This window comes from Mesorhizobium sp. M0051 (genome assembly GCF_040323235.1).
Taxonomy (GTDB): domain Bacteria; phylum Pseudomonadota; class Alphaproteobacteria; order Rhizobiales; family Rhizobiaceae; genus Mesorhizobium.
Genome location: NZ_JAMYUT010000001.1, coordinates 1 through 113355, shown reverse-complemented (window position 1 = coordinate 113355; position 113355 = coordinate 1). Strand labels below are relative to the sequence as shown.

Below are 113355 nucleotides of genomic sequence, written 5' to 3'. Positions count from 1 at the left end.
GGGAATGGTCGTGCATGTGGTCATGATCGTGATGCACCTGCAGCGCATGCGAATGGGCATGCGCCGAATGGCTGTGACCGGCATGACCGGCATGCGAATGCCCACCATGAGAATGGCCGGCGTGCGCCGCCGACAGGCTGTAGGCGGGGCCTTTGCCAAACATGCGCAGGACGGCAGGGCCGAGTTTGCGCCACAGCAGCCAGGCGCCAAACAGGGTGACGAAGACAAAGCTCATGATCTCCATGAACCAGGCGGCGTCCGTCATCGTCACGGAGGTGCCGCGCAGGACGAAATAGGCTACCCCCATCACCGCGACCGCCGTCAGGCCCTGCAGCAGCGCCGAGACGAAGGACAACAGGATGCCGCGCCGTAGCGCCACTTCGTTGGCGACCATGTAGGACGAGATCACCGCCTTGCCGTGGCCCGGGCCGGCGGCGTGGAAGATGCCGTAGGCGAAGGACAGGCCGACGAGTATCCAAATCTTGCTGCCGTCCTGGCGCATCGCCTTCATTGCAGTTGCCAGCGCGCGATAGAATTCCTGCTGCCGCAGATTGATCCACATCAGTATGTGGGCGAAGGGGCCGGTGCTGGGCGCGATGCCGTCATTGACGCCGATGCCGAGCGAACTCTGGGCATGGGCGGAGTTGGCGAGATGCATCATGACGACAGTGGCGGCCAACAGGCCGAATGCCAAACGCAGGGACGGTTTCGTCACCGGCTTCATCCTTCTGGCTGACAGGTCAGTTCGAGCTTTGTGGCGAAGATCTTGCTCATGTCGGTGCCTGTCGGATCGTTGAAGAAGGCATCGGTGAGGGTCTTCTGGTTTTCTTTGATGGCCTCGTCCGGGTCCGGACGGATCACCTTGCTGGTGCAGTTCGACGGCAGGCCTTCAACCGTGATGTTGGAATCGTCGGTGAAGTCGATCGCGGTGTAGAATGTCGGATCGTAGACGCCGATATCTATCTTGCCGTTGAGCTTGATCGGCACTTTCGGCTCGGACTCGAACAGGATGATCAACTGGTCGTTGTCGAAATTGGCCATCAGATGCGGCGGTGGCGTCATCGCCACGTCCTTGCCATCGACGGTGACGAGCTGGAAGTAATTGAACTCGGCCAGCGAGGCATGGACGGTGTCGGCGACCTCCTTGAGCTCGTTGTCGTCGAGCTTCAGGTCGGAGTTCTTGTCGAACTCCATCATCACCGTGCTGGAGAAGAGATCGTCGAAGCGCCAGAGATGACGCAGCGCTTTCACACTTTGGTGATCCGGGGAGAGGATCACGTCCAGGCGGGCCTCGGCGAAGACGTGCGGGTGCACCTCAGCCGGTCCGGTGGCGGCAAAGGTCGCCGCCAGGGCCGAAGCCAGCATGATTGCGTGCCGTTTCAGGTGCATTCTCAGTCGCGATTCCATGTGCCTCGGAGTGATGTCGAGAGTTATCAGAAAGGGGGCGAAATTGGGACCGGGACTCGACTGAATGGGTCAGGCAGCTTCACGCGTCCTGAACCACTGCACCAGGAAATCGACGAAAACGCGAACCTTGGCGGGTAGGTAACGGCGGTGCGGGTAGACGGCGAATATTCCGCCGCCCGGCAGGATACGGTCATCCATCACCGACACCAGCCGGCCGCTCTCGAGGTCGGGCGCGGCGATAAAATCCGGCAGGACGGAAAACCCCAACCCGGCCACGGTCGCCGCACGCGCCGTCATCGGGCTGTTGACCTCGATGGGACCCGACACCGAAACGCTCATCGGATCGCCATTGTCGCCCTTGAACGGCCAGTTGCTCAATCCGCGACCATTGGTGTCGACGATACAGGGCATGCGGCTAAGATCCTGCGGCCGCGTCGGCATGCCATGCTTGGCGATCAGTTCGGGAGAGGCACAGAGCTTTATAGAAAATGGCGCCAGCCGCCTGGCGATCAGAGACGAGTTCTCGAGCCGCGAGATGCGCACCGCGAGGTCGAAGCCTTCCTCGACCAAATCGACGAAGCGGTCGTCGAGCTGGACGTCGAGCACGATGTCGGGATGCTGCTTGGCGAAATCGATCAGCGACTGGCCGACCGGCGCGTCGGCGAAGGTGCGCGGCGCCGACAGCTTGATCCGGCCACGCACGTCGCCGGAAGATTCGCGCACGGCGTCGGCCAGGCTGTCGACCTCGCGCACGATCTCCGAGGCGCGCCGGTAATAGGTGTGGCCGGCCTCGGTCATGGAGAACTGGCGCGTGGTGCGGTTGAGCAGCAGCGCGCCGAGTTCGTCCTCCAGTTCGCGCACATATTTCGACAAAAGGGCCTTGGAACGGCCGATCTTGCGTGCCGCCGCCGAAAAGCCCTCGGCCTCGACCACGTCGATGAAGGCACGCATGCGGGTCAGTGTGTCCATGGTCAGGCCTTTCGTGCGGCGTCGAGAAGTTTCCGGCCGAGCCGTATCAGGGCAATGTCGCTGCCGGAAGGGCCAAGCAGCGACAGGCCGAACGGGGCGCCGGCGACCGAGCCGATGGGCAGGGTGATCTGTGGAAAACCGGACAGGCCGGCCAGGCACAGAAGTTGAAGCGCCCGTTCGCGATAGGCCTGGAACTGCTCCGGCGTGCTGTCCACGTAGGGAGCTGGGCCCGGCACCGTCGGCAGGATGAGGAAGCCATCCTTGCCCAGTAGGGCGCTCAATTCGCCGCGAAAGGTCAGTCGGCGCACCTTCTCGGCCTGGGCTGTTTTGTCATCGACGGCACGGCCGAAGCCGAAGCGCTCTTCGACGCCCGGACCGAGGTCGCGCTCGCCGCTGGTGATCCATTCGCCATGCACCGCCCAAGCCTCCTTGGCCTGCAGCCGGCGAAAGCACCAGTAGAGTTCATCGGGAGATGAGGTGAAGCGCGTCGTTGCCGGCGCCGGCGCGCCGAACACCGTACTCGCCAGTGCCTTCATTCGGGCATATTCGGCAAGCGCCGGGTGGTGGACCATCCCATCCAGCCAGTCCAGCGCCAGCGGCCGATTGAGCGTGTTCTGGTGCGGGTCGCGGCCGAGCAGCAGCCTGCCAACGGTCTCGTAGGTCTCGATGTCGTCGGCGAACCAGCCGAACGTGTCGAAGCTCGGGGCCAGCTTCATCGTGCCATCGAGCGAAATGCGGCCATGCGTGGTGCGCAGCCCGATCAGTCCGCAAAAACTCGCCGGCGCGCGGATCGAGCCGCCGGTGTCGGAGCCGGTGGCGATATCGGCAAGCCTGCCCGCCACCGCCGCCGCCGATCCCGATGACGAGCCGCCGGTGACACGGTCGGGCGCGGCCGGGTTCACCGGAAACGAAAAATGCGCATTCTGGCCGAACAGCGCGAACGCAAGCTCGTCGGTCTGGGTCTTGCCGACGAAGCGCGCCCCGGCATCGAGAATCACTTGCACGGCCGGCGCCGTGCGCGAGGCGGCGGGGCTGTCTGCGAATTTCTGCAAGTTGCCGCAGCCAGTGCGGTAGCCGGCGACGTCGTAGATGTCCTTGACGGCCAGCCGCAGGCCGGCCAGAGGGCCAGTTTCGGCATGCGCCACCGGCATCTGGCAAAGGTCGAGAAAGGCGTTTAGAGGGCCGTGCGTGCCTGTCATCGTTCGCTATCCGGATACGGTTGGCGCAGCATTGTTCGATGCCAGGAATTTTACAACCTGGAATACGATTTTTATTGATTGTGAAATCGTTCAATCTTATATCGCGCTTGCCCAAAGTCGCACGTGCCTGTGGGTGTCCGCCGATCCTCGAATGGTGAGGGAAATCGGTAAGGTAACTGGAGCTAACCCCTCCAGTCGGTCTAGCGGCCAACCGCAAGCCCGAGGACACCTTGAAGCAACGACGGTGCGGGCCTTTCTGGTGTTCTGCCGGTTGTCCAAAGACCGGGGTTACTGAAGAGGCACACCTTCATTGCCGGCAGTGCGGACGGGTTTCCCATCCAAGCCAAGGCAGACAAAGCGAACCGAGGCCGGGCAAGGCCAAGGTTCACCGCCGCGAGACGGCGTTTCATGGTTCCGGGGTCTCCACCGGCTGGTTCCATGGATTTCCGTCCCGCCTTTGTCCACCGCGTGTTCGCGAGGCCAACAGCCCGCTTCCCGCAGCCTTATTGCGCGCCGAAAGGCGCTGATGGAGAGACCCCGATGGCCACCCAGCGCATCCTTGACTTCCTCGCCACCCGACGTCCGACCGGCCCTTGCCTCGTCGTCGACCTCGATGTCGTGCGCGACAATTTCCGAGCCTTCGAGAAGGCGCTGCCCGATTCGAAAATCTACTATGCGGTGAAAGCAAACCCGGCGCCGGAGATCCTGCGCCTGCTTACTGCGATGGGCTCGTCTTTCGACACCGCTTCCGTTGCCGAAGTCGAGATGGCGATGGACGCCGGTGCGCCGGCGGACCGCATCTCCTTCGGCAACACCATCAAGAAAGAACGTGACATCGCACGCGCCTACCAGCTCGGCATCCGCCTGTTCGCGGTCGACTGCGTCGAAGAGGTCGAGAAGATCGCCCGTGTCGCTCCAGGTTCCCGCGTGTTCTGCCGCGTGCTGACCGATGGCGAGGGCGCCGAGTGGCCGCTGTCGCGCAAATTCGGCTGCGTGCCTGCGATGGCCGTCGACGTGCTGCGCCATGCCAAGGGGCTCGGCCTCGATGCCTACGGCGTGTCGTTCCATGTCGGCTCGCAGCAGACCGACCTGACCGCCTGGGACCGCGCGCTGGCCGATGCCAAGGCGGTGTTCGCGACGCTCGCCGAGGAAGGCATCGTCTTGAAGATGGTCAACATGGGCGGTGGTTTCCCGACGCGTTATCTGCGTGACGTGCCGGCAGCGCAGGCCTATGGCCAGGCGATATTCTCGGCGCTGCGCAAGCATTTCGGCAATGCCATCCCGGAAACCATCATCGAGCCGGGCCGCGGCATGGTCGGCAACGCCGGCGTCATCAAGTCGGAAGTCGTCCTGATCTCGAAGAAGGCCGCCAACGACAATGTGCGCTGGGTATTCCTCGACATCGGCAAGTTCGGCGGCCTTGCCGAGACGATGGATGAGGCTATCCGCTATCCCCTCGTCACCCGCCATGACGGCACGGAGACCGCACCTTGCGTGCTCGCCGGCCCGACCTGCGATTCGGCCGACGTGATGTACGAGAAGACGCCGTACCCGTTGCCGCTGTCGCTGACGATCGGCGACGAGGTGCTGATCGAAGGCACCGGTGCCTACACGACCACCTACTCGGCGGTCGCCTTCAACGGCTTCGAGCCTCTCCGATCCTACGTGATCTGACGGTTCGAAAGACCGATCAGATCATCCCAGGTGGCGTCTGTCGTCCACCCGGGCTCGCCTGTGGAACAATCTCCGCTCGCCAGGGATGACGGAAATGGAAATGTCAGTTGAAATCGTGGGCCACGCACCGGCCTTTGTGATGGTCGCCGAAACCGCTGCCGATGTCGCGGCGCGCGAGGCGTTGCTCGATCGGGCCATGGGGCCGAAGCGGCGGAAGAAATCGTCGGAGAAGCTGCGGCGTGGCCGGCGGCCTTCGGAAGGCCTGGCCTTCGTTGCCCGGGATGCGGCGGGCGGCGTCGCCGGCACCGTGCGGCTGTGGGATGTGCGGTTGGGCGAGGGCGGCCCGGCAGCGCTGCTGCTTGGCCCGCTCGCCGTCGATCCGTCGCTCAAGAGTGCCGGCATCGGCTCGGCGCTGATGCGCCACGCCATCGCCGAGGCGGCGCGTCTTGGCCATGCCGCGATCCTGCTGGTCGGCGATGCGCCCTATTACGCACGCTTCGGATTCTCGGCCGCCAGGACCGGTTCGCTTGCCATGCCGGGCCCCTATGAGCGGCACCGCCTGCTGGCCCTGGAATTGGTGGAAGGCACGCTGGACGGCGTCGAAGGCACGCTGCGGGCGGCAGGGCGCAAGCTATCGGTTCCAGCCGAAGCGCGACGCGCTGGCTGAAACCAGTTCGGCATACTCGGTCGCGACGGCATCCAGGCCGGTCACGGTCGGTGAGCCGGCGCCTCCCAGGCGGGCTGCGTAATCCTCACCCTTGGGAGCCTTGTCCCAGTCGTTGCCGATGAAGCGGGCCGCTGCCGTGCCGGAGTCCGAGACTTCGGGCGTCGGCGATCCAAACGAGGCTGCCGTGCGCTTGAGACCATCCAGAAACGCAGCATTGTCCAGGCCGCTGTAGGGCTTGCCGCTGCCGTCCACCACATTGAGAAATATCTGCTCGTCACCAAAGGCGGTGTAACCGCCGCCCAGACCTTTTTCCACAGCATCGGCCTTTTCGAAGAAACGCTGTGCCACGCCGGCGTCGAGCGTATCCTTCGGGAAGCGAACGGTAACGAAACCCGTGCTCCCGCCGTTGTCGTCCAGCCTCGATACAAGCACGCTATGCTGGTGGAAAATGTAGCCGAAGGCAGCCGCAAGGCGATCGGCGGTTGCGTCGTCAAGCGCCGCCTCGGTTTGCAGCGAGGCGTTGGTCTTGAGGAGGTAGCCACCCGGAGTCACTTCCGTCTCAAGCACCGCAGGATCGACGCCTATGCCGGCGGCGACCTTGGGCACGATCTTCTCAAGCACCTCCGCTGAAAAGGCAGCCCGATCGGCATAGCCGGCCGTCTTCAGATTTGGCAGGTCGAAGCCCACGGAAGGTGTGGCCTCGTAGGAAATCAGGACAAGCTCGTCAGCCGCCGCTGCCGCTGTCACCGAAACCAGGGCAGCGACAAGCAGCGCACGCCCCATTGCTCGAACGATGTGGATATTCATTACCGGACCTCGCTGCTTTGCTCCTTTCTGGAGCCGAGGCCAGACTAAATGGATGATTTCACAATCAAAGGTATGAGCGGCTTGCCGTTCCCGGCCGCGTGAAGGTTTCGTGCCAAGATTGCCGAACCCTGTGGAACGAATATGCCGTCTCGAGGATGGTGACCCGGAGCGCTTCATCGTTCATGGAAAACGCTGAGCCGCCCTGTCTTCCTTTCATGACGCAATTGCGGACGGAAGTGGCGCGGATCGGCTTCGTCTTATGCATATCTGTCGCAAGCCGCGGCGCGGCTTGCGACAGATATACCTTCAGCCGATCAACTGGCTGAGGGCCATGGCGACGGTCATGTCGCCTTCGACCTTTATCTTGCCGGTCATGAAGGCCATGGTCGGGTTCAGGTCGCCAGCGATCAGCGAATCCAGGTCGTCGATCGAAAGCTTGATGGTGCAATCGGCGGGCGCGTCGGTGGTTGAAATTGTCGCGCCGTCGATGACGATGACGCCGTCGCTGCCGGTGTCGAATTTCACGGAACGATCGAACCCGCTGCTTGCCACGCGCGACTTGATCTTCTCGGCAATCTCCTGAACGCTCACGCTGTTCTCCTTGTCTGGTTGCATCTGTCTCGCAACGGCGCTTCGATCCGGCCGAAGCCCATGCCGCGGTTTCGCGATCACGGTCGCTGGCGCATATAGCTTTGGGTTGACGTTTACGTCAACGCGGATTCCGGTGGCTGGTTCCTGCGCTGGCGGCAGGTGGGGCCCGATGTGATCGGAACCCGTGGGCAGGGCAACTCAGTGTTCCTTGAAAGCCTTGGTCATTTCCGCGGCCGTCTCGCTTTTCTTGCGACGCAGCCAGTTGTCACGGATTTCGTCCTTCGACAGGAAATTGACCTGATCGATCAGAACCTCATGCACCAAAGTGGCGCCCACACGCGTGTTGACGGTATCGCGGATCGCGGCGCGGAAGGCATCGAGATCGATCGTCGCCTTGTTGGTGAAGTCGATCTGAGGATTGGAATAGAGGTAGGAATAGACCTGGTCGGTGATCAGCGCTTCCGCCGGAATGGACAGCTTCTTTATCTGCTCGGGTTCGACCGTATAGACGAGCTTTGTCAGGAAATAGCCGCCGATCTGCGAATCGCGGATCAATGGCACCGAAATGATATCCGTCTTGACGTAGTCGAGACCGCCCAGCATCGGCTTCGGCGTTTCGCCGACGCCCTTTTCGCCCGCAGCCTGGAACGAATAGAACACCGCGCCGAGCGTCGCGGCGCAGATCCAGACCGCGATCGCGATGACCTTGATCATCGGGCCCCGTCATTGACTTGCGATGGCAACGCGGCGCTGCCCTCCTGCATGAGCAGGGTCGCCGATGCGTTCCTTGTGTCCCGCATCATGCCTTTGCCCAGCCGAATTCGCCGGCCGAATAAGTGCCGTCGGTTTCCGCGCGCTGGATGGCGTGCCGCAGCAGGTTGGCAACCTCGTTGACCGCGCTGAGGTGCGCCAGGATCGCCGCCTCGTTCTTCGCCAGCTTATGGCGCAGCCGGGTCAGGCCCTCGCGGTGCTGTTCGAGAAATTCGGCTTCGCTGCCGCCCTTCATGGCGCGGGTCAGTTCATAGAGGTAGCGGCTCTTGCGGGCGTTCGATGCCTTGAGATCATAATCGGTGGCGTTGCGAATGCCGGCCGTCTCTTCCTCAACCACGTCCTCGATGCGGCCGATGATGGCAGCGAGGTTGCCAGGCCGCGCGAACGGGATCGGCGCTTCCGACACGGTCGTGCGTGCTGGCAGGTTGGCGGTGAATTCCGAAAAGTCGGCCATGAGAAATCCCGGTCTGGTTAGATTGAACTCGGATACGCACTATCTGCTTGGTTCAGCGTGACTTTCCAAAACTGGTTCCGCTTCCGGGCATGCCTTAAATCTTGATGTCTGTCCTGATGGTGGTCTCGCCACCGGTGATTGACCGCGCCGCCTTGCGCTGCAATTCGTGGACCAGCGAGGTCGACAGGCTGCTCTGTTGATCGATCTCGGTTTTTTCCGGCCCGCCCGAAACCGGGCCGACCGGCACGATGCGCTTGCCTTCGACATAGTGGTCGGCCAGCATCGACTTGGCGATGCCGATGCCGCCGCGGTCGGCCATGACGTCGGCCACCCGCTCGGCAAGCTGCGATTTCCACATGTCGCCGGCCAGGCCCTTGCCGTAGACGCCTTCGGTGTCTTTGGGCAGCATGTTCTGGATGAAGGTCTGCAGCACCATGGCCTCGAACTTCTTGAACTTCTTGGCGGGGTCGGTTGAAGCGGCGGCCTTGTCGGCGGTGGCGCGCGACAGGATCGAGCCGGCATTCACCGAAGCGGCGTCACCGACCGAAAATGCGCCAGCAGCACCACCGGCTCGCTTTGTAAGCGCGGCGCGGGCGGCTTCAATATCCGTCGGGTCGACGGCTCGGGCCACATCCATAACGATGTCGCTGGGTGGAGAAATCGCCAAGAAAGTCCGCCTTTTGTCGGTTTTCCTTAGCCAGACCATGCCTCAACAAGCTTGTGGCAGGCTTGCGCGGCGTAAGGGAGGAAAGCGAGATGAAGGCGTGTGGGCGTCAACCGGCGGTAACCGGCATTGTCGTACTTGTGCCCTTTGGCTGCTCGCCGAGCGCAAAGACGGAACTGGCCTTGCTGACGATGGAAACGTGATCCTTGGCGGAGTTTCCCGCAGTAACTCCGTCACCGCGCATGATCGCGGTGACGATGGCATCGTGCTCCTGCCAGGATTTGGCGAGCCGGCCTGGCAGCATGAACTGGGCTCGGCGGAACGGCGCCAGCCGACTGCGCGTCATCACGGTCATTTCGTAGATATGTGCGTTGTGGGCGCCGCGATAAAGCCTGCTGTGGAACTCCGTGTTGAAGTACTCGTAGTCCTCCTCGGCGCCCAGACGCACCATCCGCGCCGAGGCCTGGTGCTCGACCTCGAGTGCGCGGCGCTCGCTGCTGGTCATGCGCTCGGCCGAGAAGCGCGCGCAGATCGCTTCCAGTTCGGCCATGCTCTCGAACATCGAGGCGAGATGCTCCTGCGTCACCACGGCGACGATGGCGCCGCGGTTGGGCCGCCTTTCGACCAGGCCCATGGCGCTCAGCTGGCCGAGCGCCTCTCGCACCGGGGTGCGTGATACGTCGAAGCGCGCGGCGAGAGAGGTCTCGTCCAGCTTTTCGCCGGGGCGCAAGAAGCCGGTGACGATCCGGTCGCCGATCGCCCTCACCATCTGATCCACGGTCGTACCGGACCTGATCAAGCTGCGCTTCCCCGACAAGTTTCCTCCGTTTGGTCTTCTCGTTGGGCGGCTCAGCGGCCCGTCGAATCGATATTCCCTGCTTATGCCTCTATTTTAATCTGCCTGTCAAACTGGCTATTTTCAAGGCAAAAAGTGCATGCAATTGCCTTTGATCTGAGCAGGTGTGTTTCATGTAGATGCTGATTTTATAAGATAAATTTCGTCGTCGGAACTGGCACGGCGATTGCATGCAATTTCTCGAAGGCATGTTAACCGACCCGGAAAAGGGTCTTACAGGGGAGCATTCACTATGACCGCGAAATTCACGCTTAACCGCCGCGAGTTGCTCAAGACCTCCGCTGCCGGAGCCGCACTTGGGCTCGCGTCGGCATCTTTTCCCATCGGCCGCGCCTTCGCCGCTTCGGCCACTGTCGGCTTCATCTATGTCGGCCCGAAGGACGACTATGGCTATAACCAGGCGCATGCCGAGGGGGCCGCGTCGCTGAAGGGTATCGAAGGCCTCTCCATTGTCGAGGAGGAGAACGTGCCCGAGACCGTCGATGTCCAGAAGACGATGGAATCGATGATCAACCTCGACGGCGCCTCGCTGATCTTCCCGACCTCCTTCGGCTACTTCGACCCGCATATGCTGGCCATGTGCACGAAATTCCCCGACGTGCAGTTCCGCCACTGCGGCGGCATGTGGAACAAGGACAAGCATCCGAAGAATGCCGGATCCTATTTCGGCTATATCGGCGTGGGCCAGTACCTGAACGGTGTCGTCGCCGGCCACACCACGAAGACCAAGAAGCTCGGCTTTGTCGCCGCCAAGCCGATCCCGCAGGTGCTGCTCAACATCAACTCCTTCCTGCTCGGTGCGCGCTCCGTCGACCCGACCATCACCTGCCAGGTGATCTTCACCGGCGAATGGTCCCTGGCGGTCAAGGAGGCGGAGGCCACCAACGCACTGGTCGACCAGGGCGTCGATGTCATCACCTGTCATGTCGACAGCCCCAAGGTCGTGGTCGAGACGGCCGCCGGCCGCGGCGCCTTCGTCTGCGGCTACCACGCCAACCAGAGCCCACTGGCGCCCGAGAAATACCTGACTGGTGCCGAATGGAATTGGGCAAAGGTCTACAAGATGTTCGTCGACGACCTCGTCGCCGGCAACCCGCTGCCCAATTTCACCCGCGGCGGACTGGCCGATGGCTTCGTCAAGATGAGCCCGCTTGGCCCGGCCGTCGGCGAGCCGGCGCGCAAGCAGTTCGACGCCACGCTGGCCGAAATGATGAAGGGCGGCTTCGCCGTCATCAAGGGTCCACTGAACAGCAACAAGGGTGCTGTTGTAGCCACTGCGGGCCAGGCCTTCCTCGAGAACGCGATCGAACTCGAAAGCATGGACTATCTGGTCGACGGGGTCGTCGGCTCGACCGCCTGATCGAAGGGGAGCGGGGCGATGGCCGAGATAGTGACAGAAGTCGGCATGCCGGTGACGTTCGGCGCCAGGAGTCATCCGGCAGCGCTGGAATGGATGGCCCGGCGGGCCGAGGCCTTCGTCATTCCGCTGGCCGCGCTGGTCGTCGGCATGGCCCTGTTCAGCCTGTTCATCCTGGCTGTCGGCAAGTCGCCGGTCCAGCTCTATGAAACGATGTGGCGTGGCGGCTTCGGCTCGTGGTTCTCGATGCAGAACTCGTTGTCACGCGCCGCACCCCTGTTGCTGGCGGCGCTCTGCGTGGCGCTACCGGCGCGGCTCGGCCTCGTCGTTATCGGCGGCGAGGGCGCCATCGTGCTGGGCGGCGTCGCCGCCGCGGCTGCAGGCACGGCGCTCGACGGCGTCCCCTCCTTCATCGTCATTCTCGTCATGGGCGTGGCGGGCATGGCCGCCGGCGGCATCTGGATAGGTGCCGTCGGCGCGCTCCGCCATTACCGCGCCGTCAACGAGACCATTTCGAGCCTGCTGATGGCCTATATCGCCATCGCCCTGATGAACCAGCTGGTCGAAGGGCCGCTGCGCGACCCAGCGTCGCTCAACAAGCCCTCGACCCAGCCGTTGGCCGATATCTACCGCATCGGCGACATGCCGGGCATGGAGGTGCATTGGGGCCTTGCCGTTGGCGTCGTCGCCTGCGTCGTGTCCTGGGTGCTGATCGAAAAGACCCGCTGGGGCTTCGCCGCCCGCATCGCCGGCGGCAATGTCAGGGCCGCCCAGGTGCAGGGGCTTGCCGTCGGCTCGCTGATCGTCGGTTTCACCGGGTTGGCCGGCGGCTTCGCCGGTCTTGCCGGCATGCTGGAGGTCGCGGCGGTGCAGGGCAGCGCCAACGCCTCGCTTGCTGCCGGCTACGGCTATACCGGCATCCTCGTCGCCTTCCTCGCCCGCCACAATCCGCTGGCCATCATCCCGGTCGCCTTCCTGCTCGGCGGGATCGACGCCTCCGGCGGGCTGATCCAGCGCCGCATGGACCTGCCTGATGCCACCGTGCTGGTGCTGCAGGGCATGCTGTTCATCGTCATCCTGTTCAGCGAGACCTTCTACGGCCGCTTCAAGGCCTTCAACCCCGATCTGTGGCAGAGGAGCAACTGATGGACGCCAGCGGGATCGGCCTCTGGGGCGTGCCGCTCGCCATCCTCGGCGGCGCCATCCGCGTCTCCACGCCCTTCATCTTCGTCTCGCTCGGCGAAGCCATCACCGAGCGATCGGGCCGCATCAACCTCGGGTTGGAAGGCACGCTGGTGTTCGGCGCCATGGCCGCCTATGCGGTGGCCGTTATAACCGGCTCGCCCTGGCTCGGCCTCGTCGCCGCGGCCTTCGCCGGCCTGTGCTTCGGCCTCTTCCACGGCTGGATCTGCAAATTCGCTCGGGTTAACGATATCGCCATCGGCATCGCCTTGATGCAGTTCGGCTCGGGCCTCGCCTTCTTCTTCGGCAAGCCGTTTATCCAGCCCTCGGCGCCCGACCTGCCGGCCATCCCCTTGGGCGCATGGTCCGACATTCCGCAGGTGCAGGCAGCCCTCGACGTCAACGTGCTGTTCCTGATCGGCGCCGCTCTTGCGGTGTTCCTGTGGTGGGCCTTCCGCAACACCCGCGCCGGCCTCATCGTGCGCGTCGTTGGCGACAGTTCCGATGCCGCGCGCGCCATGGGCCTCAACCCCAACACCGTGCGCCTGATCGCCACCGGCGTCGGCGGCGCGCTCGCCGGCATCGGCGGCGCCTATCTGTCCCTCTATTATCCCGGCAGCTGGACTGAGCGCATCTCGTCTGGACAAGGGCTGATGGCGGTGGCGCTGGTCATCTTCGCGCGCTGGAACCCGCTCGGCTGCTTTGCCGCCGCACTTCTGTTCGGCGGTGCCGGGGCGCTCGGGCCGGCGCTGCAGTCGGTCGGCGTCACGCAAGGCTATTACCTCTTCTACGCCGCACCTTACATCCTCACCCTGGTCATCATGATCGCCACCTCGTCGCCGAGCCGCTCGCTCGCCGGCGCTCCGGGCGAACTGTCGATCACCAAATGAGACCGGAGTTTTTGCCATGAACGCCAGAGCCGGTATCACCCAGCGCTATATCGACGCCGATCCTTATCCATGGCCCTATAATGGCGAGCTTCGTCCAGACAACACGGCGCTGATGATCATCGACATGCAGACCGATTTCTGCGGGCCGGGCGGCTATGTCGATCATATGGGCTACGATCTGTCGCTAGTGCGTGCGCCGATCGAGCCGATCAAGTCGGTGCTGTCGGCGATGCGGTCCAAGGGCTACACGGTCATCCACACCCGTGAAGGCCATCGGCCCGATCTCGCCGACCTGCCGGCCAACAAGCGCTGGCGCTCGCGTCGCATCAATGCCGGCATCGGCGATCCCGGCCCCTGCGGGCGCATCCTGGTGCGCGGCGAGCCGGGCTGGGACATCATCCCGGACCTCTATCCGGCCGAGGGCGAGCCGATCATTGACAAGCCGGGCAAAGGCTCCTTCTGCGCCACCGACCTGGAGCTGATCCTCAACCAGCGCGGCATCGACAACATCGTGCTTACCGGCATCACGACCGATGTCTGCGTCCATACCACCATGCGCGAGGCCAACGACCGCGGCTTCGAATGCGTGATGCTGGAGGATTGCTGCGGCGCCACCGACTACGGCAACCATCTGGCCGCCATCAAGATGATCAAGATGCAGGGCGGCGTCTTCGGCGCGGTGTCGAGCTCGGCCTCATTCGTCGCCCAACTGCCGTGAGGAACCCGGGATGAGCAAGATCACCGGCCACAAGGCCGTCGGTGTCGAGACCATCGGCATGACCATGCGCTTCGGCGCCTTCACGGCGCTGGGCGATGTTTCGATCAAGGTGCCGGCGGGATCATTCCATGCGCTGCTCGGGGAAAACGGCGCCGGCAAGTCGACGCTGGTCAAATGCATGATGGGTTTCTACCATCCGACCTCCGGCGAGATGCTGGTCGACGGCCGCGAGGTGGCAATCGCCAGCCCCCAGGACGCCTCGGCGCTCGGCCTTGGCATGGTCTACCAGCATTTCACCCTCGTGCCGTCGCTGAGCGGCGCGGAAAACCTGGTCATCTCGCGCGAAAAGGTGCCTGCCATCATCGACTGGCGCAAGGAGCGCGACGAACTTGCCGTGTTCATGGACCGGATGCCTTTCAAGCTTCCCCTCGATGTCAAGGTGGCCGAGCTTGCCGCTGGCGAGAAGCAGAAGCTGGAGATCGTCAAGCAGCTCTATCTCGGCCGCTCCTTCATGGTGTTGGACGAGCCGACTTCGGTGCTCACCCCCGCCGAGGCGCAGGAGGTGCTCGGCCTCGTGCGCGCCATGACCAGGGCCGGCGACCTCACCGTGCTGATGATCTCGCACAAGTTCCACGAAGTGACGGCGTTCGCCGACGACGTCAGCGTGCTGCGCAAGGGCAGGCTCACCGGGACCGGCCGCGTCGTCGACCTCGACCACAGGCAGATGGCGGCGATGATGATCGGCGACCAGCCGATCGCGGCGCTCGACAGCCGCGCCGAGCCGAAGCCGGACGCCGAGATCGTACTCAAGGTCAAGGCGCTGAAGGCGCCTGATCGCACCGGGCTGAAGTCGATCCGGATCGAGGACCTCGGCGTGCGCTCCGGCGAGATCGTCGGCATCGCCGGTATTTCCGGCAACGGCCAGAAGGAATTCCTCGAAGTACTGGCCGGGCAGCGCCCGCGCGACGCCGGCGAAGTGATGGTGCGCGGCACTGCCTATGCGGCGACGCGCGCCGAGGCGCGTGCGCTCAACGTCCGCCTCATTCCGGAGGAGCCGCTGAAGAACGCCTGCGCGCCTAAGATGACCGTGGCCGAAAACATCTCCTTCCGCACCTTCGATATTGACGGCAATGGCAAGCCGGTGAGTTGGATCAGTGCCGGTGCCATCAAGGCCTTCAGTGCCCACCTGGTCGAGCAGTTCAAGGTCAAGACCGCCTCGCTATCCTCGCCGATCGCCTCGCTGTCGGGCGGCAATGTGCAGCGCGCCGTGCTCGCCCGCGAACTCACCGGCGAAGTCGACCTTCTGATCGTCTCCAATCCGTGCTTCGGCCTCGACTTCTCGGCAGTGGCCGAAATCCGCGCCCGCATCATGAAGGCGCGCAATGCGGGTGCGGCCGTGCTTTTGATGTCGGAAGACCTCGACGAGCTGCTCGAACTCTCCGACCGTATCCTGGTCATGTCGGACGGCGCACTGGTCTACGAGACGCCGATCGCGCAGGCGAGCGTGCAGACGATCGGCGCGCATATGGCTGGACATCATTGATGGCTGAAATCGCAGCGCAGCCGTTTCCGTTCGCCTTCAAGCGTGAGAGCATGGTGCTGGTCGTCATCGACATGCAGCGCGATTTCGCCGAGCCCGGCGGCTTCGGCGCCAGCCTCGGCAACGATGTCAGCCGGGTCGTGGCGATCGTGCCGACGGTGAAGCGGCTGATCGAGGGATTTCGCGCCGCCGGCCTGCCGGTGATCCACACGATGGAGTGCCATCGTCCGGACCTTTCGGATCTGCCGCCAGCCAAGCGCAATCGCGGCAATCCCACAATCCGCATCGGCGATGTAGGGCCGATGGGCCGCGTGCTGATCGTCGGCGAGCCGGGCACGGCGATCCTCGACGAGCTTGCGCCGCTGCCTGGCGAGATCGTCATCAAGAAGCCCGGCAAGGGCGCATTCTACGCCACTTCCTTTAACGAAGATCTTAAGAGGCTTGGCGCAGGGCAGCTGGTCTTTGCCGGCGTCACCACCGAGGTTTGCGTGCAGACGACGATGCGCGAGGCCAACGACCGTGGCTATGAGTGCCTGCTCGCCGAGGACGCGACGGAAAGCTATTTCCCCGAGTTCAAGGCCGCGGCGATCGCCATGATCAGGGCGCAGGGCGCCATCGTCGGCTGGACAGCGACCACCGATCAGGTACTCAAGGGAATTGCCAATGCCTAATCTTGCCTTTGCCGGCCTGCTCGACGGCGGCTGGCGCGATCTGGCGTTCGAGCCTTTCCGAGATGGAATCAGTGTGCACTGGCTGCTGAAGGGCGGGCCGGTGGAGCCGTCGGTCGCCGTCCTCAGCTACCGGCCCGGCGCCGGCGTGCCGCGTCATCGCCATGTCGGGCTGGAAACCATCGTCGTGCTGGAGGGAACGCAGAGTGACGAGAATGGCGACTATGCCACCGGCAGCGTGGTGCTCAATCCGGTCGGCACAGAGCATTCGGTGTGGACGAAAGACGGCTGCGTCGTGCTGATCCAGTGGGACCTGCCGGTGATCATTCTGGGGGAGGCCAAATGAGCGACCTGCGCTTCGACATAAGCAGCCTGCACGCCGCCTATCGGGCAGGCATTGGCATAGACGAAGTCATCGAGACGGTGTACGCCCGCCTGAGGGCCGCCGACGATCCCGGCATCTTCATCCATCTGGCCGACAAGGCCGCGCTGCTGGCGGCCGCCGCCGCCCTCTGCTCGTTCGACCCGGTGGCCCAGCCACTCTGGGGCGTCCCCTTCGCCGTCAAGGACAATATCGACGTCGCCGGCATGCCGACGACGGCGGCCTGCGCCGAATACACCTACTGGCCCGACAGGGACGCCACCGTGGTGGCGCGGCTGAGGGCGGCCGGCGCGCTGGTCGTCGGCAAAACCAATCTCGACCAGTTCGCCACCGGCCTTGTCGGCGTGCGCACGCCATGGCCGATCCCGCGCAACGCCATCGACGCCGAGCTGGTGCCGGGCGGCTCCTCGTCCGGGTCGGCGGTGGCGACGGCGCGCGGCATCGTCTCGTTTGCGCTCGGCACCGACACCGCCGGCTCCGGCCGCATCCCCGCCGGCCTCAACAATATAGTCGGGCTGAAGCCGACGGTCGGCGCGCTGTCGGCCGCCGGCGTCGTGCCGGCCTGCCGCACGCTCGACTGCGTGTCGGTGTTCGCATTGACCGTCGACGACGCCTATCGGGTGTTCTCGGTGGCGGCGGCGCGCGACGCCGCAGATCCATATTCGCGCGACATCGCTGTCCAGCCGCTCGCCGTACGCCCGCCCGTGCTGAGCGTCGGCATCCCGGCAAAGGCCGACCTGAAATTCTTCGGCGATGCGGCAATGCAAGCCGGCTTCGAGGCCTCGCTTGCCACGCTGTCGCGGCTCGGCTGCCGGCTGGTGGAAATCCCCTTCGGCGATTTTTACGCCACCGCCAACCTTCTCTACGAGGGCGCTTGGGTGGCCGAGCGCTATGCAGCGATCCGCGATTTCATGGAGGCCAACGAAGCGGCCCTGCATCCGGTGACGCGCAAGATCATCGGCGGCGCGCGCAAGCTTACGGCGGCGGACGCTTTCCGCGGTCTCTATGCCTTGCAGGCCCACAGGGCAAAGCTCGCTCCCGTCATCGCCTCTGTCGACTTGTTCTGTGTGCCGACCGCGCCGACGCATTACACAACCGCCGCTGTGCTCGCCGATCCGATCGAGACCAACACCCGCCTCGGCACCTACACCAATTTCGTCAACTTGCTCGACATGTGCGGCATCGCCGTACCGACAGGCACGCGCGACGACGGGCTGCCGATGAGCGTGACCTTGCTGGCGCCGGCAGGCCGCGATGCGCTGACAGCGGCGCTCGCCCGCGACCTGCATGCGGCGAGCGGCGCTTCGCTCGGCGCAACGGGCTGGCCCCAGCCCGGCCCGCAGCCGGCCGCCGTGCCGCCCTGCGACGGCATGATCGATCTGGTGGTGGTCGGCGCGCATCTGTCGGGCATGCCACTCAACGGCCAGCTCAATCAGCTCTGCGCGCAATTCCTGCGCGCCACCAGAACCGCCGCCGCCTACAAGCTCTATGCGCTGGCCGGGCAGTCGGTGCCGAAACCCGGCCTGATCCGCGTTGCAGATGGCGGCACGCCGATCGATGTCGAGGTCTGGCGGCTTGGACCGGAGGCCTTCGGCCGTTTCGTCGCCGCCATTCCGGCACCGCTCGGTGTAGGAACGATCGAACTCGAGGATGGCAGCGCGGCCAAGGGGTTTCTCGTAGAAACCGCCGGCCTAGCGGACGCGTCCGATATCTCCGCCTATGGTGGTTGGCGCAATTTTACCAACCGCGACCAAAAATATGGCTGATCAAACTGACCTCTGGTCCAAAAGGCCCGTCACTTCGAATGAACCCTAAATTCGGGCTCGGCTTCGTTGGTTTGCGCAAGCGGGTAGCGGATGCCAACTACTTCTCATGTCCCCGCTTCTGCGCAATCAGGTCCAGCCGCTCGCGGTCGGAGCGTTCACGCTCGTCGCGGTTGCGCACCTCCTTGTAGGCGCGTTCGACCATGTTGGTGCGCGCGGTTGCGGCGGCGATGAGGCTGGCTTCTTGCTTGGCGCTTGTCAGGTTCGCCTCCTGGCGGACGACGGCTTGGGCGATGCGACGGTGATAGAGATCGGGAAACAGGCCGGAGAGGGAATCGGCCTGGTCGAAATGCCCGACCAGATCGCGGGCTTCGGTCTCGGCATTACTGGCCGCGGCGATGAAGGTGGCGTGACGGGTTTCGTGCAGCGCCTTCAACTGCTCCTGCACCTTGACCAGTTTCCTGAGACGGTCCTTGCGCGTGGTCATGGTCATCTCGCCAGCGTCAGGTCGACAAAACCATCGACGAACAGCGACAGCATTGTGCCGATGGCGAAGTAGAAGATGATCATGCCGCCGGCGATGATGAACGGCTGGGAGATGAAATAGATCGGGATCTGCGGGGTCAGCTTGTTGACGAAGCCGATCGTCAGATTGACGAGAATGGCATAGGCGACGAACGGGCTGCCGAGGCGGATGACCAGGAAGAAGGTGTCCGAGACCGTGTCGGTGACATCGACCAGTGCGGCCTGCGGGTTGAAGAAGATGTTGACCGGCGCGACCGTGTAGGAGGATACCAGCGCGCGCACGATCTCGTGGTCGAAATCGAAGACGAACAGCATCAGCAGCGCCGAAAAAGAGATGATGGCGGCAAGCGCCGCCTGGGGTTCGGGCTCCTCGATCGCCGGTCCGCCGGTGCCGCCATAACCGATCAGCATGGCGATGGCCGAGCCCATGAAGCGCAGGGCTTCCATGTAAAGCCTGGTCATCGCGCCGATCAGGCCGCCGACCAGCAGTTCCGAGATGATCATCGGCACCAGGATTTGCGGGCGCGGGTCGACGAAGGGAAAGATCTTGTCCCAGAGGAAAGCGAGCAGGCCGCCGGTGGCGGCGACCGCCACGAACAGCCTGACCTGGACCGGAATGCGGGCACTGGACAGGCCCGGCATCAGCATGAAGCAGGCGCCGATACGGCAGAAGGCGAGGAACGCCGCGATGACGACGCCTTGCGAGAGCACGCTCACGATATGGTTCCGAGCACCCTGATTTCGACGCCCTTGGCGATTTCGACATGGCTGAGCACCGGCAGCGTGGTGAACAGCCGCTCGATGATCATGCGCACATAGGGACGGGCATCGGGCGCGGTGACCAGCACGAAACGTTCGCCGGCTTCCAGATATTTCTTGATCGCCTTGGTCGCGTCCTGGCCGAACTCTTCCAACTGGCGCGGGTCGATGTCGAACTCACGCACCTCGCCCTTGGCGTCGCGCTTGAGGCTCTGGTGGAAGGCGAGGTCCCAGCGGTTGCCGAGGCGCAGCACCTTCAAAACGCCGCCCTCGGAGAGGTCGCCACAGATCTGCTGGGCCATGCGGATGCGGACATGTTCGACGATCTGCTCGGTGCGTCGCACATGCGGTGCGATCTCGGCGATCGCCTCGATGATCAGATGCAGGTTGCGGATCGAGACCCGCTCGGCGAGCAGCAGCTTCAGCACCGCCTGCAGGCCTGGATAGGAGATGTGCGTGGTGCAGATCTCGTCGGCGAGCTTGCGGTATTCCTGGTCCTGCCGTTCGAGCAGCGCCTTCATGTCCTTGTAGGACAGTAGCTGCGGCAGGTTGTTGCGGATGACCTCCGAGAGATGGGTGAGCAGCACCGACATGTTGTCGGCGAAGGTGTAGTTCTCGCGCTTAAGGTCTTCAGAGAAGGTTTCGAGCACGGAGTAGGCCCGCATGCCGAAGGCCGGCTCGCGAATTTCCTCGCCGGGTATTTCGGGCATGTCGCGGTTGCCGAGCAGCACCATGATCTCGCCGACACGCATCTGGTATTCGGCCACCACGGTGCCATGCACCTTGATCTGGTAGCTCTTCGGCGGGATGGCGAAATCGTCGGCGACGCGCACCTCCGGCACGACAAAGCCGTATTGAGTGGCGAATTTCTTGCGCATCTTGGCCATGCGGAAAACCAGTTCCTGATGCGACGTCAGCAGCCTCGTCGACAGCTGCTTGCCGATCAGCAGCTCGATCTCGGCGGTGGCGAGCGAGGCCTTGACCGAGTTCTTCTCCTCCTCGACCTTGGTCGCCTTCTCCTGGTCCTTGATCGCTTCAGCTTCGGCGAGGGCGCGGTTGTGGCGCATCGGGATGACGTAGCCGAGGCCGGCCATGCCGGCGGCGAGCGCAAAGAACGGGAACACCGGCAGGCCAGGCATCAGACCGAGCAGCACCAGCAGCGATGCGGCGACGTAGAGGGCGCGCGGATGGGCGCCGAGCTGGCCGAACACCGCCTGGTTGGTCGAGCCGCGGGTGCCGCCCTTGGAGACGAGCAGGCCGGCGGCGAGCGAGACGATGAGCGCCGGGATCTGGGTTACGAGGCCGTCGCCGACAGACAGCTTGATGAACACGTCGGCGGCTTCGCCCATGCCCATGCCGTGCCTGATGTAGCCAATGGCAATGCCGCCGACGATATTGATGGCAGTGATGATCAGGCCGGCGATGGCATCGCCGCGGACGAATTTCGAGGCGCCGTCCATCGAGCCGAAGAAGGAGGATTCCTCTTCCAGCTCGCGGCGGCGTAGCTGCGCCGTCTTGTCGTCGATCATGCCGGCGGAGAGATCGGCATCGATCGACATCTGCTTGCCGGGAATGGCATCGAGGGTGAAGCGGGCGCCGACTTCGGCGATACGGGTGGCACCCTTGGTGATGACGATGAAGTTCACCACGATCAGGATCATGAAGACGATGAGGCCGATGACGAAGTCGCTGGCCATCACCAGCTTGGAGAAACCGGCGATGACATAGCCGGCCGCGTGCGTGCCCTCATTGCCGTGCGACAGGATCATGCGCGTGGTGGCGATGTTGAGCGATAGCCTGAGCATGGTGGCGATGAGCAGCACGGTCGGGAATGACGAGAAATCGAGCGGCCGCTGGATCCACAGCGCCACCATCAGGATCAGTACCGAAAGCGCGATCGAGAAAGCGAGGCCGATGTCGATGAGAAAGGCCGGGATCGGCAGGAACAGCACGGCCAGGATGATGACGATGCCGATGGCGAAGAAGACGTCGCGGCCGTTCTTGGCTACCGCGCCGGGCTGGATGCTTTCGCTGATCGCCATGTCGTCCCCAAAACCATAGACTGCCGAGCGCGCGACAGCCTGGTGAAGGTAGCCCGCCAAGCTTGCGCGAGGGCGGGAGACTGGCTAGTTCGAACGAGCATGCGCGGGTGGCGTGCGGGCCGGCTTGGCAAAGAAGGGAAAACCCATGCTTCTGATCATCGGCACCATCCGCTTGCCGCCAAACAAATTGGAGGAAGCCAAACCCGCCATGGAGCGCATGGTTTTGGCCAGCCGTGCCGAGGCCGGCTGTGTCCAATATTCCTACGCGCGGGATGTGCTCGATGCCGGGCTCATCCGGGTCGCGGAAGCCTGGAGCGACCGGGCGGCGCTGGACGCGCATTTCGCCTCGCCGCACCTTGCGGACTGGCGTGCCAGCTGGCCGGCACTTGGCATCGGCGAGCGCAACCTCGTGCTCTATGAAGCCGGCGAGCCCACGCCGACCTGATCGGTTTGCCACAATGGCGCCTCGTCTGTCGCCATTGTGGTTGCCATGCCTTGTCGCCGGGCGTATCAGGCGGCCTTTCCACTGCCTTTTGTGATGTCGGCGAGCCGCCCCGGTGCTTTCCAGAAACCACAGCGAAGTCTACGCCCGCCGGCTGCGCGCGGTGCTGATCCGATCGGTGCCGCTGCTCGAGGCGCGCGGCATAGCGGTGGTCATCCTGGCCGGCGCCGTCGGCGTGATGGCGGGCCTACTGGTCACGGCGATGAGCCAGATCGTGCAGGACCTGCACGGGCTGTTGTTCGGCGTCCAGCCCGGTGGTCGGCTTTCAGGCATGTTCTCGCTCACCAATCCGGCGCAGGCGCTGGTACCGGCGATCGGCGGCATCCTGCTCGGCCTAACGGTGATCTGGCTCAGAATCCGGAAATTCCGCGCCCCGATCGACCCGATCGAAGCCAACGCGCTCTATGGCGGACGCATGTCGCTGACCGACACCTTCATCATCGCCGGCCAGACGATGATCTCCAGCGGTTTTGGCGCCTCGGTCGGGCTGGAAGCCGGCTACACGCAGGTCGGGTCCGGCCTGGCGTCACGGCTGGCGCACTTCTTCAGGCTGCGCCGCAACGATGTCCGCATCCTGGTTGGCTGTGGTGCGGCCGGTGCCATAGCGGCCGCCTTCGATGCGCCGCTGACCGGCGCCTTTTATGGCTTCGAACTGATTATCGGCATCTATTCGGTCGCCAATGTCGCGCCTGTCATGACAGCGGCGATCTCAGCCTCGCTGACCGCCGAAATGTTCGGCGGAGCGCCGTTTCCGCTTGAGCTTTCGGGCCTGCCGTCGCTCACCGCCAGCCAGTACCTGCCGTTCCTGCTGCTTGGTCTGCTGGGCGGGGCCGTGGCGATCGCCATCATGCATCTGGTGACGCTGATCGAGCGCGGTTTTGCCAATTTGTCGATCGATGCGTCGCTGCGCCCCGTCATCGGCGGCGTCGTCGTCGGCTTGTTGGGGTTGATCACGCCGCAGGTCCTGTCCAGCGGCCATGGCGCGCTGCATCGCGAATTCTCGATGAATTACGGACTGGCCGTGGTGGCCAGCGTCTTCGTGCTCAAGCTGGCGGCATCGGCGATCTCGCTGGGATCGGGCTTTCGCGGCGGATTGTTCTTTGCCTCGTTGTTCCTCGGCGCGCTGCTCGGCAAGGCGTTTGCGGATGTGATGGTCGTCGTCTCCCCGGCAACCGGCATCGACCCTGCCGTCGCCGCCGTCGTCGGCATGACGTCGCTCGCCGTCGGCGTCGTCGGCGGACCGCTGACGATGACCTTCCTGGCGCTGGAATCGACCCGCGACCTGACGCTGACCGGCGTCGTGCTGGCGGCCTCGCTCATGTCGGCGATCCTGGTTCGGGAAACCTTCGGCTACTCGTTCTCGACTTGGCGCTTCCACCTGCGCGGCGAGACCATCCGCAGCGCCCACGACGTTGGCTGGATGCGCAGCCTCACCGTCGGCTCGATGATGCGCAAGGATATCAAGACCATCTCTGCCTCGACCACGCTGGCAGCCTTCCGCAGGCAAGTGCCGCTCGGCTCGGCCCAGCGCGTCATCGCCGTCGATGCGGGCGACCACTATGTCGGCATGCTGATCGTGGCCGAACTGCACAGCGATCTATCCGACGGCGAGGTCGCGGTGCGCGATCTTGCCAAGTACAAGGACGCGGTTCTGGTGCCCAGCATGAACGTGCAGGCCGCTGCCGAAACCTTCCAGCGCGCTGGCGCCGAAGAACTCGCCGTGGTCAAGGATTTCACCGACCACATCGTGCTGGGGCTGCTGACCGAAGGCCATTTGATGCGGCGCTACGCCGAGGAACTCGACAAGGCGCGCAGGGACCTGTCGGGCGAGGGGTAGCGTAACCCAGGGAATCCAGGAGGCCAAGCGCGGTTGCTAAGCCTAATGCTCGATCGGTCCCTTGGCCATCACGAGAGCCGTGCCGGCGGTCGTCGGGCGCTCGATCATGCGCCGCACGCGCGGCGGCTCGTCGCCGCTGTGCAGCGCCCGCACGCGCTCGCCGATGACGGCGTCGGCATGGGTGATGCGTCCATTGTGGCGCACATATTCGATCCAGGTCGGCGTATGGTAGTGCTCGATCCAGATCGACGGATTTTCGAGGTCGCGCGCCAGTGTCCAGTTGCGGGCGCCGTCACGGCGGCGGATACGGCGACGTTCGGCCATGGTGGCGAGGAACTCGGGTACGTCCTGTTCGCGGATGACGTATTCGATCATGATGGCGATCGGCCCGCTGCGCGGCTTGAGGTCAAGCGCCAGGTGCGGTTCCCTGAAGCGGTTGAGTGGATCGAGGTTAAGCACCTGCTGTTGTGGCAGCGGCAAGAGCAGACCGATGGCGCCGCCGGCCAGCATGGCCATGCTGGCCGCGATAAGCGCGGTTTCGGCGCCATGGGCATCGGCGACGACGCCCCAGATCCAGCTGCCGAGCGCGATGCCGCCGAAGGTCGCGGTCTGATAGACCGACAGCACCCGGCCGACCACCCAGCGCGGGGTGGCCATCTGTACCGTGACATTGAAATGCGACAGCGCGATCACCCAGCAAGCACCACCGACGAGCAGGCCGAGTGAGGTCTGCCAGGCATGGTGGCTGAAGGCGGCGTTGAAGGCGCAGACGGCGAAGCCGGCGAAAGCACAGCGCACCATCGTCTCGCTGGACAGCAATTGCCGCAGCCTGACGCTGATCAAGGCGCCGCCGACGGCGCCGATGCCGAAAGCGCCAAGCATGATGCCGTAGGTCAGGGCGTCGCCGTTGACGACATCGCGCGCCACCAGCGGCAGCAGTGCCAGCACGGCGCCGGCGCTGAAGCCGAAAGCAGCTCCCCTGACCAGCACCTTGCCAATGTTGGGCGACATGGCGACATAGCGCAGGCCGGCGCCCATGGCGGCACCCAGTGACTCGCGCGGCAAGGTCGATACCGGCACGTCCGGCTTCCAGCGCGCCAGGACGACGATCAGGCCGATATAGCTCACCGCGTTTGCCGCAAACGCGGCCGCCGCGCCGGCAGCGGCGACGATGATGCCGCCGATCGCCGGGCCGACGCTGCGGGTAAGATTGAAGCCCATCGAATTGAGCGCGACGGCGGCCGGCACCTTGTTACGGGGCACGATGTCGCCGACGGAGGCCTGCCATGACGGGCTGTTGAGCGCGGTGCCGCTGTCGATCAGGAAAGTAAAGGCAAGCAGCGTCCACGGCGTGATCAGGCCGGAATAGGTGAACAGGGTCAGGAACACCGAGACCACCAGCATGAAGGTCTGGGCGATCAGCATCACTTTGCGCCGGTCGAAACTGTCGGCAATGGCGCCGGCGACGAGCGCAAACAGCATGATCGGCAAGGTGGTCGAAGCCTGGACCAGGGCCACCTGATAGGGGGAGGTGGCAATCGTGGTCATCATCCAGGCGGCGCCGACGCCCTGGATCAGGCCGCCGAAATTGGAGACGAGACTTGCACCCCAGACGGCGCGGAAAATGCCGTGCCGGAAGGGCGCCAGTGCCGAGACGCTCTCGTTGTCCGGCTTTTCGTCAATCATCGGTGGTTCCTGCCATGTCGTGCCGATTCGTCAGACGATCCGTTTGCTCAGGCCGTTTGCCGAAAGTAGGGCATGGCGCCGCAAAGGGCGAATGTCTTTCGAAAAAGCCCATGGTCCAACAATGGGATAGAGGAGGTCCACGCCCTATCTGCCGCCAGACCTGAGGAGATGCATCGGGTCTGCAAGCGACCTGCCCGAATGCAAAGGACAATCTAGCCGCAGCCGTCTGCAAGCCTTGGCACTCGTTCCAACACAGTCGGATAGCTGCCGCTCAGAAGCCGTTCTGGATTCGCTCGAAGATGACGTTGGTGAAGGCTGATATCTGGCTGCCGATGAAAGGGCCGGTCAGCGCCACCACCAGCATGATGGCGACGATCTTCGGCACGAAGGTCAAGGTGATTTCCTGGACCTGCGTCAGCGCCTGGATGAGGGCGATGCCGATGCCGACCACCATGGCGACAAGCACCACCGGGGCGGACGCGGTGAGCACCGTCCACACCGCGTACTGGACGATATCGAGAGCGTCGGCCTCGTTCATGGGACTTGCTCTCTGTCGAAAGCGTCAGCTCGCTGCCTTGACCGAGACTCCCGGCCCGACCGCGACTTCGGTGCCGTTCTGCAGCACTGCGATGAGGCCGCTGGTGGCGAGGCGCACCGACGCCACCGTGCCTGTCGTGTTGCCATCGGCGGAGGTTATCGATCGCCCGATCAGCGCGTCGGCCTGCGACAGCGCCGAGGACTGCATGATCTGGTCGAGCTTGGTGTTGCTTTGCACCGATTGCTCGACCTGCGAGAACGTGGCGAGCTGGGCGACGTACTGCGTCGAGTCCATCGGCTTGGTCGGATCCTGGTTCTTCATCTCGGCGATCAGAAGCTTCAGGAAGGACTGATAGTCGACCGCTGTCTTCGACGTCGACGCGGTGGCCTGGTTGGCGCCGGTCGGTATCTTCGTCGTCATGTCCACGTTCATCAGTATCGTGCTCCCACAGCCAGCGGGCGCTCGGCACCCGGAACGTCGTCATTGCCGCCCAGCGCGCGGCGTTCAAGCGGATAGAGCGCGCGAATTGCTTTCAGCGCCTCGTAAATATAATCCTCGCCGACCATGCGGTCGATCTGTTTCAGCGCGCCGCAGATCTGGGTGTCTTCGAAGCTTACAAGCAGCAACGGCAGCGAGCGTCGGAACATGTCGCGCGCGGCGGCCGCGCCGGCCGGGTTCATCAGCATGACCTGCAGGATGAAATACAGCTGCTTGAGCGGCGTCGAGGCATCTTCGGCCTGGATCACGTGGCTTTCGAGCAGGAACTGCACGTCGTTCATCAATTCGACGGTGACCTTGCGGTCGACACGGATGACGGCGCCGTTAATGTAGATCTTTTCATTCGGCTTGAGCGATATCTTCAGTGTGTTGGTCATTGAATGCCGTCCCTGATGATCTGGGACACTTCGATCAGCCCTTCGAAATTATTGGTGCGGCCCTGGCGAATGTCCTCCGCCTCGCGCAGCAGCCACAGACCGATGGAAATGAGGTTGGCGCGCAGTTCCTTGGGCAGGGCGTTGTCGCTGGAGCCGAGGTCCTCGACGAAGGCGGTCCAGACACGGTTGGTGAAATTCAGTGCCTCGATCGCCTCCATCGAACTGTGGCCGGCCGCCGCCGCTGCCGCCAGCATGTCGATCGAGCGGGTCAGGAGTTCCCGCTCGCGGTCCTTCGCATCGGCTACTGAGGTGCTCTGGATGTCGGCGTAGGAGAATTGGTACATCGTTGGGGCTCTACCGTTCCGTTAAGCGTTGTCAGGTCAGGTAATTCAGCAGGCTGAGCTGCTGCAGGCGTGCGGTCAGCGCGAAGGACGTTTCGATGTGCTGCGTCAGGTCGGCGACGCGGGTCGCGGCTTCGGCTGGATCGACGCCAACCAGATCGACAATATGCCGTTCGAACAGATCGGTCTGAGTTTTCATACGGTCGTTTGCGTCGGACAGCCGCTTCTGGACGATGCCGGTCTCGGACTGAACCTGGGCAATGCCGCTCAGCGCTTCGCCGACCAGCAACGTGGAGCGGCTGACGACCGTGTTCTTCGCAGCCTGGCTGATGTTGCTGGACATCAGGCTGGCAACCATGGTTGCCGCCATGGCGAGCTTCTGGATGCCGTCGCTGTTGGCACTGGTCGAGGTCGGTGTGGTTTCGTTGAGCGCGATGCGGCTGACGATCTGCTGGTCGGTGGCGTTCGACCAGTTGCCTTGCCATCCCGGACCCATGAACTGCGGTACGACGTCGTTGGTGATGAAATCGTCCATCTGCGCGGCAGTGATGTTGGCGGCTGCCGGGTCATCCGGGGTGAAACCGAAATTGGTGACGAAGGAAGCATCGAATGCCGCCTTTGCCGGCGAGCCGGCGGCGCTGAAGTCGTTGATCGGCTTGACGTCGGTGTTGGTGCCGGCGAACAGGTACTCGCCGTTGACGCTGGTGTTGAGGATCGAGGTCAGCTGCTGGATGGTCGCTTTGCCGGAATCCCGGGTGAGACTGTTGGAAGAATCGCTTGATGAGGCGGTGGTCAGGGCAGACAGGAATGTCTGAGCGGCGCCGGAGAGCTGGCCAAGCGAGGTCTGCGTCGAGGAAAGGCGAGCGCCGACCAGGCCGTTGGAGTCGATGATGACATTGAGCCGGTCGAGATCGCGCTGGAAGGTGACGGACTGGGCAGTGCGCCCTCCGAGAGCTAGACCGACATCGGCGACCTTGCCACTCGAGGACTCTTTCGTAGCTTTGACGAGATCGGCCTGCATGCGCATCTGCTGGGAGCGCATGGCGTTCGATATGGCGGCTGACGAGACAGAAGTCATGGATTATCCCACCGCGTTGAGCAAGGCCGCCATCATGTCGTCGACGGTTTTCATCATCCGGGCCGACGCCTGATAGGTGTGCTCGAGGTCGAGGAGCAGCGACATTTCCTGGTCGACATTGACGCCGGTTGCGTTGGACAGCGCCTCGGCGCTGCGCGAGGCCAGTGCTTCCTTGGCGTCGGAAGCGGTCGATGCCTGCTGGCGCATGCCCTCGAACCAGCCGATCGAGTTGGCCGCGTAATCGGAAACGCTGGACGTAGCCGAAACCCCGGCGGCGGGATCGAAGGCCATCGGCTGGTCGAGCCGATCGCCATAGGCAATCAGCAGGGTGGAATAGGATGCGCCACCGGTGTTGGCGACATAGGCCGCACCGTTGGCACCGCCGTCGCGCAGCAGCGTCGGATTGCCGCCGCTGCTCGGGTCCATCACCGCATTGACGCTGATGGATGCGGCAAGCCCGTTGACCAGCGTGCCCGCTGCCGGCACGGCCGGCGCGCCCGACCATGTGAAAAGGCCGGTTTTGTTAGGTTGCGATGGCGCCGTTTCGGCAAAGGCCGTGATCAGGCCGCGCGCGGTCTCGTCGAGCTGGCTCTGCATGGTCGAGGCGACGCCGTCGCGCAGTTGCAGCAGGCCGGCAAGCGTGCCGCTGGCGCTGGTGTTGCCGCCGGCTCCCGCCGAGATCGGCACATTGTCGATATAGACTGCATTGCCGGCGGCGCCCGCGGTATAGCCAGCCGACGCCGCGAAACTGACCGTGCGCGGTATCGTCTCGAACAATGTCGTGCCGTCACCGGTGGTGATGACCATGTCATTGTCGCCCCGCGAGAAAGTCGACACCGGGACATAGTTCGAAATCTTCTTCAAAAGCGCGTCGCGCTGGTCGAGCGCATCGGAAACATCGTTGCCGGAGCGGGTTCCGGTCATGACGGCCGTGTTGGCATCCTGGAACTGGCTGAGCAGCGAGTTCAGGTCGTCAACCGCCGTGGCGATCTGGCCATCGGTCTGGGTGCGGAAATCCTGGACGGCCTTGGAGCCCTCGTTCAGCGAACGCACAACCTGCTTGGCGGCGTCGATGACGCTGGCTCCGAGGTTCTGGTTGGACGGGGAAGTGGCGTAGAGCTGCAGCGCCTGCTGCAGGTTGGCGATCACGGACGAGGGCGAGGACGCATTGTCGACGCCGTTGACCGCAACTCCCAGCTGATCCATGCCGCTGAAGAGCGCGTTCTGGCCGCTCCAGGCCGACAGTGCGCCGAGATTCTGGCGGAACAAGAGGTCATTGGTGACGCGTTGAATATCAACCGACCGCGCGCCCGGCGCCGTGCTGGTGACGATGGCCTGGCGGCGCGAATAGTCCGGATTGGAGGCGTCGGCAACGTTGCGCGAGACAACGCTGGTCTGTCGCGCGGTGTTCATAAGCGCGGACTGGGCGATACTCAATGCGGTAGACAGTGACATGCGGTCTTTCGCGGGGCGGTGCCCGTTTTATCTCTTCAGGTTTACAAGGACGTCCATCAGATCGGAGCCGGTCTGGAAGACTTTCGAATTGGCGGTGTAGCTGCGCTGCGCTGCGATCATGTTGGTCAGCTCCTCGGCGATGTCGACGTTGGAGTTCTCGATCGCGCCGGAGATAATGGAGCCAAGCTTGCCTTCATTGGCGAAGCCGACACGGACCGCGCCCGACTCGGTGCCCTGCGAGTAGACATTGCCGGGCAGTGCGGTGAGTTGATCCGGGCTCTGCACGTCGGCCAGCGGGATCTTGTAGAGCGGTTTGGTGGAACCGTCCTTGTACTGGGCGTAGATGGTGCCGTCCTTGCTGATCTGGACCTTGTCGATGGTGCTCGGCGCGTTGCCGTTGACCTGGGCATCGGAAACGGTGAAGCCGGTGCCAAGCTGGGTCAGCGCCGACAGATCGAGCGAAAAGGCAGAGCCGTTCGGCACGGTGAATGAAACGCTGGTGGGCGTGCCGGTGAGCTTGCCGGTGGTGGTGTCGAAGGTCAGATTGGCCGAACCGAGCGCGCCGCCTGTGTAGGGAAATGAGGTTCCGGCAGTGGCCTTCGACTGGTCGAAGACCGCTACCTGCCAGGTGCCGGTGCCGGTGTTGGTGAAATAGACGTCGAGCAGCTTCTTGTTGCCGAGATTGTCATAGGCGACCATCGAGGATTTCGACGTGTATTGTGCGCCCGCAGCGTTGGCGGCGGGCAGGTTGGCGGTCGCGACCGGTGTCGCGCCTGCCGGCAGGTTGCCGGCATAGCTACCGTCGGTGCTCGGCGTCGCGGTCATTCCCTGGTCGGAGATGACAACCGGGACCAATCCCTCGAAGCCGTTGACCGTCGCTGCCGGCACGCCGTTGTCGTAGCTATAGGCCATCAGCTGGAAGCCGGCCGAGTTGACCAGCCTGCCCTGCCCATCGGGCACGAAGGCGCCGGCGCGGGTCAGGTAAGGTGTGCCGCTCGGATCCTGAACGACAAAGAAACCATCGCCGCTGACAGCAAGATCCGAGACCGAGGTCGTGTATTGAAGCACGCCCGGATCGCTGACCGCCTGACGGATCGTCGTGGTGATGCCGCCGGAATTATAAGCGCCGCCTGTAGATGGCATGACCAGCGTCGAGAACTCTGCGGAGGACCGCTTGTAACCGGTGGTATCGGAATTGGCGATGTTGTCGGCGACCGTCGACAGGCGGTTTGCTTGCGCGTTCATGCCGGAAACGCCGGTCCGCATCATTCCGTAGAGGCTCATCGAAACGTCTCCCCAATGTGCATGCCGCTGGCTCCAAAGTGGATGCCACTGGCAACGAGGCTACGCGTGTTTTCTTGCGCGAGGCTGGCGCGAAGCTGCATCAGAAGACCAGCCGGTAGCCAAGAAAGCGCTTGGAATCGATCGGGTCGCTGCCCAGCTTTTCGCGCAGCTTCTTGCGCAGTTTGCTGATGTGGCTTTCGACCACGTTCTCCTCGACCTCTTCGTCGAAGATGCCGTAGATGGCGTTGAAAACCTGGGTCTTGGTGACGCGACGCCCGCGATTGCTCGCCAGATATTCGAGGATGCGGCGCTCACGGCGCGGCAGGGGCAGGGGCTGGCCGTCGATTTCTGGGTCGCGGCCGTCCATGAAGATGCGCATGGCGCCGATCTCGGTGTAGGCGACATCTTCCTGGGCCCGACGGCGGATGGCGGTGATGCGGGCCAGTATCTCTCTGATGTGGACGGGCTTGCGAATGACGTCGTCGACGCCGCTTTCAAACAACCGCAGCGTGTTCTCCAGGGAGTGCTGTTCGCTGAGCGCGATGACCGGAGCGCCGGTGCGATCGCGGATCTGGCGGGGAGAGATGGAGCCATCGCGGCAGTCGCCGATGAGGAAGGCCCTGACCGAGCGAAGATCGGTATCGGCAGCCGAGTTCACCCACTCACCAAACTCGCCGGATGCAAAGCCTGCACAGGCGATGCCCTCACGATCGAAAAGTGAATTGTATCCCTCTGTTACGAGCTCGCGCTCGTCAACGATAACAATCATCGGCCCGCCTCCGAATCAAATCATTTGCCCCGTGAAGAAAGGCGTATCCGCTGGCGAGAATCCTGAACAACCGTCATTTCTTGTAGCTAGTTTCTTGGGAGTCCGGAATCGTATCGGTTGCATTAGCATGCAGCCAAATATGCTCTCGAGGGTAAGAGCCGACTTGGTCCAAGCGACGAGTCAGGGTTGCGGGATCGACTCGCTGAACCGGGAAATACGCTTATGGGTTGCAAAAGCCGCGAGCGTTCGCGGTCCATTTTCCAAAGCCTGTGGCGACCATGTTGGCAATGACGCGGCAGACATAGATCTTCTGTGCCGGATCGTTGTCGGAACCGGCATGATAGCGGGCGACAGCCATCGACCAGGTCTCGTGACGGGCATGGAGGCCGGCCAGGAAGCGCGCCGCGTAATCGACGTTCTGGCGTGGGTCGAGCATGTCCTCGACGCTGCGAAAATGCGAGGCGTGGTAGTGATGGTTGATCTGCATGCAGCCCAGATCGATCAGCGTCTTGCCCTCGCGGCGGGCATTGGCAAAGGCGGCAAGGGCTTCGGCCCGGCTTCGCGGAAAGACCGCTTTTCCCTCTATATTCAAGGCGTTGGGTTGAAGGCTGCCCTTGTTTCCGGTCTCCGTCAGGCCAACGGCATAGAGGATGCCGGCGGGTACGCCATAGCGATCGGCGGCGCGCAGGATCTCCGGCTCGCAAGGGTTGGCCACAGCAGCGGCAGCGCTTGCCGCGCTAGATAATGATATCGCCGCCAGAGCGCTCGCGAGAAGGCGAAGTGCCGCGGCCGTAATCCTGCGCATCATCGTTGCGTTTTCCCGAGGGTTGCTGACCCGATTTCTGGCCGCCGGCTCCACCATTGCCGCCGCCCGAATTCCCGGATTGAAAGGACGACGGATCGCGGCCCGTTGCCGCCGGCAGGGGTGCGGTTGCATCGGAGCGGGTTGTGGCGGGACCTGCTACCGAAGGTTGCATGATTGTGACCTTGTCGACCTCGAAGCCAAGCCCGCGCAGCGATTTGACGATGGCCTCGCTGTCGGCTGACAGACGACGATAGGCGTCATGTGTTTCAGGCTTCAGCTCAATCGAAAGTTGTTCTCCGGAGAGGCGAAGATGGGCCGTAACCATCCCGAGTTCGGCTGGGTGCAGCTCGATCTTCAACACATGTGTCGGAACGGCAACAGAGCTGGCCAGCCGGGCGGTCGTGGATGAGGCTGAAACTGCCTTTTGCGGGCCGCTATCGGCGGCTATGGCGTTGATCACATTGAGAGCTGCCTGGCTGATGGGACTTTGCGGCGGTGCTGGGTAGCTCCGTTCGGACACCACGTCGATGCGTGTCGCGGACGGAGACTGTTTTCCCGCTTCGGGCCGCATCGCGGACTGGACGTCCTCGATGCTCTTCATCGCCGGCGCGTCGTGCTTCGACCGTGCGCCGGGCGCCTCGGCAGCCGGCGCCTCCGGCAGCTTCTGGGGCGCCACCGTGTTGTCGCGTTTCGACGTGCTCGAGGCAGCACCGGCAGCACTCGGCGGCTTGGCATCAAGCTCCGTCAGAGACCCCTCGACGATCGAGACCTGCTCCGGCTTCGATACAGTTTCGAGGGCTTCGCGTCCGGCGGTCAATTTCGAGCGGTAGGTCTTCGGCAGTGGAGCTTGCCCGTCGAGCGCCGGGGCCGGCGGGCTCTCGCCAGTTGATGCCTCGCGCCCGGCTGCTTTGGACGATGTGGAGAAATGGCGCAGGTCATGAAACGCGATCAGCAGCGGCAGGTCGTCTTGAAGCGGCGCGGCATCGGCTTCCGGAGCCGCCTTTTCGGCGTCGGCATCGTTCCTGTGTGACTTTGGTCCCAGGTCGTCCTTGCCGGCCTTCACGGCCGGCCCTTTGGCGGGGGCGATCGGTCCTGGATCGGCCGACGACGGCTCGGCCTTGCCGACATGGCCGGCGAGGCCGGCAGTGAGCTTGCTCCAGCGCGGGTTTCGTGTTCCCGCTTCGGTCGTCGGCTGCCGTTGCGGGCGGGCAGGATCGGTGTCGCCGCGCAGCACCTTGCCGAAGCCATCGTCATCGTTCCTGCCATTCGCGGCCGGTCGCTCCGACGTCGCGCGCGTGGAGGCAGATCCTGGCAGGGCCGGGCCGAGTCTGGCGGTCATTTGGGGGCGGCTCCAAGCATCTGGTCGATCACGTCGAGCTGTCGACGTGTTCTGGTCATGGCGGCATCGGTCGGATCGGTGGGCTGGGGACTGGCAGCAGGCGACGGCGCCGACGCCGGCATGACAGCCGCCGCATCGGCAGGCGCGGACGGAACCGCGTGCGTGTCCGGCGCACTGGCAGCTGGTCGGCCGGAGGCTGCGGCGGCGGCAGGTTGCTCCGAGATCGCGCCTTCGACCGGTGGCAGTCCGCTGACATCGGCGCCTTGCGGTGTGGCGGTCTCGGGCACCGGTGGTTGCCCGACCGCAACAGGGGCAGGCTTTTCCTCGGGAAGGGCGGTGGGCGGCGCCACGACTTCGCCAGCAATGGCCTGCGCGGCGTCCAGCAAAGCGCGGTCGCCATCCGACAACCGGCTGCGGTCGATCCTGCCAAGCTTGCCGCGAACATCCTCGATGGTGCCCGAGGTGACGGTGGAAAGGCTGGCATAGAGCAAGGCGCGGGGATCATCCTGGTTGGTGTTGCCGTCGCGGCCCTGCTCGGCCCGTACCGAGGCGAAGGCCGACAGGTCGTTCAGACCGTCGATCGCGGCGCGGCGGGCGATGCGTAGATAGATCACCTTCTCGCGCTCGGAATCCATCATTGAGGTAATGTCGGCCAGCTTGTCTTGGCTGATCGACATATGCAGCGCGATGACGCCGGAGACGAAAGAGTCGGCGAACTGGCTGGCATAGGGTGAATAAAGATAGCGCTCCACATATTGGGTGGAGGCAAGCGCGAAGCGTGCCGCGTCACCTTGCGCGACTGCAATGCCGACCGAACGGCGAAGTGCAGCTTCCTCGACCAGCGTGCCGGGGCTGAGCAATCTTGCCTTGTCGAGCAGACCAAGTGCGGCCGCTGGCTGGTCGCCGGCAAGCAACGAGCCTTTGACCAGCGCAAGGAAAGCGCCGAGATCCGGAGGCAGCGCCATGGGCTCGATCGGCTTCAAGGCTTCGATCGCCTCGCCGGGCCGGCCGGTCAGGTAGTCGATTACGCCTTTGGCTATGGCAAGGTTTTGCGGGTCCGTCGTGGCGCGCGACGCGGCGGCCTCCACCGTCACCGGGTTGCCGCCGCTCATGCCGTAGACAAGCAGGGCGCGAAAGTTCTTGGGATCCTTGTAGTCCTCGGCATCCGCCGTGCGCAGGCGCGCATCCGCCATCTCCAGCAGCTTGGCCTGCATCGGGAGCGCGGCATGATCGCCGGTGGCTATGCGATCCTGCACCAGCTGCAGCGAGCGCACCAACTGATATGGCTGCAGCGCTTCCTGAGCGAAGCCGGCCGACGGGTGTCCGACTGCCAGCAGCAACAGGCCAATCAATTGGCTGATGGCGGCGGTTCGCCTCATCCGTCGGTCGCCATCAGGATTTCGATGCGGCGGTTCACGGCCGCCAATGGATTCGCGGGGTCCTTCGGCTGGCGGTCGGCGAAGCCTGCGACCTCGGTGATGCGGCGTTCGTCGACGCCACCGCGCACGAGCATGTAGTAGGCGGAATGCGCGCGCGCCGTCGACAGTCGCCAATTGTCGTAGCTGTCGCTGCGGAAAGGTCGCGCGTCGGTGTGGCCGTTGATGCTGATGGTGCCCTTTTGGCTGTTGACGATGCGGCCGATCTTCTCCATCGCCAGCACAAGTTCGCGTCTCGGCAGCGCCGAGCCAACCTCGAACATGCCGAAGTCGAACTGGTCGGTGATAGAGATGACGACGCCCTTGTCGGTGGCTTCGACCGAGACGCCGTCGTGCAGCTTGTCGCCGGATTTGAAGGCATCGGCCAACTGCCGCTTGACGTCGGCCGCGGCCTTGACAGCGGCGGCGGTCGGCGCCTTCTCGCTGGTGTAGGGCTTGGCAGCCTTTTGCGGCTCGGCGTCGGCTTTGGCTGGGTCCGCGGCCTTGATGTCGTTCGGTTTGGTCTCGCCCGGTTTGGTTTCGCTTGATTTCGTGTCGCCGACCTTGGCCATTTCCGGATTCGTGGCCTGCTTGCCGATCGCGTCCTTGGCCAGCGGTTCGTGCGGTGCGGCAGCGACGGGCGGTACGGCTTTGACTTTCGGCACTTGCGTTTCGGCGGCCTTGTCGCCGGGCTTGACCGGATCGCCCTCGATCCTGGTGCGCTCGGCACTGGCCTCCGCGGCGGGCGCCGCCATTTGTTGCGACCAGAAATCCGGCTCGAAGGGATCGCGGTAGGAGGCGCCGCCAGAGGCGCCTGTCGCCGGGCCGGCAGCCTGCGCGCCGCCGTCGCCCTTCTGACTGACGTTCTGCATGACGCCGGTGTCGGTGGCGATTTCCGAAAGCACCGCATAAGGATCGGCGAACAGATGCTCGTCGGAGTGCTCCGCCTGCGGCAGTTCCTGCTTTTCCTGCTTGCGGTCCGCCGAGCCGTCGCCGTCCTGGCCGGCCTTGTTGGTCGCCTTCTGCGGATTGTCGGCCGTCGTGCCGATCGCGCGCGGACCGTCGCCGAGATCCTCCAGGCCCTTGCGGCTCGAATTGCGGTCGACCAGCTTGACTGGGTTGAAGTAGCTGGCGACGGCCGCCTTGGTCTGCTCGTTGGCGGCGTTGATCAGCCACATGACCAGGAAGAAACACATCATGGCCGTCATGAAGTCGGCGAAGGCGATCTTCCAGACGCCGCCATGGTGGGCGTCGTCGTGATCGCCATGCGCATGCCGCACGATGATGATTTCGTGGGGGGCGTGTCCGGCCTCTGCGACGCTCATGCAAGAACCTCTGAGAGGGTCGTCGACCATTCGGCCATGCGCGTTTCGAACACCGCCTCGTCGATGGCGACAGTGAGGTCGAAGCCCGGTGTCTCGACGAAGTCGAGATTGGCGGCGCGTGGCCCGAGCGATGCCTTCAGCGTTTCGAATAGTGAGAGCGGCCCGCGGACGGCGATGCGCACCGCTTCAGCATCGCCGACCGCCTCGCGTATCGCACTGGCGAGCACCTCGATCGAGCGTTTCTGCAGATCGTCGCTAATGATGCCGCCAATGATGCGAGCGACCGTGGCGGCGACAAGTCCGGTCACACGCGCCTCCATGGCATCGATACGCTGCGAGACCGCCTTGCCGATATCGTCGCCAAGGCTTTCGAGAAATACCCTTGCTTCTTCTGCATTGGCCTGGCGTTCGGCTTCGAGCGCTGCTTCATGCGCAACCGAAAGGCGCGCCTCAAGCGCAACCTCGGCCTGGACAACCGCTTCCGCGATCAGCGTGCCGATATCGGCTTGCGGGGCAGGCGTCTCCTGATTGTGTTGGGGATCGACCGTGGCCCGGCTGGCACGTTGCGTGCGTGTGCCGAAATCAGGCAGAAGGTCGAAGAGGGCTGCGGAGGGCATGGTCTACACCGCAACTTCCTGGGCTGCCCATTTGCGCAGGATCTGCGCGGTACGCTCCTCGTTGAGGTCGACCATTCGGGCAAGCCGATCCTGCGGCGCCGGCCTGATCTTCTGGCGAAGATCATCGAGCGGTGTCGGACCTGGTCGCGAACCGGGCAAGGCGCCAACCGCGACATTGTCGGCGACCGCCGTGGCTTCCGGCATTGGCAGCGAGCGCTGGACGTCATCGAAGCTGGGGCCCGACAGGGCCGGTGTTGCCTTAGCCGTCAGCGCCGATGCCATTGGCCTCAGGCCGAAGAAGGCGACCAGGAACACCACGACGATGAAGGCGCCGGCGTTGATCAGCGTGCCGGCATGCTGGCCGATGGAATCGAGCATTCCGGCCTGCGGGATCGCCTCGCCCTCCAGCCCGTCGATGAACTCGACAGCCGAGACATCGATGACGTCGCCGCGCTTTTCGTCCAGGCCGGTGGCCGAGGTCACCATCTTCTGGATGTCGGCGACGCGCTTGGCAATCTGCTCCGGCGTGGCGTCCTTGCCGAGTATGGTCATCAGCCGCTGCTGGTTGACGACGACGGCAATGGACATCTTGGTGACGCTGTAGCCGTTGGAGACGGTGGCGATCTTCTTTGAATTGATCTCGTAGTTGGTGATCTCTTCTCTGCGATCGTTCTGCGAAGAGGACTGCGGACCATCGGTGGCGGTTGCCTGGGTCTCGGGCAGGTTCTGTTCGACGCTGGCCGGGGTCGAGGCCTGCTTCTGATTGTTGTTCTCGTTGGCGCGCACCGATTGCACCGAGCGTTCGACGCGGGAGTTCGGATCGAAGATGGTTTCTTCGGTCTGGCGGGTGTCGGTGTTGACCTCGGCCTTGACGCTGGCGCGGAAATTATCGGGGCCGAGATAGGCAGTCAGCGCACGGCGGATGTTGTCGCCGATCTGAGCCTCGACGGTCTGCTCGACGCCGAGCGTGCGGGCGGCGCTGGTGTTGGAAGGGTCATCGCCCGCGGCCAGCAGATTGCCGCTGGAATCGAGCACCGTCACCTTGTCGGCCGACAGGCCGGGGACGGCGGCGGCAACGAGATGGCGGATCGACATGGCGCTCTTCTCGGCGTCGATGCCGGCGTAGCGGATGACCACCGAGGCGGAAGGCTGCTGATCGTCGCGGCGGAAATTGGCGCGTTCGGACATGACGATATGGACGCGCGCCGCCTTGATGCCCGATATCGACTGGATGGTGCGGGCGATCTCGCCTTCCAGCGCACGCGCGCGGGTGATCTGCTGCATGAAGGAGGTGAGGCCGAGCGAGCCGACATTGTCGAACAGTTCGTAGCCGGCATTGGCGCTTGTCGGCAGCCCCTTTTCGGCCAGCAGCATGCGCGCCTGCGCGGTGGTGCCGGCCGGCACCAGCACCGAGGTTCCGTCGGCACCGACGTCGAAGCCGATGCCGGCTTCGCCCAGCACCAGGCCGATCTGGTTCACGTCGGCGCGGTCGAGGCCGACATAGAGCGTGTCGTAGGCGGGGCGGTTGAGATAGACCGAGGCGATGCCGATGACACCCATCACCAGAACCGCGATGCCCGCCAGCATGGCGAGGCGCTTCACGCCAAACCCGCGGAGATTCGAGATGATGCTCTGGATCTGTTCCGGCACGGTTCAACGACTCCCAGCATGATTGTCCGCCGGAACAGTAGTCTTCGAAGCTTGTGCGAAAATGAAATCGGGCCGCGCTTGCGACGCGGCCCGTCAATCGGGATGAGTGGGGATCGCGCTGGTGGCGCCTGTGATCAGTTCTTGAACAGCGACAGGATCGACTGCGAGGCGCTGTTGGCGATCGACAGCGCCTGGATGCCGAGCTGCTGCTGCACCTGCAATGCCTGCAAGCGGGTCGATTCCTTGTTCATGTCGGCATCGACGAGCTGGCCGACGCCGCGGTCGATGGAGTCCATCAAGCTCTGGGTGAAGGTCTTCTGTAGGTCGATGCTGCTCTTGGCGGCGCCGAGGATGGTGGCGGAGTCGGTCAGCTGAGCCATGACCTTGTCGATCCTATTCACCATCTGCGTGATGATATCGTCGGTCACCCCGGCCGCCGTGATATCGAGGTTGTAGGCCGAGATGTTGTCAATCTTGGCGGGGGTGCCGGTAACAGCGGCCTGGCCCGCGGTGTTCGCGGCGATATCAGTCCCTCCGCCGGCGATCGCGGCAGCATAGGCTGTGTCATACTCCGTCTGGGCGGCTCCTGTGGAATAGATGGAAGTCTGGCGATCGAGGGTGCCATAGTTCTTCACGTCGCTGGCAAGGCCGTAGTCAAAGAGCTTAGTGCTCTCGACATCGATGTCGATCGTTCCGATCGAGATGGCGCCGGATGAGGAGCGATTGAATGAAGAAACAATCTGGGAGTCGGGCTGGACGCCGTCATTGGCGGCCGCGACCTGCTTGGAGGTCACCGCAAGGAAATTAGATCCCGAGAAGGTGGCTGCATCTGCAAAGGACTTCATCTGCGCCTGAAGGGCCTTGATCTCGGTCTGGGTCTTCGCCTTGGCGGCATCCGTCTGGCCGACGGTCGAGAGCACCTTTGTCTTGATCTGACCGATCGTCGTCAGCACATTGTTCAAGCCGGTGTAGGCGGTATCGACTTTCGAGGCGCCGAGGCCGAGTGCGTCCTGGACCGTCGACAGGGCCTGATTGTCCGAACGCATCGTGGTGGCGATCGACCAATAGGCGGCGTTGTCGGAGGCCTGCGAGACCCGATAGCCCGTCGATATACGAGCCTGCGTCTGTTCGAGCGACTTGCTTGTGGCGCTGAGGCTTTGGAGTGCGGTTAACGCCGAAGCGTTTGTCATGATGCTCGCCAAGAAAGTCGCTCCTTCTCAAAAGCCGACATGCTCAGACACGCCGGATAGGACTGTTCAACGCTGCTATCGTGCCGGTAGGGCCGATTCGCCAACTGTTGTAAGCTATTGGTTAACCATAATTAGCGCGACATGGTTAACAGCCTGTTAAACGCTGGCTTCCAGAGTTAAGGAGCGACGGTTGCGCGGGGCTGGAGAAAAACGCAAATCGGGCCGCGCTTTTGGGGGGGCCCGATTTCTTGGTGCGAAATGTGGTGGAGCGGAGGCGATTAGCCGCGGAAGAGCGACAGGATCGACTGCGAGGAACCGTTGGCGATCGACAGCGCCTGGATGCCAAGCTGCTGCTGGACCTGCAGGGCCTGCAGACGGGTCGATTCCTTGTTCATGTCGGCGTCAACGAGCTGGCCAATACCGCGATCGATGGAGTCCATCAGGTTCGAGGTGAAGGTCTTCTGCAGGTCGATAGAGCTCTTGGCGGCGCCGAGCTTGGTGGCGGCGTTGGTCATGTCCTTGAGCGCCGCGTCGACGACGGTCATCTGCTGCGCGATCTGACTATCGCTGGCAGCAACGCCACCCGAGAAGATGGTCAGCGAGGCGACCGAATAGGTATCGGTGACCAGTGCAGCCGCGCCCAGGGCTGACTGCGAGCCCGAGGCTGCGGCCGCAGCGCCGGTGGTGCCGAGGCGGGCCGTGTCGAGGATGCCCTTGGCGGTCGGCGCGGCGCCGGCGTCATAGAGCTTGATGCTTTCCACTTTGACGTCGATGGTCGAGATCGAAACCGCACCGGTGGAGCTGCGATTGAAGGCCGAAACGATCTTGACGTCTGCCGCCGTGCCCGAAGCCGTGGACACCGACAGCATGTTGGTGCCGGAGAAGGTGGCGCCGTCAGCGTAGGCTTTCAACTGGTTCTGAAGAGCGGCGATTTCGACCTGGGTTTTTTCCTTGGCCGCATCAGTCTGACCGTAGGATGCGGTCAGCTTCTGCTGGATCTGGTTGATCGTGCTGATCGCGCTGTTCATGCCGGTGTAAGCGGTGTCGACCTTCGAAGCGCCGAGGCCGAGCGAGTCCGAAACGGTGGACATTGCCTGGTTGTCGGAACGCATCGTGGTGGCGATCGACCAGTAAGCGGCGTTGTCGGAGGCCTGCGAGACCTTGTAGCCGGTCGAGATGCGGGACTGGGTGGCTTCGAGGTTCTTGTTGGTGGAGTTCAGGCTCTGCAGTGCCGTCAACGCGGCAGTGTTCGTCATGATGCTGGACATGGCTACTCGTACCCTGATTTTACACGTGTTTTTTTGACATACCGGCTCTACCGGTATGACGGTGCGGCATCATGCCAATGATCTCTGGAAATCGATCACCCGCCATCTGCGAGCGAATATGCGGGCAAGTCCCTACCAAAGGGCTAAACCGGACGGTTAATCGAAAATATATTGCGTGAATTCTGCGCCGGAGTAGCGCGCCAGAGCGGCGCTGGAGGATTCAGTCGCCCGGGATCAGTTGAAGGAGCGCACCAGACTGCCGACGAGCAGATTCCAGCCGTCGATCAGGACGAAGAACAAGATCTTGAACGGCAGCGACACCACTGTCGGCGGCAGCATCATCATACCCATCGCCATGGTGATCGTCGCGACGATCATGTCGATGACCAGGAATGGCAGCACGATCAGGAAGCCGATCTCGAAGCCGCGCCGGATCTCCGAGATCATGAAGGCGGGCACGAGAATGCGGAGGTCGACGGTGTCGCGCGAAACTGTCTGGCCGCGCTCGCGGGCGAGATCGGCGAACAGGTCGAAGTCCTTGTCGCGCACGTTGTGCAGCATGAAGGTGCGGAACGGATCCGAAATCCTCTCGAACGCCTCGGTCTGGGTGATCTGGTTGTCCATCAGCGGCTTGACGCCGGTGTTCCAGGCCTGATCGAAGGTCGGCGCCATGACATAGAAGGTCATGAACAGCGACAGCGAGATGAGAATGAGGTTTGCCGGCGTCGACTGCAGGCCGATGCCGGCGCGCAGAATCGAGAAGGCGATTACGAAGCGGGTGAAGCTGGTCACCATGATCATCAGGCCCGGCGCCACCGACAGCACGGTCAGCAGGCCGAACATCTGGATGATGTAGCCGACGGTGGTGCCATCGGCCTTACCGATGCCGCCGAGATCCAGCTGCTGGGCCGCCGCGACGGACGTGGCGGCGGCGATCAACGCCATGGCGAGAAGGAACTTTCTCATTCGAGCAGCAATGTCCTGATGAGAACCTGTTTGGCGTGACCCTGGCTGCGGATCGAGGCGCGTTCCTCGAGATCGGCCTTCAGGTGCTGGTAGCCGCTGGCGCCCTCGATCTGATGCATCTTCAAGGTGCGCACCAAGGCCAGAAGATCCTGGTGGATGTCGTCCGACATTGCCTGTGGCTGCGGCCCATCATAGACGACGGAGACCTCCATCCTGATCCAGGTATCGGCAGGCGAAGCGATGTTGGTGGTGATCGGCGCCAGCACGACGAGCGTTGGCCCCACGCCTGGCTGCTCGGCCGCAGCCTGCTGCTCGGTCTTGCCTTGGTTCTCAGGCGCCGCCGGTACCGTCGGAGGTGCGCCGACGCCCTTCAGGTAGCCGCCGGACATCCAGCCCATGCCGATGGCGGCCGCCGTCACAACCAGCAGCATGCCGCCCTGGACGGCGAGCGAAGGACCCTTGCGGGGCTGAACCTGTTCGATATTTGCCACGGCTCGGTGTTCCCCAATCCTAGAACGGAAGAACCTGGTCGAGCACCTGCTGGCCGTAGGCAGGTTGCTGGATCTCGGTGATGCGGCCGCGTCCGCCATAGGAGATGCGCGCTTCGGCGATGCGTTCGTAGGGGATGGTGTTTTCGGCGCCGATATCGGCCGGCCGCACGATGCCGGCGATGGTGAGCACCCTGAGTTCGGCGTTGACGCGCACTTCCTGCGATCCCTTGATCATCAAATTGCCGTTCGGCAGGACATTGATGACGATGGCAGCGACATTGAGATCCAGGGTTTCCGATCGCTTGATCTCGCCATCAGCCGTCGTGTCCGTGGTGGAGTTCAGAGCGCCAGCACCCTTGCCGGCGGTGCTGCCGATCTTGTCCCATTGCGCGCTGATATCGAAACCGAGCTTGCGGTTGGCAGTGCGGCTCCTGTCGTTCTGGTTCTTGAAGTTGGCGCGGTCATTGATCCTGATCTTGACGGTCAGGATGTCGCCCTGGGACAGCGCCCGCGGATCGGTGAACAACCGGCTCTGGCGGTCATCCCACAGCGAGAATTTCCTGGGCGGCGCAGGCGGCGTTTCCGGATAGCGATAGAGGGAGGAGTCGGTGCTGCCACCGTCGATGCCGGAGCCGACTGGTGACAGAGCCGGTTCCCTGCCGACCTCCTTCAGGTTGGTTCCACAACCGGACAACATGACGACCGCGCATAGGACGAGCATTTTGCGGATCATGACGGGTCTGCCCTTCGGGCTGCGCTGGCCATGATGCCGGTGAGCGTCGCCGCCGCCTTCTGGTCCATTTCGTTGAGGATGACGCTCGCTTTGCGGGAATCGAGCTTCATCAATATGGCCGCCGCCAGATCGGCGTTGACGATGGCCAGCCGCTCGGCGGCGGCGTCAGGTTTCATGCCGGCATAGATCTGGACCACGCCATCCTCGGCCCGGGCCAGGAAAACCTCGCGTCGCTTGAGCCAGGTCTCGTATTCGGCCTTTTTTTCCTCCAGCGCCTTCATGCGCTGGTCGATGCCGGCCTGGAGCTGTTTCAGTTCCTCCGCCTGCAAGACATAGCGGCGGTCGCGGGCGGCGTCTGCGATGTTGGAGCAAAAACGCTCGATCTCGCTTTGGTCGGGTGCCTTCTCTCGCGCCAATTGCTGCGGCGGCGCTGCGACCGGTGCTCCCGGCAGGACCTGGCGGACCGCCTCCTCACCGCGTGCGGTATCGCCGGCAAAGGGCAGAGCCGCGAGAACGGCGGTCACGAGCAGGATTGCGACGGGGCGATATCTTTCAAGGCGTGAGAAGGAGCGTGTCATCGGCATAGCCTATTGCAGAACCAGGTCGGCCTGCAGGGCGCCGGCCGATTTAATGCCCTGCAGAATGGCAATGATGCCGTCCGGCTTTACGCCGAGCCGGTTGAGACCGGAAACGAGGGTTTGAAGATCGGGACCGTCGAGCACGGCAACGCGGGCGTCGGGCCGGCTGGCTTCGATGGCGGTGAACGGTTCGACGGCGGTCTCGCCCTTGGAGAAGGGCTCGGGCTGCACGATGCGCGGTGCTTCGGTGATGCGCACGGTGAGCGTGCCATGGCTGATGGCGACCCGCGAGATCTTGACGTCGTTGCCGATGACGATGGTGCCGGTGCGCTCGTCGATGACGACGCGGGCCGGCGTGTCCGATTCCACAACCAGGTTCTCGATCTCGGCATAGAAGCGAGCCGCCGAAACACCCTTTGGCCTTCTGATCTGCACGGTGCGCGAATCGCGCTCGGCCGCTACGCGCGCACCGAAACGCTGGCTGGTGTAGTCGTTGATGGCATCGGCGATACGGATGGCGGTCGAGAAGTCGGGATTGCGCAGTTGCAGCGTCAGTGTTGACTGATCGTCGAACTCGGCCTGGACGGCACGCTCGACGATGGCACCGTTGGGCACGCGGCCGGACGTCGGCACGCCTTGCGTCAGCTGCTCGGCCTGTCCCTTGGCGGTAAAGCCGGAAACGATCACCGAGCCCTGGCCGACGGCATAGATCTCGCCGTCCGCCGCCTTAAGCGGCGTCATGATCAGCGTTCCGCCGGCGAGCGAAGTCGCGTCGCCCATCGAGGAGACGTCGATGTCGATGCGAGCGCCCGACTGCACGTAGGGGGGCATGTTAGCGGTGACGATGACGGCGGCGACGTTCTTGGCGCGCGCGCTGCCGCCTTCGGTGGCGATGCCGAGATTTTCGAGCATGGCGCGGATCGACTGTTCGGTGAACGGCGAGTTGCGCAAGCTGTCGCCCGATCCGGCAAGGCCGATGACCAGACCGTAGCCGACCAGCTGGTTGTCGCGCGAGCTCTGCAGTTGGGCGATGTCCTTGATGCGCGAGGCGACCTGGCCCGGCGGCAGCGAACTCGGCCCGGACGAGACCCGAAACATGCGGCTGGTGGTGGCCGGATCATATTCGGGATCGTTATAGACGCCGCCATTCTTGGCGGCGAGATCGCGTTTGGCCTTCGGTGTCAGGCCGTCGGCCAGAGCCGGTTGCAGGCCAAGTACGGCTGCCAATATCAGGGTAAGTCCGCGCATCATGAAGCGCTGACCTGGATGGTTCCATCCGTCATCACCGTGCCGGACAGGATCTTGCCGCTGTCGACGTTGCGGACCTTGACGAGGTCGCCCGCGGCACCTGGCTGCAGTGTCACCGCGGTTGCCGAGATCGTCAGTCCGCCGGCGATGAAGAAGACCTGCACGGACGCACCCTGTTCGACCAGCCAGGCTTCGCGGATGGCGGTAGAAGGGATGTAGCGGCCGGGCAGCAGCGTGCGCTTGGCGACCTTGCCGTCGAGTTCCTCGGCCCTTGTGACGACTCCGTCCGGCTTGTGCTTGCCGGCGATGAGGGTCACCCGTTTCAAGGCCGTAAGTTCGATGGTCTGGCCGGGATAGATGACCCGGTTGGGTATCAGCACGACGTCGCCGACAGGTTGATTGCTGGCGATCTGGGTGGCTGACTGGTCGGCCGACTGGTTTGTCGATTCCTGGGCAAAAGCCGGCATGCCTCCCGCTACCAGCGCAAGGACGAGCGCGGTGCGGCGGAATGCGGACAGGAGGCCGGGCGTCGACATCATGCGTTACCGGATGTTCTTGGAGACGACGGAGGCCATGTCGTCGGCGGCCTGGATAACCTTGGAGTTCATCTCATAGGCGCGCTGTGCCGAGATCAGCTCGGTGATTTCCTTGACCGGATCGACGTTCGAGGCTTCGAGATAGCCCTGCTGGATGGTGGCAAACCCTGGATCGCCCGGGACACCGACATTCGCCGGACCGGAGGCCGTGGTTTCCTGGAACAAATTGTCGCCGAGCGGCGCCAGGCCCGCCTCGTTGGCGAAGTTGGCGATCTGAAGCTGGCCGAGATTCTGGAGGTCGGTCTGGCCGTCGATGCGAGCGAAGACCTGTCCCGTCTTGTTGACGATAACCTCGACGGCATCGACGGGGACGTTGATGGCCGGAATGACGGCAGCGCCGTCGACTGTCACCAATTGGCCTGTCGCGTTGGTGTTGAGGGCGCCGGCGCGGCTGTAGAGCGTGCCGCCGTCGGCGCCTTCGATCTGGAACCAGCCCCTGCCGGTCAGCGCCAGGTCGAAACTGTTGCCGGTGCTGGTCAGTTCGCCCTGGGTGTGAACGTTGCGCACGGCCGTCGTCTTGACGCCGAGGCCGATCGAGACGCCCTCCGGCACCAGCGAGGCATTGGAGCGGTTGGGCACACCCTGCGTGCGATCGACCTGGTAGAGGAGGTCGGAGAATTCGGCACGGGCGCGCTTGTAGCCGGTGGTGTTGATGTTGGCGATGTTGTTGGCGATGACTTCCAGATTTGTCTGCTGGGCATTCATGCCGGTGGCGGCGATGGCGAGTGCTTTCATGGCGGAATTCCTCAGATGCCCATTCGACTGACTTCGAGATAGGCGGAAACCACCTTGTCGCGGATGGCGACGGCGGTCTGCAGCGCCTGCTGCGCGCTCATCACGGCGTCGACCACCTGCCGGGTGTCGGCGTCGCCCTTGAGCGCCTGTATCGACACCTGTTCGGCGTTCTGCATCGTGTTGACCGTCTTGGAGGCGGCCTGGCTCAACGCTTCGGCGAAGGAGGTGCCGACATTGCCACCGGCCGAAGACGTCGCACTGCCCTGGAGCAGGCTTGTCACCGCATCGTCGCCGCCGATCGGCGACTTGAACTGAAGGGCTGCGAGGCCGCTGATCATTACTGGTTCCTCATCAGGTCGATGGTCATCGAAATAAGGTCGCGGGCCTGCTTGACGACCTGAAGATTGGCTTCATAAGAGCGGTTGGCCTCGGTCATGTCAGCCATCTCGATCAGCACGTTGACGTTGGGCATCTTGACGTAGCCCTTCTCATTGGCGGCCTCGTTGCCGGGCTGGAACTCGACCGGAAAGTCACTGGGATCACGATCGATCGAGTTCACTGCAACCGTCGAGCTGCCGGAGGTCCGGTCGAGCTCGGAGACGAAGCTGATGGTCTTGCGGCGATACGGATCGGAGCCGGGAGCAGTTCCCGTCGACTGGGCGTTGGCTAGGTTTTCGGAAACGACGCGCAGCCGCTCCGATTGGGCGCCGAGGCCGGATGCTGCGACTTTGAGGGCTGCGGTCAGCGCGTCCATGGTCAGCTCTTCACCGCCATCATCATCATGGAATGGAACGCCTTGACGATCGCCGTGTTGAGCTCGAAGGAGCGGCGCACCTCGCCGGCCTTCATCAACTGGTCTTCCAACACGACCGAGTTCTTGGACGGCATGATGACGCCGTCATCTTCCTGCGGCTTGATGGTGAAGCCGGCATTGGTCGCTGCGTTACCGAGATGACCGGCCTGTGTGGCCTGAAGCGACACGGCTGTGCGGTCGAGCACCTTTTCGAACGGTTCGACATCGTTTGCCGTGTAGCCCGGCGTGTTGGCGTTGGCGATGTTGCCGGCGACGGCCGACTGGCGCACGGCCAGCCACTGGGCTTGCTTGGCGGCGAGGTCGAAAAGGGAAACGGGCTCCATGGGAATCTCCGGGCGGGTTCCCGAAGACTAGGCCGCCAGTCTTGCGCGGACCTTGCGGATAGCAGCAGGCTTCAGACGGGGCGCCTATCGGGAGAGTTGGATCACCTGGTTGGTGCTGGTGACCATCACCCATTTGCCGTTGCGCTGCTCGATGGATGACACCTGGCTGGTATCCGGCAGTATCGAGCCAGGCTGGACGATCCAGAGGCCGGCGTCGTCCTCAATCATGGCGCGGCCATTGGCGACATGGACCATGCGGAATTTCGCCGCGTCGGCCGGAAAGGGCTGATCGTCGGGTGCCGGTGAGGGATTGGCGTCATCCTGCACGGTTCCCGTGGCGAGCAGATCGAGATTGGTGGCCGGAACGTCTTTGGCCGTCAGCGGCGCGCTGCGTTGGGCGACCACGCCGCCGCCCGCCCGTCCCGAATTGGTGCCGGTGCCGCCGAACTTGATCGCCTGTACGCCGAATTGGTCCTGATTGAAGAATATGTACCACGGAAACAGGGCGCAAATCAGCCCGAGCGTGATGCCGAGCGCGGCAATGACGAAGTCGCTGCGCCGGTCCGATTTCTTTTTCAGCCTGGGAAACTGCGCCTTTGGCGGCTGCGGCCATTCGGTGCGCGGGAACAGCCCGTCGATCAGCGATTCGCGGCTGGCTTGAGTCATCTCGGCGGCCCCGGCCCGGGGAACCCTGGGCAGGGCGGGCTCGGCGACCTTGGTCAGAACGGAATCGGCTTTGGCAACCCGTGGCAGGGCTGGCTTTACGGCTCTGGCCAGAACGGCCTCGGCTTTGGCAGCGATCGCACGGGCAACCTTTGCCTTGGCTGTTCTGGCTTCGTCAGCTCGGGCTTTCTCCGCCGCGTTGGCCTCGGCGATCATGTCGCGCAGGATGCGCTCGGTATATTCGCGTTCAGTCTCCGGCATCGGCATTCAGCTTGCTCTTGAGGTGGCGGGCGAGATCGGAGAACGGATCGGTTGACGGGCGGTCCTTCGGCGCTTGCGTCAGCGCTTCGTAGATCAGCGGCACCTGGCGCACGGCAATATCGAGCTCGGCATCGACGCCGCCCTGGTAGGCACCCAGCAGGCGGATGTCGCGCGTATCCTCGAACCGCGAGATCATCGACTTCAGTCTTGTCACCAGCGCGCGCTGTTCGGCGCTCCAGGCCTTGTCGGCCAGCCGCGATATGGACGACAGCGGATTGACCGGCGGGTAGCGGCCCTGTTCGGCGATCGTGCGGTCGAGCACGACGTGACCGTCGAGGATGCCGCGCACGGAATCAGCGACCGGATCGTTGTGGTCGTCGCCGTCGACCAGCACGGAGATGATGGCGGTGATCGATCCTTTGCCTTCCGTGCCTGGCCCGGCACGTTCGAGCAGCTTGGGCAGTTCGGTGAACACCGAAGCCGGGTAGCCGCGCGCGACCGGTGGCTCGCCGGTTCCCGTCGCCACCTCGCGCAGCGCGTGGGCGAAGCGGGTGATCGAGTCCAGCACCAGGAGCACGCGGTGGCCCTGATCGCGAAAATGTTCGGCAATGCGCATGGCAGTGTCCGGCGCGCGACGGCGCATCATGGCGCTCTCATCGCTGGTGGCGACGACGGCGACGGTCTTGGCCATGCTGTCGCCGATCGTGTCCTCGAGGAATTCGCGGACTTCGCGGCCGCGTTCGCCGATGAGCGCCACGACGACGGTGTCGAACGCGTCGGCGCCGGCAAGCATGGCGAGCAGCGTCGACTTGCCGACGCCGGAGCCGGCGAAGATGCCGAGGCGCTGGCCGAAGCAGAGCGGCGTGAAGATGTCGATGACCTTGACCCCGGTCATGAAGGCGGTGCCGACACGCTGCCGCGTCATTGCGCCGGGCGTCGTCTGGGCGCCGCTCGACGCGTCGTCACCCCTGACGAGCGGCGCGCCGCCATCGATTGCCCTGGTGAGCGCGTCGATGGTACGGCCGCGCCACGAGGCATGCGGCGCCACCGCGAGCGGACCGCGGCGGAACACGGCATCGCCGATGCCGGCATCTGCACTGCGTTCGAAGGGCGCCACGACGACTTCGTCGCGGCTGATCTTGACGATCTCGCCATGGCGCGTGCCGCCATGGCCGCGCTGCTCGACGATGTCACCGAGCCTGGCGAAATCGGATAGGCCGTGCACCTTGTAATGCGTGGGCGTGACTTCGGTGACGCGGCCTCCGCGCTTGAGTAGCGTCTCGGCGTCGGCGAAACGCTGCCATACCCGTTCCAGCGCGGCAAGCCGGTCTTTCGGGGCTGGCTGGAGCTGCCTTTCGGATGCGCGCAGGGATGGCTGGTCAAGTGACATGGACTATTTCGAGCCGAGCGTCTTGATCGCCTCGTCAGTGGAGGAGTCGGTCTGCCGCATAAGGGCAGCGGTGTTCTCGAAGGCGCGCTGGACCATGATCAGCCGGGTGATCTCCAGCACCGGATTGACGTTGGATTCTTCGAGAAACCCCTGGGCGATGCCTATATCGGAGCGATCGCCAACAGGCTCAGGCGTGCGTGCCGGAACGATGCCGGAATTGCCGTAGCGGACAAAATTCTCGCCCGGATCGAAATTGTAGAGACCGATCGAGCCGACAAGCTGACCGTTCTGGCGCAGCGAACCGTCGGCCCCGGCCTTGGGCGGACCGTTGCGCGGATCGAGCTGGATCGGCGAGCCGCCGGCATCGAGCACAGCGTGGCCTTCCATCGACATGAGTTCGCCGTTCTCGTTCATCGAAAAGCGCCCGTCGCGGGTCATGACAGTTCCGACAGGTGTATCGATGGCGAACCAGGCATCGCCCTGGACGGCGAAATCGAAGGGATTTCCGGTCTCGCTCAAGGCACCGTGAGCGCCGGAAAGATAGGTCTTGCCAGAGGATGCGAAGGACACCGATTTCGACCCGGTGCCGGAGACGACGTCCTCGAACTTCACGCCGGTGGCGCGAAAACCGATCGTCGAGGCGTTGGCGACATTGTCGGCGATCGTATCGAGGCGGCGCTCGAGCGCGATCTGCGAGGAAAGGGCGACGTACAGACTGTCCCGCATGATGCTCTCAGAACCTCAGCTTCTGCATGGCCATCATCAGGTCGGTGGAGATGCCGACCGTGATCGGCTGCGCAAAGAGCACGCCGACCGAGGTGACCGCCGATGACGTCGGGTTGTTGATCTCGTACATGCTGGTGAAGCGTGTCAGAAACTTACCGAGCTTCTCGGGGTCGGAGAAATCCGAGATGTCGAGTTTCTGCTCGAACAGCTGCGCCTGCTTGTCGACATCGGCGGTGGCGAAGGAGTCGGGCAGCCCGAGCACGGTGCGCACGACGCTGGCAAGCGCGGTGTCGGCCAGCACGTCGAACCAGCTGGTGATATCAGGCGCCTTGCGGTCGAAATAAAGCGCCAGCCGCACGCCCTGGTTGGTGTTGCCGGCATCCTCTTCGAGGCTCTGGCGCATGTATTTGTCGACGGTGGGCTGCTGTGCCGGATTGATGGTGGTGGTGTTCGCACCATAGGCTTCGAAGTTGAAGGCGGAGGCAAGTGCGGCGTAGGTCTTGTCCGTCATCTTGTTGGCGACGCTGTCAGGATCGCGGACGCCACCTTGCAGAACCCGCTTGATGAGGTCCTTGTCCTCCGTCGCCGAATCGAGACCGAAAGAAGCCAGGGCATATGTGTAGAGCCGGTCGTTCGACATCAGATCGTCGATCGACTTCACCTTGGTGATGTTGGCGAGATAGTATGTGGTCTCGCCCTTCACATAGGCCGAAGCCGGATCGAGGCCGGCGATTGCCGCCTGCGTGGCGTAGTTCTTGGTCACCATCTGCTGCGTCTTGTTGTAGATGGTCGCATTGGCGCCGTTGGCGGCGAAATTGAAGGCGCTGACGAATTCGGCATAGCGCTTATCGGTCAGCTTGTTGGCGAAACTGTCGGGATTGGAGACGCCTTCCTTCAGGGCCTTGACCATGAAGGCCTTGGCGTAGTCCATGTCCTCGAGCCCGTAGGCCTTCATGGCGTATTTGAACAGACGGTCATTTTTGACGAAATCGTCGATCGATTTCACCTTGGTGATGTTGGCGAGATAATATTTTGTGTCGCGATCAACCACCGGCTGCTGCTCGATCCTGTCGATCGACTTCGAGATGTCCTTGGTGATGAGCTGGTAGCTGGTAAAGGTATTCAGCAAAAACGTGCCTCCGGCCGAAGCTATGTCAGGACAATATCCCTACTTCCTTGCGCGAAACTGAATCGGATCCGGCGGCTTCGATTCAAGCCTCACACAAGGCACGAGGGCTATTCCTTGCTCCTGATGTGAAATGCGGAAGGACCTTTCGTGGGCATTCTGATTGGACTTGTGGTGACGCTCGGCTGCGTCCTTGGCGGCTTCATGGCCATGGGCGGCCATCTTCATGTGCTGGTACAGCCGTGGGAAGCCGTGGTCATCTGCGGTGCGGCGCTCGGCACCTTCCTCGTTGCCAACCCGATGAAGACGGTCAAGGACACCGGCAAGGCCATCCTCGAAGCGTTCAAGCAGGCTGTGCCGAAGGAGCGGGACTATCTCGAAACGCTGGGCGTGCTGCACTCACTGATGCGCGAGCTGCGCTCGAAGTCGCGCAGTGAGGTCGAAGCCCATATCGACAATGCCGAGGAGTCGGCGATCTTCCAGGCATTCCCGACCGTGCTCAAGAACCATGATCTGACGCATTTCATCTGCGACTACTGCCGCATCATCATAATCGGCAATGCTCGCTCGCATGAGATCGAGGCGCTGATGGACGAGGAAATCCAGACCATCAAATCCGACAAGATGAAGGCCTATCACGCGCTGATCGCGGTTGGCGATGGCTTGCCGGCGCTCGGCATCGTCGCTGCAGTTCTTGGCGTGGTCAAGGCGATGGGCGCGCTCGACCAGTCGCCGGAAATCCTAGGCGGACTGATCGGCGCGGCCCTGGTCGGCACTTTCCTCGGCATCTTCCTGTCCTACGCGGTGGTCGGGCCTGTCGCCACCAAGATCAAGACGGTGCGTGAGAAGAAGAATCGCCTCTATATCATCGTCAAGCAGACGCTTCTGGCCTACATGAACGGCGCGCTGCCGCAGGTGGCGATCGAGTTCGGCCGCAAGACCATCTCATCCTACGAACGACCGACGATCGACGCCGTCGAGCAGAGCACCATGAACACCGGCGCCGTCGAAAAGAAGGCCGCCTGAGCGATGCGCGACAGATCGGTCCCTGCACCGTCATGACCAGTCCAGGCAGCCCATCGGAAGCGCGTTCGCTGATCATCGAGCGCCTCGTCGGCGACAGCGGCGAGGCAGCCCAGGTCATCGACGCCGGCCGGGCGATGGCTGAACGCGCTGTGCCGCTGCTGCAGAAAAGCCTGACCGGCGAACTTGGCGTTCCGGTCATTGTCGATCTCAAAGCGGTCGAGATCAGCCGCGTTCCCGAGGCGCGTTCCAGCGCCGGTGAGAATTTCGCGATGACCGTCGTTGCCTCGCCAGCGTCTTCCGATGCAGTGACCCTCGTCATCGATGGCGCCGCGATCGCCATCATGGTCTCGACGCTGTTTGGGGGTGACCCGGACATGCCGGTGTCGCCGATCGAGCGTGACCTGTCGCCGATCGAGACCGACGTTTCGACGATGGTGTTTCAACAGGTCGCGCAGGCGCTGAACGGATCCGGTCGGCGCTCGCTTGAGCTCCGGCTTCCGGCGCCGCGGGCGATGTCTGGCATAGAGGCCAAGCGACACGTGCTGCGCGACGGCGCCGCACTGCGCATCGTCCTCGGCGTCTCGACGCCGGCCGACAGCGGCAGCATCACCGTGACGATGCCGCAGCGTATCGTGCTGGCCGGTCGGGACGGCGTTGCCGCGGTCAGCGAGAAGGATCAAAACGCCAGCTGGCGCGCGCGCTTCTCGGAAGAGGTGATGCGCTCAACGGTAGCGCTCGAAGCCACCATGCCACTGGCCCGGCTGACGCTCGGCGACCTCGCCAACTTCGACATCGGCCAGGTCATCGAATTCGAGGAAACGGCGCAATCCCAGGCGCGTCTCAGTGCCCGCGGCCAGACGCTGTTCGTCTGCGAATTCGGCAAACTGGGACAGAATTATACCGTCCGAATCAAGCATCCCTACGATGCCGGGCAGGATTTTATCGACGGGCTGATGCCGGCTGCCGCCGGACGCGCCTGAGCACTGGAGACAATCATGGCCAAGACCAAGGTGGAAGCCGACCTCGACCAGCCGGACGAGCAACTCGACCGTGCCATTGAAGAATTGCGCGGGGTCCTGCACGAAGAGGAACAACGGCCGGATGCGGCGTTCAGGGCGGCCTCCGGCGCCAATTCAAGCGTCATCATGAACATCCCCGTCGATGTTCAGATCATCCTCGGCAGCACCGAGATGCCGGTCTCCGACCTGATGGCGCTCCAGAAGGGCTCGACGGTGGCGCTCAATCGTCGTATCGGCGAACCTGTCGACGTTGTGGTCAACGGCCGCAAGATCGCGCGCGGCGAGATCACCGTGCTGGAAAGCGATCCGTCGCGCTTCGGCATCAGGCTGACCGAAATCATCGCTGGCACGAAGGGCGCCTAGACATGGGTTGCGGAGCTTGCCGGTGGCAGCGAAGGCGAGTGGCATGACGACGCCGGCTACCTTGACCCGCGCGCAGAAAGCAGCCGCCATACTGGTGGCGATGGGCAAGCCGTCGGCCAGCCGCCTGTTGAAATTCTTCAAGCAGGAAGAACTGAAGGCGCTGATCGAGGGCGCCCGACTGCTGCGGACGATTCCGCAAAGCGATCTCGAGCGCATCGTCGCCGAGTTCGAGGCCGAGTTCACCGAAGGGGCGGGATTGCTCGATTCCGCCGACAGGATGGACACCATCCTCAACGAGTCGCTGTCGCCCGAAGAGATGAGCGCGATCATGGGCGACAAGAGATTCGAAGTCGCCCCGGAAGGCCCGCCGCCCATCTGGCCCGAGCTCGAAAAGCTCGAGCCGGCGCGGCTTGGCGCCTTCCTGGCGGGCGAGCACCCGCAGACTGCGGCCATGGTGCTGTCGAAGCTGGCGCCGCAGGTTGCGGCGAGCGTGCTGCTGACGTTGACCAAGCCGATGCGTGGCGAAATCATCAAGCGCATGGTGACGATGGCCAATGTTCCGGACGCCGCCAGCAAGATCGTCGAAAACCGGCTGCGCACCAGCGTGTTGGCGGAAACCTCGACCAAAGACACTTCTGCCGGGCAGGCGCGTGTCGCCAGCGTTCTCAACGAACTGGACAAGCCGCTGCTCGAGGAGGTCATGCAGGATCTGGAGGCCGCCGGCACGCCCGACCTTGATGGTGTCCGGGCCCGCCTGTTCGCCTTCGATGACCTGCCGCTGCTCACCCAGAAAGCGCGGGTGCTGCTGTTCGACGGGCTATCGACCGAACTGGTCACACTGGCCTTGCGCGGCGCGCAGGCGGGACTTGCCGAATCCGTGCTGTCGGCGATCGGCGCGCGGTCGCGGCGCATGATCGAAGCCGAACTCGGACAAGGTTCGGAAGGAGTTCCTCTTGCCGATATCACAGCAGCACGCAAGACGATCGTGACGACGACGATCCGGCTGTCGCGCGAAGGCGCCTTCGAACTTCCGTCGACCTAAGACGCCGCCTAAGATCGCGCCATGGCTGACGCGGTCGACAAGGACTCGAAAACCGAAGAGGCGACGGAAAAGAAGATCCGCGACACTGTCGAACAGGGCAAACTGCCCCATTCGCGGGAAACGGCGCTCCTTGCATCGTTCGTTGCCATACTGGTGTTCACCGTCTTCTACGCCAAGGACGCGGTCATCGATCTCGGCATGTTCCTGTCGATGTTCCTGGAGAAGCCGGAAGCGTGGCCGATGGACACCGAGACGGACGTCATCGCGCTCTACAGGACTGTCATTTTCGAGGTGGGCCGGGCCGTCATCAGCCTGTTCGTGCTGCTGACTGTCGCCGGTGTCGGCGCCTCGGTGTTCCAGAACATGCCGCAGTTCGTCGGCGAGCGGGTGCGGCCGCAATTCTCGCGCATCTCGATCCCCAAGGGGTGGAACAGGCTGTTCGGCATTCAGGGTTGGGTCGAGTTCCTGAAGTCACTCGGCAAGGTCGGCTTTGCCATCGTCGTGCTGAGCTTCACTCTGTCGGAAGACCACCGCAAGCTGCTCGCCGGCATGATCACCAATCCGGTCGCTTTCGGACTCGTCATCCGCGGCATTGCCGTCGACATCCTGGTGGCGATCGTCTTCGTCATGGGGTTGATCGCGGCAGTCGACATCGTCTGGTCGCGCTTCCACTGGAAGCAGGATCTGCGCATGAGCAAGCAGGAGGTCAAGGACGAGTTCAAGCAGTCCGAGGGCGATCCGATCGTCAAGTCGCGACTGCGCTCGCTGGCGCGCGACCGGGCGCGCAAGCGGATGATGACGGCGGTGCCGCGCGCGACGCTGATCATCGCCAACCCGACGCACTTTTCGATCGCGCTAAGATACGTGCGCGACGAGGACTCGGCACCAATGGTGTTGGCCAAGGGGCAGGATCTGGTGGCGCTGAAAATCCGCGAGATCGCACGCGAAAACAACATCCCGATCTTCGAGGACGTGGCGCTCGCCCGCTCCATGTACAAGCAAGTTTCGGTCGATAGTGTGATCCCATCGCAATTCTACCAGGCCGTCGCCGAACTGGTGCGGATCGTCTACTCGAAAAAGGCTGAGCGCAGACAGATTTCATGAACCGTCAACCGCATGCAAAATCCCGCGAGATCATCGTCGCCAGTGCCATCGAGCAGGTGGTGGGTGAACTGAGGCTGATCGATGTCGCCGACTATATAGCGTTCATCCGGCTGGAACATTTCGCATGCCTGTCGGATCTCGTCGATTCAGCGGTGGAGCTGTTCTTCATGCCTGGCACACTGCGGCTCGGCCATGGCGGCGAGGCGCATGTCGACTGGACCGGCAGCCCGCGCATCGTGCTTGATCTGGAGTTGAGGCCGCCTGGGGTCACCGTCTATTTCCAGCTGACGCTGAGCGAGAACGGCGCGTCGGTGGTGGTCAACTACGTGTCGTTCGAGAAGCCGGGCGAAGACCCGGAGCACAACACGGCCCTGCTCGAGGTGGTCATCGAACAGGCGCGTATCCGCAAGGTCGAGCCGCGGGCCTTTCGCGGAACATCGATCGCTTCCGACGGCCGCCGGCCAATCCTCTAATTGCTTTATTCGATAAGCCCCAGCCGCAGCGCCTTGGCCACGGCCTGGTTGCGGTTGACCGCGTTGAGCTTTTGGGTCGACTGGGTCAGATACTGGTTGGCAGTGTGCACCGACAGTTTCAGGAGCCGGGCGATCTCCTCGCTGGTGTTGCCATTGGCGGTCAGTTTCAGGCATTCGAGTTCGCGCTTGGAGATCGCGCGCGTCCTGCCGGCATCGCCAGGGCGGATGCGGGCGACGGCGGCGAACAGCGAGAAGCAGCGTGCGTGGATCTCGTAGAGCGCGTCCTGCGGCAAGGTGATCTCCGATCCGAGGAACACGACAAGGCCGCACTGCCCACGGTCGGCGTGGACGGGAAACGCGATGCCGCTGGTGCCGGGCGCCAGCGGCGCCATCTGCTCGGTCCAGGCGAGATTGCCGAACATCTCCGCCATGCCGGCGAGGCCATCGTCTGTCCACCAGCGCGGTTCGGTCGAGATGCGGGTGTGGCGCACGACCTCCTCGCCATTGGCGCCTGAAATGAATTTCGTCGCCACCGCAATGCCGGGGTAGTCGGAATCAAGGCAAGGGACGAGCCGTGCGCGTTCGGGCGAGGGGCTGACGAAGAACAGGCCAAAAGCGGAAGCGTTGATGTCGACGGCGATCCAGCGGCAGCGCCGTACGGCATCGGGAATGGTGACGGCGTGATGGGTTTCGGAGCCGAGCGAAAAGGCGCCGAACGGATTGCGCTGCTCGTTGAAAAGGGCTTCGGCAGCCTCCTTGATGTCGGCGTGTTTCAAATGATGCCGCTCCTGATCGCCGTGGCGATGGCCATCGCGCGGTTGCTGGCCGCGAATTTCTGGATGGCGTGGGTGATGTAGCTGTTGACGGTGTTGGAGGAGACGCCAAGGATGACGGCGACCTCGTCGGTGGTCTTGCCTTCGGAGACCCAGAACAGGCATTCGCGCTCGCGATCCGACAGCGGATCCTGCATGGCGGCGGCGGCAATCAATTGCGGGATATGCGAAAGCGCGTAGCAGCATTTCAGCTGCGCCCTCATTAGTGCCGGCTGGTCGATGCTTCCTGCGGTCGCCGCGGAGAACAGGGCGAACAGGCGCTGGCGGCCGACATTGAGGCGCAGCGAATAGATCTCGGCATGGCCAAGCACGTCGAGAAGGCGCGCTTCCTCACCGGTGATCAATCCGTCGGTCTCGGGCGCCTGGGATGCCACCAGAGCGATCGGACGGATGCCGGGGGCGACGGTGAGCGCGCCTTGCGCAAGCCCGGCGATCAGCCGCTTGCCGATCAACTCGATGGCGTCGAAAATCCAGTTGGACGAGACGATGCGCGCATCGTTGCGGTCCTGGTCGTGGACGATGGCGACCAGCATATAGCTGTCGGCGCCGATCTCGGCGGTCAGTTGCATGAAAAAGCTGGTGAGATCGCCGCGCGACGTCAGGCGCGAGCCCAATGTGTCGGATTGAAGTAGCGCGGCGGGACTGCTCATTCTTGTTGCTTTTGGCCGGAATCGTTTCTGCTGTCCGGATGCTGGAGCCAGCCGCCGAACCCGAATACGCATTACTTTGACGAAGACACACGCGTGGCGCAGGGCTGCGCCAACCAGATTCGAATCCATTCAGGGAACGCGAAGCCTCCGCGTCTGGTGCCGGAAAAGCTCCGGAACAAGAGACTTTGGGTGGTCGCCGCGCCCCCCGAGGACCGGCTGATTCGGGTCTAATCTACCCGCAGTTGAATCCGACATCAAACGCGATTTGACAAAATCGAATCCGGTGGACTCACGTACGACTCAGAGGCGGACTCCAAGCCGTTTTGCCGCCCTGACGCACCTGAAACGTCGGCACAAAAAAGCCGGCCTTGTTGCAAAGCTGCCGTATCGAAGACTGATCGATTCCGATAGGTTTTCGCTGATCGACAGGGATGGGCGTCCCTTCGATCCGACCGGGCGAGATGGGTAGCCCTTGTTGGCGGCCATCGGCATGGGGCGGTACGCAGATCCACGCTGATTGACAGGTTCAATGCGCGGCCGCCGGCCACGCTCAAATTTTAGCACCAGTGGTTTCGGGGGAAACAATGAGCGATTCATTTCGGGAAGTAACATCCGTCTCGTGGTTCGGGCGGATCAAGCGCACGGTCGGCGGGGTCATCTTCGGCCTGCTTCTGGTCGTGCTGATGGTGATCGGGCTGTTCTGGAACGAGGGCCGCGCGGTGCAGACGGCACGCTCGCTGGCCGAAGGGGCCGACGCCGTGGTTTCGGCCAGCGCCGACAGCGTCGATGCCGCCAATAACGGTAAATTGGTGCATGTCAGCGGCCTGGTGACGGCGGACAGTGGTCTCGCGGATCCGGATTTCGGCATTGCGGCGCAAGGGCTGCGGTTGTTGCGCGGCGTCGAGATGTACCAGTGGAAAGAAGAGTCCAAATCCGAGACCACGAAGAAGCTTGGCGGCGGCGAGGAGACGGTGACCACCTACAGCTATTCGGAGGTGTGGGACGACAGCCAGATCGACTCATCGGATTTCAAGAAGCCGGACGGCCACCAGAATCCGCCGATGGCGATCCACAGCCGGACCTTCCAGATTCCGGAGGGCAAGCTTGGCGCTTTCACGCTCGATCAGCCGGTGCTTGATCGCATCGAGGGCGACAAGGACTATTCGCTGTCGGCCGACCAGTCAGCCGCGATCAAGGCCGCCTATACAGGCGCCAGGCCGCTCAGCGTCGTTGACGGCAAGATCTATCTCGGCGCCGACACGACAACGCCGACGCTGGGCGACTACCGCATCGGCTATGAGCTGGCGCCGCTCGGCCTGATTAGCATCGTCGCGCGCCAGGCCGGCAGCCGGTTCGAGCCCTACCAGACAGAGGCGGGCGATGCGTTGCTGATGGTCGACGCCGGCACTGTCCCGGCCGACAAGATGTTCGCCGAGGCGATCAGCGCAAACACGCTGATCACCTGGCTGCTGCGCGCCGCCGGCCTTTTGTTGCTGACGATCGGCTTTGCCCTGTTCCTCAGCCCGATCGGCGTAATCCTCGACGTCATCCCGTTCCTCGGCAGCATGGCGCGGATGGGAACCGGCATCATCGCCTTCTTCCTGGCGATCCTGGTCGGCACGACGACGATCGCCATTGCCTGGTTCTGGTATCGGCCGGTTCTGGCGGCAGGCATCCTTGCGGCCGGCGTTATCGCGGCGACGGCGGTCTACTACCTCGGCCGCTCGCGCAGGGCAGTCGCGCCGATTGCAGTGCCAAGTGCTGCCACCACGAGCTGATCGCGAGCCGGGCGGCGTCGCTGTCGCCCGGTTCCTCGTTTTTCTTCGCGGATGGCTTGGGAAAGCGACAGCGTCATATTGATATGCCTTCCGCTCTCAGGAACTCGTTAAACGACAGGTGGTTTACGCCTTCGATCTTACACACATCAGGAATGCGCATTTTCTTGACACTGGGCTGATAGGTGTTCGGCTTCTCCATGCTGATGATGGGAAGCTTCAAAGTCATCGCCAGCGCAATGATCGAGATGTCATTCAAGCCGACCGTGCCTTTGCGGTTTCCGTTGTACTCGGAAATCACGGGCTCGTATTTAGCCTATAGCTTCTCGACGCAATCAAGGTACTCCGACCACGGCCATTTGTCGTCGCCGATCTCATAACACATTGATTCAGCGCATGATTTTAGGCACTCGCCGAGCTTCCCCTCAATCGAGCCAAGTTCGGTCAGGATCTCGGTGTTGCAGCAAAGCTTGCCCGCCTCGACCACCTTCATAACTTGCGCCCACAAGGACGCGAAAATGTCCTCCGGAAGGTTTTCCAGAGGGTTGCTGAAGCCAGACGTATCGAGGCAATAAGCCGCCACTCTAGTCCCCGAAATGGTTCCTTATGTCGTATAGGTGCGACAGGCTCTTGATCCCCATAAACTCTGCCGCATTGTGATTTGTAATTCGTCCGCTATTCCAAGCCTCGATAACTAGCCCAGTATAGAAGTCGCCACGACTGGAGCGATAGCGCTGGCCGTAATACTTGGATCGCCCCCCGCCAGTGTATTCTTCTTCCTCTTTGATGAACTCTGGGCGTTTGACGAACCAATAAAAAGCTGGCTTCACGAACCCTAGCGCTACCAGCCGGATCAGCATTGCGTGCCGACTTACGGCATAGCGATTTGCCAGCGACCGAAGTTCTCTTTCTCCAATCTCATCCCTGGGCGCTTTCTCGCCGCCCATATCTCTCACGATGGCCTTCTTCGGCATAAGGAAGGCCGCCGCAAATCGATTGCACCATGCCTCGATTTGCTTGAGGCCCTTTGCCTTCCCAAACCTGGGTGGGCCACTAATCGCGCTTTGCCTGAGTAGGATGTGGCCGAGTTCGTGCGAAAGCGTAAACGCTTGCGCACTTGGTGCCTCGCCTCCGTACACAATAATTGGAAGTGGTTCCGCGAACAGACAAATTCCCCTTGTCCGCAGCTTTGTCAGTCCATTTTGACGGAGAACGAGAACGCCCATTTCCTCAAATTTGTGCCTGAGAAAATTTGGAAATTGGTCGCGCTTGTCTGATCGGATGGCAAGTTGCTTTTCGATGCTGAATTGAATGGCATCGCGAACCTTATCGGCGACCGGTTCGACGTCATTGTCTACGGACGAAAACAGATGCGCCGGAAACTTTGGCGGATCATCGCCAATGATTTCTAGTAGGTCTAGGGCGTTTAGCCGTTGCTCCTCCGCCCAGCGCTGAACCTCCTCTAGAGCGGCCAGTTCTTGCCCCGGTGTGCCTCCGCGATGGAAGCGGAAATCAGGTACAAGCTCCGTCGCTGGTACGTGAGGGATTTCCTTGGAAAGGAACTCCAGAAACGGCCGATCATAGATATCGGCAAGCCGTCTTGCCTGTTTAACCGTGGGCGACCTATCGCCCGCTTCCCATTCCGCGAGCCTATCTGGGCTTACGTTGATCCGCCGCGCGATGTCCTCGATATCGCCATGGACACGGTGGCGCGCCCAGCGAAAAACTTCGCTGTTAAACGGAATCCTTTCCTGCGCTCCCCCGGCCATACGTTGCATCCTTACCCAACCAATAGGACAAATCCACGGCCCAATCGACAGTTGCGCAGATTTTTGTTAAGGCGCGCTTACACTTGTCTGAAGGGAATATACACCTCTATCTGCCTTCGAAGCCGGTCAGCACGCCGACGGCGTTGACGCCGATCTCCTCGACGGCATAGCCGCCTTCCATGACGAACAGCGTCGGCAGGCCGAGCTTGGCGATGCGGCGGCCTATCTTGGGGTAGTCGGATGCTTTCAGCTTGAACTGGCTGATCGGGTCTTTCTCGAAGGTATCAACGCCGAGCGAGAGGATGACGACATCCGGCGCGTAAGCGGTGAGCCTCACGCAGGCATCCTCCAGCGAGGCGTTCCAGGCGTTCCAGTCGGTGCCGAAGGGCATCGGGTAATTGATGTTGAAGCCTTCGCCTTCGCCGGCGCCAATTTCGTCGGCATGGCCGAGGAAGAACGGGTACTCGACCATCGGATCGCCGTGCAGGTTGAGGACCTGCACGTCGGCGCGGTCGTAGAAGATCTCCTGCGTGCCGTTGCCGTGGTGGTAGTCGACGTCGAGGATGGAGACACGGGCAGCGCCCTGGTCGCGGAACCATTGAGCGGCGACAGCGGCGTTGTTGATGTAGCAATAGCCGCCCATGAAGCCTGCACCGGCATGGTGGCCGGGCGGACGGCAGAGCGCGAAGGCGGAAGCGTCGCCATCCTTGACCAGGCCGGCAGCGGTCAGCGCCACGTCATAGGACGACTTGATCGCAGCCCATGTGCCTTCGACGAAGGTGGCGCCGGCATCGAAGGAATAGTAGCCAAGCAGGGCGTCGATGCGCTTCGGCGGCACGTCGCCGCGCAACCCGCGCGTCGGCCAGGTGAAAGGCATCGCCGTGCCCTTCAGGCCGGCTTCCACCCATTGAGGCCAGACCGTCGGCAGGAAATCGACATAGTCTGATTTGTGGATGCGCTTGGCGGCGGCAAGATCATGCTCGAGCGGCAGGACGATCGGTCCCAGTCTCTCGCTTTCGACCCGCGCCCTGATGAATTCGGCCCGCGAGGGCTTCTCGAAACCCGGCACGATCGCACTCGTAACCAGTTCCATCTGGCCGGCATGGCCAGCGTGTAGCGGCGAATAGACAGTCTTCATCAAATTCCTCTCGAAATGCGAAATCATTCAAGGTTGAGATAGGGGGTCACCAGAGCGAGCCACATGGTTTCAACATCGTCCTCGATGAGGTCGTATGTCCTGCGGTCCTTTTTCAGCCCTACAAGCCGGCAGGCATGGCCGACCTCCATCATCAGCACGCCAAGCCGGCTGGCAACCTTGTCTTCAAGAGCCGGGTTCACATGCTGCAGCCATGCGGCATAGAGCGCGATGATCTGGTCGTCATATTCGTTTTGGATCGGCCGGAGATCGGCATTGCCTGAAATAGCCTCGATCACCGGCATCAAGGTGGCATTATCGAGATAGAGCCTGGACGTGTCTTTGAAGAGCTTGCGCACTTCACGCCGGAACTCTTCGCGGTTGGTGGGTGGGGCGACCTTGATGCGCCTCGCGATCACCTCGGGAAAGGATGACAGCCAGCGCCGGGCGAGGTCCAGAAGAATGGCTTCCTTGTTGGGAAAGTACTGGTAGACCGAACCGACCGACAGGCCCGCGCGCTGAGCAATGGCGAGCGTCGTCGGCGTCCTGGTTCCTTGCTCCCGCGTCAAGACCAGCGCCGCGTCGAGGATCCTGTCGACCACCTTGCTCGACCGTTGTTGGCGCGGCTGCTTGCGCGGCTCGAGCGCTATCCTGGTTTTGCGGTCGAGACTGCGCTTCATGGCCTGCTGTCCTCGTTCCCCGCCGGGTCTCAACACAGGCGGAGCGTGCTGTCCACAATACATTCGATATTCCGCATGTTGACAAACGCGAATGATCAGTCGCATTCTTTATCCACGCTGTCTCTTGGCATAACAAGGGAAATTTCGAAGACGGCGAGTTGACATCACTTCTGTCCGATAGCGCCGCTCCAGTGGAGTGGCAGGTTGTGGACACCGGGGCTGTCGGTCTCAGTCGGTCGTCAAAAACGCGGAGTCGCGATGTCAGTCACGGGTGCGGGTCAAAACGCGGATCTGATCGTCATCAACGGTCGCGTGCTGACCATGGACGACGACAATCCCGCCGCCGAGGCCGTTGCCGTCAAGGACGGCGCCATCGTCGCCATCGGCAGCCGCACCTCCATCGAACAGCTCAAGGGACCGGCCACCAAGGTCATCGACGCCAAGGGCGGTTCGGTGATCCCGGGTTTCATCGAAGCCCACATGCATCTGTTCGGCGGCGCTGCCGAACTCGATAATCTGCATCTGGCTGGCGTGCACGGCTTCGACGCCTTGCGCGATGCGATCCAGACCTTTGCGGCGGCACGGCCCAACGCCAGGCTTCTGATCGGCGCCGGCGTCGACTATGCGATCCTTTCCGAGCCGGTTACGCGGCATCATCTCGACCGCATCATCCCCGACCGCCCCTTTGCCATGTCGGCTTCCGACCACCATACGATGTGGGCGAACACCATGGCGTTGGAGCAGGCAGGGCTTCTGCACGGCCGCCAATTGGGACCGGGTAACGAAATCGTCATGGGCGCCGACGGGCTCGCCGCAGGCGAATTGCGCGAAGGCGAGGCATTCGGCCCGATCCTGGAATTCTTCGGCCAGAACCGCACGCGGCTTGGCCTGACCGGCGGCGAGCCAGAGCCTTACCCCTCAGCCGAGGAACTGGCTGCCGACCGCGATCTGATGCATCGCGGCCTCGAATGGTGCGCCAGGCACGGCATCACGTCGATCCAGAACATGGACGGCAACCTCTACCAGCTTGAGCTGCTTGCCGGCTTGGAAAAGGAAGGGCGATTGCTATGCCGCACGAAAATTCCTTTCCACTTCAAGAACTTCATGGACCTAGACATGCTTGAAAAGGCATCGACGATGGCCTCGACCTACCAGTCGGAATGGCTGTCGTCGGGCATGGTCAAGGTTTTTTACGACGGCGTCCTCGATTCATGGACGGCGGTGATGGTCGAGCCATATGCGGATCGTCCGGACTGGGTCGGCGAGCCGCTGTTTACGCCAGAACATTTCGCGCAAGTCGCGGTGGAGGCCGATCGGCGCGGCCTGCAGATCGCGGTGCATTCCATCGGCGACGGAGCGGTACGCGCGGTTCTCGACGGCTACGAGGCGGCGCAAAAGGCCAATGGCAAGCGCGACAGCCGGCATCGGGTCGAGCACATTGAGGTCATTACCGAAGCCGACGTGCCGCGCTTCGCCGAATTGGGCGTCATTGCATCCATGCAGCCGCCACATCCGCCCGGCGCGCTGAACTTCCCGCTGGAACCGACACTCTCGCGCATCGGCCGCGAGAGGTGGCCGCTGAGCTATGCCTGGCGCACGCTCAAGGATGCTGGCGCTCGCGTTGTGTTCGCTTCCGACTGGCCGGTGTCGCCGATCGATCCGATCCTGGGCATACAAGCGGCGGTGATGCGCAAACCTTGGGCAGAAGGCCTGCCGGACCAGAGTTTCTCGCTGCGTGAAGCGGTTGCCGGCTATACGGTCGAGGGCGCCTATGCCGAATTCGCCGAGCACCGCAAAGGCACGCTGAAACCCGGTTACATGGCCGATTTGGTGGTTTTGTCGGCGGATATCGAGAAGACGGCTCCGGCCGATCTGGACAAGGTGCGACCGGTGACGACGATCTGCGGCGGAAAGGTAACCTATCAGGCCTGACAATGGCATGAGGCTTGCTGGTGCATGGCTTGCTAGCCGAGATAATGAACTGAACTGTGATTCAATGCCGGACTTGCCAACCTACCGGCCATGTGGTCACATCGAACAGGGGAAGAGCTCCGCCAGCAAGAGCGGGGTCAACAGTGAGGCGTAATCGTGCCGGACAAACCGGGTCGGAATGCGATTGAAGTAGTAGACGTCAGCAAAATTTTCGGATCAGGTGAGGGGCAGGTCGCTGCCCTCGACACGGTCTCGGTATCGATCCGCGAGAACGAGTTCTTCACGCTGCTTGGCCCATCCGGCTGCGGCAAGACGACGTTGCTCAGGCTGATCGCCGGCTTCGACTTTCCAACGGCCGGTGAAATCCTGCTCTATGGCCAGGACATCGCGCCGTTGCCGCCCTTCAAGCGGCCGGTCAACACCGTTTTCCAGTCCTATGCGCTGTTCCCGCACATGACGGTCGCCGACAATATCGGCTTTGGCCTCGAGATGCTGGGCAAGCCGAAGGCCCAGATCAAGGTGCGCGTGGCCGAGATGCTGAAGCTGGTCAAGATGGAGGCACTCGCCGGTCGTCGCACCAGCCAGATCTCCGGCGGCCAACAGCAGCGCGTGGCGCTGGCCCGGGCGCTCGCGCCCCAACCCAAGGTGCTGTTGCTCGACGAGCCGCTCTCGGCACTCGACTACAAGCTGCGCAAGGAGATGCAGATCGAATTGAAGCGGCTGCAGCACGAGACCGGCATCACCTTCATCTTCGTCACCCACGACCAGGAGGAAGCACTGACCATGTCGGATCGCATCGCGGTGATGTCATCGGGCAAGATCCTGCAGGTCGGTTCGCCCTGGGATATTTACGACAAGCCGGCGGAACGCTTCGTGGCCGACTTTATCGGCGAAACCAACTTCCTGACTGCCGCAATTGCTGGCGTCAGCGATGGAAAGGCTCAAGCGACGCTCAAATCCGGCGCGACGATCAATGCCACGGTCGCGGAAGGCTTCCAGCCGAAAGACAAAGCCACCATAGTGGTGCGGCCTGAGCACGCCAAGCTGACCGCCGCCAAGGGTGACCTTTCTGGGACGGTGGAAAACATCGTCTATTTCGGCACTGATACACACATTCAGGTCCGTCTCGATAGTGGTGAGGCCTTCACCGTTCGCCAGCAGAACACCCGCAGTGCAGGCTGCGGTTTCGAGCAGGGTGAAAAGGTCGGCATTGCCATCGGCAACGACGCCGCACAGGTGTTGAGGGACTGATGGTAGCCACCACACTCTCAAAAGCTGCTTTGTTCGAGACAGGGGCTGCCAAAGCCACCGCGCGGCGCAACCGACTGCTCTCCGTTCCGGCGCTGGTCATCATCGGCATTTTCGGAGTGCTGCCGCTAATCATCATATGCGTCTATTCGTTCCTCGTCGCGGCACCCTATGGCGGCGTACAATGGCAATTCTCGACCGACGCCTATCTGAACTTCTTGTTCCAGCGCGATATTTTCGACGACACGCTGCAGTTCACGCCGGACTTCCTGATCATCTATTTGCGCTCGTTTCTGTTTGCGGTGGTGACGACGGTCATCTGCCTGCTGCTCGGCTTTCCCACCGCTTACTTCATGGCGACGCGGGCGCCAGCGCAGCGCAATTGGTGGGTGCTTTTGATCACCATCCCGTTCTGGTCGAACCTTTTGGTCCGCACGTTGGCGATCATGTTCATCATCCGCGACGAAGGCCTGATCAACAATGCGCTGATGGCATTGGGTGTGATCGATAAACCGATCACGATGCTTTACACCAATTTCGCCATCCAACTCGGACTGCTCTACGCCTTCCTGCCGTTCATGGTGCTGCCGCTCTATTCGAGCCTGGAGAAGCTGGACTTCCGGCTGATAGAGGCCGCGTACGATCTCTACGCGACACGCCGGCAAGTCTTATGGCGTGTGATCATCCCGCTGTCGCGGCCTGGCATCATTGCCGGTTGCCTGCTGGTCTTCATTCCCGCACTTGGCGCCTATGTGACCCCACTTATCCTCGGCGGTGGCATACATCTGATGATCGGCGATCTCATTGCCCAGCAATTCGGATCCGGGCGCAACTGGCCGTTGGGCTGTGCCCAGGCGTTGATCCTGATGGCTGCGGTGCTGGTGGCCCTCTTCTTCTACGTCCGCAACACGTCGGGGAGGATACAACATGGCTGATCCCCGCAATATCGACATCAAGGACCAGCCGGGCTTCCGCTCTATCGCCATCATCTGCCTATGCGTGCTCTACGTGCCTGTCCTGATCCTGATGATCTTCTCGCTGAATAGTGGTTCGCTGGTCACGCAGTGGGAAGGTCTTACGCTCGGCTGGTACGGCAGTGCGCTGCTCAACGAGGAATTCCACAGCGCTGCCAAGAACACGATGATCATTTCGGTGACCGCAACGATCATCTCGACGACCACAGCCACTCTGGCTGCGATCGGCATGACCCGGGTCAAGCCATGGCGGGGCTTGTCTACAGCCTTTATGATCATCAACCTGCCGCTGATGGTCCCGGAAATCATCACAGCGGTGGCGACGCTGTCTTTCTTTGCCCTGATTGCCGGAATGTTCGGGCTGAACTTCGGCATCGGCAATCTTATCCTTGCCCACACTGTTTTCTGCATTCCTTTTGCCTACATGCCGATTCGGGCGCGGTTGGAGGATATGGACCTGACGCTCGAATACGCGGCCGCGGATCTCTATGCGACGCCTTGGAATGCATTCAAGCGTGTGACGCTGCCCTTACTTGTTCCCGGCATAATGTCGGGTGCCGCACTCGCCTTCATCGTGTCCTTCGACGATTTCACCATCACACAACTCGTCGCGGGGCCAGGGCAGACGACACTGCCGCTCTATATCTGGAACCAGATCAGGCGGCCGATGACGCCGGAGATCAACGCCATCTCCACCATTCTGCTGCTGGTCTCGATCCTCTTCGTCTCGGTATCGTTCCTGATCGCGCGCCGACGCGCCAATTGAATTAATGGGAAGGCAAAGGAGAACAAAAATGTCTAGGAAGATGATGGCTGCCGTTTCGACGGCAGCGCTTTTGTGGGCACTGCCTGCGCTCGCCGATGGCGAATTGCATATCTACAATTGGGGTGACTACACCAATCCCAAGCTGATCGAAAAGTTCGAGAAACAGTACAATGTGAAGGTTACGCTGGATGACTACGATTCCAACGAAACCATGTTGTCGAAGGTGCGCGCCGGCAATTCCGGTTACGACATCGTGGTGCCCTCCGACTACACCGTGAAGATCATGGTGGACGAGGGCCTGCTCGAAAAGACCGAGCCCAACGCGATGCCGAACGGCAAGAATATCGATCCGCGTTTTGTCGACATCTATTGGGACAAGGGCCGCCACTACACCGCGCCGTGGCAGTTCGGCACCACGACTTTCGCGGTCAACATGGACAAGTTCAAGGGCGACATCGACACGCTCAGCATCCTCTTCGACCCGCCGGCAGAGCTCAAGGGCCAGATCAACGTGCTCGACGACGTCAACACCGTCATGCATGCGGCCGAGCGTTATGCCGGCGTGCCGCGCTGCGGTGCCGACAAGGCCAATCTGAAAAAGGTCAACGACATCCTGATGGCCGCCAAGCCGTCGTGGAAGACCTTCAGCTACGACACCATCACCAAGATCACCTCCGGCGACGTAATCGTGACGGAACAGTGGAACGGCGCGACCTACCGCTCGCGGCAGAAAATCCCCGCCATCAAGTATGCCTATCCGAAGGAAGGCATCGAAGGCTGGATGGACAATGTGGCGGTGCTTAAAGGCGCCAAGAACCTCGATAATGCCAAGCTGTTCCAGGATTTCGTCATGGCACCGGAAAACGCGGCGCTGATCTCGGAATTCGCTGGCTATGACAACGGCATTGCCGGCAGCCACAAGTTCCTGCAAGCGGATTTCGCCAATTCGCCGGAACTCAACCCCCCGGCAGGTGCGCCGGCAGCGGAATTCGTTCCGCCGTGCCCGCCCGAGGTGGTCGAGATCTACAACAAGATCTGGACCAACCTGCGCAAATAAGGCTCGGTTCAAAATCCTACGGAAGGGGGGCATCGGCCTCCCTTCTTCGCGCTTACGAGAGGCTCAATGTTATCCTACCGCAACAGCGACCCGCGGCCGCCGATCATGCAGGGCTCGCCACCCGCCATCGTGGTTCCCAAGCTTGACTGGGACCGGCCGCCGTGGAACCGCTGGGCGTTCCAGCACATCCGTGAATTCCTGCCGACCGCCGAAGTCTGGCGCGGCAATGGCCATCGCCACCGTTTCGAGCGCGCCGAGGTCGATCTCGACGGGTTGGCGGTTGAGGACAGCACAGGCGCGCCGACGACACTCGCCGGGCTGCTCGACGAGACCTATACGGACGGCTTCCTGGTGCTCAAGGACGGCAAGGTTGCCTATGAGCGCTATTTCAACGGCATGGGCGAACGCACGCTGCACCTGTCGCAGTCGATGGCGAAGTCCGTCACCGGTTCGGTGTTTGGCATACTGGTCGGGCGCGGCCTGATCGATCCGGCCAAGCCGGTGACCGACTACCTGCGGGAGCTCAGCGCGACAGGCTGGGCCGGCGCCAGCGTCCAGCATGTGCTGGACATGACCAGCGGCGTCCGCTTCTCCGAGGAATATACCGACCGCTATTCCGACATTGGCCAGGTCGATGTCGCCACCGGCTGGAAGCCCGTGCCGCCTGACAGCGACCCGGATTTCCGCTGGCCCTCGCACATGTTCGAACTCATCCTGGGCTTGAAGGAAACTCTCCGCCCGCACGGGGCTGCCTTCGAATACCGCTCGATTGAGACCGACGTGCTTGCCTTCATCATGGAGCGCGTGACGGGCAAGCGGCTGCCGCAGCTGGTTTCGGAAGAACTCTGGCAAAAGCTCGGCGCCGATGAAAGTGCCTGCTTCACGGTCGACGGCGCCGGCTATGCGCTGGCCAATGGCGGCTTCAACGCGACGCTGCGCGACTACGGTCGCTTCGGCCAGTTGATCCTCGACAATGGCGGCGGCATCGTGCCGGCCGATTGGATCGAGGCAACGCGCAACGGCAGACACGGGCCGGACTTCAATGCCAGCCTGTCGGAGGGCAGCTATCGCAACCAATTCTGGATCGAGGACCCGCGCTCGCGCGCGCTGATGTGCCGGGGCGTGTTCGGGCAGATGATCCATATCGACTGGAACACAGGAATGGTCGTGGTGAAGCTTTCGACCTATCCGGATTTCAGCAATGTCGCCTATTCCATAGCGACGCTGAAGGCGGTGCACGCCATCGCTGCTGCACTGAGCTGAGAGCCTGTTTGGAAACTCGCTCCAGCGGCCATCTGACGGCGTTTTCTGCGCTTCCGGTGCTCTCGGGCCTGAATGTCCGCTCCGCTCCGGTTCTCGAAACCACCACCATATGACTCGCCGGACCGACTTTCGAAACAGCCTCCAAAAACACATGGGAAGAAACGCCATGACCGGCAAGACCGCGTTCGAGACCCGGTACGGCTTCCGCCGCAACGAGGTGCTGCTCGCCAACTGGCGCGAGAACCCGTTCAACCGATGGTCGTTCCAGAATCTTGGCGAACTGGTGCCTACCGCCCGCGTGGCGGCAGCGCCGACTGGTGTCGAGATGCCCGTCCGGGACATGAGCGGCCTGCTCGACGAGAAGGTCACGGTCGCCAGCACACCGGAGACGGTGGCTGAATTTCTCGTACGTTCGAGCACCGACGCACTGACGGTGATGAAGGGCGGCAAGATCGTCGGCGACTGGTTCGCACCGCATATGGATTTCGGCGCCCATCATATCATCTTTTCGATCAGCAAGTCGCTGACGGCCATCATTGCCGGCATACTGGAAGGCGAGGGGGTGTTCGACCCGGATGCGCCGGTGACGGCCTACATCCCTGAAGCCGCCGGCTCTGCCTATGGCGATGCGAGCGTGCGGCATGTGCTCGACATGAGCGTCAGCCTCGATTTCGAGGAAGCCTATCTCGATCCGGAGAGCGCTTTCGCCCGCTATCGCCGCGCCACGCTGTGGAATCCTGGCGGCGGCACGGAGAGCCTGCGGGAATTCATCCTGACCTTGCAGCATCTTGCCGAGCCGCATGGCCAGACCTTCCGCTACCGCTCGCCCAATTCCGACCTGCTCGGCCTGCTGCTCGAACGCGCATCCGGCCAGCGCTTCGCCGACCTGATGCGCGAGAAATTGTGGCTGCCGCTTGGCGCCGTCAGCGACGCCTCGATCAGCGTCGACATGGAAGGCACGGCCCGCACCGCCGGCGGCATTTCGGTGACGCCGCGCGACCTGGCGCGCGTTGGCGAGATGATGCGGCAAGGCGGGGTGGCCAATGGCCGCCGCATCATGCCGGAAGCCTGGGTGCGAGACACGGTTGCTACCGGCGGCAGTGCCGCCGCCTGGCAGCGTGGCGCGATGCTGCCGCTGTTCCCGAACGGCCGTTACCGCAACAAATGGTACCAGACTGGACACGAAAACGGCGCCTATTGCGGCATCGGCATCCACGGCCAATGGCTCTATGTCGACCCCAAGGCCGAAGTGGTGATCGCCAAGATGTCGTCGCAGCCGGAGCCGGTCGACGACCGGCTCGATATCGAGATCGTCGCCTTTTTTGGGGCGCTGAGCCGCCTCGTCTAGACCGGCTCTAGTCGCCACGTTAGCACACCCTTTCCTGTGGACCCGCCGGGCTGATCGAAGCGCGGCGGTTGGCGGACCGGACGTCTGCGCTTATGGTCGCCGCTCTTTCGACGAGAGCAGGAACGACATGGCATCCGACATCAAGCGCATCGCAGCCATCATCGCGGCCGAGATCAGTGCCCGGCCCGAGCAGGCGGTCGCGGCGATCGAATTGCTCGACGAGGGCGCGACGGTGCCGTTCGTGGCGCGCTACCGCAAGGAGGTCACCGGCGGGCTGGACGACACGCAATTGCGCGACCTTGCCGAACGGCTTGCCTATCTGCGCGAGCTCGATGCCCGCCGCGACACCATCCTTGGCTCCATCCGCGAGCAGGGCAAGCTGACGCAGGAGCTCGAGGGCAAGATCGTCGCCGCCACCACCAAGGCGGAACTGGAAGATATCTACCTGCCGTACAAGCCCAAGCGACGGACGAAGGCCGAAATCGCAAGAGAGCGCGGGCTGGGGCCGCTGGCCGAAGCCATTCTTGCCGACCGTTCGCTCGTCCCGGCCGAACTGGCGCTGGCCTATGTCAGCGAAGAGGTGGTCGACGCCAAAGCCGCCCTCGATGGCGCGCGCGACATCCTGTCGGAACAGTTCGCCGAGAATGCCGACCTGATCGGCAAGTTGCGCACCCACATGAAGGAACGTGCTTTCATGCGGGCCAGGGTGGTCGACGGCAAACAAGAGGCCGGCGCGAAATTCTCCGATTATTTCGACCATGTCGAGCGCTGGGCGAATGTGCCGAGCCATCGCGCGCTGGCGATGCTGCGCGGCCGCAACGAGGAAGTGCTGTCGCTCGACATCGAGGTCGATGCCGACGACACGTCGCCGGTGAAGCCGGTCGAGCGGATGATCGCCAATGCCTATGCCATCGGCGGCAGCCTGCCGGGCGACCGCTGGCTGATGGAGGTGGCGGGCTGGACCTGGCGCATAAAACTGTCGCTGCACCTGACGCTCGATTTGATGCGCGATCTGCGCGAACGAGCGGAAGAGGAAGCGATCCACGTCTTTGCCCGCAATCTGAAGGATTTGCTGCTCGCGGCCCCCGCCGGTTCTCGTGCCACGATGGGGCTCGACCCCGGCATCCGCACCGGCGTCAAGGTGGCGGTGGTCGACGGAACCGGCAAGGTGCTCACCACGACGACGGTCTATCCGTTTCCGCCGAGGAACGATGTGCGAGGCACGCAGGCGGAACTCGCCAAGCTCATCCGCCTGCACAAGGTCGAGCTGATCTCGATCGGCAACGGCACCGGCAGCCGCGAGACGGAGAAGCTGGTGGCGGACATGCTGTCCGACATGCCGGCGGACGGTGGCCCGAAGCCGCTGAAGGTGATCGTCAGCGAGGCGGGCGCCTCGGTCTATTCGGCGTCGGCGACGGCGGCGGCGGAATTTCCCGGCCTCGACGTGTCGTTGCGCGGCGCGGTGTCCATCGCGCGGCGGCTGCAGGATCCACTGGCCGAACTGGTCAAGATCGAACCAAAATCGATCGGTGTCGGTCAGTATCAGCATGACGTCGACCAGTACCGGCTGGGACGCTCGCTGGAGGCCGTGGTGGAAGACGCGGTCAACGCCGTCGGCGTCGATCTCAACACCGCTTCGGCCCCGCTGCTGGCCCGAGTTTCGGGGCTCGGCGCGTCACTGGCCGACGCCATCGTCGCGCATCGCGATGCGAGCGGCCCCTTCGCCAGCCGGAAGGACCTGCTCAAGGTGCCGCGGCTCGGACCGCGCGCCTTCGAACAGTCCGCCGGCTTCCTGCGCATCGCCAACGGCAGCGAGCCGCTCGATGCCTCGTCGGTGCATCCGGAAGCCTATGGCGTGGCGAAGAAGATCGTCGCCGCCTGTGGGCGCGATGTCCGTTCGCTGATGGGGGACAGTGCCGCACTCAAGGCGCTCGACCCGCGCGTCTTCGTCGATGAGCGTTTCGGCTTGCCAACGGTGCGCGATATCCTGGCGGAGCTGGAAAAGCCCGGCCGCGATCCGCGTCCCGGTTTCAAGACCGCGACCTTCGCCGACGGCATCGACGACATCAAGGATCTGAAACCCGGCATGCTGCTGGAAGGCACCGTCACCAATGTCGCCGCCTTCGGCGCCTTTGTCGATATCGGCGTCCATCAGGACGGTCTGGTGCACGTCTCGCAACTGGCCGACCGGTTCATCAAGGACGCGCATGAGGTGGTCAAGGCTGGCGATGTGGTTAAGGTGCGCGTCGTCGACGTCGACATCAAGCGTAAGCGTATCGCGCTTTCGATGCGCAAGGACGGGGGCGAAGGCGGTGCACCGCGCGGTGGGCCGCGCGACAATGGCGGCGGCAGGCCAGCGCCGCGTTCGCCGGCGCCACAGCGCCAGCCGGAAAGGCCGGCGCAGCAAGGCGCGTTCGGCGCGGCGCTGGCCGATGCGCTGAAGCGGAAATGACTATTCTGCGACCGGCCCCTTGGCACGTCCGCGTTTGATGAGATTCATGCGACGCGGGGTTCAAGAATCATTGCGTCCCTCAAGAATGGTCGGGATGTCGCGGGCACCATGCAAAATGCGCTCGATACGCACGTCATCGCCATCGGCGGTGTAGAGGGTCACATAGCGCTGAAATGCGATGGAGCGCAGGCCGGGCCATAGACTCAACTGGGGAACGCCACCGCGTGGTGCGTCTGCAATGCGGCCACAGCTTCCCTGAGCGCAGCTATGAAGCGTCGAGCCGCGGCGGGATTTTCAGCGAGGATGTAATCGCCGATCTCTTCGACGTCATGCGCGGCGGCTGGCGCAAATATGACCGCCATTGTTCACGGCTTTCCGCCGCTGTATTTTGCTTCCAGTCGCTTAAACACCTGTTCGGCCGGGATGCCCGGCCCACTCTCCACGCCCTTTCGAATGTCTTCTCGTAGCGCCGCAAGCTTTGCCTCGCGCTGTTCTTCGCGCTCTTCCAGTAGGCGCAGGCCATCGCGCACAACTTCGCTGGCGCTGGCATAGCGGCCGCTCTCTACCAACTCGCGCACCAATGTCTCGTAGCGGGGGCCGATGCTGTAACTTGCAGGCATGAGTCATCCTTCCTATTATCCAATATTATCAATTTTTGATAAATCTGCCAAATCAAAACTGATGACCTACATGCTTAAGAAGCCAGTCGCGAAAGCTGGCGACGGGGGGATGGCCGCGCTTGTCATGCGGGACGACGAGATAGTAGGCGCTGCGGCTTTGCATGGGCTGACCGGGCGCCAGCACGAGTTGGCCGCGATGCAATTCGCCTGCGATGAGGATCAGCGGCAACAGCGCCACGCCGAGGCCAGCCATGCAGGCCTGGGCAGCGGTGCCGAACTGTTCGAACTGCATGCCGGGTCCGCTCGGCGCGCTCAGCCCCTGATGCTCGAACCATTCGGTCCAGGCGCCGGGCCGCGTCGCCATATGCAGCAGCGGCAGGCGGCCGATATCGGCCGGTGAGGCGATAGCGCGGCCGGCGAGGAATTCTGGCGAGACGACCGGCGCCACAGTTTCGCGAACCAAAAGTGTCGAGTCGGCCTCCGGCCAGTCCGGCAGGCCGTAGTGGATTGCCGCATCCAGCCTCTCCCTAGCGAAGTCGAAGCGGCCGATGCGGGTGACGAAGTTGATGGTGATGTCCGGGTTGTTTTCGACGAAATCGGGGATCATCGGCATCAGCCAGCGCGTACCGAAGGTCGGCAATATGGCAAGGTTCAGGATGCCGATATGCCGATTGCTCATCAATCCAAGGGCCGCGTCACGTAACTGGCCAAGCGCTGAACGCACAGCGTCGGCGTAGATCTCGCCTGATGTCGACAGCCTGACATTGCGGCTGTCGCGTTCGAACAGTCGGCGGCCGAATTGATCTTCCAGCAACCTGATCTGCCGGCTGACCGCGCCCTGGGTCAGATCGAGCTCCTGGGCAGCAGCGGTGAAGCTGCCGAGCCGAGCCACAGCCTCGAAGGCGGCAAGGGCGCTGATGTTGGGCAAAAGACGGCGCTGGACACTCATGATCCATTACTAATGCTCATTGATCGATTAGGCAATTTCGTTTGATTTTTCCGGGGCGCGGGCCGATAAGCCGGGCCAAGATTTTGCTTCATGCATGTCGTCATCCCAAAACCGCTGAATACTTTTGGGCGACATGCGTTGGTTTGGGAGAACGCTATGGCTGCCGACAAGAATGCATTCGTCTGGGAAGATCCGTTCTTGATCGAGGACCAGCTTTCGGAAGACGAGCGCATGGTGCGCGATGGTGCGGCAGCCTTTGCCGCCGACAGACTGGCGCCTCGGATCGAGGACGCCTATCTCAACGAGACCTTCGACACCGCGATCTTCCGCGAAATGGGCGAGGCCGGCCTGCTCGGCATCAATATCCCCGAGGAATTCGGCGGGCTCGGCGCCAACTATGTGACCTACGGGCTGGTCGCGCGGGAAGTCGAACGTGTCGACTCCGGCTATCGCTCGATGATGTCAGTGCAGTCGTCGCTGGTGATGTATCCGATCTATGCCTACGGCTCAGACGAGCAGCGCAAGAAATATCTGCCCAAGCTCGCCAGCGGCGAGTGGATCGGCTGTTTCGGCCTGACCGAGCCGGATGCCGGCTCCGACCCCGGCGGCATGAAGACGCGCGCCGAGAAGACCGCCAATGGCTACAGGCTGTCCGGCTCGAAGATGTGGATTTCCAACGCGCCGGTCGCCGATGTGTTCGTCGTCTGGGCGAAGTTGAAGGGCGAGAACTGCAAGGATGAGATCCGCGGCTTTGTGCTGGAAAAGGGCATGAAGGGGCTTTCGGCTCCGACGATCGGCGGCAAGCTGTCGCTGCGGGCATCGATCACCGGCGAAGTGGTGATGGAAGGCGTCGAAGTCGGCGAAGACGCGCTGTTGCCCAACGCCAAGGGGCTTGGCGGTCCATTCGGCTGCCTCAACCGGGCCCGCTACGGCATTTCCTGGGGCTCGATGGGGGCTGCGGAAGATTGCTGGCACCGCGCCCGCCAATACGGTCTTGATCGCAAGCAGTTCGGCAAGCCGTTGGCCGGCACGCAGCTTTACCAGAAGAAGCTCGCCGACATGCAGACCGAGATAGCGCTTGGGCTGCAGGCATCGTTGCGCGTCGGACGGTTGCTCGATGAAGGCAAGATGGCGCCGGAAATGATCTCGATCGTCAAGCGCAACAATTGCGGCAAGGCGCTCGACATCGCCCGCCAGGCCCGCGACATGCATGGCGGCAACGGCATCCAGATCGGCTACCACGTCATGCGCCATGCGCAGAACCTGGAGACGGTCAACACCTATGAGGGCACGCATGACGTGCACGCGCTGATCCTGGGACGGGCGCAGACGGGGATACAGGCGTTCTTCTGAGCGTTCGGTAGCTGCTTAAATTAGGTGCACCGCAACATCTCTGCTTGGAGAATGGCCGCCTGATGTGTCAGGGTTCAGCGAAATCGTTTGAAACGCTGAATTCCGGGGCTTCATGGCAATTCTGGCAGCTGTCTATCACCTGACCCATTACAAATACGACCGGCCGGTGGTTCTCGGTCCCCAGATCATCAGACTGCAGCCGGCGCCGCATTCCCGCACCAAGGTGCTCAGCCATTCGCTCAAAGTCGAGCCGGCGAACCACTTCGTCAATCTGCAGCAGGATCCCTACGGCAACTTCCTTGCCCGCTTCGTCTTCCCGGAGCCGGTCACCGAACTGAAGATCGAGGTCGACCTCCTCGCCGACATGACGGTCTACAATCCGTTCGACTTCTTCGTCGAACCATCGGCCGAGACCTTCCCGTTCGAGTACCCGGAAGAGATACGCGACGATCTCGCCATCTACCGGACGCCGGAGCCGGCCGGCCCGTTGCTTTCGGCCTTGCTCGGGACAATCGACCGCAGCGCGCCGAATACTGTCAATTTCCTCGTCGATCTCAATGCGCGGCTGCAGCGCGAAATTGCCTATATCGTTCGCATGGAGACCGGTGTGTTCTCGCCGGAGGAGACGCTTGCGGCGAAAAAGGGTTCGTGCCGGGATTCGAGCTGGCTGCTGGTGCAGATCCTGCGCAATCTCGGCATCGCCGCGCGCTTCGTTTCCGGCTACCTGATCCAGTTGAAGCCGGATCTGGTGGCGCTCGACGGGCCAGCCGGAACCGCCGTCGACTTCACCGATCTGCATGCCTGGTGCGAGGTTTATCTTCCCGGCGCCGGCTGGATCGGCTTCGATCCGACCTCCGGCCTGCTCACCGGCGAGAGCCATGTGCCGCTGGCGGCGACGCCGCATTTCCACAACGCTGCCCCGATTTCCGGCATGGCGAGCTTCGCCAATGTCGAATTCGGCTTCGACATGCGGGTAGACCGCATCGCCGAGCATCCGCGCATCACCAAACCGTTCTCGGATGAAAGCTGGCAGGCGCTCGATGCGCTCGGCAACAAGGTCGATGCTGCACTGTCGGCCGGGGACGTGCGGCTGACGATGGGCGGCGAGCCGACCTTCGTGTCGATCGACGATTTCGAGTCGGCCGAGTGGAACACCGCGGCCGTCGGCCCGACCAAGCGTGAAAGGGCCGATGAACTGATCCGAAAACTGCGTGAGCGTTTCGCGCCGGGTGGTTTCCTCCATTATGGCCAGGGCAAATGGTATCCGGGCGAAAGCCTGCCGCGCTGGACCTTTTCGCTCTACTGGCGGGCCGATGGCGAGCCGGTGTGGAGCGACCCGTCGCTGATCGCGCGCGAAAAGAGCGAGGCCGATGTCGGCCCGAAACAGGCCGAAAGCCTACTGACCGCGATTGCCGGCGAACTCGGCATCGACAAAAGCATGGTCAGCGAAGCCTATGAGGATCCGGCCGAGTGGCTGCTCAAGGAGGGCAAGCTGCCGGACAATGTCGATCCGTCCAACTCCAAGCTTGAGGACCCGGAAGAGCGCAGCCGCATGGCGAAAGTGTTCGAACGCGGGCTGACCAAGCCGTCGGGTTACGTGTTGCCCGTGCAGCGCTGGAACGGCCAGGCGTCAGGGCCGCGCTGGCGCTCGGAAAGATGGCATACGCGGCGCGGCCGGCTGTTCCTGGTGCCGGGCGATTCACCCGTCGGCTACCGCTTGCCGCTCGGCACGTTGCCCTATGTGCCGCCGGCGCAGTTCCCTTACATCGTGCCGGTCGATCCGTCGCTGCCGCGCGGACCGCTGCCCGCGCGCGAAGCCATATTGCCCGGTACGGCTCCGGCCGAACAGGAAGGCGCCGACGAGATGGCGCGCCGCCAGCAGGCGGCGTCCTTCACGGCGGCGACCGGCCAGCAGGATCGGGTCGAACAGGAGATCACCGAGATCGGCGGCGCGGTGCGTACCGCACTTTCGGTCGAACCGCGCGACGGACGGCTTTGCGTGTTCATGCCGCCGGTCGAGGCGCTGGAAGATTATCTGGAGCTGGTCGCAGCGGCCGAGAACGCGGCAAAGGCGATCGGCCTTCCCGTGCATATCGAGGGCTATGGCCCGCCGCATGATCCGCGCCTCAACGTCATCCGCGTGGCGCCCGATCCCGGCGTCATCGAGGTCAACATCCATCCGGCTTCGAACTGGCAGGATTGCGTGGCGACGACGACGGCGATCTACGAGGAAGCGCGGCAGACACGGCTTGGCGCCGATAAATTCATGATCGACGGCCGTCATACCGGCACCGGCGGCGGCAACCATGTCGTCGTCGGCGGCGCGACGCCCAACGACAGCCCATTCCTGCGCCGGCCAGACCTGTTGAAGAGCCTGGTGCTGCAATGGCAGCGGCGTCCGTCGCTGTCCTATCTTTTCTCGGGCCTGTTCATCGGCCCGACCAGCCAGGCGCCGCGCTTCGACGAGGCGCGTCACGACTCGCTCTACGAACTCGAAATCGCGATGGCGCAGGTGCCGCATCCAGATCAGGGCGCGGCACCCTTGCCGTGGCTGGTCGACCGGCTGTTCCGCAATTTGTTGACCGACGTCACCGGGAATACGCATCGCTCGGAAATTTGCATCGACAAGCTGTTCTCGCCGGACGGTCCAACCGGCCGGCTGGGTCTTGTCGAGTTCCGCGGTTTCGAGATGCCGCCCAATGCGCGCATGAGCCTGGCGCAGCAACTGCTTGTCAGGGCGATTATTGCCCGCGCTTGGAAGAGCCCGCTCGACGGCCGCTTCGTGCGCTGGGGTACCTCGCTGCATGACCGCTTCATGCTGCCGCACTATGTCTGGGCCGATTTTCTCGACGTGCTTGACGACCTCAAGCTCAACGGTTTCGAGTTCAGGCCCGAATGGTTCGACGCCCAGCTCGAGTTCCGCTTCCCGTTCTGCGGCGAGGTTCAGCACGCGGGCGTCAAGCTGGAACTGCGCCAGGCGCTGGAGCCGTGGCATGTCATGGGCGAGCAAGGAGCGATCGGTGGTACCGTGCGCTTCGTCGATTCCTCGGTCGAGCGGCTGCAGGTCAAGACCGAAGGTCTCAATCCGGAGCGGCACGCGATCGTTTGCAACGGCCGCATCGTGCCCATGAAGGTCACGGACAATCGCGAAGTCGCCGTGGCGGGCGTCCGTTTCAAGGCCTGGCAACCGGCCTCCGGTCTGCATCCGGCACTGCCGGTCAACACGCCGCTGGTGTTCGATATCTATGACCGCTGGTCGGGCCGGGCGGTCGGCGGCTGCGTCTACCATGTCGCGCATCCGGGCGGGCGCAACTACGATACATTCCCGGTCAACGGCAATGAGGCGGAGGCACGGCGCCTCGCCCGCTTCGAACCGCGCGGGCATACGCCGTCCGCCTATGTGCTGCGTGAAGAACAACCGGCGGAAGATTTCCCGATGACCCTTGACCTTCGGCGGCCGGCAAGACTCTGATCAGCGATGGCGAAGGGGAATCACAGACGAGTACGCGGCAAGCCGCAGATCCACAGCCTGCTGGAGCACTACCAGCCGATCGACGGCGTCGTCGACGAGATGGTCGATGCGTCAGGAAACCCCCGTCCGACCTGGAAACACTTCATCGAGGCGCTCGACGAGCTGGGGCCTGAAAAGCTTGGCCAGCGCTTTGCCCGCGCCGACCAGTATCTGCGCGATGCCGGTGTTTATTACCGCGTCTACGACAAGGCTGGCGCCAATGAGCGCGAATGGCCGCTGGCGCACGTCCCGGTTCTTATCGAAGAGAGCGAGTGGGCGGCGATCAGCGCCGGCCTCGTGCAGCGCGCCGAACTGTTCGAGGAAACAATCGCCGATATTTACGGGCCGAACCGGCTGGTCGAGAAAGGCATCCTGCCGGCGGGATTGATCGCCGCCAGCCCCGAATATTTGCGGCCTGTCGTCGGCACCAAGCCAGCCGGCGGTCATTTCCTGCATTTCTGTGCCTTCGAACTGGGCCGTGGGCCTGACGGCCAGTGGTGGGTGCTCGGCGACCGCACCCAGGCGCCGTCCGGCGCCGGCTTTGCGCTGGAGAACCGTGTCGCCACCACGCGCGCGCTGTCCGACATCTATGGCGAGATGCATGTGCACCGCCTTGCCGGCTTCTTTCGCCGCTTTCGCGATGCACTGATCGGCATGGCCAAGGAGACCGACGGCCGCGTCGCCATCCTGACGCCTGGGCCGCTCAACGAAACCTACTACGAACACGCCTATATCGCCCGCTATCTCGGCATCATGCTGCTCGAAGGCGAGGACTTGACCGTTTCCGGCGGCAGGCTGATGGTGCGCACGGTTTCCGGGCTGATGCCGATCAGCGTGTTGTGGCGGCGGCTCGATGCGGCTTTCGCCGATCCGCTCGAACTGCGCGCGGACTCGCAGATCGGCACGCCGGGCCTGGTCGAGGCGATCCGCCAGGGTGCGGTTGCGACGGTCAATGCGCTGGGCTCCGGCCTGATGGAGACACGGGCGCTGCTTGCCTTCCTGCCCGAGATTTCACGCGCGTTGCGGGGCGAGGAATTGCTGCTGCCGAGTGTCGCGACATGGTGGTGCGGGCAAGCAACCGAACGCGCGCATGTGCTGGCCAATATCGATCGCCTGGTCATTGGCCCGGCGCTGTCGACGAGACTTGCCTTCGAGGATGACGATCAGACGAAGCTCGGCTCGGCGCTGTCGGCCGGGGAGCGGGCGGAGCTGGTGTCGCGCATCGAGCGCGATGGCGGCAACTTCGTCGGCCAGGAAGCGGTGACGCTTTCGACGACGCCCGTCTATGTCGGGGGCTGGCTGGAGCCCCGGCCGGCGAGCCTGCGGGTCTATCTGGCGCGAACGCCCGCAGGCTGGACGGTGATGCCGGGTGGCTTTGCCCGCGTCGGCCTGTCGCTCGACCCGACGGCGATCGCGATGCAGCGCGGAGGCCAGGCGGCGGACGTCTGGGTGGTCAGCGAGCGACCGGTGGAGCGCGAGACGCTGCTGCCGCAAGAGGGCGACAGTTTCACGCGCACCAAGCCCGGTAGCCTGCCCAGCCGCGCGGCGGAGAACCTGACCTGGCTCGGACGTTACATCGAACGCTCGGAAGACACGGTGCGCATCCTGCGCGCCTATCATGTGCGGCTGGCCGAAACCTCCGACCCGGATATGCCGCTGCTCGCCGACATCAGGGAGTATCTCCAACCTTTCGGCATCGACATCGAGACGGCGATCCCGTCAGGGCTGATCGGTACGCTGGATAGCGCGGTCTACAGCGCCGGTCAGATTCGCGACCGCTTCTCGCCCGATGGCTGGCTGGCGCTGAAGGACCTGTCGAAGACCATCCATCAGTTCGCAACGACGGTGGCGCCAGGCGACGACGCGACCCGGGCGATGACGGTCATCCTGCGCAAGCTCGCCGGCTTTTCCGGCCTGCTGCACGAGAACATGTACCGCTTCGCCGGCTGGCGCTTCCTCGAGATCGGCCGGAGGCTGGAGCGCGGCATCCAGATCGCCCGTACGCTATCCCGGCTGACCAGCGCCAAGGCGCCGGACGGCGCGCTCGACATGATGCTGGAGATCGGCGACAGCGTGATGACCCACCGTCGGCAATATCCGGTGCAGGCCGGCCGGCGCACGGTGATCGATCTCTTGGCGCTCGACCCGCTCAATCCTCGCTCCATCCTGTTCCAGCTCGAAAGGCTGAAGGCCGAGATCGGCCTGTTGCCATCGCTCGGCGGGCAAGGGCACATGTCGCCGGCGGCGAAGGAAATCCTGCAGCTCAACACTGCCATCGCCATCAAGGAGCCTTCGGACATGACAGCGAAGGCGCTGGATGATCTCGCCCACGAAATCGGCGGCCTCTACAACAGCCTCGCCAAAGCCTATTTCGGCTAAGCCGGTTCCGAAACGAGAAAAGTAGAGCATGCTTTACGACATCAGGCTTCATCTCCATTACGACTATGCCGCGGCGGCCGGTGGCGGCCGCCATCAGATCCGCGTGCTGCCGTCGACGATATCGGACGTTCAGCGCGTCATCGCGGCATCCTTGTCCTTTGCGCCGGCGCCCAATGAGCGTTCGGATTTTCCCGATTTCTTCGGCAACAACGTCACGTCGATCGCCTTTCGCGACGCGCATGACACACTCGACATAAGGATGAGCGCACGCGTATCGGTGTCGCGGCCCGAGCCCGGCCTCGACGTGTCGCCCGATATCGGCAGGCTCAGGCAGGAGCTTGCCGCCGTGCGGTCGCTGGCGCCTGATACACCCCACCATTTCCTGGCGGCCAGCATTCATGCCGGCATCGATGGTGCGATCACCGGCTACGCTCGGGATAGTGTCGCCGGCTCTGCCGCCGGCACGGCGATGAACCTGTGCAATCGCATCCATCGCGATTTCACCTATGACGGCGAGGCGACCACGGTGCGAACCAGGGCCAGCGACGCCTTCAAGTTGAAGCGCGGTGTATGCCAGGATTTTTCGCATATCATGATCGCCGGCCTGCGCGGGCTCGGTATTCCGGCCGGCTACGTCAGCGGCTTCCTGCGCACCATCCCGCCGAAGGGCAAACCCCGGCTTGAAGGCGCCGATGCCATGCATGCCTGGGTCAAGGTCTGGTGCGGGCGCGACGCCGGCTGGCAGGAATTCGATCCGACCAACGGCATGCGGGCCAGCAACGACCACATCACCGTCGGTTACGGCCGCGACTACTCGGACGTGGCACCGATCGTGGGCGTTCTCAAGACCACGGGGGGACAGGTCGGCGAGCAAGCTGTCGACGTCATTCCGGTCGTGCTCGAAAAGGCCTGAGCTTCGGGCCGGCGCTCTCGCCCGCCCCCGGCTTTTCCGACCATACGTGGAACCAGCAATCGGCCAGTGGCTTATCTACGGATATTTGCGCGGAGCTGACATGCTGCAGAAATCCGGATTGTCGCACAGCCGATCGGCTGAAGGAGATGCTGTGCCGAAAAATGGCACGCCGAAGAACGGGTCGCAAAGCTCGGCCGATCATGCGTCGCTTACCTATGTCAGTGATGCCGAGCCGGGTATCCGGCGGCTGAAGACAGGCAAGGGATTTACCTACAAGGGGCCGGATGGGCGGCCCGTTGCCGATGCTACCAGGGCGCGTATCGAGGCAATTGTCATTCCGCCGGCCTGGACGGATGTGTGGATTTCGCCCGACGCCGAGGGCCATATCCAGGCAACGGGCAGGGACCTGCGCGGACGCAAGCAATACCGCTACCATCCGCAATGGGCCGAAGAACGCGACGGCGCCAAATATTCAAGCCTTGTCGCCTTTGCCGAAAGCCTGCCGACTCTGCGGCGCAGGATCGACAGCGATCTGCGCCGTCCCGGCTTGCCGTTCGAGCGTGTCGTCGCCGCGGTCGTCTGGCTGCTCGACAACACGATGATCCGGGTCGGCAATGCCGCCTATGCCCGCGACAACAAGAGCTTCGGGCTGACCACTTTGCGTGACCGCCATGTCGATATCGTCGGTTCAAGCCTGCGCTTTGCCTTCATGGGCAAGTCAGGCAAGGAGTGGAAGCTGAAGCTGGTCGACCGCCGTATCGCCAGGATTGTTCGCGGCGCGCAGGATCTGCCGGGCCAGAAGCTGTTTCAGTACCTCGATGACGACGGCAACAGGCGGCCGGTCCATTCAGAGGACGTCAACCGCTATATCCGTGAGGCGGCTGGCGATGCCTTCAGCTCGAAGCATTTCCGCACCTGGGGCGGCACCATCCACGCCGCGTCGCTGTTTGCACAGACGGAAATGCCGGAAAGCCAGGCACAGCAAAAGCGGGTGATGAACAGCGTCGTCGACAAGGTCGCCGAGCGGCTGGGCAACACACGCGCGGTCTGCCGCAAATGCTACATCCATCCGCAGCTCTTCGAGGCGTGGTCAAAGGGGCGATTGCTGGACGAAATGGCACAGGCCAACAAGCATAAGCGCTCGATCGATGGTCTGGACGATGAGGAAGCGCTCGTGCTGCGATGGCTGAAGCTGCACGAAAGCTGACCGGCAGCGACGGAGCGTCGCCAAATCCGCCGCCTCGGGATTTTTTTATCGACGCCATGTCGGGATCGGACTTACTGTTTCGTCCTTTGACAGAGAAAAAGGACCAACCATGCTCTACGCAATCCTCTGCTATGCTTCCGAAGATGTCGTCTGCTCCTGGAGCAAGGCACAGGACGACGAGGTCATGGCCAATCTCCGCGACGTCCAGGACAAATATGTCAAGGCTGGCAGGCTTGGGCCGGTCGCAAGGCTCTTGCCGACCACGGCCGCGACTACGCTGAGGAGGGTCAAGGGCGAAGTGGTCGTCATCGACGGTCCGTTTGCCGAGACCAAGGAACAATTCCTCGGCTTCTACACGCTCGAATGCGCCGATCTCGACGAGGCCGTGGAATTCGCCCGCGAACTTTCCGAGGTCAATCCGAGTGGCGGCTCTTACGAGATCCGGCCGGTCTCGGTCTTCAACCGCAACAAGGTCCCGGCATGACCGAACTTGCCTGGATCAGCTCCGCGATCAGCGCCGCCCGTCCGCAGGCGATGGGTGCGCTGCTGCGTTATTTCCGCGACCTCGATACGGCGGAAGAAGCTTTCCAGGACGCGTGTCTCAGGGCCATCAAGAACTGGCCGCAGAACGGCCCGCCGCGTGATCCGGCGGCCTGGCTGATCTTTGTCGGCCGCAACAGCGGCATCGACGCGGTGCGCAAGCGGGCCAAGCAGGCGCCGATGCCGGAGGAAGACCAGATCTCGGACCTGGAAGACGCCGAAAGCGATATCGCCGAGCGGCTGGACGGGGCGCATTACCGCGACGACATATTGCGGCTGCTGTTCATCTGCTGCCATCCCGACCTGCCGGCAACGCAGCAGATCGCGGTGGCGCTGCGGATTGTCTCGGGCCTCACCGTCAAGCAGATCGCGCGGGCCTTCCTGGTTGGCGAAAGCGCCATGGAGCAGCGCATCACCCGCGCCAAGGCGCGTATTGCGGACGCCGGCGTGCCGTTCGAGACGCCAGGCGCAGTCGAGCGGTCCGAACGGCTCGCCGCTGTCGCCGCGATGGTCTACCTGATCTTCAACGAAGGCTATTCGACCAACAGCGGCGAGGCGCCGGCCCGTGCGCCGCTGTGCGAAGAAGCGATCCGGCTGGCCCGGCTGTTGCTGCGGCTGTTCCAGACCGAGCCGGAGATCATGGGGCTGACGGCGCTGCTGCTTCTGCAGCATGCGCGCGCACCGGCCCGTTTCGACGAAGACGGCGAGATCGTGCTGCTCGAGGATCAGGATCGCAGCCTGTGGAGCCGCAAGATGATCGATGAGGGGCTGGCACTGGTCGACAAGGCGCTGCGCCATCGCAAGCCCGGCCCCTATCAGGTGCAGGCGGCCATTGCCGCCCTGCATGCTCGGGCCGAAAAGGCCGAGGACACCGACTGGAACGAGATCGATCTGCTCTACCGTTTGCTCGAGCAGATGCAGCCGTCGCCGGTGATCACGCTCAACCGGGCCGTCGCGGTCTCGAAGGTGCGTGGTCCGGCAGAGGCGCTCGCCATGATCGAGCCGCTGGAAGAACGGCTGTCCGGCTATTTCCACTTCTTCGGGCTCAAGGGTGGGCTTCTGATGCAGCTTGACCGGGGCGAGGAGGCGCGTGTCGCCTTCGACCGCGCGATTGCGCTGGCGAACACGGCGGCGGAAGCGGCTCATATCCGCATGCATATCGACCGGCTGATGAAGGACGGGGCCACCCGCGCGCCGACGCAAAAGGCAAACTGAGCGCCGTCCGCATGTCTGGCTCAATCGTGTCGCCTGGGCTTGGACCATGCCGGGGTGGCGATTCTTCCCCGAAACGAGTAATGCCACGCCATGACTGTGCCCGAAGTGCTGACCGGCACGCGGGCGACATTGCGCGAGCATTGGTTCAACGCCATCTGATGGCGATGGATCCGAAAGGGACAAAATGACGATAGCGAAGGAAACGACCGAGATTCTGGCGAAACTGGGTGTGGCCAAGGATGCGCTTGTCGGCGGTGACCTGATGGTACGCAGCCCGGTGACGGGCGAGCAGATCGCGGCGCTTAAGACGATCTCGCCCGCCGATGCGGCCAAGACCATCGATGCCGCGCACAAGGCCTTCCAGGCGTGGCGGCTGGTGCCCGGCCCGAGGCGTGGCGAACTGGTGCGGCTGCTCGGCGAGGAGTTGCGCGCGCACAAGGCCGAGCTTGGCCGGCTGGTCTCGATCGAGGTCGGCAAGATCCCGTCCGAGGGCCTCGGCGAAGTGCAGGAGATGATCGACATCTGCGATTTCGCCGTCGGTCTCTCCCGGCAATTGTACGGCCTGACCATCGCTACCGAGCGTCCGGGACATCGCATGATGGAAACCTGGCATCCGCTTGGCGTCGTCGGTGTCATCTCCGCCTTCAATTTCCCGGTTGCGGTGTGGTCGTGGAACGCGGCACTGGCGCTGGTCTGCGGCGATGCGGTGGTGTGGAAGCCGTCGGAGAAGACGCCGCTGACGGCGCTTGCCTGCGAAGCTATCTTCAAACGTGCGGTCAAGCGCTTCGGCGCGGATGCACCTGAGGGCCTGGCGCCGGTGCTGATCGGCGATCGTGCCGTCGGTGAGATCCTGGTCGATCATCCCAAGGTGCCGCTGGTGTCGGCCACCGGCTCGACCCGCATGGGCCGCGACGTCGGCCCGCGGCTGGCCAGGCGCTTTGCGCGCGCGGTGCTGGAGCTTGGCGGCAACAATGCCGGCATCGTCTGCCCGACAGCCGATCTCGACATGGCGTTGCGCGCGATTGCCTTTGGAGCGATGGGCACGGCAGGCCAGCGCTGCACCACGCTGCGGCGCCTGTTCGTGCATGACAGCGTCTACGATGCCCTGGTTCCACGTCTCAAGAAGGCCTACGAGAGCGTCTCGGTCGGCAATCCGCTGGAGACCTCCTCGCTGGTCGGGCCGCTGATCGACAAGGCAGCTTACGAGAACATGCAGAAGGCGCTGAAGGAAGCCGCCGCCCAGGGTGGCAAGGTGACCGGTGGCGCACGGGTCGAGAACGGTTACCCGGATGCCTATTACGTGCATCCGGCGCTCGTCGAAATGCCCAGGCAGGTCGCCCCGGTCACGGAAGAGACCTTCGCGCCGATCCTCTATGTGATGAAATATTCAGATTTCGACGCCGTGCTCGACGAGCACAATGCGGTGGGCGCCGGCCTGTCGTCGTCGATCTTCACCCGCGACCTGCAGGAGTCCGAGCGCTTCCTCGGTGTCGATGGGTCTGACTGCGGCATCGCCAATGTCAACATCGGCACCTCGGGCGCCGAGATCGGTGGCGCCTTCGGCGGCGAAAAGGAAACAGGCGGCGGCCGCGAGAGCGGCTCCGATGCGTGGAAGGCCTATATGCGGCGCGCCACCAACACGGTGAACTACTCAAAGGCACTGCCGCTCGCCCAGGGCGTCTCGTTCGATATCGACTGACGAGGGCCGGGTTGGGCATTGGCAGCTTTTGTGCCGGTAGCTTTTAACGATAGGAATTTTTTCTTGACCTCGTGCCCTCAGCTATGGTACATATTCGTCCATGGTGCTGATTTGCGCCAGTGACCCGCCGTGCAGGCGGGTTTTTCGTTTGATGCTTCGTCAGCCAACGCCGGCGAAGGCTGCGAAGGATAACCCGAGTTCGTTGCCATGGGCGTCTCCCGCAGGGTTGCCCAACCGATCAGCTGCCTGCCGGCTGGCCAAAAGTCGCGTCGAAAGCGGCATCGACTATGGCCAGCTTGGCGGCCTGGACGGTCATGTATTCCTGGTAGAAGGTGTTCGACACCCACATCACCGAATGGCCGCGCTGGCCGAGCCAGCCGATGCTGCCGAGGTTCTCGGCGGCGCGCAGTTTGCGGGCAAGGTGGGTACGCGACAGCTTGAGCCATTTGGCGAAATCGCCGATCGAAACCACGCTGGTCGCAATCCGCTCCAGGCCGGCATGATCGGGGTCGATGCCCGACATCAGCCAGTCCATGACGATGCCGCCATTGTTGAGCCAGATGAACAGGGAAAAGGTCTGGTTGGGTTCGCGCACCGGCGCGGAGGCTAGCAGGCCGTCCGCCACCAGAGGCTGGAGCCTGGCAACCATTTCGGGATGCTCCAGGAATCTGGCCAAGCGGTCAGCGCCGTCGAGGCGATCCAGCGTCCGTAAATGGGCAAGGACCCAGCCGGAAAAGGTCTGCACGGTTGCCGCCGTCGGCTGCAAGGGATGGGTACGGCCGTCGCCACCCGACACGTATTCGGCAATGTGGTAGTGCAGCATCTCCTTGATGAAAGCGTCTGCTGTGTTGCGGCTGGCCACCGCGTGCTGGTGCACGAACTCGATGAAACGCGATACCGTCAGTTCCTTGCGACGGTCGTGCGGGTCGCGCCTGAAATGCATGGCAAGGCCGACATGGCCCATCAGCCAACGCTGCTGCGTGGCGAAAATCGAAGCCAGCCGCGGACTGTCCTGATAAATCTGGATCAGCGCCAGCGACTGCTCCTGAACGCAACGATGCAACGCCGGATGGCCGGCAATGTCTTCCAATCTCAGCGCCATCTCCTGGTGTTCCGGCTCGACTCCAAAGCGGGTTGCGCTCCAAATTTTTCAGCCTTCGGCAGCTGTGTCCAGAGGGTATCAAATAGCGAGGTCAGGCTCTGTCCGGGTAGGGTCGCCAAGCTGGCCTGCTTTGTCGCCAGCCGGTTGGCACGGCCAAAGATCAGCTGCAGACGCGGACCTCCTCGATCACCCTGTGGTGGTGGCGCCAGTGCTTGATCAGTTCGATGTGGCAGCGGTGATGCCGGTAGTGGCGGCGATATTCGCCGTCGCTGTAGTCGCCATATTGCGCGTTCTGGTCGTCATCATACTGGTTGTCGTAAATACGCCGGTCGTGATGGCGGCGAACGATGATTTCGCCATTGTCGAACTGATCATCCGGTGAATATTGGTCGTCCGGTGAATATTGGTCGTCGTCGGACTGGATAATCACGCTTGCGGCTTGCGTCGGTGCCACCACCGCGGCCGTTGCGGCGAATGCCAATACGGAAGCTAAAATCAATTTCTTCATTCGGTCCTCCTGCGAACTCAAGACCTATCAACTCGTGGACGAACCGGGCGTTCCACAGGACATCTACACGCTTTGCGACGCCTGGGACATCAAACCGTTATCGGCATCAGCCATGCGCTCCAGTTGGACAAAGGCCGTCAACGGCAGATGGTCCGATGCAACCCGAGAAAGCGGCGTGTCATGCGCGTCGACGGCGGCAATCATGCCATGCCTGTTGGCCATGATGCGGTCGAGCGCCAGCAGCGGCAGGTTCGAGGGGAAGGTGGGGACCGCCGGCGGCTGCGGGCCGAACGACGCATGCAGCGTATTGAGCGCGGAGCGGTTGCCGAGGCGCCATTCGTTGAGGTCGCCGAGCAGCAAGGTCGGCTTTTCGTCCGGGCTGTTCATCAGGTCGAGTACGACACGTGCCTGCTGGGAGCGCGAGCGGCGCAGCAGGCCGAGATGGGCGGCGATGATGCGCAGCGTCTGGCTTCCATCGAGGTCGATCTCCGCCACCAACGCGCCGCGCGGCTCCAGTCCCGGAAGTCTGATCTGGTGCACGTCACGAACGACGCCCTTCTTGAACAGCAAGACATTGCCATGCCAGCCATGGCCCTTGCCGGTCGCGGAAATCGGCACCGGAACAAGGCCGGTTTCGCGCTCGAGCCGGGCCAGGTCGAGAAGCCCGATACGGTCGCCGAAGCGGTTGTCGACTTCCTGCAACGCAATGACATCCGGATCGATCTCGCGGATGACGCGGACGGTCCGCTCCGGGTCGAACTTCCTGTCGACGCCGATGCATTTGTGGACATTGTAGGAGGCAACCAGCGTGCCGGTGATGGCCGTGGTCTTGAGTGCGGCAACGTTTGCCTTCCGCATCCGGCGGTCACGAATGGATAACAGCATACTTGCCGGGAGGCTGCGTCCGGTCACGCGCATCGTGTGCCTACCATGGCCGCTGCTTTCACCATGCACTTCAGATAGAGTCTTTCAGTCCATATTCCATGATCGGCATCAAACTATCCGCCTAACACGTCGTTTTGGTAAAGATGGGTTCACTCTCATCCAGAGACTGGGTGAACCCATCTAGAGATAGGGATAAACCCATCTAGAGATAGGGCGAGCCGAGCCAGAGGGCCCGGTCGAACAGTCTGATGAGGAACGGCCTGGCCTTCAACGCTTCCAGCGTGACCGGTACGGCCGTCTCAAGCGCCGACCGGATGCGCGCTTCGATCTCGTTGGCAAAGCCGGCGTCGAGGATTTCGAGGTCGATCTCGAAATTCAGCCGCAGCGACCGGGCGTCAAGATTGGAAGAGCCGACATAAGCCCACACGCCGTCGATCGAAACCAGTTTCGAATGGTCGAAAGGTCCTTCCGTGCGCCACACGCGGCAATAATGTTTCAGCACCTGGTCGAATTGCGCCGTCATCGCACGGTCGACCAGGAAAAGGTTGTTCACCGCCGGTACGACGATGTCGATTTCGACACCTCGCCTGCCCGCCGTTATCAGCGCACTGATTAGTTCGCGATCCGGCAGAAAATAGGGCGACATCAGGCGGATCGATTTGCGGGCGACGGAGAATGCGCCGATCAGCAGCTTGTGGTTGGTTTCGTTGCTGGCGTCCGGGCCGGAAGCGACGGCCCGGACCAGCATTGGCACGCCGGGTGCCGGCGACAGCGGGGCAATTCGCCACGCATCACTCTTCAGCGCTTCGTTGGTGGCGAAGCGCCAGTCCTCGGCTGCGACCGAAAAGAGGTCGGCGACGACTGGACCGGTCACCCGGAAATGTGTGTCCCTGGCGCTGTTGGAGCCGGCGAATTCGGCTGAGAAGCCCTTGCGGATGTTCATGCCGCCGGTGAAGGCGACCATGCCGTCGACCACGAGGATCTTCCGGTGGGTCCTGAGATTGGCATAGGGCAGGCGCAGACCCATGACGATGTTGCCGTTGAAGAGATCGGTGGTGATGTTGGCCTCGCGCAAATGACCAAGGATGCTCGGCACGGAGTAGCGGGCGCCGACGGCATCGATCAGCACGCGCACGGCGACGCCGCGCCGGACGGCGCCGGCCAGCGCTTCGACGAAGAGTCGGCCGACGGCGTCATTGTCGAAAATGTAGGTTTCGAGCAGGATGCTGCGTTCGGCGCCGTCGATCGCCGCACACATGGCCGCATAGGCCTGGTCGCCGGTCTCGAGCAGCTCTATTGCATTTCCAGGCGTCAGTGCGCGCCGCGCCACCCTGTCGCCCAGTGTTCTCAAGCCGGTGAACCGCTGCCCGTATCGCTCGACGACAAGGGCCTCTTCGGCGGCGACGTCGCGCTCGAGCTTGGCGGACACCGCGTTGCCGGCAAGCGGACGCTGTGCGGTGATCGTGGCACGACGGATGCGGTTGATGCCGGCGACGGCATAGATCAGCACGCCGAGGATCGGCGACAGCACCATCACGCCGACCCAGCCGGTGGCGGCGCGGACATCCTCCTTGGTCATGACGGCGTGAACGATGCCGACGGTCGCCATCACCACGGAGATGACCGCGAGAATTTGGGGCCAATGAGTCGCCAGGGTCTCCAACATGGCCGAGACTATCCAGCGCGCGATTGCAGAAGGCAATGCGGCCGATCATGTGCTGGAACTGATCTTGCCAGGCATCGTGCGATGGCAAGCGTTCGATGTTGCGAAGAGATACTCAGTGCCGGCGACAGGCGGCCTGGCCGAAGAATTGTAACCTTGGGCAGAGCGGCGAAGCATAGAGACGAGCTGACGCAACGTCATTCTCTGCAGCCACCGGTTGTCGAAGGCTTCCTATGCTTGGCGGCGGACTTGTTGTATGCAAGCGGGAATAAAAAACAATGATGTAACGTTTCGGTCGAGGGCGAGGGGGGCCGCGAATGGTGGAGTTCAACTTCGGCGGACCGCCTATGGGTGACGACGACGTCGAATTATCGGCCGAATGCCGGCGCCAGTTGTTGCCGCTCGTGCGCGAAATCGTTCAGGCGGCGGTCGCGGTCGGTTGGAACGAGGAGGATGTTCTTCTCGGCCTTGTCGAACTTGCATGGAATCTATACGAGGAGCGTCGCGAGGATACGCAATAGCTGGCGATATTCAGCCGGCCCGCAAGATCTTCGACTGCCCAGTCCATCGGCGCCAGTCCTTTCGTTTTTCCCGGACAAAACGCTTTCTTTGCGCATGGAAGTTCTTCCATAGCCTTAGCATGTGCGTTAGTTTGATTCCCGGGTTGGTGGGCTAAAGGGGATTTCGAACGGCGAGGCGGCTGAGGCGAGGCCCATGAAACATGCGGAGACCTGGGAAGGCGGCGCTTTCCGGGGCGGCGGTCGGGGACGAGTATCCCGACCTGTGTTCGGCGTTATTGCGGAAAGTGCAAGCCCGAGAAGGGCAGCCCAGCGCGGGAGCGCGATGTCTCCGCGCGACTGGATCGCGGAAGCTTCTGGCGACCAGCATTCCTCAGGGATTTTGCCGGCTCGCATAACTGTCCGTGTTCGGCAAGGCCGGCCCGTGGGCTCTCGATACCGTCCGCCGCTGCCGAGCCGACCGGGATTGCCGGCGCCGGGACCGATTGACCGTTCAACGCTTGTCCCTCCGGCATATGATGCGTGAGAGCCGGCACAGGTCCAGTTCGATCAATCACGAATTGTTTTCGAGGGAACGACGTATGCCGCATCAGGTTGAGTTCCATTCGGGAAAGATCAGGAGGCCGAGCCATGCGGCGCCATGATGATCCCCGGGAACCGACTTCCGGGACCGATGCGACGCGACAGCCGACGCTGAACGTGAAAGGCGGGCTTTCGGTGCGCGGTGCGCGCCGCGTGCAGGAATTCCTGAACGAGAACTTTTCGCGCAAGCTGGCACTTTCCGAAATGGCCGCGGTTTGCGGGCTTTCGCCCTATCACTTCATGCGGGCTTTCTCGAAGACGTTCGGGGCGCCGCCGCACCAGTATGTTCTCGATCTGCGGCTGGACTTCGCGGAAAGACTGCTTCTCGACAGGCGCATGACCATCGCGGAGATCGCTCATCTCTGCGGATTTTCAAGCCAGAGCCATTTTACCACGATGATGAAGAAGTATCGCGGTGTCACGCCATTGCAAGCGCGGTCCGGAAAGCTTAGGCGGGAAGCTTAGGCGGACCGGTAGATTGCGCAAGTACTTTGACGCTGGCGGATGATCTCTTATTAAAGCGATTACTAAAGTAACGAGCCGTTAACCTCTACGGTCCTGCGCCGATGTTTTGTCACGAGACAGCAATTTCGTGAAATACCGCAAGCCAGAATCATGGCTTCTTAGCATCAGTTCGTATTGTCAGACATTTTCACGCCGACAGGCGGGCGGAGAGGGACCATGACCGACAATCACATTTCCAATGGCTCGTTTGCGCGGGCGGTGAATTTCGCCGGGCACTGGATCGCGGGCGCCGGTCATGGCTCTCGCTCGACGCGCCGCCGCCTGATGGCGGTGCTGCGCATGGCGCACCGCGTGCTCGGCCTCGGCCGCAAGAATATGGGTCTGGGAACGCTGGGCGTCGGCGGCAGTGTGCGTTCGGCCGGCGCGATCGGCGGCCTTGCCGCGCTCGCCGCGCTCGGCCTCTCCGCGCCGGCCCAGGCGCAATACCAGGCTGGCGGCGGTTCGGCGACAGGCGGCAACGCCGTCGCCATCGGTAACGGTGCCACGACGAATGGCAATAACGCCGTGGCGTTGGGCACCTCCAACAGTGCAACGGGCGACGCTACGATCGCCATCGGCTATTCAATGAGTGTCAATGGCCTCAACTCCATAGGCATAGGTGTCTTCGCAGGCGCAACCGGCGTCAATGCCCTCGCCCTGGGCGGGAATGCCAAGGCCAACGGGACGCGGCAAGCGCCATTGGCGTCAATTCGGTTGCAGCCGCCGGCGCGGCCGCCTTTGGCCTGAACGCGCGTGCCGACGGAACGAACTCGACGGCGATAGGCTATGTTACCCGGGCGACCGGACTGCGCGCCACCGCGCTCGGGTTTGGTGCAACAGCGTCCGGGCTGGATTCGATTGCCCAAGGTAATAGCGCCGTCGCAAGCAACCAGAATGCCATCGCCATCGGCTTCCAGTCGACCGCGACCGCGGTCAACGCCATCAATCTTGGCAACCGAACTATTGCGGGAGGTGGCGCCCTTCAAGACAGCGCCATCGCCCTCGGCACGGACGTACTGGCGTCTCAGGTCGACGCCACTGCGATCGGACGCCAAAGCAAGGCAACGGGCACGGGCGCCACGGCGATGGGCCGGAACGCCAGCGCCTGGGGTAACCAGTCGATCGCGCTCGGCCTGGGCGCGCAGGCAGGCGTTCAGGCCAACACGGCCTTGCCCAATAGCATCGCCATCGGCACCAATTCGCTATCGTCTGGCGCTTTCGCCACCGCGATGGGCGCCGCCTCGACTGCGAGTGGCGCCAATTCGGCAGCCGTGGGCTTCCAGGCCCAGGCCGCCGGCGCCAATGCCGCAGCCGTTGGTCCCCAGGCAAATGCATCGGCATTAGACTCGGCAGCGTTCGGCAATGTTGCCACGGCTTCGGGCAATTTCGCTCTGGCCCTGGGCAATTCGGCCGTGTCGAGCGGAGTGGGCTCGGTCGCGGCGGGCTCCGGAGCCCAGGCTACGGACGTCTCCGCAACAGCAGTCGGCAACAACGCCACGGCGACAGCCGCGAGCGCAAGCGCGCTGGGCTTGGGTGCCACGGCGAGCGGTATAGACAGTACCGCTCTCGGCTTCGGCACCGTAGCCAACGCCGACAATTCGACTGCCGTCGGACGTCAAGCCCGCGCCACCGGACTCAACAGTACCGCGCTCGGCCGCGGCGCCCAAAGCAGCGCTGTGAATTCCATCTCTCTCGGCGCTGGGACGAGGGCAACCGGAATTAACTCCGTGTATCTCGGCTCGAGCACTTTTGCGACAAGCGCCAGCGGAGACAACGCCATCGGCATCGGCACGGACGTGACGGCATCCGACGCCGACGCCATTGCGATGGGGCGCGACAGCCAGGCGACCGCAACCAACGCCATCGCGGTCGGTCTACAGTCCGCTGCGCTCTCCGCCGACTCCGTCGCCATCGGCACGGGCGCGATCACCGATGGCGGCAAGGCCGTGGCCATCGGCTTCGGCAACCAAGCCTATGGCGACGGCGCGGTCGCCATCGGCGATCCGAGCTACGCCAGCGGCACCGGCGCCTTCACCGGCGGCGCCAACAACATCGCCAACAGCGACGGCACGGCGTCCGCCACCGCAGCCAACATGGCCAGCGGCGCGGTCGCCATCGGCAACAACAACAAGGCGATCGGGCAGGGCTCGGTGGCGCTGGGCAACGGCTCGACCGCCGGTGCCGCTGGCCTCGCCGGCAATGTCGCGCTCGGCGACGGTGCGACGGCGGCGGCGAGCTCCGGCGACGTGGCGCTCGGCTCGGGCTCGGCGACCACGACGGCGGTCGGCACGGCGAGCGGGGTGGTCAACGGTACGACCTACGCCTTCCAGGGCACCAACCCGCTCTCGACCGTCAGCATCGGCGCTCCTGGCGCCGAGCGTACGCTGACCAACCTGGCGGCGGGGCGCGTCAGCGCGCTGTCGACCGACGCGATCAACGGCTCGCAGCTCTTCGCCACCAACCAGGCGGTCGACGCCATCGGTGCTGCCATCACCAACATCAATATCGGCGGCATCAAGTATTTCCATGCCAACTCGACGGCGGCGGATTCCTTGGCATCGGGTACGGACTCCGTCGCGATCGGGCCCGTCGCGACCGCGACCGGGACGAACGCCATCGCGGCCGGCACCAATTCGAGCGCCACCGACGCCAATGCCTCGGCTTTCGGCAGCGGCGCCGTCGCATCGGCCCTCGACGCAACGGCGATGGGCTACATATCCAAGGCGTCGGGCCAATACAGCACTGCCGTCGGCGCCAACGCCAATGCGACAGCCACGTCCAGCACGGCGATCGGCCAGAATGCGTTTGCCACCGGCTTTCAGGCGGCGGCTCTTGGCGCGGGTGCGAATGCCGGCGCCCAGAATGCGCTCGCGCTGGGCGCCCTCTCCAGTGCCGGCAATGCAGGCGACGTCGCGCTCGGCTCGGGCTCGGTCACGGCCGTGGCGGTCGGCACGCCCAGCACCGTGATCAACGGCACGACCTATGCGTTCCAGGGCACCAACCCAACCTCGACGGTCAGCGTCGGCGCGGTCGGCGCTGAGCGCACCATCACCAACGTCGCGGCAGGGCGGATCAGCGGGTCCTCGACGGATGCGATCAACGGTTCGCAGCTGTTCGCCACCAACCAGGCCGTCGACGCCATCGGCACCACGCTCAGCACCATCGGCGGTTCCCTAACCAATCTCGGCAACACGATCGCCAACATCGCCGGCGATACCTCGACTGCTTATACCGACGCCAATGGCATCGGTATCCGCTATGCCCGCACCAACGAGGCGGGCCTGGCGCAGACCGATTCCTTCGCGCAAGGCGTCGGCTCCACCGCGGTCGGCTACCAGGCGACCGCGACGGGCGCCCGCGCGCGGGCGCTCGGCCGCGACAGCAATGTCAGCATCGACGGCGGCGTGGCTCTCGGTTCCGGTTCTGTTTCGGATCGCGCGGTAGCGCCCGCATCGGGATCGATCCTCGCCGGCACCGGCCTCGTTCCCTACAACACCACCGACCTGACACTGCTCGGCGCCGTCTCGGTGGGCACCTCCACCTCCTATCGCCAGATAACCAATGTGGCCGACGGCACGGAGGACCAGGACGCGGTCTCGCTTCGCCAGTTGAAGGGCGCGCTGAGCTCTTTCGCGGTGACAGGGACCAAGTATTTCCACGCTAATTCGACGGCATCGGACTCGCTTGCGGTCGGCACCGATTCGGTTGCGGTTGGCCCGCGCACGACCGTCAACGGCGACAACGGCATTGGCATCGGCAACGGCGCCATCGTGCAGCAGACGGCGCCGGGAGGCATCGCGATCGGCCAGAACGCGACGGTCAATCAGGCCGACAGCATTGCTTTCGGCACGAACTCGACCGCCAACGGCGCCCAGGCAATGGCGCTTGGCGCCGGCGCCACGGCCAACGAGCCGGGCAGCGTCGCTCTCGGCGCGGGCTCGACGACGGCGGCGGCGGTCGCCACCACCGGCACCACGATCAACGGCGTCAACTACACGTTTGCCGGAACCGCTCCGACGAGCACGGTGAGCGTCGGCAGCGCCGGCAACGAGCGCACCATCACCAATGTGGCGGCGGGCCGGATCAGTTCCACCTCCACCGACGCGATCAACGGCAGCCAGCTCTATGCGACCAACCAGGCAGTCGAGGCAGTGCAGGGGAGTGTCGGCGATCTCGCTGAATTCTCCGTCCAGTACGACAAGGACGTGGACGGCAACAAATCCAACTCGCTAACGCTTGCTGGCGGCGATCCGAACGCTCCGGTGGTCATCCACAATGTGGGGGCGGGCGTCGCGAACAATGACGCGGTCAACGTCAAGCAACTCAACGACGGGCTGTCGCTCACGCTGGCAGATTCGAAGACCTATACCGATCAGGTAGCAGGCACGACGCTCCAGCAAGCCAACAACTACACCGACCAGAAACTCGGCCAGCTTAATTCGGACATCAGCGGCATCCGGGACGAAGCACGGCAAGCGGCGGCCATCGGCCTTGCCGCAGCCTCGCTGCGCTACGACGACCGTCCCGGAAAGTTGAGCGTGGCGGCCGGCGGCGGCTTCTGGCGGGACGAGAGTGCGTTCGCCTTCGGCGCGGGCTACACCAGCGAAGACGGCCGTATCCGCGGTAATGTCTCGGGCACGGCGGCGGGCGGAGATGTCGGGGTCGGCGCCGGCCTCAGCTTCACCTTGAACTGAGGCGGGGATGAACAGACTGACCAGACATGCCGGCCTCGGGCTTGCCGCACTGACTTGTCTGGTGCTGTCGGGTAGCCTCGTGCAGGCTGCCGGGCAGGCAGGCTCGACATACAGGATCAAGCCCTCGGACGTGGCGGTCCCACCCGAGGTGAAACTGGGGGACTACCAGCGGACCATCCGTCCCTTCGAAAATTGGACGCTGATCTGCGACGAGAACCTCAAGGCCCGCAAGAAGGTCTGCAATGTCTCGCAGGTGATCGAGGACACATCCGGCAAGATGGCCTTCAGCTGGTCGCTTGCGGCCACGCAGGACGGCAAGCCGTACATGATCCTGCGCACCGCGCCGAACGCCAGGAGCGACGGCCTTGTGTCGCTGAAATTCGACGGACAGGCGAAGCCGATCGACGTTCACTTGAACGGCTGCAACGACGTGGTCTGTGTCGGCATGTTGCCGGTCGGGCCCGTGATGCGCCAGCAGATATCGCAGAGCGCGACGCCGGCGATCTCCTATTCGACCGTCGATGGCCAGACGATCACCGTGACCGCAACACTCAAGGGGCTGACGCAAGCCCTTTCGCCAATCAAATGACCGGGGAAGCATCATGAGCCAGCAGGACCAGTTCATGTCCGCAAAACGCAGCCCGACCGTCGAGCCGGATCGGCAGAGGCTCGCTGAGCCGCCGCGGCGGCGGTGGCCGCGCGTCCTCGCACTTTCGCTGATGGGGCTGACGATGGCTGGCCTGGGCTTCGCCGCCGCGAACTACGTCGCGATGACCAGCCTGATCGGCGGCGCGACGGCCGCACAGGCGCAGGCAGCCGCGCCAGCACTTCCGGACACGCCTTTCCTCGAGCACGTCAAGCAAGCCGGTGTGCAGGCCTGTTCTACGATCTACCCGGTGCTCGGGCAGATATTGACGACCGGCGCCAAATACAGCGTCAAATCGCTGTGGAACGACCAGGCCGCCGACAAACATGCCGTTCAGGCCTTTGTCGGCATGGACTATGCGACCGAGCGCTATAGCGGACCGGCCGCCGGCGTCGTTTTCGCATCGCCCACCGCTTCGGGTTGCGAGGGAGCGATGGTACGGGTGGCGCCGTTCGCCAGTCCGTGTTCCGAGATTCCCTCCGTTCTTCCGCAGGGCAGCAAGATCACCGACCATCTTGGCAAGGTCGAGGTGTACGAGCTTGGCGGGAACGCGGGTGAAGCCCTTCTCCTGCCGACAGGCAACAGCTGTGTGGTGATCTCCGTCGCTTCGGCGTCGAAGTGAGGACGCGAAGCTGATGGCGACGGCTCCTGCAGAGGATTGCTGACTATGAGATACGGACCTTTGGCTGCTGTTCTTGGCTTTGCCTTGCTCTGGGCCGGGCAAGTCATCTCGGCCGATCTGCCGGAAGCGCCGCCCGAACCGCCGGCGCCACCACCGCAGGAGGAAAAAGGCATCTGGGCGGCGATCGCCTACTCCAGCACCGACGTCAAATACGGCTTCTTCTGGGGCGCCGACAAGCGGCAGGAGGCGTCGGATATCGCGCTCAAGCATTGCAAGAACGCGGGCGGAGATAATTGCACCGTCGTAACGGTGTTCCGCAATCATCGCCATTGGAACGACGACGACGATACCGGCTTTCCCTACAAGCATTGCGGTGCCCTGGCCTTGGCCGAGAAGGCGAACGAACGGCAGTTCACGCCCTGGGGCGTGGATTCCGCCGAAACGCGTCGTGAAGCGGAAGACCTCGCTTTGCAGGCCTGCGAGGCGGCGGGAAGCAAATGCAAGATCCGCGAGTGGGTTTGTACATGAAGCGTGGCCTCAAGGCCGTCTCCGCGTGTGGGGCAATCGTATTCTCATTGATGTCGCCGGCCTTGGCCCAGCAACAGGTGGCGGCGGTCCTCGACGGACCGTCGTCGCTGCGCGAAGTCTATCAGGACTGGAGCGTGGCCTGTTCCGTCCGCGAGAAGGCAAGGGTGTGCTCACTTTCGCAGGACCAGGTCCAGCAGAACGGCCAGAGGCTTCTTGCGGTGGAAATCGCGGGACGCGCGGACGGTTCGACGACGGCTACCCTGCTTCTACCCTTCGGCATACTGCTCGACTCAGGCGTGACGCTCCAGATCGACGATCGGCCGCCATTGTCCCAGCAGCGCTTCAGGACCTGCCTGCCAACGGGTTGCCTCGCGGTCTTTGCCATCGAACGGTCGGTGCTTGGAAAACTGCGGGAAGGCTCGGTGCTGAAGCTCAATGTCACGACAGATGCCGAGACCCCGCTGACATTCCCGGTGTCGCTGCACGGGCTGACCGCGGCGCTCGACCGCATGACCGCGTTAAGCGCGCGTTGAGGGGGAACGGGGGTCAGCCTGTACCTCGTGGCGCTGTCCGAAATAGCGATCCAGCCCCGCTTCGGCCGTTAGTAGCCGGTATGATTCTGGCTGCATCGGCCGCTTTCCCACACGTGGCGGCGTCCGGGTACAACTGCAGCGGGTCGATTTCTATGTGCCATTTTTGTTACATCCCGCCGCTCTTCTGATCTGAATCGCCCTTTTAGTGGCGGCTAAACCAATAATCGCTCACAAATTTCATGAAACTGTGAATAATCCCCCGACAGGTAGGCCTTGGCTTGGCCATAGCGCTCAAGTAATAGGGGCGCTGGGGAAACCGTAGGGTGGGTTCATATGAATACGACAAGCATGTCGACCATAGGCAAGCGCCTTGGTCTTTTGATGGCGGCCACCATGCTGACCTGCGGGGGCGCTCATGCGCTCACGCTCAAGGAGGCGATGGCCGTTGCGGTTGAATCCAATCCCGAGATTGGACAGGCAATCGAAAACCGCGAAGCCATCGAATTCGAGCTGCGGCAGGCCAAGGGGCTTTATCTTCCCAGCGTCGACGTCGAGGCATCGGCTGGCGTTCGCCGGCTCGACAATCCGTCCCGGCGATCGCTTTCCATAGAAGACGACGCGCTCTACCCGGCTGAAACGGATCTTACGGTTTCGCAGACGCTTTATGACAGCGGCGCAAGGCGGGCCGAGTTGAACCGCCAGGCTTCGCGAGTCGATGGCGCTTCGTTCCGGGTGCTGGAGCGCTCCGAATTCATCGGGCTGTCCGTTGTCCAGGATTACCTGGAGTACATGCTGCAGGCTTCGATCGTTGCCGAAGCGAAGAAGAATCTCGGCTTCCATCAGGCAATTCTCGGCGACATCCGGCAAGGTATTTCGGGCGGCGCGCTGAACGAGGCCGACCGGCAACAGGCCGAGGAACGGCTGTTCGCCGCCAAGGCGCGCATGCAGGAGGCGACCGAGGAACTGGAAGCGGCCAAGATCCGCTTCTTCAAGACCGTCGGAAAGCCACTGACCAGCCCTTCAAGGCCGGGCGATGTCTCGGCCGCGCTGCCACGCTCGCTTGACGAGGCAATAGGGTTGGCGCGGGAAAGCAATCCGCGCGTGCACATGGCCAACAGCGACATCGATGCCGCGGCCTCCCTCGTGGATGCTGCACGGGCAAAATTTGGCCCCTCCATCATTGCTGAAGGTCGCGCCCGGGCGGGAGCAGACATTGACGGCGACGATGGCGACACCAGCGACCTGCAGGCGCGCGTGGTCCTGCGCTGGAACCTCTACCGCGGTGGTATCGACAAGGCCAACGAGCAGGAGCAGATCCGCCGCACCAGCGAACAGCGTCTGGCGCTGCATCAGGTCCAGCGCGAAATCGAGGAAGCCGTTCGCACCTCATGGGATCGCCGTTTCCGGCAAGCCGATCTGGCAAAGACCCTGAGGCAACAAGCCGCCTCCAGTGAGAAGCTGGTCGCTTCCTATCGCGAGCAGTTCAAAGTCGGACAGCGTTCGCTGCTCGACGTGCTCGATGCACAGAATACGCGGTTCAACACCGCAACGCTGGCTGATACCTCGTCCTATGCATCGCTCTTTGCCGAGTACCGGCTGCTGGCCGCGACCGGACAGTTGCTGAAAACGATGAACCTCAAGCCGGCGAAACAAGCGACGGCCTATGCGCGAACCGAGTTTGCGGCACCGGAAACCGCAGACACCGAGACCTATGCGCGGACGCCGTCGGAGCAGAAGAACGACCTGCCTTTCGACATTCTCGCCCCGGTGAGGAAGAAGTAAGACGGCGCAAAGTCCAGCGAGAGTTCCGACGGGCAGATCGTGAACCAGCAACCCCATATCCTGTCTCCCAAGGAGGCGTTCAAGGCCTGCTTCTCAGCCGTTGCCGGATATCTCGGCCGGCCGAGCGCGGAGACGGTGCTGTTCGCCGGCGTACCGCTGTCGGACACCCGAATTGAAGTCGACGACATCAGGCACCTTGCCGAGCGCATCGGCATGGAAGTCACCGAGTTCAGCCACCGCGACTTTCTCAGGGGCCGCATCGACCTGCCCGCCATCGTCTTTCGCGTCAGCCAGTTGCCCATCGCCCTGCTCGCGCAAACCGAAGACGGCGCGTATATCACCGCGCCCCAGGAGGACGGTCGCACCGCAATCGGCAGATCGGAACTCGCCGCCAGCTACATCAGCGGTGGAGCGTCCTTCTCGATCACCTATGCCAACGCGGCCGAGGGGATGACGGTCGGCTCGGCAGCCAAGATCGAGCGAAGACATTGGCTTACCGGAACGATGGGCGCTTTCTGGCGCACCTATTCGAAGGTCGTCCTGGCGGCGGTGTTCATCAATATGCTGGCCATAGCCTCGCCCATCTTCACGATGAACGTCTACGACAGGATCCTGCCGAACAAGGCGATATCGACACTGTGGGTTCTGGCAATCGGCATTGGCGCCGTCATCCTGTTCGACCTGCTTTTGAAGACGGCCAGAGCTTCCCTTATCGACTATGCCGGGCGCAAAGCCGATCTTCGGATATCGTATCTTCTGTTCGAGAAAGTGCTGAACTCGTCGCTGTCGGCGCGTCCCGGTTCGACCGGTGAATACGCAAACAGGGTCACGCAATATGAGTTCGTCAGGGAGTTCTTCACCTCGAACACCATCAGCGTGTTCATCGACACGGCATTCGTCTTCGTCTTTCTGCTCGTCATCTATGCGATAGGCGGCTGGCTGGTGATCATTCCGGCGCTGGCCTTCGTGATGTCGGTTGTCGTCGGCCTGATCACGCAGCGTCGCATCGGCAAGCGCGTCGCCGCCTCGATGAACGAAGCTTCGCAACGCCAGTCGCTGCTGGTCGAATCCATCTCCACGCTGGAGACGATCAAGTCGCTGCGCGCCGAGGCGTATCTGCTGCGCAAATGGGGGGAGCACTCCAAGAACGCCGCCAACACCTCCGAGAAGATCAAGCAGCTTTCGGCGGCCGCGGGCAACATCACCCAGTCCATACAGCAGCTGGTGACCGTCGCCCTGGTCGTGGCCGGTGCCTACGCCTTCTCGGAAGGACATGTTTCGACGGGAGCGATCATAGGAACGGTGATGCTGGCGAGCCGGGCCGTGGCTCCGCTCGGCCAGATCGCCATCACGCTGTCGCGGTTCCGCCAGGCCATGCTCTCGTTGAGGATGGTGAACTCGATCATGGCTCAGCCGGAAGACCGGCCGGACACTGTGGGTTTCGTCAATCGCCCCATTCGCAGCGGGGCGATGGTGTTCAGAAACGTCGGGTTCGTTTATCCCGGCACGGAAAACGAGGTGTTGAGCGGCCTGAATTTCTCGGTGAAGCCGGGTGAGCGGGTCGGTATCATCGGCCGCATAGGATCGGGCAAGACGACGATGGGTCGTCTTATCGGCCGGCTTTTCCTGCCGACTTCCGGCGAGCTGCTGCTGGATGGGATCGACATTCGCCAGTATCACCCGTCCGAGGTTCGCGCCGCGGTCGGCATCGTTGCGCAGGCTGGCGACCTGTTCTCGGGCACCATCAAGGAAAACCTCCTGATGGCATGCCCCGAGGCTACCGACGAGCAGATCATCGAAGCGGCGAAGGCCGCCGGCGTCGACGATTTCGTCTCACGCCACCCGCGCGGCTACGACATGAATGTCGGCGAGCGCGGCACCAATCTTTCCGGCGGCCAGAGGCAGACGGTGGCGATCGCACGACTGCTTTTGACCAAACCGAAAGTCGTCTTTCTGGATGAACCATCGGGCTCGATGGATCTCGCATCGGAACGCCAGTTGATAAAGCAGCTGAAAGTCGCCTTTGACCGCGACACGACGCTGATCGTCTCCACACACCGGTTCAGCATGCTTGAACTGGCCGACCGCCTGATCGTCATCGAGCGGGGCAAGATCGTTGCCGACGGTCCGAAGGACCAAGTCATACAGGCGTTGCAGAAAACAAGCGCCTGATAGAACAAATAGTAATGCATCCAATGCGTTGGGGCGTGGGAAATGCTTGCCAGGGAAGATCGACCGCCGCTTTTCGCGTCGGCGTCCATATTCATCATAGGAGCGCTCTTCGTCGCTTTTGTCGCCTGGGCATCCTTTGCCGAAGTCGATGAGATCGCACGCGGCGACGGCAAGGTCATACCCGCTTCCAAGACCCAGGTCATTCAGGCGAGTGAAGCCGGTGTCGTTCAGGAGATCGCCGTGACGATCGGCCAGATCGTCAAGAAGAACGATCTCATCATCCGCCTGGACAACACGCTCAACACGTCCAGCCTCGGCGAGCAGCAGGCCAAAGCGCGCGCGCTGGAAGTGCGCATAGCAAGGTTGAAATACGAACAGGCCGGCAATCTGTCGGGCGCATTTCCGTGCCCGCAAGACATTCAGTCGATCGCTCCGCAAATCTGCGACAATGAACAAAAGCTGCTCATCGCCCGACGCGAGAATTTCGACAACAAGCTATCGGTGCTCAAGTCGCGCCTCGACCAGCGCGAAAAGGAATTGGCCGAGGCGATCGCCAATTCCGACCGTCTGACCAAGAACCTGGCCGTCAGCGACCAGGAGGCAACGCTGGTCGACGCGATGGTCAAGAAAGGCTTGATGGCAAGGACCGAGCAGCTCCGGGTGGAACGCGAGCAGACCGAACTCAACGGTCAGCTGAACCTGGCGGGCGAGACGATCAAGAAGGGCAAGGCGGCGATCACGGAAGCACAGCTTCAGGTCGAGGAACTCGGCCTGCAACTGCAGCAGGAGGCGTTGGACGACCTCACCCAGGCGCTGGCGGACCTTTCGGTGGTGGATGAAACCATAAGAGGGGCGACCGACAAGGTGGCCCGCACCGATATCCGGTCTCCGGTGGACGGCATCGTCAACACGCTGGAACTGAACACGGTCGGCGCCTTCGTCCAGCCTGGCGCCGTGGTGGCCGGCATCGTGCCGACCTCCGAGACCTTGCTGGTGGAGGCACGGGTTTCGCCACGGGACGTCGCGTTCATCCGCCCCGACCAGGAAGCGCTTATCAAGGTCACCGCCTATGATTTCTCGATCTTCGGCGGCATCGAGGGCAAGGTTTCGAACATCACGGCAGACAGCCTGGTCGATCAGAAGACAGGGGAACCCTACTATCAGGTGCGCGTGTCGACGGACAAATCGACACTTCTGAGAGACGGCAAAGCCTATTCGATCATCCCCGGCATGATCTGTTCAGTCGACATCAAGACCGGGCGCAAGACGATCCTGCACTACCTCCTGAAGCCGATCAACAAGGCGCGTGAGGAGGCGATGAGTGAGCGGTAGCGCCAGCCTTCATCAACCCGATCGCGAGCGACTGCTGCCTTCGGTCACGGCCGAGGATTTTGGGCTGGAATTTCGGGTCGTGGCGCGCGGCGGCATACGACGCGGCATCCGTCTGGAGCGGGCATTCTGGATGGCGCTGAAGCACATGGCCGAAGTCCGCAAATGCACGATCGGCATGCTCATCGACGAGATCGCCGAAAGCCAGGCGCAGACAGGCAACCTGACATCCGCGATCCGGGTGGCCTGCATGCGTGGGTTGGGGGACGAGAACCTGACGTTGCGAAGGCTTGCGTCGATCAACACCATCAATGCCATACTGGTCGCTTGCCCGTCACCGGCCTTTGCGCTGGCATCGTCGAAGAAGATCCTGACGTTCAACGCGCCGTTCCAGCAACTGGTCAAGCGTCAACTGCCGATCGCCCCAAGCGATGATGCGCGCAACGACCTCAAGCTGGCGCTGGACCTCAATGTGGCTGATATCTTCGCGCGGCTCGATGCCAATGGCGAAACGCCGGTGGCCACCGGCTTTGTCATCGGCGCCGGCGAGCGTCGATACCGTGGGCAGTTGAATGCGGTGCGCGCGCCGGTGGTCGAGCCGGAGTTGCTGATGGCGTTCGTCTTCGCCGGCTAGACCGGTCCGCTCACCGGACCTGCATCGCCCACCCCAGAGTAGACCTACGGCTGAAAACCTTCGCCCGGCGCGACCGTCGCGAAGCCGCCCTTGATGTCGGCCATCTGGGCTTCGCCCGGTCTAGAGCCGTGGATCCAGGCCCGGTCCGTGCTGAACGAATAGAGCGGAACGTAGTCCGGCAGATCGCTGTCGCGCCTAACGGTGTTGCTGAGGCTGTCGAGAATGAAGGTGCCGCTACCCGTGCTCACCGACAGCACGGCGTGAAAGAAGCCCCTCTTGCGGTCCTGGAGAACGACCAGCGCCATGCTTTGCGTCGGGATGCCGGCCCTCATCAGAGCCGTCATCTTGAGGATGGCGAAATCCTCGCAGTCGCCGGCAAGCCGTTCCAGGATCTCCGACGGCTTCGCCCAGTAGTCGAGCTTGCCGTAGACGACGCTGTCTTTCTTATAGGCGATCAGGTGATTGACGCTGCTGTTGACGAAGGACAGTTTCTCGCTGAACCCCTTGCCTTGGGCGACGGAGACCATGTCGACGAAAGCCGCGCTCTTGCGCTCGCAGTCGCTGCCAGCCGAACAGGCGATGATTGCCCGGTAGACGGGCGCCCAGCGGGCCGAGACGGGAAAATTGCGCATCGACAAGGCGACCGACCCGAATACGCCCGGAATGATCGACGCGGTCTGCACAGGGTCTATCCCGGCTTGCGCCATTGATGGGCTGTCGCCATGATCGGCAACGGCCGGACCATAGCTGCCCAACATCATGCCGATGCGGTAAGGGGCAGCAGGCAGCCAGGGCTGGGGCCTCGCCAGCGACACGCCGCCGAGGCAGGGCGGCGTCTGGACCCTTTCCAGAGGCGCGCCCTGTGCGGCTGCATCGCTGGAAATAGCGTTCGCGAATGATGGCCCTGCCAGGCCGACAAGCCCGATTGCCAGCAGGAGCACCTTGAGCCCGGTTTTTCCCAGAGCTGAGTTTTCTTTTTTCATGACGCCCACCTTTGACTGTGGACGCTACCAATCTTGTCTCAAATTATTGGAAAGGAAGGTAGGTAACTTTCCCCCAAATCACTTCGACTATTTTGCGTAAAATTTTATACAAATTTATACTTCCATTTACCAAAGAATCGCGGCTCACCTCCATCCTTTCGGCTCCCACGCGGGCCAATGTATATCAGGTTATATTGTTGTAGTTTACCACGTGTAAAAAATGCCGAACCATGCATATCTGAGTATATGAAATAGATTGCAGGACGGTTGCAAAGCAGAGGTCGCCACTGTCTCTTTCCGGGAAATGACGGAGGGGTTTCAGCAATGACCACCAATATCGATTTGGACAGCTTTTCGGGTTCCATGGACGACCATTCGGCGTCCGGCGAACACAACAGTCAGATTTCGCCGGCAGAGATGCAGGTCGCACAGGCAACGGCGGCACAGCAGCCCGCCCCGGCAGCCTCCGAACCGGTGCCGGTCGATGTCGGCGCAGCGCCGGCCAAGCCGGAGGCACCGGTTACGGCAAACGCACCCGCGGCGACGGCACCGCACGAATATGTGGCTGACGCTGGCAACATCGTAAAACTTCCGTCCAACGTTTCCATCGACAACATCAAGGTCGACGGCAACAACCTTGTGCTCGAACAGGCCGACGGCTCGGTGATCGTGATCAAGGACGGCGCCTTGCACGTGCCGACCTTCATCATCGGCGACGTCGAGGTGCCGCGCGTTGCCCTGCTGGCGGCGCTGGAAGCCAGCCATGTCGATGTTGCCTTCGGTGCCGACGGTTCCATATCGGCCGGCCCAGGCGGTTCGAATTCCAGTGCAGGCGGAGACTTCTCGGTCCCCCCCGGCGGCATCGGCGACGGCTTCGACCTGTCGGCCCTGCTCCCGCCGACAGCCTTGCAGTTTGGTCAATTGGACCGGCGTGAGCTGTTCCCCTCGATCGTCGACAGGCAGGTTACAGTGACGGCCACGTCCTTGCTTGCTCCCAGCGAAGCGGCCAGCGAAACCGGCCTTGATGGCGGCCCGACACAATCGCCGGGTAGCGACGCACCGAGCCATTCGGAAACATCCAGCAAGGGAACGATCAGCATCGATGCGCCGGATGGAATCGGGTCGATCGTCATCAACGGCGTCACCGTCACCGGTGTCGGCCAGCACATCCCGGGGGATTTCGGTTTCCTGACGATCGTCTCCTACAATCCGAGCACCGGTGCCATCGAATACAATTACACGGTGACCGAATCGGTCACGCATCCCTTGCAGGGGGATGGATTCAATCCGAACGACACGGTTCCGGACAATTTCAGCATCACTGTCACGGATGTCGACGGCGATACGGCCAGCACCACCTTTGCCGTCGCCATCGTCGACGACGTGCCGACTGCGGTTGCCGACAGCGACAGCATCGCCGCCGGCCAGTTCGGCCCCGCCACGGGCAATGTGCTTGTCGGCGGTACGGATGCGGGTGATGGCAATACCACGGACGGCGTTGCCGACACCCAGGGCGCCGACGGGGCGACGGTGGTGGGCGTTGCGGCCGGCAACACCAATACCGATGTCACTGACGCGGCTACGCTCGACGTGCCCTTCCAGGGCGCCTACGGCAAGCTGACGCTGCACAGCGACGGCAGCTATACCTACGTGCGCGACGCCGGCACGCCCGGCGGCGTCAACGACGTCTTCACCTACACGATCAAGGACGGCGACGGCGACACCTCGCACACCACGCTGACGATCTCGATCGGCAATTCGACGCCTGTCATCACCGACCTGACGCCGCAAGCCAACGGCGGCGATGTCGTCGTCAACGAGGCTGCATTGAATGTCGGCACGGCGGGCGGGCCTGGGTCGGATCCGGCAAGCACGGCCGAGACCGGCGCCGGCACTTTCACCATCTCCTCGCCCGACGGCATCCATTCGCTGGCGATCGACGGCAATGCCTTCATCACCAATGGCGCGTTCACCGCAGGCTCCTTCACCACCGCGCTCGGCAACACACTCAATGTGACGGCTTACAATGCCGCCACCGGCCAGGTGAGCTACACCTACACGCTGGTCGACAACGAGGCGCATGACCCCATCCAGGGCACGAACAACCTGTTTGAAAACTTCACCGTCACACTGACAGACCAGGATCTGCAGAGCACCGACGCCACGCTCTCCGTCAAGATCGTCGACGATGTGCCGACGGCGCATGATGAAGCCTCGCAGTCAATTGCGGAAGGTGCTCCGGCGCTGACCGGGACACTGGACTTCGTCGCGGGCGCAGATGGCGCGACGGTGACGCATGTCAACGGCACGCTGCTGATCTTCGATGCCGGCACGGGCTACTCGCAGTCGGTCGACATCGGCGCGGGCACCATCCAGGTGAAGGCGGACGGGTCATACTCGTTCACGCCGGATGCCTCGGTCGACAACAGCTCCGGTCCGGTGGCGGTCAACGCGACCTACACGGTGACGGATGGCGATCTCGACACTTCGACCGCCAACATCGCCTTCACGATCACGGACGGCGCAGGCCCGGCTGCGGGCGCTCCGATCACGCTGGCGCTTGACGACCAGAACCTGAGCGACGGCTCGACGCCGGCCGGCCCTGACTTCGCCGCGAACTCGATCACCTTCACGCCGGGCTCGGACGCGATCGCCTCGATCGCCTTCGGCACCGATTTGAGCGGGCTGAACACCGCCAACCTGACCTGGACCAGGGTGTCGGACACCCAGGTCGTGGGCAAGGACGGCGCCGTGACGGTGGTGACGCTCGACCTGTCGGTTGCCAACAATGTGGCAACGGTGACGGCGACGCTGAACAACAACTACGATGCACATCCCGGCATCAATCTCGACGATCTGGTCAATCTGGGCCATCTCGGCGTGGTCGCAACCGATACTGACGGTGACCAGGCGACTGGCACGGTCAACGTGACGGTGTCCGACGACGTGCCGACGGCGCATGATGAAGCCTCGCAGAACGTCGCCGAAGGTGCGACGATCACTGGAACGCTAGACTTCGTCGCCGGCGCCGACGGCGCTACGGTGACGCATATCGGCGGCACCGCCCTGGTCTTCGGAGGCGATGGCTATTCGCAGCCGATCGATATCGGCGATGGCTTGATCAAGGTCATGGCTGACGGCCATTACTCCTTCACCGCCGACAATTCGGTTGTCGGCACCGGCGCGGCTTCTGCAATTTACACGGTGACGGACGGCGACGGTGACACATCAACGGCCGGCATCAGCTTTGCGGTGACGGACGCCAATGTTCCGACCGGCGGCACAGCTGCGGCCTCGGTTGACGATGACGGCCTCGCCGGCGGCAATCCAGCGAGCACGATAGGGGACATCGACGCCAATACGGGCGAGTCCCCAGCGAGCCTCAGCGAAGCAGTCTACAACGGCACACTGGGTGGTAGCGTCGGCGGTGATGGAGCCGGCTCCAACGGCTTCTCGTTCGCGACGCTGGACGGTACTGGTGGCACTGTCGGCCAGGAGAGCGTAACCTATAGCTGGGACGTCGCCACCGACACGCTGACGGCAACGGGTCCGCGCGGCGATCTGTTCACGGTGCATGTGACGGACCCAGCAACGGGCGCCTACACCGTGACACTGCTCGACAACGTCCTTCAAGCTCAAGGACCGAACGACGAGAACAATGCGACGGTCGATCTCGGCTATGTGATCACCGATGCCGACGGCTCGACGGCGCCTGGCACACTGACCATCACCTTTAACGATGATGCGCCGACGGTGGCGTTGGCCGACGTGGCGCTGCCGACGCTGACGGTCGACGAGAGCTTCCTGACGGCTGCGACCAATGGCGGCATCAACGGCTCGGGCCAGGCGCCTGCCGGCTCGACGCA

At 63.1% G+C, this 113355-nt stretch carries 105 protein-coding genes and 2 pseudogenes (1 of these 107 only partly in view); 49 read left to right on the top strand and 58 right to left on the bottom strand.

Features of this window, described 5'->3' with window-relative positions; all coding sequences use genetic code 11:
- The 4 genes from NKJ90_RS00530 to NKJ90_RS00515 all read right to left on the bottom strand — a co-directional run.
- A protein-coding gene (locus NKJ90_RS00530; RefSeq protein ID WP_023759766.1) for a nickel/cobalt transporter crosses the window boundary here: on the bottom strand, positions 1-724 show its 5' portion. It extends 464 nt beyond the left edge of the window; 724 of the gene's 1188 nt are visible here — the first part of the coding sequence; its start codon is at positions 722-724; its stop codon lies beyond the left edge, outside the window.
- Positions 721-1389, bottom strand: a complete 669-nt coding sequence (locus tag NKJ90_RS00525; RefSeq protein WP_023759767.1) for a DUF1007 family protein — start codon at positions 1387-1389, stop codon at positions 721-723. The genes NKJ90_RS00530 and NKJ90_RS00525 overlap by 4 nt, the downstream gene beginning before the upstream one ends.
- Before the next feature lie 87 nt (positions 1390-1476).
- Positions 1477-2376: a LysR family transcriptional regulator gene (locus NKJ90_RS00520; RefSeq protein ID WP_023759768.1), complete on the bottom strand. Its 900-nt coding sequence runs from the start codon at positions 2374-2376 to the stop codon at positions 1477-1479.
- 2 nt (positions 2377-2378) lie between these two features.
- Positions 2379-3575 (bottom strand): amidase, encoded by a 1197-nt coding sequence (locus NKJ90_RS00515; RefSeq protein ID WP_023759769.1) that lies wholly within the window; start codon positions 3573-3575, stop codon positions 2379-2381.
- A gap of 540 nt (positions 3576-4115) precedes the next feature.
- Here NKJ90_RS00515 and odc2 point away from each other — a divergent pair.
- Positions 4116-5249 carry an ornithine/lysine decarboxylase gene (gene odc2 / locus NKJ90_RS00510; protein ID WP_023759770.1) on the top strand — a complete coding sequence of 378 codons (1134 nt, stop codon included), beginning with the start codon at positions 4116-4118 and terminating at the stop codon, positions 5247-5249.
- Positions 5250-5343: 94 nt separating this feature from the next.
- Positions 5344-5916: a GNAT family N-acetyltransferase gene (locus NKJ90_RS00505; RefSeq protein ID WP_023759771.1), complete on the top strand. Its 573-nt coding sequence runs from the start codon at positions 5344-5346 to the stop codon at positions 5914-5916.
- On the opposite strand, the gene NKJ90_RS00500 is transcribed toward NKJ90_RS00505, so the two are convergent.
- The 6 genes from NKJ90_RS00500 to NKJ90_RS00475 all read right to left on the bottom strand — a co-directional run bounded on the left by NKJ90_RS00500 (position 5881) and on the right by NKJ90_RS00475 (position 10002).
- On the bottom strand, positions 5881-6723 hold the full coding sequence (locus NKJ90_RS00500) for a hypothetical protein (RefSeq protein ID WP_245266645.1): 843 nt from the start codon (positions 6721-6723) through the stop codon (positions 5881-5883). The genes NKJ90_RS00505 and NKJ90_RS00500 overlap by 36 nt on opposite strands.
- Before the next feature lie 306 nt (positions 6724-7029).
- Positions 7030-7314 (bottom strand): SCP2 sterol-binding domain-containing protein, encoded by a 285-nt coding sequence (locus NKJ90_RS00495; RefSeq protein ID WP_023759773.1) that lies wholly within the window; start codon positions 7312-7314, stop codon positions 7030-7032.
- A 198-nt stretch (positions 7315-7512) separates the two neighbouring features.
- The gene (locus tag NKJ90_RS00490) at positions 7513-8028 is read right to left on the bottom strand and encodes a hypothetical protein (RefSeq protein ID WP_023759774.1); all 516 of its coding nucleotides are present in this window, start codon (positions 8026-8028) and stop codon (positions 7513-7515) included.
- A gap of 85 nt (positions 8029-8113) precedes the next feature.
- On the bottom strand, positions 8114-8539 hold the full coding sequence (locus NKJ90_RS00485) for a hypothetical protein (RefSeq protein ID WP_023759775.1): 426 nt from the start codon (positions 8537-8539) through the stop codon (positions 8114-8116).
- A 94-nt stretch (positions 8540-8633) separates the two neighbouring features.
- A complete protein-coding gene (locus NKJ90_RS00480) occupies positions 8634-9245 on the bottom strand; it encodes a rod-binding protein (RefSeq protein ID WP_031260324.1) in 612 nt (203 codons plus the stop codon).
- Between the two features lie 67 nt (positions 9246-9312).
- The gene (locus NKJ90_RS00475) at positions 9313-10002 is read right to left on the bottom strand and encodes a GntR family transcriptional regulator (RefSeq protein WP_031260325.1); all 690 of its coding nucleotides are present in this window, start codon (positions 10000-10002) and stop codon (positions 9313-9315) included.
- Between the two features lie 289 nt (positions 10003-10291).
- Between NKJ90_RS00475 and NKJ90_RS00470 the strand changes: the two genes are divergently transcribed.
- Genes NKJ90_RS00470 through atzF form a run of 8 tightly spaced genes read left to right on the top strand, consistent with a single transcriptional unit; the run spans position 10292 to position 18562 of the window.
- On the top strand, positions 10292-11419 hold the full coding sequence (locus NKJ90_RS00470) for a BMP family ABC transporter substrate-binding protein (RefSeq protein ID WP_023759778.1): 1128 nt from the start codon (positions 10292-10294) through the stop codon (positions 11417-11419).
- A 45-nt stretch (positions 11420-11464) separates the two neighbouring features.
- The gene (locus tag NKJ90_RS00465; protein WP_050589536.1) at positions 11465-12562 is read left to right on the top strand and encodes an ABC transporter permease; all 1098 of its coding nucleotides are present in this window, start codon (positions 11465-11467) and stop codon (positions 12560-12562) included.
- The gene (locus NKJ90_RS00460; RefSeq protein WP_023759780.1) at positions 12562-13488 is read left to right on the top strand and encodes an ABC transporter permease; all 927 of its coding nucleotides are present in this window, start codon (positions 12562-12564) and stop codon (positions 13486-13488) included. Before NKJ90_RS00465 ends, NKJ90_RS00460 begins: the two co-directional genes overlap by 1 nt.
- Before the next feature lie 16 nt (positions 13489-13504).
- On the top strand, positions 13505-14206 hold the full coding sequence (biuH, locus tag NKJ90_RS00455) for a biuret amidohydrolase (protein ID WP_023759781.1): 702 nt from the start codon (positions 13505-13507) through the stop codon (positions 14204-14206).
- A 10-nt stretch (positions 14207-14216) separates the two neighbouring features.
- Positions 14217-15749, top strand: a complete 1533-nt coding sequence (locus NKJ90_RS00450) for an ABC transporter ATP-binding protein (protein ID WP_031260329.1) — start codon at positions 14217-14219, stop codon at positions 15747-15749.
- On the top strand, positions 15749-16417 hold the full coding sequence (locus NKJ90_RS00445) for a cysteine hydrolase family protein (protein WP_023759783.1): 669 nt from the start codon (positions 15749-15751) through the stop codon (positions 16415-16417). Before NKJ90_RS00450 ends, NKJ90_RS00445 begins: the two co-directional genes overlap by 1 nt.
- Entirely contained in the window at positions 16410-16760 is a 351-nt protein-coding gene (locus tag NKJ90_RS00440) for a cupin domain-containing protein (RefSeq protein WP_023759784.1), read from the top strand. Before NKJ90_RS00445 ends, NKJ90_RS00440 begins: the two co-directional genes overlap by 8 nt.
- Positions 16757-18562 (top strand): allophanate hydrolase, encoded by a 1806-nt coding sequence (gene atzF, locus NKJ90_RS00435; protein WP_352485509.1) that lies wholly within the window; start codon positions 16757-16759, stop codon positions 18560-18562. Before NKJ90_RS00440 ends, atzF begins: the two co-directional genes overlap by 4 nt.
- A gap of 97 nt (positions 18563-18659) precedes the next feature.
- Here atzF and NKJ90_RS00430 read toward each other — a convergent pair whose 3' ends face one another.
- From NKJ90_RS00430 to flhA, 3 genes are read right to left on the bottom strand one after another with little or no spacing between them, the layout of a single operon-like run.
- Positions 18660-19046, bottom strand: a complete 387-nt coding sequence (locus NKJ90_RS00430) for a hypothetical protein (RefSeq protein ID WP_031260873.1) — start codon at positions 19044-19046, stop codon at positions 18660-18662.
- A gap of 2 nt (positions 19047-19048) precedes the next feature.
- Entirely contained in the window at positions 19049-19801 is a 753-nt protein-coding gene (gene fliR, locus NKJ90_RS00425) for a flagellar biosynthetic protein FliR (protein WP_023761712.1), read from the bottom strand.
- A complete protein-coding gene (gene flhA / locus NKJ90_RS00420; RefSeq protein WP_031260872.1) occupies positions 19798-21885 on the bottom strand; it encodes a flagellar biosynthesis protein FlhA in 2088 nt (695 codons plus the stop codon). Before flhA ends, fliR begins: the two co-directional genes overlap by 4 nt.
- Before the next feature lie 145 nt (positions 21886-22030).
- Between flhA and NKJ90_RS00415 the strand changes: the two genes are divergently transcribed.
- Both NKJ90_RS00415 and NKJ90_RS00410 read left to right on the top strand, forming a co-directional pair.
- Positions 22031-22330 carry a putative quinol monooxygenase gene (locus NKJ90_RS00415; RefSeq protein ID WP_023761710.1) on the top strand — a complete coding sequence of 100 codons (300 nt, stop codon included), beginning with the start codon at positions 22031-22033 and terminating at the stop codon, positions 22328-22330.
- Positions 22331-22442: 112 nt separating this feature from the next.
- Positions 22443-24224: a chloride channel protein gene (locus NKJ90_RS00410; RefSeq protein WP_023761709.1), complete on the top strand. Its 1782-nt coding sequence runs from the start codon at positions 22443-22445 to the stop codon at positions 24222-24224.
- Between the two features lie 42 nt (positions 24225-24266).
- On the opposite strand, the gene NKJ90_RS00405 is transcribed toward NKJ90_RS00410, so the two are convergent.
- From NKJ90_RS00405 to NKJ90_RS00255, 31 genes are all read right to left on the bottom strand, one after another.
- Positions 24267-25910, bottom strand: coding sequence for an MFS transporter (locus NKJ90_RS00405; protein WP_023761708.1), 1644 nt, complete (start codon positions 25908-25910; stop codon positions 24267-24269).
- 271 nt (positions 25911-26181) lie between these two features.
- Positions 26182-26448 carry a flagellar biosynthesis protein FliQ gene (gene fliQ, locus NKJ90_RS00400; RefSeq protein WP_023761707.1) on the bottom strand — a complete coding sequence of 89 codons (267 nt, stop codon included), beginning with the start codon at positions 26446-26448 and terminating at the stop codon, positions 26182-26184.
- A 24-nt stretch (positions 26449-26472) separates the two neighbouring features.
- Positions 26473-26880: a flagellar hook assembly protein FlgD gene (gene flgD / locus NKJ90_RS00395; RefSeq protein WP_023761706.1), complete on the bottom strand. Its 408-nt coding sequence runs from the start codon at positions 26878-26880 to the stop codon at positions 26473-26475.
- Positions 26880-27323, bottom strand: a complete 444-nt coding sequence (gene flbT, locus NKJ90_RS00390; protein WP_023761705.1) for a flagellar biosynthesis repressor FlbT — start codon at positions 27321-27323, stop codon at positions 26880-26882. Before flbT ends, flgD begins: the two co-directional genes overlap by 1 nt.
- The gene (gene flaF, locus NKJ90_RS00385) at positions 27320-27667 is read right to left on the bottom strand and encodes a flagellar biosynthesis regulator FlaF (RefSeq protein WP_023761704.1); all 348 of its coding nucleotides are present in this window, start codon (positions 27665-27667) and stop codon (positions 27320-27322) included. The genes flbT and flaF overlap by 4 nt, the downstream gene beginning before the upstream one ends.
- A gap of 31 nt (positions 27668-27698) precedes the next feature.
- A complete protein-coding gene (locus tag NKJ90_RS00380; RefSeq protein ID WP_031260869.1) occupies positions 27699-28742 on the bottom strand; it encodes a flagellar hook-associated family protein in 1044 nt (347 codons plus the stop codon).
- Positions 28743-28745: 3 nt separating this feature from the next.
- Positions 28746-30197: a flagellar hook-associated protein FlgK gene (gene flgK, locus NKJ90_RS00375; RefSeq protein WP_352485506.1), complete on the bottom strand. Its 1452-nt coding sequence runs from the start codon at positions 30195-30197 to the stop codon at positions 28746-28748.
- 27 nt (positions 30198-30224) lie between these two features.
- Positions 30225-31481, bottom strand: coding sequence for a flagellar hook protein FlgE (locus NKJ90_RS00370; protein ID WP_023761701.1), 1257 nt, complete (start codon positions 31479-31481; stop codon positions 30225-30227).
- Positions 31482-31581: 100 nt separating this feature from the next.
- Entirely contained in the window at positions 31582-32250 is a 669-nt protein-coding gene (locus NKJ90_RS00365) for a response regulator transcription factor (RefSeq protein WP_023761699.1), read from the bottom strand.
- A 220-nt stretch (positions 32251-32470) separates the two neighbouring features.
- Entirely contained in the window at positions 32471-33058 is a 588-nt protein-coding gene (locus NKJ90_RS00360) for a transglycosylase SLT domain-containing protein (RefSeq protein ID WP_050589583.1), read from the bottom strand.
- The gene (gene fliK, locus NKJ90_RS00355) at positions 32988-34394 is read right to left on the bottom strand and encodes a flagellar hook-length control protein FliK (RefSeq protein WP_023761697.1); all 1407 of its coding nucleotides are present in this window, start codon (positions 34392-34394) and stop codon (positions 32988-32990) included. The genes NKJ90_RS00360 and fliK overlap by 71 nt, the downstream gene beginning before the upstream one ends.
- A complete protein-coding gene (locus NKJ90_RS00350; RefSeq protein WP_023761696.1) occupies positions 34391-35773 on the bottom strand; it encodes a MotC family chemotaxis protein in 1383 nt (460 codons plus the stop codon). The genes fliK and NKJ90_RS00350 overlap by 4 nt, the downstream gene beginning before the upstream one ends.
- Positions 35770-37134, bottom strand: coding sequence for a MotB family protein (locus NKJ90_RS00345; RefSeq protein ID WP_352485504.1), 1365 nt, complete (start codon positions 37132-37134; stop codon positions 35770-35772). Before NKJ90_RS00345 ends, NKJ90_RS00350 begins: the two co-directional genes overlap by 4 nt.
- Positions 37131-37751, bottom strand: coding sequence for a hypothetical protein (locus NKJ90_RS00340; protein ID WP_023761694.1), 621 nt, complete (start codon positions 37749-37751; stop codon positions 37131-37133). The genes NKJ90_RS00345 and NKJ90_RS00340 overlap by 4 nt, the downstream gene beginning before the upstream one ends.
- A gap of 3 nt (positions 37752-37754) precedes the next feature.
- A complete protein-coding gene (gene fliF, locus NKJ90_RS00335) occupies positions 37755-39401 on the bottom strand; it encodes a flagellar basal-body MS-ring/collar protein FliF (protein ID WP_023761693.1) in 1647 nt (548 codons plus the stop codon).
- Between the two features lie 134 nt (positions 39402-39535).
- Positions 39536-40603, bottom strand: coding sequence for a flagellin N-terminal helical domain-containing protein (locus NKJ90_RS00330; RefSeq protein WP_031260865.1), 1068 nt, complete (start codon positions 40601-40603; stop codon positions 39536-39538).
- Positions 40604-40869: 266 nt separating this feature from the next.
- A complete protein-coding gene (locus tag NKJ90_RS00325) occupies positions 40870-41859 on the bottom strand; it encodes a flagellin N-terminal helical domain-containing protein (RefSeq protein ID WP_023761691.1) in 990 nt (329 codons plus the stop codon).
- Between the two features lie 234 nt (positions 41860-42093).
- On the bottom strand, positions 42094-42825 hold the full coding sequence (gene fliP / locus NKJ90_RS00320; protein WP_023761690.1) for a flagellar type III secretion system pore protein FliP: 732 nt from the start codon (positions 42823-42825) through the stop codon (positions 42094-42096).
- Positions 42822-43316, bottom strand: coding sequence for a flagellar basal body-associated FliL family protein (locus tag NKJ90_RS00315; protein WP_023761689.1), 495 nt, complete (start codon positions 43314-43316; stop codon positions 42822-42824). Before NKJ90_RS00315 ends, fliP begins: the two co-directional genes overlap by 4 nt.
- A 19-nt stretch (positions 43317-43335) precedes the next feature.
- Positions 43336-44049, bottom strand: coding sequence for a flagellar basal body L-ring protein FlgH (gene flgH / locus NKJ90_RS00310; RefSeq protein ID WP_023761688.1), 714 nt, complete (start codon positions 44047-44049; stop codon positions 43336-43338).
- Positions 44046-44633, bottom strand: a complete 588-nt coding sequence (locus NKJ90_RS00305) for a MotE family protein (protein WP_023761687.1) — start codon at positions 44631-44633, stop codon at positions 44046-44048. The genes flgH and NKJ90_RS00305 overlap by 4 nt, the downstream gene beginning before the upstream one ends.
- A gap of 3 nt (positions 44634-44636) precedes the next feature.
- Complete coding sequence (locus tag NKJ90_RS00300) at positions 44637-45878, bottom strand: flagellar basal body P-ring protein FlgI (protein ID WP_023761686.1); 1242 nt, start codon at positions 45876-45878, stop codon at positions 44637-44639.
- Positions 45875-46414 carry a flagellar basal body P-ring formation chaperone FlgA gene (flgA, locus tag NKJ90_RS00295; RefSeq protein WP_023761685.1) on the bottom strand — a complete coding sequence of 180 codons (540 nt, stop codon included), beginning with the start codon at positions 46412-46414 and terminating at the stop codon, positions 45875-45877. Before flgA ends, NKJ90_RS00300 begins: the two co-directional genes overlap by 4 nt.
- 3 nt (positions 46415-46417) lie before the next feature.
- Positions 46418-47206 carry a flagellar basal-body rod protein FlgG gene (gene flgG, locus NKJ90_RS00290; RefSeq protein WP_013529795.1) on the bottom strand — a complete coding sequence of 263 codons (789 nt, stop codon included), beginning with the start codon at positions 47204-47206 and terminating at the stop codon, positions 46418-46420.
- A gap of 11 nt (positions 47207-47217) precedes the next feature.
- Positions 47218-47544 carry a flagellar hook-basal body complex protein FliE gene (gene fliE, locus NKJ90_RS00285; protein ID WP_023761684.1) on the bottom strand — a complete coding sequence of 109 codons (327 nt, stop codon included), beginning with the start codon at positions 47542-47544 and terminating at the stop codon, positions 47218-47220.
- A complete protein-coding gene (gene flgC / locus NKJ90_RS00280; RefSeq protein WP_023761683.1) occupies positions 47544-47960 on the bottom strand; it encodes a flagellar basal body rod protein FlgC in 417 nt (138 codons plus the stop codon). Before flgC ends, fliE begins: the two co-directional genes overlap by 1 nt.
- Positions 47961-47962: 2 nt before the next feature.
- A complete protein-coding gene (flgB, locus tag NKJ90_RS00275; RefSeq protein ID WP_023761682.1) occupies positions 47963-48343 on the bottom strand; it encodes a flagellar basal body rod protein FlgB in 381 nt (126 codons plus the stop codon).
- 84 nt (positions 48344-48427) lie between these two features.
- Positions 48428-49273 carry a hypothetical protein gene (locus NKJ90_RS00270; protein WP_023761681.1) on the bottom strand — a complete coding sequence of 282 codons (846 nt, stop codon included), beginning with the start codon at positions 49271-49273 and terminating at the stop codon, positions 48428-48430.
- Positions 49254-50657: a flagellar protein export ATPase FliI gene (fliI, locus tag NKJ90_RS00265; protein ID WP_023761680.1), complete on the bottom strand. Its 1404-nt coding sequence runs from the start codon at positions 50655-50657 to the stop codon at positions 49254-49256. The genes NKJ90_RS00270 and fliI overlap by 20 nt, the downstream gene beginning before the upstream one ends.
- A gap of 3 nt (positions 50658-50660) precedes the next feature.
- Positions 50661-51383, bottom strand: coding sequence for a flagellar basal-body rod protein FlgF (gene flgF / locus NKJ90_RS00260; RefSeq protein ID WP_023761679.1), 723 nt, complete (start codon positions 51381-51383; stop codon positions 50661-50663).
- A gap of 7 nt (positions 51384-51390) precedes the next feature.
- Entirely contained in the window at positions 51391-52512 is a 1122-nt protein-coding gene (locus tag NKJ90_RS00255; RefSeq protein ID WP_023761678.1) for a DUF1217 domain-containing protein, read from the bottom strand.
- Positions 52513-52659: 147 nt separating this feature from the next.
- On the opposite strand from NKJ90_RS00255, the gene motA reads away from it, so the two are divergent.
- The 6 genes from motA to NKJ90_RS00225 are packed head-to-tail and all read left to right on the top strand — an operon-like array spanning position 52660 to position 57536.
- Positions 52660-53535, top strand: a complete 876-nt coding sequence (gene motA, locus NKJ90_RS00250) for a flagellar motor stator protein MotA (RefSeq protein WP_023761677.1) — start codon at positions 52660-52662, stop codon at positions 53533-53535.
- A 32-nt stretch (positions 53536-53567) separates the two neighbouring features.
- Complete coding sequence (locus NKJ90_RS00245; protein ID WP_023761676.1) at positions 53568-54515, top strand: FliM/FliN family flagellar motor switch protein; 948 nt, start codon at positions 53568-53570, stop codon at positions 54513-54515.
- A gap of 15 nt (positions 54516-54530) precedes the next feature.
- Positions 54531-54917, top strand: coding sequence for a flagellar motor switch protein FliN (gene fliN / locus NKJ90_RS00240; protein WP_023761675.1), 387 nt, complete (start codon positions 54531-54533; stop codon positions 54915-54917).
- A gap of 43 nt (positions 54918-54960) precedes the next feature.
- Positions 54961-55959 (top strand): flagellar motor switch protein FliG, encoded by a 999-nt coding sequence (locus tag NKJ90_RS00235; RefSeq protein ID WP_352485501.1) that lies wholly within the window; start codon positions 54961-54963, stop codon positions 55957-55959.
- A gap of 21 nt (positions 55960-55980) precedes the next feature.
- On the top strand, positions 55981-57063 hold the full coding sequence (gene flhB, locus NKJ90_RS00230) for a flagellar biosynthesis protein FlhB (protein WP_023761673.1): 1083 nt from the start codon (positions 55981-55983) through the stop codon (positions 57061-57063).
- Positions 57060-57536: a BspJ family T4SS effector nucleomodulin gene (locus NKJ90_RS00225; protein ID WP_023761672.1), complete on the top strand. Its 477-nt coding sequence runs from the start codon at positions 57060-57062 to the stop codon at positions 57534-57536. The genes flhB and NKJ90_RS00225 overlap by 4 nt, the downstream gene beginning before the upstream one ends.
- A 5-nt stretch (positions 57537-57541) precedes the next feature.
- On the opposite strand, the gene NKJ90_RS00220 is transcribed toward NKJ90_RS00225, so the two are convergent.
- On the bottom strand, positions 57542-58312 hold the full coding sequence (locus NKJ90_RS00220; RefSeq protein ID WP_023761671.1) for a helix-turn-helix transcriptional regulator: 771 nt from the start codon (positions 58310-58312) through the stop codon (positions 57542-57544).
- The gene (locus NKJ90_RS00215; RefSeq protein WP_023761670.1) at positions 58309-59019 is read right to left on the bottom strand and encodes a helix-turn-helix transcriptional regulator; all 711 of its coding nucleotides are present in this window, start codon (positions 59017-59019) and stop codon (positions 58309-58311) included. The genes NKJ90_RS00220 and NKJ90_RS00215 overlap by 4 nt, the downstream gene beginning before the upstream one ends.
- A gap of 584 nt (positions 59020-59603) precedes the next feature.
- Here NKJ90_RS00215 and NKJ90_RS00210 point away from each other — a divergent pair.
- On the top strand, positions 59604-60797 hold the full coding sequence (locus NKJ90_RS00210) for a TMEM43 family protein (protein ID WP_023761669.1): 1194 nt from the start codon (positions 59604-59606) through the stop codon (positions 60795-60797).
- Between the two features lie 73 nt (positions 60798-60870).
- Here the strand turns inward: NKJ90_RS00210 and NKJ90_RS00205 are convergent.
- The 4 genes and pseudogenes from NKJ90_RS00205 to NKJ90_RS00190 all read right to left on the bottom strand — a co-directional run bounded on the left by NKJ90_RS00205 (position 60871) and on the right by NKJ90_RS00190 (position 64378).
- Positions 60871-61377: pseudogene (locus NKJ90_RS00205) on the bottom strand (DUF4411 family protein).
- 1 nt (position 61378) lies between these two features.
- Positions 61379-62563 carry an ImmA/IrrE family metallo-endopeptidase gene (locus NKJ90_RS00200; RefSeq protein ID WP_023761666.1) on the bottom strand — a complete coding sequence of 395 codons (1185 nt, stop codon included), beginning with the start codon at positions 62561-62563 and terminating at the stop codon, positions 61379-61381.
- Between the two features lie 106 nt (positions 62564-62669).
- Positions 62670-63701 carry a histone deacetylase family protein gene (locus NKJ90_RS00195; protein WP_031260862.1) on the bottom strand — a complete coding sequence of 344 codons (1032 nt, stop codon included), beginning with the start codon at positions 63699-63701 and terminating at the stop codon, positions 62670-62672.
- Between the two features lie 23 nt (positions 63702-63724).
- Positions 63725-64378 carry a TetR/AcrR family transcriptional regulator gene (locus tag NKJ90_RS00190; protein ID WP_023761664.1) on the bottom strand — a complete coding sequence of 218 codons (654 nt, stop codon included), beginning with the start codon at positions 64376-64378 and terminating at the stop codon, positions 63725-63727.
- 258 nt (positions 64379-64636) lie between these two features.
- Between NKJ90_RS00190 and NKJ90_RS00185 the strand changes: the two genes are divergently transcribed.
- From NKJ90_RS00185 to NKJ90_RS00150, 8 genes are all read left to right on the top strand, one after another.
- Positions 64637-66310: an amidohydrolase gene (locus NKJ90_RS00185; RefSeq protein ID WP_023761663.1), complete on the top strand. Its 1674-nt coding sequence runs from the start codon at positions 64637-64639 to the stop codon at positions 66308-66310.
- A 156-nt stretch (positions 66311-66466) separates the two neighbouring features.
- Positions 66467-67561: an ABC transporter ATP-binding protein gene (locus tag NKJ90_RS00180; protein ID WP_023761662.1), complete on the top strand. Its 1095-nt coding sequence runs from the start codon at positions 66467-66469 to the stop codon at positions 67559-67561.
- On the top strand, positions 67561-68493 hold the full coding sequence (locus NKJ90_RS00175) for an ABC transporter permease (protein WP_023761661.1): 933 nt from the start codon (positions 67561-67563) through the stop codon (positions 68491-68493). Before NKJ90_RS00180 ends, NKJ90_RS00175 begins: the two co-directional genes overlap by 1 nt.
- Positions 68486-69298, top strand: coding sequence for an ABC transporter permease (locus NKJ90_RS00170; protein ID WP_023761660.1), 813 nt, complete (start codon positions 68486-68488; stop codon positions 69296-69298). The genes NKJ90_RS00175 and NKJ90_RS00170 overlap by 8 nt, the downstream gene beginning before the upstream one ends.
- Before the next feature lie 28 nt (positions 69299-69326).
- Positions 69327-70355, top strand: a complete 1029-nt coding sequence (locus NKJ90_RS00165) for an extracellular solute-binding protein (RefSeq protein WP_031260861.1) — start codon at positions 69327-69329, stop codon at positions 70353-70355.
- 66 nt (positions 70356-70421) lie between these two features.
- Complete coding sequence (locus NKJ90_RS00160) at positions 70422-71618, top strand: serine hydrolase domain-containing protein (RefSeq protein WP_023761658.1); 1197 nt, start codon at positions 70422-70424, stop codon at positions 71616-71618.
- 166 nt (positions 71619-71784) lie between these two features.
- Positions 71785-72966, top strand: coding sequence for a serine hydrolase domain-containing protein (locus NKJ90_RS00155; RefSeq protein WP_023761657.1), 1182 nt, complete (start codon positions 71785-71787; stop codon positions 72964-72966).
- 127 nt (positions 72967-73093) lie between these two features.
- The gene (locus NKJ90_RS00150) at positions 73094-75418 is read left to right on the top strand and encodes a Tex family protein (protein ID WP_023761656.1); all 2325 of its coding nucleotides are present in this window, start codon (positions 73094-73096) and stop codon (positions 75416-75418) included.
- A 60-nt stretch (positions 75419-75478) separates the two neighbouring features.
- On the opposite strand, the pseudogene NKJ90_RS00145 reads toward NKJ90_RS00150, so the two are convergent.
- From NKJ90_RS00145 to NKJ90_RS00135, 3 genes and pseudogenes are all read right to left on the bottom strand, one after another.
- A pseudogene (locus NKJ90_RS00145) lies at positions 75479-75780 on the bottom strand (type II toxin-antitoxin system RelE/ParE family toxin).
- A gap of 3 nt (positions 75781-75783) precedes the next feature.
- Positions 75784-76038, bottom strand: a complete 255-nt coding sequence (locus tag NKJ90_RS00140; protein ID WP_023761653.1) for a type II toxin-antitoxin system ParD family antitoxin — start codon at positions 76036-76038, stop codon at positions 75784-75786.
- 52 nt (positions 76039-76090) lie between these two features.
- The gene (locus NKJ90_RS00135; protein ID WP_023761652.1) at positions 76091-76987 is read right to left on the bottom strand and encodes a LysR family transcriptional regulator; all 897 of its coding nucleotides are present in this window, start codon (positions 76985-76987) and stop codon (positions 76091-76093) included.
- Positions 76988-77143: 156 nt separating this feature from the next.
- Here NKJ90_RS00135 and NKJ90_RS00130 point away from each other — a divergent pair, with 156 nt between their 5' ends.
- From NKJ90_RS00130 to amaB, 8 genes are all read left to right on the top strand, one after another.
- Complete coding sequence (locus NKJ90_RS00130) at positions 77144-78340, top strand: acyl-CoA dehydrogenase (RefSeq protein ID WP_023761651.1); 1197 nt, start codon at positions 77144-77146, stop codon at positions 78338-78340.
- Positions 78341-78452: 112 nt separating this feature from the next.
- A complete protein-coding gene (locus NKJ90_RS00125; RefSeq protein ID WP_023761650.1) occupies positions 78453-81812 on the top strand; it encodes a transglutaminase family protein in 3360 nt (1119 codons plus the stop codon).
- A 6-nt stretch (positions 81813-81818) separates the two neighbouring features.
- Complete coding sequence (locus tag NKJ90_RS00120; protein ID WP_023761649.1) at positions 81819-84230, top strand: circularly permuted type 2 ATP-grasp protein; 2412 nt, start codon at positions 81819-81821, stop codon at positions 84228-84230.
- A 28-nt stretch (positions 84231-84258) separates the two neighbouring features.
- Entirely contained in the window at positions 84259-85143 is an 885-nt protein-coding gene (locus NKJ90_RS00115) for a transglutaminase family protein (RefSeq protein ID WP_023761648.1), read from the top strand.
- A gap of 100 nt (positions 85144-85243) precedes the next feature.
- Positions 85244-86350: a DNA topoisomerase IB gene (locus NKJ90_RS00110; RefSeq protein ID WP_023761647.1), complete on the top strand. Its 1107-nt coding sequence runs from the start codon at positions 85244-85246 to the stop codon at positions 86348-86350.
- Between the two features lie 109 nt (positions 86351-86459).
- Positions 86460-86834, top strand: a complete 375-nt coding sequence (locus tag NKJ90_RS00105) for a YciI family protein (RefSeq protein ID WP_023761646.1) — start codon at positions 86460-86462, stop codon at positions 86832-86834.
- Positions 86831-88105, top strand: a complete 1275-nt coding sequence (locus NKJ90_RS00100; RefSeq protein WP_023761645.1) for an RNA polymerase sigma factor — start codon at positions 86831-86833, stop codon at positions 88103-88105. The genes NKJ90_RS00105 and NKJ90_RS00100 overlap by 4 nt, the downstream gene beginning before the upstream one ends.
- Positions 88106-88289: 184 nt before the next feature.
- The gene (gene amaB / locus NKJ90_RS00095; RefSeq protein WP_023761644.1) at positions 88290-89804 is read left to right on the top strand and encodes an L-piperidine-6-carboxylate dehydrogenase; all 1515 of its coding nucleotides are present in this window, start codon (positions 88290-88292) and stop codon (positions 89802-89804) included.
- A 238-nt stretch (positions 89805-90042) separates the two neighbouring features.
- Here the strand turns inward: amaB and NKJ90_RS00090 are convergent, their stop codons facing one another.
- The 4 genes from NKJ90_RS00090 to NKJ90_RS00075 form a co-directional block, all read right to left on the bottom strand.
- Positions 90043-90906 carry a hypothetical protein gene (locus tag NKJ90_RS00090; protein ID WP_023761643.1) on the bottom strand — a complete coding sequence of 288 codons (864 nt, stop codon included), beginning with the start codon at positions 90904-90906 and terminating at the stop codon, positions 90043-90045.
- A 160-nt stretch (positions 90907-91066) separates the two neighbouring features.
- Complete coding sequence (locus tag NKJ90_RS00085) at positions 91067-91414, bottom strand: hypothetical protein (RefSeq protein WP_031260858.1); 348 nt, start codon at positions 91412-91414, stop codon at positions 91067-91069.
- 63 nt (positions 91415-91477) lie between these two features.
- On the bottom strand, positions 91478-92332 hold the full coding sequence (locus NKJ90_RS00080; protein WP_031260856.1) for an endonuclease/exonuclease/phosphatase family protein: 855 nt from the start codon (positions 92330-92332) through the stop codon (positions 91478-91480).
- A gap of 169 nt (positions 92333-92501) precedes the next feature.
- Positions 92502-93965, bottom strand: coding sequence for a phospholipase D-like domain-containing protein (locus NKJ90_RS00075; protein WP_023761640.1), 1464 nt, complete (start codon positions 93963-93965; stop codon positions 92502-92504).
- Between NKJ90_RS00075 and NKJ90_RS00070 the strand changes: the two genes are divergently transcribed.
- The 13 genes from NKJ90_RS00070 (at position 93964) to NKJ90_RS00015 (ending at position 108506) form a co-directional block, all read left to right on the top strand.
- Entirely contained in the window at positions 93964-94116 is a 153-nt protein-coding gene (locus tag NKJ90_RS00070) for a hypothetical protein (protein ID WP_023761639.1), read from the top strand. The two genes, NKJ90_RS00075 and NKJ90_RS00070, sit on opposite strands and share 2 nt — an antisense overlap.
- A 163-nt stretch (positions 94117-94279) precedes the next feature.
- Entirely contained in the window at positions 94280-94483 is a 204-nt protein-coding gene (locus NKJ90_RS00065) for a hypothetical protein (RefSeq protein ID WP_023761638.1), read from the top strand.
- A 627-nt stretch (positions 94484-95110) separates the two neighbouring features.
- Positions 95111-95527, top strand: coding sequence for a helix-turn-helix transcriptional regulator (locus NKJ90_RS00060; RefSeq protein ID WP_023761637.1), 417 nt, complete (start codon positions 95111-95113; stop codon positions 95525-95527).
- Between the two features lie 216 nt (positions 95528-95743).
- Positions 95744-96313 carry a hypothetical protein gene (locus NKJ90_RS33455; RefSeq protein ID WP_502904879.1) on the top strand — a complete coding sequence of 190 codons (570 nt, stop codon included), beginning with the start codon at positions 95744-95746 and terminating at the stop codon, positions 96311-96313.
- On the top strand, positions 96265-100260 hold the full coding sequence (locus NKJ90_RS00055) for a YadA-like family protein (RefSeq protein WP_502904880.1): 3996 nt from the start codon (positions 96265-96267) through the stop codon (positions 100258-100260). Before NKJ90_RS33455 ends, NKJ90_RS00055 begins: the two co-directional genes overlap by 49 nt.
- A 7-nt stretch (positions 100261-100267) precedes the next feature.
- Positions 100268-100849, top strand: a complete 582-nt coding sequence (locus NKJ90_RS00050; protein WP_023760603.1) for an invasion associated locus B family protein — start codon at positions 100268-100270, stop codon at positions 100847-100849.
- Positions 100850-100862: 13 nt separating this feature from the next.
- Positions 100863-101528: a hypothetical protein gene (locus tag NKJ90_RS00045; RefSeq protein WP_023760604.1), complete on the top strand. Its 666-nt coding sequence runs from the start codon at positions 100863-100865 to the stop codon at positions 101526-101528.
- Between the two features lie 45 nt (positions 101529-101573).
- Entirely contained in the window at positions 101574-102056 is a 483-nt protein-coding gene (locus NKJ90_RS00040) for a DUF4189 domain-containing protein (RefSeq protein WP_023760605.1), read from the top strand.
- Positions 102053-102589, top strand: a complete 537-nt coding sequence (locus NKJ90_RS00035; protein WP_031260655.1) for an invasion associated locus B family protein — start codon at positions 102053-102055, stop codon at positions 102587-102589. Before NKJ90_RS00040 ends, NKJ90_RS00035 begins: the two co-directional genes overlap by 4 nt.
- 333 nt (positions 102590-102922) lie before the next feature.
- Positions 102923-104371, top strand: coding sequence for a TolC family protein (locus tag NKJ90_RS00030; RefSeq protein ID WP_023760607.1), 1449 nt, complete (start codon positions 102923-102925; stop codon positions 104369-104371).
- Positions 104372-104410: 39 nt separating this feature from the next.
- The gene (locus NKJ90_RS00025; RefSeq protein ID WP_023760608.1) at positions 104411-106543 is read left to right on the top strand and encodes a type I secretion system permease/ATPase; all 2133 of its coding nucleotides are present in this window, start codon (positions 104411-104413) and stop codon (positions 106541-106543) included.
- Positions 106544-106585: 42 nt separating this feature from the next.
- Entirely contained in the window at positions 106586-107875 is a 1290-nt protein-coding gene (locus tag NKJ90_RS00020) for an HlyD family type I secretion periplasmic adaptor subunit (RefSeq protein WP_023760609.1), read from the top strand.
- Positions 107865-108506 carry a ribbon-helix-helix domain-containing protein gene (locus NKJ90_RS00015; RefSeq protein ID WP_023760610.1) on the top strand — a complete coding sequence of 214 codons (642 nt, stop codon included), beginning with the start codon at positions 107865-107867 and terminating at the stop codon, positions 108504-108506. The genes NKJ90_RS00020 and NKJ90_RS00015 overlap by 11 nt, the downstream gene beginning before the upstream one ends.
- A 44-nt stretch (positions 108507-108550) precedes the next feature.
- On the opposite strand, the gene NKJ90_RS00010 is transcribed toward NKJ90_RS00015, so the two are convergent.
- Complete coding sequence (locus NKJ90_RS00010; protein ID WP_023760611.1) at positions 108551-109489, bottom strand: transglutaminase-like cysteine peptidase; 939 nt, start codon at positions 109487-109489, stop codon at positions 108551-108553.
- Between the two features lie 324 nt (positions 109490-109813).
- Between NKJ90_RS00010 and NKJ90_RS00005 the strand changes: the two genes are divergently transcribed.
- Positions 109814-113355: beta strand repeat-containing protein (locus NKJ90_RS00005; protein ID WP_352485490.1), on the top strand; the 3542-nt coding region annotated here is incomplete at its 3' end.

What these genes read in the sequence shown, in the direction of transcription:
- NKJ90_RS00480 (WP_031260324.1), bottom strand. Translation starts at nt 9,245, where the DNA reads ATGGTCTGGCTAAGGAAAACCGACAAAAGGCGGACTTTCTTGGCGATT.
- flgC (WP_023761683.1), bottom strand. Translation starts at nt 47,960, where the DNA reads ATGGACGCGCTGACCGCAGCCCTCAAAGTCGCAGCATCCGGCCTCGGC.
- NKJ90_RS00520 (WP_023759768.1), bottom strand. Translation starts at nt 2,376, where the DNA reads ATGGACACACTGACCCGCATGCGTGCCTTCATCGACGTGGTCGAGGCC.
- flgF (WP_023761679.1), bottom strand. Translation starts at nt 51,383, where the DNA reads ATGCGGGACAGTCTGTACGTCGCCCTTTCCTCGCAGATCGCGCTCGAG.
- NKJ90_RS00135 (WP_023761652.1), bottom strand. Translation starts at nt 76,987, where the DNA reads ATGAGTGTCCAGCGCCGTCTTTTGCCCAACATCAGCGCCCTTGCCGCC.
- NKJ90_RS00430 (WP_031260873.1), bottom strand. Translation starts at nt 19,046, where the DNA reads ATGACCACGCGCAAGGACCGTCTCAGGAAACTGGTCAAGGTGCAGGAG.
- flhA (WP_031260872.1), bottom strand. Translation starts at nt 21,885, where the DNA reads ATGGCGATCAGCGAAAGCATCCAGCCCGGCGCGGTAGCCAAGAACGGC.
- NKJ90_RS00485 (WP_023759775.1), bottom strand. Translation starts at nt 8,539, where the DNA reads ATGGCCGACTTTTCGGAATTCACCGCCAACCTGCCAGCACGCACGACC.
- flaF (WP_023761704.1), bottom strand. Translation starts at nt 27,667, where the DNA reads ATGTACCAATTCTCCTACGCCGACATCCAGAGCACCTCAGTAGCCGAT.
- NKJ90_RS00365 (WP_023761699.1), bottom strand. Translation starts at nt 32,250, where the DNA reads ATGATTGTTATCGTTGACGAGCGCGAGCTCGTAACAGAGGGATACAAT.
- NKJ90_RS00305 (WP_023761687.1), bottom strand. Translation starts at nt 44,633, where the DNA reads ATGCCGATGACACGCTCCTTCTCACGCCTTGAAAGATATCGCCCCGTC.
- flgH (WP_023761688.1), bottom strand. Translation starts at nt 44,049, where the DNA reads ATGATCCGCAAAATGCTCGTCCTATGCGCGGTCGTCATGTTGTCCGGT.
- NKJ90_RS00170 (WP_023761660.1), top strand. Translation starts at nt 68,486, where the DNA reads ATGGCTGATCCCCGCAATATCGACATCAAGGACCAGCCGGGCTTCCGC.
- flgA (WP_023761685.1), bottom strand. Translation starts at nt 46,414, where the DNA reads ATGATGTCGACGCCCGGCCTCCTGTCCGCATTCCGCCGCACCGCGCTC.
- NKJ90_RS00465 (WP_050589536.1), top strand. Translation starts at nt 11,465, where the DNA reads ATGCCGGTGACGTTCGGCGCCAGGAGTCATCCGGCAGCGCTGGAATGG.
- NKJ90_RS00155 (WP_023761657.1), top strand. Translation starts at nt 71,785, where the DNA reads ATGACCGGCAAGACCGCGTTCGAGACCCGGTACGGCTTCCGCCGCAAC.
- atzF (WP_352485509.1), top strand. Translation starts at nt 16,757, where the DNA reads ATGAGCGACCTGCGCTTCGACATAAGCAGCCTGCACGCCGCCTATCGG.
- NKJ90_RS00030 (WP_023760607.1), top strand. Translation starts at nt 102,923, where the DNA reads ATGAATACGACAAGCATGTCGACCATAGGCAAGCGCCTTGGTCTTTTG.
- fliE (WP_023761684.1), bottom strand. Translation starts at nt 47,544, where the DNA reads ATGATCAGCGGCCTCGCAGCCCTTCAGTTCAAGTCGCCGATCGGCGGC.
- NKJ90_RS00090 (WP_023761643.1), bottom strand. Translation starts at nt 90,906, where the DNA reads ATGGCGCTGAGATTGGAAGACATTGCCGGCCATCCGGCGTTGCATCGT.
- NKJ90_RS00525 (WP_023759767.1), bottom strand. Translation starts at nt 1,389, where the DNA reads ATGCACCTGAAACGGCACGCAATCATGCTGGCTTCGGCCCTGGCGGCG.
- NKJ90_RS00380 (WP_031260869.1), bottom strand. Translation starts at nt 28,742, where the DNA reads ATGACTTCTGTCTCGTCAGCCGCCATATCGAACGCCATGCGCTCCCAG.
- NKJ90_RS00225 (WP_023761672.1), top strand. Translation starts at nt 57,060, where the DNA reads ATGAACCGTCAACCGCATGCAAAATCCCGCGAGATCATCGTCGCCAGT.
- NKJ90_RS00050 (WP_023760603.1), top strand. Translation starts at nt 100,268, where the DNA reads ATGAACAGACTGACCAGACATGCCGGCCTCGGGCTTGCCGCACTGACT.
- NKJ90_RS00200 (WP_023761666.1), bottom strand. Translation starts at nt 62,563, where the DNA reads ATGGCCGGGGGAGCGCAGGAAAGGATTCCGTTTAACAGCGAAGTTTTT.
- NKJ90_RS00110 (WP_023761647.1), top strand. Translation starts at nt 85,244, where the DNA reads ATGCTGCAGAAATCCGGATTGTCGCACAGCCGATCGGCTGAAGGAGAT.
- NKJ90_RS00105 (WP_023761646.1), top strand. Translation starts at nt 86,460, where the DNA reads ATGCTCTACGCAATCCTCTGCTATGCTTCCGAAGATGTCGTCTGCTCC.
- NKJ90_RS00010 (WP_023760611.1), bottom strand. Translation starts at nt 109,489, where the DNA reads ATGAAAAAAGAAAACTCAGCTCTGGGAAAAACCGGGCTCAAGGTGCTC.
- biuH (WP_023759781.1), top strand. Translation starts at nt 13,505, where the DNA reads ATGAACGCCAGAGCCGGTATCACCCAGCGCTATATCGACGCCGATCCT.
- NKJ90_RS33455 (WP_502904879.1), top strand. Translation starts at nt 95,744, where the DNA reads ATGACCGACAATCACATTTCCAATGGCTCGTTTGCGCGGGCGGTGAAT.
- amaB (WP_023761644.1), top strand. Translation starts at nt 88,290, where the DNA reads ATGACGATAGCGAAGGAAACGACCGAGATTCTGGCGAAACTGGGTGTG.
- NKJ90_RS00445 (WP_023759783.1), top strand. Translation starts at nt 15,749, where the DNA reads ATGGCTGAAATCGCAGCGCAGCCGTTTCCGTTCGCCTTCAAGCGTGAG.
- fliQ (WP_023761707.1), bottom strand. Translation starts at nt 26,448, where the DNA reads ATGAACGAGGCCGACGCTCTCGATATCGTCCAGTACGCGGTGTGGACG.
- fliN (WP_023761675.1), top strand. Translation starts at nt 54,531, where the DNA reads ATGGCCAAGACCAAGGTGGAAGCCGACCTCGACCAGCCGGACGAGCAA.
- NKJ90_RS00115 (WP_023761648.1), top strand. Translation starts at nt 84,259, where the DNA reads ATGCTTTACGACATCAGGCTTCATCTCCATTACGACTATGCCGCGGCG.
- NKJ90_RS00350 (WP_023761696.1), bottom strand. Translation starts at nt 35,773, where the DNA reads ATGAGGCGAACCGCCGCCATCAGCCAATTGATTGGCCTGTTGCTGCTG.
- odc2 (WP_023759770.1), top strand. Translation starts at nt 4,116, where the DNA reads ATGGCCACCCAGCGCATCCTTGACTTCCTCGCCACCCGACGTCCGACC.
- NKJ90_RS00080 (WP_031260856.1), bottom strand. Translation starts at nt 92,332, where the DNA reads ATGCGCGTGACCGGACGCAGCCTCCCGGCAAGTATGCTGTTATCCATT.
- NKJ90_RS00185 (WP_023761663.1), top strand. Translation starts at nt 64,637, where the DNA reads ATGTCAGTCACGGGTGCGGGTCAAAACGCGGATCTGATCGTCATCAAC.
- NKJ90_RS00450 (WP_031260329.1), top strand. Translation starts at nt 14,217, where the DNA reads ATGAGCAAGATCACCGGCCACAAGGCCGTCGGTGTCGAGACCATCGGC.
- NKJ90_RS00045 (WP_023760604.1), top strand. Translation starts at nt 100,863, where the DNA reads ATGAGCCAGCAGGACCAGTTCATGTCCGCAAAACGCAGCCCGACCGTC.
- NKJ90_RS00245 (WP_023761676.1), top strand. Translation starts at nt 53,568, where the DNA reads ATGACCAGTCCAGGCAGCCCATCGGAAGCGCGTTCGCTGATCATCGAG.
- NKJ90_RS00340 (WP_023761694.1), bottom strand. Translation starts at nt 37,751, where the DNA reads ATGCCCTCCGCAGCCCTCTTCGACCTTCTGCCTGATTTCGGCACACGC.
- NKJ90_RS00405 (WP_023761708.1), bottom strand. Translation starts at nt 25,910, where the DNA reads ATGATTGACGAAAAGCCGGACAACGAGAGCGTCTCGGCACTGGCGCCC.
- NKJ90_RS00215 (WP_023761670.1), bottom strand. Translation starts at nt 59,019, where the DNA reads ATGAGCAGTCCCGCCGCGCTACTTCAATCCGACACATTGGGCTCGCGC.
- NKJ90_RS00190 (WP_023761664.1), bottom strand. Translation starts at nt 64,378, where the DNA reads ATGAAGCGCAGTCTCGACCGCAAAACCAGGATAGCGCTCGAGCCGCGC.
- flbT (WP_023761705.1), bottom strand. Translation starts at nt 27,323, where the DNA reads ATGACCAACACACTGAAGATATCGCTCAAGCCGAATGAAAAGATCTAC.
- NKJ90_RS00515 (WP_023759769.1), bottom strand. Translation starts at nt 3,575, where the DNA reads ATGACAGGCACGCACGGCCCTCTAAACGCCTTTCTCGACCTTTGCCAG.
- NKJ90_RS00440 (WP_023759784.1), top strand. Translation starts at nt 16,410, where the DNA reads ATGCCTAATCTTGCCTTTGCCGGCCTGCTCGACGGCGGCTGGCGCGAT.
- NKJ90_RS00345 (WP_352485504.1), bottom strand. Translation starts at nt 37,134, where the DNA reads ATGAGCGTCGCAGAGGCCGGACACGCCCCCCACGAAATCATCATCGTG.
- flhB (WP_023761673.1), top strand. Translation starts at nt 55,981, where the DNA reads ATGGCTGACGCGGTCGACAAGGACTCGAAAACCGAAGAGGCGACGGAA.
- fliK (WP_023761697.1), bottom strand. Translation starts at nt 34,394, where the DNA reads ATGACCGCCAGACTCGGCCCGGCCCTGCCAGGATCTGCCTCCACGCGC.
- NKJ90_RS00085 (WP_031260858.1), bottom strand. Translation starts at nt 91,414, where the DNA reads ATGAAGAAATTGATTTTAGCTTCCGTATTGGCATTCGCCGCAACGGCC.
- NKJ90_RS00360 (WP_050589583.1), bottom strand. Translation starts at nt 33,058, where the DNA reads ATGATGCGCAGGATTACGGCCGCGGCACTTCGCCTTCTCGCGAGCGCT.
- NKJ90_RS00210 (WP_023761669.1), top strand. Translation starts at nt 59,604, where the DNA reads ATGAGCGATTCATTTCGGGAAGTAACATCCGTCTCGTGGTTCGGGCGG.
- NKJ90_RS00270 (WP_023761681.1), bottom strand. Translation starts at nt 49,273, where the DNA reads ATGCCGATGCCGGAGACTGAACGCGAATATACCGAGCGCATCCTGCGC.
- fliI (WP_023761680.1), bottom strand. Translation starts at nt 50,657, where the DNA reads ATGTCACTTGACCAGCCATCCCTGCGCGCATCCGAAAGGCAGCTCCAG.
- flgK (WP_352485506.1), bottom strand. Translation starts at nt 30,197, where the DNA reads ATGTCACTGTCTACCGCATTGAGTATCGCCCAGTCCGCGCTTATGAAC.
- NKJ90_RS00065 (WP_023761638.1), top strand. Translation starts at nt 94,280, where the DNA reads ATGGTGGAGTTCAACTTCGGCGGACCGCCTATGGGTGACGACGACGTC.
- NKJ90_RS00040 (WP_023760605.1), top strand. Translation starts at nt 101,574, where the DNA reads ATGAGATACGGACCTTTGGCTGCTGTTCTTGGCTTTGCCTTGCTCTGG.
- NKJ90_RS00370 (WP_023761701.1), bottom strand. Translation starts at nt 31,481, where the DNA reads ATGAGCCTCTACGGAATGATGCGGACCGGCGTTTCCGGCATGAACGCG.
- NKJ90_RS00165 (WP_031260861.1), top strand. Translation starts at nt 69,327, where the DNA reads ATGTCTAGGAAGATGATGGCTGCCGTTTCGACGGCAGCGCTTTTGTGG.
- NKJ90_RS00300 (WP_023761686.1), bottom strand. Translation starts at nt 45,878, where the DNA reads ATGATGCGCGGACTTACCCTGATATTGGCAGCCGTACTTGGCCTGCAA.
- NKJ90_RS00075 (WP_023761640.1), bottom strand. Translation starts at nt 93,965, where the DNA reads ATGTTGGAGACCCTGGCGACTCATTGGCCCCAAATTCTCGCGGTCATC.
- NKJ90_RS00175 (WP_023761661.1), top strand. Translation starts at nt 67,561, where the DNA reads ATGGTAGCCACCACACTCTCAAAAGCTGCTTTGTTCGAGACAGGGGCT.
- flgD (WP_023761706.1), bottom strand. Translation starts at nt 26,880, where the DNA reads ATGAACGTGGACATGACGACGAAGATACCGACCGGCGCCAACCAGGCC.
- NKJ90_RS00505 (WP_023759771.1), top strand. Translation starts at nt 5,344, where the DNA reads ATGGAAATGTCAGTTGAAATCGTGGGCCACGCACCGGCCTTTGTGATG.
- NKJ90_RS00100 (WP_023761645.1), top strand. Translation starts at nt 86,831, where the DNA reads ATGACCGAACTTGCCTGGATCAGCTCCGCGATCAGCGCCGCCCGTCCG.
- NKJ90_RS00035 (WP_031260655.1), top strand. Translation starts at nt 102,053, where the DNA reads ATGAAGCGTGGCCTCAAGGCCGTCTCCGCGTGTGGGGCAATCGTATTC.
- NKJ90_RS00325 (WP_023761691.1), bottom strand. Translation starts at nt 41,859, where the DNA reads ATGTCCAGCATCATGACGAACACTGCCGCGTTGACGGCACTGCAGAGC.
- flgG (WP_013529795.1), bottom strand. Translation starts at nt 47,206, where the DNA reads ATGAAAGCACTCGCCATCGCCGCCACCGGCATGAATGCCCAGCAGACA.
- NKJ90_RS00490 (WP_023759774.1), bottom strand. Translation starts at nt 8,028, where the DNA reads ATGATCAAGGTCATCGCGATCGCGGTCTGGATCTGCGCCGCGACGCTC.
- NKJ90_RS00130 (WP_023761651.1), top strand. Translation starts at nt 77,144, where the DNA reads ATGGCTGCCGACAAGAATGCATTCGTCTGGGAAGATCCGTTCTTGATC.
- NKJ90_RS00415 (WP_023761710.1), top strand. Translation starts at nt 22,031, where the DNA reads ATGCTTCTGATCATCGGCACCATCCGCTTGCCGCCAAACAAATTGGAG.
- NKJ90_RS00150 (WP_023761656.1), top strand. Translation starts at nt 73,094, where the DNA reads ATGGCATCCGACATCAAGCGCATCGCAGCCATCATCGCGGCCGAGATC.
- NKJ90_RS00070 (WP_023761639.1), top strand. Translation starts at nt 93,964, where the DNA reads ATGGCCGAGACTATCCAGCGCGCGATTGCAGAAGGCAATGCGGCCGAT.
- NKJ90_RS00460 (WP_023759780.1), top strand. Translation starts at nt 12,562, where the DNA reads ATGGACGCCAGCGGGATCGGCCTCTGGGGCGTGCCGCTCGCCATCCTC.
- fliP (WP_023761690.1), bottom strand. Translation starts at nt 42,825, where the DNA reads ATGAGAAAGTTCCTTCTCGCCATGGCGTTGATCGCCGCCGCCACGTCC.
- NKJ90_RS00235 (WP_352485501.1), top strand. Translation starts at nt 54,961, where the DNA reads ATGACGACGCCGGCTACCTTGACCCGCGCGCAGAAAGCAGCCGCCATA.
- NKJ90_RS00195 (WP_031260862.1), bottom strand. Translation starts at nt 63,701, where the DNA reads ATGAAGACTGTCTATTCGCCGCTACACGCTGGCCATGCCGGCCAGATG.
- NKJ90_RS00120 (WP_023761649.1), top strand. Translation starts at nt 81,819, where the DNA reads ATGGCGAAGGGGAATCACAGACGAGTACGCGGCAAGCCGCAGATCCAC.
- NKJ90_RS00470 (WP_023759778.1), top strand. Translation starts at nt 10,292, where the DNA reads ATGACCGCGAAATTCACGCTTAACCGCCGCGAGTTGCTCAAGACCTCC.
- NKJ90_RS00140 (WP_023761653.1), bottom strand. Translation starts at nt 76,038, where the DNA reads ATGCCTGCAAGTTACAGCATCGGCCCCCGCTACGAGACATTGGTGCGC.
- NKJ90_RS00160 (WP_023761658.1), top strand. Translation starts at nt 70,422, where the DNA reads ATGTTATCCTACCGCAACAGCGACCCGCGGCCGCCGATCATGCAGGGC.
- NKJ90_RS00060 (WP_023761637.1), top strand. Translation starts at nt 95,111, where the DNA reads ATGCGGCGCCATGATGATCCCCGGGAACCGACTTCCGGGACCGATGCG.
- NKJ90_RS00500 (WP_245266645.1), bottom strand. Translation starts at nt 6,723, where the DNA reads ATGAATATCCACATCGTTCGAGCAATGGGGCGTGCGCTGCTTGTCGCT.
- NKJ90_RS00125 (WP_023761650.1), top strand. Translation starts at nt 78,453, where the DNA reads ATGGCAATTCTGGCAGCTGTCTATCACCTGACCCATTACAAATACGAC.
- NKJ90_RS00020 (WP_023760609.1), top strand. Translation starts at nt 106,586, where the DNA reads ATGCTTGCCAGGGAAGATCGACCGCCGCTTTTCGCGTCGGCGTCCATA.
- flgB (WP_023761682.1), bottom strand. Translation starts at nt 48,343, where the DNA reads ATGGAGCCCGTTTCCCTTTTCGACCTCGCCGCCAAGCAAGCCCAGTGG.